The organism is Paraburkholderia sp. FW306-02-B (genome assembly GCF_058782725.1).
In genome coordinates this window covers 1,258,978-1,373,348 of sequence record NZ_JBYSXZ010000001.1, presented here as the reverse complement: position 1 = coordinate 1,373,348, position 114,371 = coordinate 1,258,978, and the positions used below count along the sequence as shown (strand labels likewise).

106 protein-coding genes, 1 tRNA gene and 1 pseudogene (2 of these 108 only partly in view) are annotated in these 114,371 nt (G+C 62.5%); 42 read left to right on the top strand and 66 right to left on the bottom strand.

What is annotated here, in order from left to right; genetic code table 11:
* The 6 genes from AC3WOG_RS06045 to AC3WOG_RS06020 form a co-directional block, all read left to right on the top strand.
* Positions 1-1,146 carry the 3' portion of a 3-hydroxyacyl-CoA dehydrogenase gene (locus AC3WOG_RS06045; protein ID WP_492577135.1) on the top strand. It extends 411 nt beyond the left edge of the window, so the window shows 1,146 of its 1,557 coding nt (coding positions 412-1,557); the start codon falls outside the window, past its left edge; the stop codon is at positions 1,144-1,146.
* Positions 1,143-1,931, top strand: coding sequence for an oxepin-CoA hydrolase, alternative type (locus AC3WOG_RS06040; RefSeq protein ID WP_492577134.1), 789 nt, complete (start codon positions 1,143-1,145; stop codon positions 1,929-1,931). Before AC3WOG_RS06045 ends, AC3WOG_RS06040 begins: the two co-directional genes overlap by 4 nt.
* A 22-nt stretch (positions 1,932-1,953) precedes the next feature.
* Positions 1,954-2,670 carry a histidine phosphatase family protein gene (locus AC3WOG_RS06035; RefSeq protein ID WP_492579729.1) on the top strand — a complete coding sequence of 239 codons (717 nt, stop codon included), beginning with the start codon at positions 1,954-1,956 and terminating at the stop codon, positions 2,668-2,670.
* Positions 2,671-2,690: 20 nt separating this feature from the next.
* Positions 2,691-3,797 (top strand): phosphotransferase, encoded by a 1,107-nt coding sequence (locus tag AC3WOG_RS06030; RefSeq protein ID WP_492577133.1) that lies wholly within the window; start codon positions 2,691-2,693, stop codon positions 3,795-3,797.
* 62 nt (positions 3,798-3,859) lie between these two features.
* A complete protein-coding gene (locus tag AC3WOG_RS06025; RefSeq protein ID WP_492577132.1) occupies positions 3,860-5,119 on the top strand; it encodes an acyl-CoA dehydrogenase family protein in 1,260 nt (419 codons plus the stop codon).
* A gap of 152 nt (positions 5,120-5,271) precedes the next feature.
* The gene (locus AC3WOG_RS06020) at positions 5,272-5,973 is read left to right on the top strand and encodes a glutathione binding-like protein (protein WP_492577131.1); all 702 of its coding nucleotides are present in this window, start codon (positions 5,272-5,274) and stop codon (positions 5,971-5,973) included.
* Positions 5,974-6,066: 93 nt separating this feature from the next.
* On the opposite strand, the gene AC3WOG_RS06015 is transcribed toward AC3WOG_RS06020, so the two are convergent.
* The 28 genes from AC3WOG_RS06015 to AC3WOG_RS05880 all read right to left on the bottom strand — a co-directional run bounded on the left by AC3WOG_RS06015 (position 6,067) and on the right by AC3WOG_RS05880 (position 33,280).
* Complete coding sequence (locus AC3WOG_RS06015) at positions 6,067-6,543, bottom strand: MaoC family dehydratase (protein WP_492577130.1); 477 nt, start codon at positions 6,541-6,543, stop codon at positions 6,067-6,069.
* Positions 6,540-6,998: a MaoC family dehydratase gene (locus tag AC3WOG_RS06010; RefSeq protein WP_492577129.1), complete on the bottom strand. Its 459-nt coding sequence runs from the start codon at positions 6,996-6,998 to the stop codon at positions 6,540-6,542. Before AC3WOG_RS06010 ends, AC3WOG_RS06015 begins: the two co-directional genes overlap by 4 nt.
* A 36-nt stretch (positions 6,999-7,034) precedes the next feature.
* Complete coding sequence (locus tag AC3WOG_RS06005; protein WP_492577128.1) at positions 7,035-8,162, bottom strand: acyl-CoA dehydrogenase family protein; 1,128 nt, start codon at positions 8,160-8,162, stop codon at positions 7,035-7,037.
* A 10-nt stretch (positions 8,163-8,172) separates the two neighbouring features.
* Entirely contained in the window at positions 8,173-9,369 is a 1,197-nt protein-coding gene (locus AC3WOG_RS06000) for an acyl-CoA dehydrogenase family protein (protein ID WP_492577127.1), read from the bottom strand.
* A gap of 48 nt (positions 9,370-9,417) precedes the next feature.
* A complete protein-coding gene (locus AC3WOG_RS05995; RefSeq protein ID WP_492577126.1) occupies positions 9,418-9,843 on the bottom strand; it encodes a DUF1178 family protein in 426 nt (141 codons plus the stop codon).
* Between the two features lie 345 nt (positions 9,844-10,188).
* Positions 10,189-10,803 (bottom strand): NUDIX domain-containing protein, encoded by a 615-nt coding sequence (locus AC3WOG_RS05990; protein ID WP_492577125.1) that lies wholly within the window; start codon positions 10,801-10,803, stop codon positions 10,189-10,191.
* A 42-nt stretch (positions 10,804-10,845) separates the two neighbouring features.
* On the bottom strand, positions 10,846-11,142 hold the full coding sequence (locus AC3WOG_RS05985; protein ID WP_492577124.1) for a DUF2818 family protein: 297 nt from the start codon (positions 11,140-11,142) through the stop codon (positions 10,846-10,848).
* Complete coding sequence (gene nuoN / locus AC3WOG_RS05980) at positions 11,142-12,614, bottom strand: NADH-quinone oxidoreductase subunit NuoN (protein ID WP_492577123.1); 1,473 nt, start codon at positions 12,612-12,614, stop codon at positions 11,142-11,144. Before nuoN ends, AC3WOG_RS05985 begins: the two co-directional genes overlap by 1 nt.
* A 25-nt stretch (positions 12,615-12,639) precedes the next feature.
* Positions 12,640-14,130, bottom strand: coding sequence for an NADH-quinone oxidoreductase subunit M (locus AC3WOG_RS05975; RefSeq protein ID WP_492577122.1), 1,491 nt, complete (start codon positions 14,128-14,130; stop codon positions 12,640-12,642).
* A gap of 14 nt (positions 14,131-14,144) precedes the next feature.
* Complete coding sequence (gene nuoL, locus AC3WOG_RS05970; protein ID WP_492577121.1) at positions 14,145-16,190, bottom strand: NADH-quinone oxidoreductase subunit L; 2,046 nt, start codon at positions 16,188-16,190, stop codon at positions 14,145-14,147.
* Between the two features lie 17 nt (positions 16,191-16,207).
* Complete coding sequence (nuoK, locus tag AC3WOG_RS05965; protein WP_410834353.1) at positions 16,208-16,513, bottom strand: NADH-quinone oxidoreductase subunit NuoK; 306 nt, start codon at positions 16,511-16,513, stop codon at positions 16,208-16,210.
* Between the two features lie 20 nt (positions 16,514-16,533).
* Complete coding sequence (locus AC3WOG_RS05960; protein ID WP_492577120.1) at positions 16,534-17,211, bottom strand: NADH-quinone oxidoreductase subunit J; 678 nt, start codon at positions 17,209-17,211, stop codon at positions 16,534-16,536.
* Positions 17,212-17,369: 158 nt separating this feature from the next.
* The gene (gene nuoI / locus AC3WOG_RS05955) at positions 17,370-17,858 is read right to left on the bottom strand and encodes an NADH-quinone oxidoreductase subunit NuoI (protein WP_090803773.1); all 489 of its coding nucleotides are present in this window, start codon (positions 17,856-17,858) and stop codon (positions 17,370-17,372) included.
* Positions 17,859-17,873: 15 nt separating this feature from the next.
* A complete protein-coding gene (nuoH, locus tag AC3WOG_RS05950; RefSeq protein WP_492577119.1) occupies positions 17,874-18,938 on the bottom strand; it encodes an NADH-quinone oxidoreductase subunit NuoH in 1,065 nt (354 codons plus the stop codon).
* The gene (nuoG, locus tag AC3WOG_RS05945) at positions 18,939-21,272 is read right to left on the bottom strand and encodes an NADH-quinone oxidoreductase subunit NuoG (protein WP_492577118.1); all 2,334 of its coding nucleotides are present in this window, start codon (positions 21,270-21,272) and stop codon (positions 18,939-18,941) included.
* 112 nt (positions 21,273-21,384) lie between these two features.
* Positions 21,385-22,713: an NADH-quinone oxidoreductase subunit NuoF gene (gene nuoF, locus AC3WOG_RS05940; RefSeq protein ID WP_492577117.1), complete on the bottom strand. Its 1,329-nt coding sequence runs from the start codon at positions 22,711-22,713 to the stop codon at positions 21,385-21,387.
* Positions 22,710-23,195 carry an NADH-quinone oxidoreductase subunit NuoE gene (gene nuoE / locus AC3WOG_RS05935; protein ID WP_492577116.1) on the bottom strand — a complete coding sequence of 162 codons (486 nt, stop codon included), beginning with the start codon at positions 23,193-23,195 and terminating at the stop codon, positions 22,710-22,712. The genes nuoF and nuoE overlap by 4 nt, the downstream gene beginning before the upstream one ends.
* A gap of 131 nt (positions 23,196-23,326) precedes the next feature.
* Positions 23,327-24,580 (bottom strand): NADH-quinone oxidoreductase subunit D, encoded by a 1,254-nt coding sequence (locus tag AC3WOG_RS05930; RefSeq protein ID WP_492577115.1) that lies wholly within the window; start codon positions 24,578-24,580, stop codon positions 23,327-23,329.
* A 9-nt stretch (positions 24,581-24,589) separates the two neighbouring features.
* Positions 24,590-25,192 carry an NADH-quinone oxidoreductase subunit C gene (locus AC3WOG_RS05925; RefSeq protein ID WP_492577114.1) on the bottom strand — a complete coding sequence of 201 codons (603 nt, stop codon included), beginning with the start codon at positions 25,190-25,192 and terminating at the stop codon, positions 24,590-24,592.
* 21 nt (positions 25,193-25,213) lie between these two features.
* Positions 25,214-25,693, bottom strand: coding sequence for a NuoB/complex I 20 kDa subunit family protein (locus AC3WOG_RS05920; protein WP_006052903.1), 480 nt, complete (start codon positions 25,691-25,693; stop codon positions 25,214-25,216).
* Positions 25,694-25,756: 63 nt separating this feature from the next.
* Positions 25,757-26,116: an NADH-quinone oxidoreductase subunit A gene (locus tag AC3WOG_RS05915; protein ID WP_013339872.1), complete on the bottom strand. Its 360-nt coding sequence runs from the start codon at positions 26,114-26,116 to the stop codon at positions 25,757-25,759.
* 159 nt (positions 26,117-26,275) lie between these two features.
* Positions 26,276-26,360 (bottom strand) — tRNA-Leu (locus tag AC3WOG_RS05910).
* A 113-nt stretch (positions 26,361-26,473) separates the two neighbouring features.
* Positions 26,474-26,851: a preprotein translocase subunit SecG gene (gene secG, locus AC3WOG_RS05905; protein ID WP_492577113.1), complete on the bottom strand. Its 378-nt coding sequence runs from the start codon at positions 26,849-26,851 to the stop codon at positions 26,474-26,476.
* Positions 26,852-26,933: 82 nt separating this feature from the next.
* On the bottom strand, positions 26,934-27,713 hold the full coding sequence (tpiA, locus tag AC3WOG_RS05900) for a triose-phosphate isomerase (protein WP_492577112.1): 780 nt from the start codon (positions 27,711-27,713) through the stop codon (positions 26,934-26,936).
* A 143-nt stretch (positions 27,714-27,856) separates the two neighbouring features.
* Positions 27,857-28,873, bottom strand: a complete 1,017-nt coding sequence (locus tag AC3WOG_RS05895) for an NAD(P)H-quinone oxidoreductase (protein WP_492577111.1) — start codon at positions 28,871-28,873, stop codon at positions 27,857-27,859.
* Positions 28,874-29,046: 173 nt separating this feature from the next.
* Positions 29,047-31,194 (bottom strand): polyribonucleotide nucleotidyltransferase, encoded by a 2,148-nt coding sequence (gene pnp / locus AC3WOG_RS05890; protein WP_492577110.1) that lies wholly within the window; start codon positions 31,192-31,194, stop codon positions 29,047-29,049.
* A gap of 339 nt (positions 31,195-31,533) precedes the next feature.
* Positions 31,534-31,806, bottom strand: coding sequence for a 30S ribosomal protein S15 (gene rpsO / locus AC3WOG_RS05885; protein WP_492577109.1), 273 nt, complete (start codon positions 31,804-31,806; stop codon positions 31,534-31,536).
* Positions 31,807-31,984: 178 nt separating this feature from the next.
* A complete protein-coding gene (locus tag AC3WOG_RS05880; protein ID WP_492577108.1) occupies positions 31,985-33,280 on the bottom strand; it encodes a branched-chain amino acid ABC transporter substrate-binding protein in 1,296 nt (431 codons plus the stop codon).
* Positions 33,281-33,470: 190 nt separating this feature from the next.
* On the opposite strand from AC3WOG_RS05880, the gene AC3WOG_RS05875 reads away from it, so the two are divergent.
* The 3 genes from AC3WOG_RS05875 to AC3WOG_RS05865 all read left to right on the top strand — a co-directional run bounded on the left by AC3WOG_RS05875 (position 33,471) and on the right by AC3WOG_RS05865 (position 36,549).
* Positions 33,471-34,022, top strand: coding sequence for a hypothetical protein (locus AC3WOG_RS05875; protein ID WP_492577107.1), 552 nt, complete (start codon positions 33,471-33,473; stop codon positions 34,020-34,022).
* Positions 34,023-34,249: 227 nt separating this feature from the next.
* Positions 34,250-34,885: a carbonic anhydrase gene (locus AC3WOG_RS05870; RefSeq protein ID WP_492577106.1), complete on the top strand. Its 636-nt coding sequence runs from the start codon at positions 34,250-34,252 to the stop codon at positions 34,883-34,885.
* Between the two features lie 83 nt (positions 34,886-34,968).
* Positions 34,969-36,549, top strand: a complete 1,581-nt coding sequence (locus AC3WOG_RS05865; RefSeq protein ID WP_492577105.1) for a SulP family inorganic anion transporter — start codon at positions 34,969-34,971, stop codon at positions 36,547-36,549.
* Between the two features lie 120 nt (positions 36,550-36,669).
* Here AC3WOG_RS05865 and AC3WOG_RS05860 read toward each other — a convergent pair whose 3' ends face one another.
* From AC3WOG_RS05860 to AC3WOG_RS05835, 6 genes are all read right to left on the bottom strand, one after another.
* Positions 36,670-38,217 carry a 2-isopropylmalate synthase gene (locus AC3WOG_RS05860; protein WP_492577104.1) on the bottom strand — a complete coding sequence of 516 codons (1,548 nt, stop codon included), beginning with the start codon at positions 38,215-38,217 and terminating at the stop codon, positions 36,670-36,672.
* Between the two features lie 370 nt (positions 38,218-38,587).
* Positions 38,588-39,457 (bottom strand): CDP-diacylglycerol--serine O-phosphatidyltransferase, encoded by an 870-nt coding sequence (pssA, locus tag AC3WOG_RS05855; RefSeq protein WP_492577103.1) that lies wholly within the window; start codon positions 39,455-39,457, stop codon positions 38,588-38,590.
* Positions 39,458-39,480: 23 nt separating this feature from the next.
* Positions 39,481-40,119, bottom strand: a complete 639-nt coding sequence (locus tag AC3WOG_RS05850) for a phosphatidylserine decarboxylase (protein WP_341312761.1) — start codon at positions 40,117-40,119, stop codon at positions 39,481-39,483.
* Between the two features lie 130 nt (positions 40,120-40,249).
* The gene (gene ilvC / locus AC3WOG_RS05845) at positions 40,250-41,266 is read right to left on the bottom strand and encodes a ketol-acid reductoisomerase (protein ID WP_063495284.1); all 1,017 of its coding nucleotides are present in this window, start codon (positions 41,264-41,266) and stop codon (positions 40,250-40,252) included.
* A 134-nt stretch (positions 41,267-41,400) separates the two neighbouring features.
* Entirely contained in the window at positions 41,401-41,892 is a 492-nt protein-coding gene (gene ilvN, locus AC3WOG_RS05840) for an acetolactate synthase small subunit (RefSeq protein WP_007175629.1), read from the bottom strand.
* Positions 41,893-42,003: 111 nt separating this feature from the next.
* The gene (locus AC3WOG_RS05835; RefSeq protein ID WP_492577102.1) at positions 42,004-43,767 is read right to left on the bottom strand and encodes an acetolactate synthase 3 catalytic subunit; all 1,764 of its coding nucleotides are present in this window, start codon (positions 43,765-43,767) and stop codon (positions 42,004-42,006) included.
* Between the two features lie 352 nt (positions 43,768-44,119).
* On the opposite strand from AC3WOG_RS05835, the gene AC3WOG_RS05830 reads away from it, so the two are divergent.
* From AC3WOG_RS05830 to AC3WOG_RS05780, 11 genes are all read left to right on the top strand, one after another.
* Positions 44,120-44,683, top strand: coding sequence for an RNA polymerase sigma factor (locus AC3WOG_RS05830; protein WP_341315800.1), 564 nt, complete (start codon positions 44,120-44,122; stop codon positions 44,681-44,683).
* Positions 44,680-45,108 (top strand): DUF3619 family protein, encoded by a 429-nt coding sequence (locus tag AC3WOG_RS05825; protein WP_492577101.1) that lies wholly within the window; start codon positions 44,680-44,682, stop codon positions 45,106-45,108. Before AC3WOG_RS05830 ends, AC3WOG_RS05825 begins: the two co-directional genes overlap by 4 nt.
* Before the next feature lie 16 nt (positions 45,109-45,124).
* Positions 45,125-45,877, top strand: coding sequence for a DUF3106 domain-containing protein (locus tag AC3WOG_RS05820; protein WP_492577100.1), 753 nt, complete (start codon positions 45,125-45,127; stop codon positions 45,875-45,877).
* Between the two features lie 37 nt (positions 45,878-45,914).
* A complete protein-coding gene (locus AC3WOG_RS05815; RefSeq protein WP_492577099.1) occupies positions 45,915-46,436 on the top strand; it encodes an RDD family protein in 522 nt (173 codons plus the stop codon).
* A 134-nt stretch (positions 46,437-46,570) separates the two neighbouring features.
* Complete coding sequence (locus AC3WOG_RS05810) at positions 46,571-47,512, top strand: UDP-2,3-diacylglucosamine diphosphatase (protein ID WP_492577098.1); 942 nt, start codon at positions 46,571-46,573, stop codon at positions 47,510-47,512.
* A 29-nt stretch (positions 47,513-47,541) separates the two neighbouring features.
* A complete protein-coding gene (locus AC3WOG_RS05805) occupies positions 47,542-48,573 on the top strand; it encodes a glycosyltransferase family 4 protein (protein WP_492577097.1) in 1,032 nt (343 codons plus the stop codon).
* 20 nt (positions 48,574-48,593) lie between these two features.
* Positions 48,594-49,235, top strand: a complete 642-nt coding sequence (locus AC3WOG_RS05800) for a diacylglycerol kinase (RefSeq protein WP_492577096.1) — start codon at positions 48,594-48,596, stop codon at positions 49,233-49,235.
* 322 nt (positions 49,236-49,557) lie between these two features.
* On the top strand, positions 49,558-50,283 hold the full coding sequence (locus tag AC3WOG_RS05795; protein WP_054034977.1) for a TetR/AcrR family transcriptional regulator: 726 nt from the start codon (positions 49,558-49,560) through the stop codon (positions 50,281-50,283).
* A gap of 2 nt (positions 50,284-50,285) precedes the next feature.
* Entirely contained in the window at positions 50,286-50,870 is a 585-nt protein-coding gene (locus tag AC3WOG_RS05790; protein WP_492577095.1) for an LOG family protein, read from the top strand.
* Between the two features lie 75 nt (positions 50,871-50,945).
* A complete protein-coding gene (locus AC3WOG_RS05785; protein WP_492577094.1) occupies positions 50,946-51,692 on the top strand; it encodes an SDR family oxidoreductase in 747 nt (248 codons plus the stop codon).
* 252 nt (positions 51,693-51,944) lie between these two features.
* Positions 51,945-53,945, top strand: a complete 2,001-nt coding sequence (locus AC3WOG_RS05780; RefSeq protein ID WP_492577093.1) for an ArnT family glycosyltransferase — start codon at positions 51,945-51,947, stop codon at positions 53,943-53,945.
* 67 nt (positions 53,946-54,012) lie between these two features.
* Here the strand turns inward: AC3WOG_RS05780 and AC3WOG_RS05775 are convergent, their stop codons facing one another.
* The 15 genes from AC3WOG_RS05775 to AC3WOG_RS05705 all read right to left on the bottom strand — a co-directional run bounded on the left by AC3WOG_RS05775 (position 54,013) and on the right by AC3WOG_RS05705 (position 71,137).
* Positions 54,013-54,633, bottom strand: a complete 621-nt coding sequence (locus AC3WOG_RS05775; RefSeq protein ID WP_492577092.1) for a DUF924 family protein — start codon at positions 54,631-54,633, stop codon at positions 54,013-54,015.
* Positions 54,634-55,733: 1,100 nt separating this feature from the next.
* Positions 55,734-56,147, bottom strand: coding sequence for a group II truncated hemoglobin (locus AC3WOG_RS05770; RefSeq protein ID WP_492577091.1), 414 nt, complete (start codon positions 56,145-56,147; stop codon positions 55,734-55,736).
* A 24-nt stretch (positions 56,148-56,171) separates the two neighbouring features.
* The gene (locus tag AC3WOG_RS05765) at positions 56,172-58,754 is read right to left on the bottom strand and encodes an ABC transporter permease (RefSeq protein WP_492577090.1); all 2,583 of its coding nucleotides are present in this window, start codon (positions 58,752-58,754) and stop codon (positions 56,172-56,174) included.
* Positions 58,751-59,362, bottom strand: coding sequence for a DUF4126 domain-containing protein (locus AC3WOG_RS05760; RefSeq protein WP_492577089.1), 612 nt, complete (start codon positions 59,360-59,362; stop codon positions 58,751-58,753). The genes AC3WOG_RS05765 and AC3WOG_RS05760 overlap by 4 nt, the downstream gene beginning before the upstream one ends.
* 266 nt (positions 59,363-59,628) lie before the next feature.
* Positions 59,629-59,949: a quaternary ammonium compound efflux SMR transporter SugE gene (gene sugE, locus AC3WOG_RS05755; protein ID WP_492577088.1), complete on the bottom strand. Its 321-nt coding sequence runs from the start codon at positions 59,947-59,949 to the stop codon at positions 59,629-59,631.
* A 145-nt stretch (positions 59,950-60,094) separates the two neighbouring features.
* Positions 60,095-60,793 carry a two-component system response regulator KdpE gene (gene kdpE, locus AC3WOG_RS05750; protein ID WP_492577087.1) on the bottom strand — a complete coding sequence of 233 codons (699 nt, stop codon included), beginning with the start codon at positions 60,791-60,793 and terminating at the stop codon, positions 60,095-60,097.
* Complete coding sequence (locus AC3WOG_RS05745; RefSeq protein WP_492577086.1) at positions 60,786-63,731, bottom strand: DUF4118 domain-containing protein; 2,946 nt, start codon at positions 63,729-63,731, stop codon at positions 60,786-60,788. Before AC3WOG_RS05745 ends, kdpE begins: the two co-directional genes overlap by 8 nt.
* 116 nt (positions 63,732-63,847) lie before the next feature.
* Positions 63,848-64,426, bottom strand: coding sequence for a potassium-transporting ATPase subunit KdpC (kdpC, locus tag AC3WOG_RS05740; RefSeq protein ID WP_492577085.1), 579 nt, complete (start codon positions 64,424-64,426; stop codon positions 63,848-63,850).
* Between the two features lie 40 nt (positions 64,427-64,466).
* Positions 64,467-66,551, bottom strand: a complete 2,085-nt coding sequence (kdpB, locus tag AC3WOG_RS05735; RefSeq protein ID WP_492577084.1) for a potassium-transporting ATPase subunit KdpB — start codon at positions 66,549-66,551, stop codon at positions 64,467-64,469.
* Between the two features lie 67 nt (positions 66,552-66,618).
* Positions 66,619-68,424, bottom strand: a complete 1,806-nt coding sequence (gene kdpA / locus AC3WOG_RS05730; protein ID WP_492577083.1) for a potassium-transporting ATPase subunit KdpA — start codon at positions 68,422-68,424, stop codon at positions 66,619-66,621.
* A complete protein-coding gene (gene kdpF, locus AC3WOG_RS05725) occupies positions 68,421-68,513 on the bottom strand; it encodes a K(+)-transporting ATPase subunit F (protein ID WP_007583461.1) in 93 nt (30 codons plus the stop codon). The genes kdpA and kdpF overlap by 4 nt, the downstream gene beginning before the upstream one ends.
* Positions 68,510-68,623, bottom strand: a complete 114-nt coding sequence (locus AC3WOG_RS05720; protein WP_028196918.1) for a hypothetical protein — start codon at positions 68,621-68,623, stop codon at positions 68,510-68,512. The genes kdpF and AC3WOG_RS05720 overlap by 4 nt, the downstream gene beginning before the upstream one ends.
* A gap of 256 nt (positions 68,624-68,879) precedes the next feature.
* Positions 68,880-69,854, bottom strand: a complete 975-nt coding sequence (locus AC3WOG_RS05715) for a quinone oxidoreductase family protein (protein ID WP_492579728.1) — start codon at positions 69,852-69,854, stop codon at positions 68,880-68,882.
* Between the two features lie 55 nt (positions 69,855-69,909).
* Complete coding sequence (locus AC3WOG_RS05710; RefSeq protein WP_492577082.1) at positions 69,910-70,299, bottom strand: methylglyoxal synthase; 390 nt, start codon at positions 70,297-70,299, stop codon at positions 69,910-69,912.
* A 58-nt stretch (positions 70,300-70,357) separates the two neighbouring features.
* Positions 70,358-71,137, bottom strand: coding sequence for an SDR family oxidoreductase (locus tag AC3WOG_RS05705; RefSeq protein ID WP_492577081.1), 780 nt, complete (start codon positions 71,135-71,137; stop codon positions 70,358-70,360).
* A 225-nt stretch (positions 71,138-71,362) separates the two neighbouring features.
* Here AC3WOG_RS05705 and upp point away from each other — a divergent pair, with 225 nt between their 5' ends.
* The 9 genes from upp to rng all read left to right on the top strand — a co-directional run bounded on the left by upp (position 71,363) and on the right by rng (position 79,812).
* On the top strand, positions 71,363-72,013 hold the full coding sequence (gene upp / locus AC3WOG_RS05700; protein ID WP_410834401.1) for a uracil phosphoribosyltransferase: 651 nt from the start codon (positions 71,363-71,365) through the stop codon (positions 72,011-72,013).
* A 428-nt stretch (positions 72,014-72,441) separates the two neighbouring features.
* On the top strand, positions 72,442-73,170 hold the full coding sequence (locus AC3WOG_RS05695; RefSeq protein ID WP_410834402.1) for a YebC/PmpR family DNA-binding transcriptional regulator: 729 nt from the start codon (positions 72,442-72,444) through the stop codon (positions 73,168-73,170).
* A 231-nt stretch (positions 73,171-73,401) separates the two neighbouring features.
* Positions 73,402-74,700: a phosphoribosylamine--glycine ligase gene (gene purD / locus AC3WOG_RS05690; RefSeq protein ID WP_492577080.1), complete on the top strand. Its 1,299-nt coding sequence runs from the start codon at positions 73,402-73,404 to the stop codon at positions 74,698-74,700.
* Between the two features lie 207 nt (positions 74,701-74,907).
* On the top strand, positions 74,908-75,831 hold the full coding sequence (hemF, locus tag AC3WOG_RS05685) for an oxygen-dependent coproporphyrinogen oxidase (RefSeq protein WP_492577079.1): 924 nt from the start codon (positions 74,908-74,910) through the stop codon (positions 75,829-75,831).
* 50 nt (positions 75,832-75,881) lie between these two features.
* Positions 75,882-76,598, top strand: a complete 717-nt coding sequence (locus tag AC3WOG_RS05680; protein WP_492579727.1) for a nicotinate-nucleotide adenylyltransferase — start codon at positions 75,882-75,884, stop codon at positions 76,596-76,598.
* Positions 76,599-76,602: 4 nt separating this feature from the next.
* Positions 76,603-77,055 (top strand): ribosome silencing factor, encoded by a 453-nt coding sequence (rsfS, locus tag AC3WOG_RS05675; protein ID WP_492577078.1) that lies wholly within the window; start codon positions 76,603-76,605, stop codon positions 77,053-77,055.
* Positions 77,056-77,100: 45 nt separating this feature from the next.
* A complete protein-coding gene (rlmH, locus tag AC3WOG_RS05670) occupies positions 77,101-77,571 on the top strand; it encodes a 23S rRNA (pseudouridine(1915)-N(3))-methyltransferase RlmH (RefSeq protein WP_063495252.1) in 471 nt (156 codons plus the stop codon).
* 132 nt (positions 77,572-77,703) lie between these two features.
* Positions 77,704-78,333, top strand: coding sequence for a Maf family protein (locus AC3WOG_RS05665; protein ID WP_492577077.1), 630 nt, complete (start codon positions 77,704-77,706; stop codon positions 78,331-78,333).
* A gap of 9 nt (positions 78,334-78,342) precedes the next feature.
* Positions 78,343-79,812, top strand: a complete 1,470-nt coding sequence (gene rng, locus AC3WOG_RS05660; protein WP_492577076.1) for a ribonuclease G — start codon at positions 78,343-78,345, stop codon at positions 79,810-79,812.
* Between the two features lie 203 nt (positions 79,813-80,015).
* Here the strand turns inward: rng and AC3WOG_RS05655 are convergent, their stop codons facing one another.
* Together AC3WOG_RS05655 and AC3WOG_RS05650 are read right to left on the bottom strand one after the other, a co-directional pair.
* Positions 80,016-80,174 (bottom strand): hypothetical protein, encoded by a 159-nt coding sequence (locus AC3WOG_RS05655; protein ID WP_492577075.1) that lies wholly within the window; start codon positions 80,172-80,174, stop codon positions 80,016-80,018.
* Between the two features lie 162 nt (positions 80,175-80,336).
* A complete protein-coding gene (locus AC3WOG_RS05650) occupies positions 80,337-80,927 on the bottom strand; it encodes a hypothetical protein (protein WP_492577074.1) in 591 nt (196 codons plus the stop codon).
* Positions 80,928-81,238: 311 nt separating this feature from the next.
* On the opposite strand from AC3WOG_RS05650, the gene AC3WOG_RS05645 reads away from it, so the two are divergent.
* The 3 genes from AC3WOG_RS05645 (at position 81,239) to AC3WOG_RS05635 (ending at position 83,303) form a co-directional block, all read left to right on the top strand.
* Positions 81,239-81,463 carry a hypothetical protein gene (locus tag AC3WOG_RS05645; protein WP_341312793.1) on the top strand — a complete coding sequence of 75 codons (225 nt, stop codon included), beginning with the start codon at positions 81,239-81,241 and terminating at the stop codon, positions 81,461-81,463.
* Between the two features lie 241 nt (positions 81,464-81,704).
* Complete coding sequence (locus AC3WOG_RS05640) at positions 81,705-82,130, top strand: CopG family transcriptional regulator (RefSeq protein WP_492577073.1); 426 nt, start codon at positions 81,705-81,707, stop codon at positions 82,128-82,130.
* A gap of 105 nt (positions 82,131-82,235) precedes the next feature.
* The gene (locus tag AC3WOG_RS05635; protein WP_492577072.1) at positions 82,236-83,303 is read left to right on the top strand and encodes an extracellular catalytic domain type 1 short-chain-length polyhydroxyalkanoate depolymerase; all 1,068 of its coding nucleotides are present in this window, start codon (positions 82,236-82,238) and stop codon (positions 83,301-83,303) included.
* A 16-nt stretch (positions 83,304-83,319) separates the two neighbouring features.
* On the opposite strand, the gene AC3WOG_RS05630 is transcribed toward AC3WOG_RS05635, so the two are convergent.
* The 3 genes from AC3WOG_RS05630 to AC3WOG_RS05620 all read right to left on the bottom strand — a co-directional run bounded on the left by AC3WOG_RS05630 (position 83,320) and on the right by AC3WOG_RS05620 (position 86,448).
* Positions 83,320-85,020: a putative bifunctional diguanylate cyclase/phosphodiesterase gene (locus tag AC3WOG_RS05630; RefSeq protein WP_492577071.1), complete on the bottom strand. Its 1,701-nt coding sequence runs from the start codon at positions 85,018-85,020 to the stop codon at positions 83,320-83,322.
* 336 nt (positions 85,021-85,356) lie between these two features.
* Positions 85,357-85,866, bottom strand: coding sequence for a GAF domain-containing protein (locus tag AC3WOG_RS05625; protein WP_492577070.1), 510 nt, complete (start codon positions 85,864-85,866; stop codon positions 85,357-85,359).
* Positions 85,867-86,022: 156 nt separating this feature from the next.
* Positions 86,023-86,448 carry a TOBE domain-containing protein gene (locus tag AC3WOG_RS05620; RefSeq protein ID WP_492577069.1) on the bottom strand — a complete coding sequence of 142 codons (426 nt, stop codon included), beginning with the start codon at positions 86,446-86,448 and terminating at the stop codon, positions 86,023-86,025.
* A gap of 268 nt (positions 86,449-86,716) precedes the next feature.
* Here AC3WOG_RS05620 and AC3WOG_RS05615 point away from each other — a divergent pair, with 268 nt between their 5' ends.
* The 4 genes from AC3WOG_RS05615 to AC3WOG_RS05600 all read left to right on the top strand — a co-directional run bounded on the left by AC3WOG_RS05615 (position 86,717) and on the right by AC3WOG_RS05600 (position 90,807).
* Complete coding sequence (locus AC3WOG_RS05615; protein WP_492577068.1) at positions 86,717-88,354, top strand: SH3 domain-containing protein; 1,638 nt, start codon at positions 86,717-86,719, stop codon at positions 88,352-88,354.
* A gap of 170 nt (positions 88,355-88,524) precedes the next feature.
* Positions 88,525-88,998, top strand: coding sequence for a VOC family protein (locus AC3WOG_RS05610; protein WP_492577067.1), 474 nt, complete (start codon positions 88,525-88,527; stop codon positions 88,996-88,998).
* A gap of 48 nt (positions 88,999-89,046) precedes the next feature.
* Positions 89,047-89,520: a VOC family protein gene (locus AC3WOG_RS05605; protein ID WP_492577066.1), complete on the top strand. Its 474-nt coding sequence runs from the start codon at positions 89,047-89,049 to the stop codon at positions 89,518-89,520.
* Between the two features lie 75 nt (positions 89,521-89,595).
* Complete coding sequence (locus AC3WOG_RS05600; RefSeq protein WP_492577065.1) at positions 89,596-90,807, top strand: MFS transporter; 1,212 nt, start codon at positions 89,596-89,598, stop codon at positions 90,805-90,807.
* Between the two features lie 703 nt (positions 90,808-91,510).
* On the opposite strand, the gene AC3WOG_RS05595 is transcribed toward AC3WOG_RS05600, so the two are convergent.
* From AC3WOG_RS05595 to AC3WOG_RS05565, 7 genes are all read right to left on the bottom strand, one after another.
* On the bottom strand, positions 91,511-92,641 hold the full coding sequence (locus tag AC3WOG_RS05595; protein WP_492577064.1) for an IS110 family RNA-guided transposase: 1,131 nt from the start codon (positions 92,639-92,641) through the stop codon (positions 91,511-91,513).
* Between the two features lie 853 nt (positions 92,642-93,494).
* Positions 93,495-94,298: a transglutaminase-like domain-containing protein gene (locus tag AC3WOG_RS05590; protein ID WP_492579726.1), complete on the bottom strand. Its 804-nt coding sequence runs from the start codon at positions 94,296-94,298 to the stop codon at positions 93,495-93,497.
* 101 nt (positions 94,299-94,399) lie between these two features.
* Positions 94,400-95,383: a transglutaminase family protein gene (locus AC3WOG_RS05585; RefSeq protein WP_492577063.1), complete on the bottom strand. Its 984-nt coding sequence runs from the start codon at positions 95,381-95,383 to the stop codon at positions 94,400-94,402.
* A 693-nt stretch (positions 95,384-96,076) separates the two neighbouring features.
* Positions 96,077-97,207 carry an IS110 family RNA-guided transposase gene (locus tag AC3WOG_RS05580; protein WP_492577062.1) on the bottom strand — a complete coding sequence of 377 codons (1,131 nt, stop codon included), beginning with the start codon at positions 97,205-97,207 and terminating at the stop codon, positions 96,077-96,079.
* A gap of 972 nt (positions 97,208-98,179) precedes the next feature.
* Positions 98,180-99,607, bottom strand: coding sequence for an HdeD family acid-resistance protein (locus AC3WOG_RS05575; RefSeq protein WP_492577061.1), 1,428 nt, complete (start codon positions 99,605-99,607; stop codon positions 98,180-98,182).
* Positions 99,608-99,710: 103 nt separating this feature from the next.
* A complete protein-coding gene (locus AC3WOG_RS05570; protein WP_492577060.1) occupies positions 99,711-100,046 on the bottom strand; it encodes a hypothetical protein in 336 nt (111 codons plus the stop codon).
* 256 nt (positions 100,047-100,302) lie between these two features.
* A complete protein-coding gene (locus AC3WOG_RS05565) occupies positions 100,303-101,226 on the bottom strand; it encodes a recombination-associated protein RdgC (RefSeq protein WP_492577059.1) in 924 nt (307 codons plus the stop codon).
* Between the two features lie 221 nt (positions 101,227-101,447).
* Between AC3WOG_RS05565 and AC3WOG_RS05560 the strand changes: the two are divergent.
* Positions 101,448-101,613, top strand: a pseudogene (locus AC3WOG_RS05560) (ester cyclase); the annotation flags it as partial.
* A gap of 90 nt (positions 101,614-101,703) precedes the next feature.
* Positions 101,704-102,024 (top strand): hypothetical protein, encoded by a 321-nt coding sequence (locus AC3WOG_RS05555; protein ID WP_492577058.1) that lies wholly within the window; start codon positions 101,704-101,706, stop codon positions 102,022-102,024.
* A 72-nt stretch (positions 102,025-102,096) separates the two neighbouring features.
* Here AC3WOG_RS05555 and AC3WOG_RS05550 read toward each other — a convergent pair whose 3' ends face one another.
* From AC3WOG_RS05550 to AC3WOG_RS05540, 3 genes are all read right to left on the bottom strand, one after another.
* Positions 102,097-102,942 (bottom strand): glycosyltransferase family 2 protein, encoded by an 846-nt coding sequence (locus AC3WOG_RS05550; RefSeq protein ID WP_492577057.1) that lies wholly within the window; start codon positions 102,940-102,942, stop codon positions 102,097-102,099.
* A gap of 63 nt (positions 102,943-103,005) precedes the next feature.
* Positions 103,006-103,965, bottom strand: a complete 960-nt coding sequence (locus AC3WOG_RS05545; protein WP_492577056.1) for a glycosyltransferase family 2 protein — start codon at positions 103,963-103,965, stop codon at positions 103,006-103,008.
* Between the two features lie 16 nt (positions 103,966-103,981).
* Positions 103,982-105,292, bottom strand: coding sequence for an O-antigen ligase family protein (locus AC3WOG_RS05540; protein ID WP_492577055.1), 1,311 nt, complete (start codon positions 105,290-105,292; stop codon positions 103,982-103,984).
* Between the two features lie 320 nt (positions 105,293-105,612).
* Between AC3WOG_RS05540 and AC3WOG_RS05535 the strand changes: the two genes are divergently transcribed.
* On the top strand, positions 105,613-106,782 hold the full coding sequence (locus tag AC3WOG_RS05535; protein WP_492577054.1) for a glycosyltransferase family 9 protein: 1,170 nt from the start codon (positions 105,613-105,615) through the stop codon (positions 106,780-106,782).
* A gap of 32 nt (positions 106,783-106,814) precedes the next feature.
* On the opposite strand, the gene msbA is transcribed toward AC3WOG_RS05535, so the two are convergent.
* Entirely contained in the window at positions 106,815-108,611 is a 1,797-nt protein-coding gene (gene msbA, locus AC3WOG_RS05530) for a lipid A export permease/ATP-binding protein MsbA (protein ID WP_492577053.1), read from the bottom strand.
* Between the two features lie 259 nt (positions 108,612-108,870).
* Between msbA and AC3WOG_RS05525 the strand changes: the two genes are divergently transcribed.
* Complete coding sequence (locus AC3WOG_RS05525) at positions 108,871-109,653, top strand: glycosyltransferase family 2 protein (RefSeq protein ID WP_492577052.1); 783 nt, start codon at positions 108,871-108,873, stop codon at positions 109,651-109,653.
* Here AC3WOG_RS05525 and dnaE read toward each other — a convergent pair.
* Positions 109,647-113,225: a DNA polymerase III subunit alpha gene (gene dnaE, locus AC3WOG_RS05520; protein WP_492577051.1), complete on the bottom strand. Its 3,579-nt coding sequence runs from the start codon at positions 113,223-113,225 to the stop codon at positions 109,647-109,649. The genes AC3WOG_RS05525 and dnaE overlap by 7 nt on opposite strands.
* On the opposite strand from dnaE, the gene AC3WOG_RS05515 reads away from it, so the two are divergent.
* Both AC3WOG_RS05515 and AC3WOG_RS05510 read left to right on the top strand, forming a co-directional pair.
* Entirely contained in the window at positions 113,215-113,472 is a 258-nt protein-coding gene (locus AC3WOG_RS05515) for a hypothetical protein (protein ID WP_492577050.1), read from the top strand. The genes dnaE and AC3WOG_RS05515 overlap by 11 nt on opposite strands.
* Positions 113,473-113,595: 123 nt before the next feature.
* Positions 113,596-114,371: the 5' portion of a sulfurtransferase gene (locus AC3WOG_RS05510; protein WP_492577049.1), read on the top strand. The gene runs 88 nt beyond the window's last position; 776 of the gene's 864 nt are visible here — the first part of the coding sequence; its start codon is at positions 113,596-113,598; its stop codon lies beyond the right edge, outside the window.

The window sequence follows — 114,371 nt, the reverse complement described above, 5'->3', positions numbered from 1 at the left end:
CCGTCGCGCGTGGTCGGCTATCACTTCTTCAATCCCGTGCCGTTGATGAAGGTCGTCGAAGTGATCGACGGTCTGCGCAGCGATCCAGCCGCCGGCGACGCGTTGATGGACCTCGCCCGCCGCATGGGCCACACGCCGGTACGTGCGCAGGACATGCCCGGCTTCATCGTCAATCACGCCGGCCGCGGGATGAATACCGAGGGCCTGCGGGTGGCGGGCGAAGGCGTCGCGAGCTTCGCCGACATCGACCGCATCATGCGCGAGCAGGCGGGCTTCCGGCTCGGGCCGTTCGAACTACTCGATCTGACCGCGCTCGACGTGTCGCATCCGGTAATGGAATCGATCTATCACCAGTTCTATGAAGAGCCCCGCTTCACGCCGTCGCCGATCACCGGCACGCGGCTCGCGGGCGGCCTGATCGGCCGCAAAACGGGTGAAGGTTTTTACCGCTACGAAGACGGCAAGCAGCAAGTGCCCGCCGAAGCACCTGCGCCAACTGAACTGCCTAAAAGCGTGTGGGTCAGCAAGCGTTATCCGGAAGCGCGCGAAGCGGTTGTGCAACTGGTCGCCACAGCCGGCGTGACGCTCGACGAAGGCGCGGCCCCCACCGCGGATTCGCTGATCGTCGTGACACCGTTCGGCCATGACGCAACCACCGCCGCCGTCGACGAAGCGCTCGATGCGAGCCGCGTGGTCGCCGTCGACGCACTATTCCCGCTGGTCGGCGCGCAGCGCCGCACGCTGATGACGACGCCCGCCACGACTCTCGCCGCACGCAATACCGCGCACGCGCTGTTTACCGCCGACGGCATCCCCGTCACCGTGATTCGCGATTCGACCGGTTTCGTTGCGCAACGCGTGGTGGCGACGATCGTCAACATCGGCTGTGACATCGCGCAAAAGCAGATCGCCACGCCCGAAGATATCGATCTCGCCGTGACGCTCGGGCTCGGCTATCCGCGTGGGCCGCTCGCACTCGGTGATGCGCTCGGCGCGAAAACGATCCTGGCGATCTTGCGCAATATCTTCAGTGTGCTCGGCGATCCGCGCTACCGTCCGTCGCCCTGGCTTGCACGGCGAGCGCAACTGGGCCTGCCGTTGACACAACGCGACGCTGCCGATACCCAAACGGAGACGCAACCATGAGCGCTGAACTGCTGACCTCGCGCCCGACCGAAAGCGAATCGACTCTGGTTCTCACGCTGTCGAACCCCGGCGCCCGCAACGCGCTGCATCCGGACATGTACGCCGCCGGCATCGAAGCGCTCGACTCGGTGGAACGCGATCCATCGATCCGCGCCGTCGTGATTAACGGCGCGGACCAGTTCTTCTGCGCCGGTGGCAATCTGAATCGCTTGTTGGAAAACCGCGCGAAAGAGCCGTCGGTGCAGGCGGAAAGCATCGACCTGCTCGGCGAATGGATTTCGGCGCTGCGTCTGTCGTCGAAACCGGTGATCGCCGCAGTCGAAGGCGCGGCCGCCGGCGCGGGTTTTTCGCTGGCGCTCGCGTGCGACCTGATCGTCGCCGCGGAGGACGCCAAATTCGTGATGTCCTACGCGCGCGTCGGCTTGACGCCGGACGGCGGAGGCTCGTGGTTTCTCGCGCAGGCTTTGCCGCGTCAGCTGGCGACTGAAGTACTGATCGAAGGCAAACCGATCGGCGCCGCGCGTCTGCATGATCTAGGCGTCGTCAACAAACTGGCGAAGGCCGGTGCCGTGCGCGATACCGCAGTGGCCTGGGCAGACGAACTCGGCAAGATTTCGCCGAATTCGGTTGCGCGCATCAAAGGGTTGATCGGCGCAGCCGGCACACAGCCACTCGCGGAGCACCTGGTTGCGGAGCGCGACAGTTTCGTCGCGTCGCTGCATCATCGTGACGGGCTCGAGGGGATTTCCGCGTTCCTCGAAAAACGCGCGCCGGTCTACAAGTGAATAGAGCGTGAATAAAGGGACCATGCCTGAATATCAACTCCCCAAACGCCGCCGCATCTTTCTGATGCGTCACGGCGACGTGACCTACTTCGACGACTCCGGACGCGCGATCGATCCTGAGACTGTGCCACTGAATGCCAACGGTCGCGAGCAGGCAAGCGCGGCAGGCCGCGTATTCGCCGGGCAGCAAGTCCGTTTCGATCGCGTGATCGTCAGCGGTTTGCCGCGCACGGTCGAAACCGCGCAGCGCGTATTGGCGCAAACCGGTCAACAGATCGAACTTGAGATCGAGCCCGCGTGGCAGGAAATTCGCGGCGGCAAGCTGGGCAGCATTCCACCGCAAGATATCGAAGCGGCATTTCTCGGGGTATTCGACGGCATCGTGTCGGAAAGCACACGCTTTCTCGACGGCGAAACTATCGGCGAGTTGTTCGATCGCGTGTTGCCCGCAGTGGCGGCGCTACGCGAGGACACGTCGTGGGATGCCGTGTTGCTCGTGCTGCACGGCGGCGTGAATCGCGCGATTCTGTCGCATGCGCTCACCGCCGGTGGACGCACCTTCTTCGGCCATCTGGCGCAGGCCACCGGCTGCATCAACGCGCTCGACGTCGGCGCCGCGCCGCGCGACTGGGTGCTGCGCACGATCAACTATTCACCGCCGTCGCCGCTGCATCGCGACGTCCGCAATACGACGATGGAAATGCTCTACGCACAATTCATTCATTACAAGCGTAGCTGAAACCGAACTGGAGGAGACATATGGTGCAAGCCACACAGAACGGCGAACCAGAACACAAACCGGATTATTCGGCCTTCGAGGGCACCCGTCCGGTCAACGAGCGACAACGCTTCGACAGCGATGCGCTCGCCGCGTGGCTGACCCAGCATGTCGACGGATTTTCCGGGCCGCTCACGCTCGAACAATTCGCCGGCGGCCAGTCGAATCCCACCTTCAAACTGGTCACGCCGTCGCGCTCATATGTGATGCGCGCGAAGCCCGGGCCGGCCGCGAAGTTGCTGCCTTCCGCGCACGCCGTCGAGCGCGAATACCGCGTGATGCATGCGCTCGCCGGCACCGACGTGCCGGTCGCGAAGATGCTCGCCTTGTGCGAGGACGAAAGCGTGATCGGCCGGGCGTTCTACGTGATGGAGTTCGTCGAAGGCCGCGTGTTGTGGGATCAGTCCTTGCCCGGCGTGACGCCGTCGGAGCGCGCGGCGATTTACGACGAAATGAATCGCGTTATCGCCGCATTGCATAGCGTCGACGTCGCGGCAGTCGGCCTCGCGGACTACGGCAAACCGGGCAATTACTTCGCACGCCAGATCGGCCGCTGGAGCAAGCAGTACATCGCGTCCGAAACCGAACCGATCGACGCGATGCAGCGCCTGATCGAATGGCTGCCGCAGCACATGCCGGCCGAAACGAGCGAGCGCGCTTCGGTCGTGCACGGCGACTACCGGCTCGACAATCTGATCTTCCATCCCAACGAGCCACGCGTGCTGGCGGTGCTTGACTGGGAACTGTCGACGCTCGGCGATCCGCTCGCCGATTTCGCGTATCACTGCATGGCGTGGCACGTCGATCCCGCGCAATTTCGCGGCATCGCCGGACTCGACTGGGCAGCGCTCGGCATTCCCGACGAAGCGCAATATGTCGAGCGCTATTGCAAGCGCACCGGCTTCGAGATCCACGGCGACTGGAACTTCTATCTGGCGTACAACATGTTCCGCATTGCCGCGATCCTGCAAGGGATCATGAAACGCGTCGTCGACGGCACCGCAGCCAGCGCGCAAGCGCTCGATGCCGGCCGTCGTGCCAGGCCGATGGCGGAACTCGCCTGGCGCTACGCACAGAAGGTGCGCTAACCGAATCGGCGCACCGAGTTGCGCGCCCGATCAAACGTCATTCGTCATCCGCGAGGTCATACATGAATTTCGATTACACCCCGAAGGTTCAGGCGCTGCGCGAGAAACTGCTCGCCTTCTTCGACGCGCACATTTACCCGAACGAACAAGCGTTCTACGCCGAAGTCGCGCGCAATCGTCAGAGCGGCAACGCATGGGTGCCGACCGACCTCATCGAGCAATTGAAACTGAAGGCGCGCGACGCCGGTTTGTGGAATCTGTTCCTGCCTGAATCCGTGCGTGGTGCCGGTCTGACGAACCTCGAATACGCACCGCTGTGCGAGATCATGGGCCGCGTGCCCTGGGCGCCGGAAGTGTTCAATTGCAATGCGCCCGACACCGGCAACATGGAAACGATCGAGCGCTACGGCAGCGACGACAACAAGCGCGAGTGGCTCGAACCGCTGCTGCAAGGTCAGATCCGTTCGGCGTTTCTGATGACCGAGCCGGAAGTGGCGTCGTCGGATGCGACCAATATCCAGACGAGCATCGTGCGCGAGGGCGATGCCTATGTGATCAACGGCCACAAGTGGTGGTCGTCCGGCGCGGGCGATCCCCGCTGCAAGGTGTATATCGTGATGGGCAAGACTGATCCCGAAGCGCCGCGCCATCAACAGCAGTCGATGATTCTGGTGCCGGCAGACGCCACCGGCATCACCGTGCACCGCCCTCTCACCGTTTTCGGCTATGACGACGCGCCGCACGGCCACATGGAAATCACGCTCGAAAACGTGCGCGTGCCGGCGGCCAATATGCTGCTCGGCGAAGGACGCGGCTTCGAGATCGCGCAAGGCCGCCTCGGACCGGGACGGATCCACCACTGCATGCGTTTGATCGGTCTCGCCGAGCGCGCGCTCGAACTGATGGCAAAACGCTCGATGCAACGCGTCGCGTTCGGCAAGCCGGTCGCCGCGCAAGGCGTCACACAGGAACGCCTTGCCGAAGCGCGTTGCATGATCGAACAGGCTCGCCTCCTGACGCTGAAGACCGCATACATGATGGACACGGTCGGCAACAAGGGCGCGCGCGGCGAGATCGCGATGATCAAGGTGGTCGCGCCGAACATGGCATGTCAGGTGATCGACTGGGCGATCCAGGCGCACGGCGGCGGCGGCGTCAGCGATGATTTTCCGCTGGCCTACGCTTATGCGTCCGCACGGACGCTGCGCTTTGCCGATGGTCCCGACGAAGTGCACCGCAATGCAATCGCCAAGCTCGAACTCGCGCGCCATATGGATCCGGGTGCAGCGGCTCGCGTGGAGACACCGATTACTCGGTTTTGAGGTTGACCGCGTGAACTCAGGGCTGGTTCTGGTGCCGCGAAGTTGACCTTCGGCGTGGCGCCGTCGCCAGCAGCATCGCTCGATCTGTGCTCTAATTTTCGCCAGTTGCGGCGCCCTTTGCGGCGCCGCTTTCACAAAACAAAGGAGCCACGATGATCGACGTCTATAGCTGGGCGACCCCGAATGGCCACAAAGTTCACATCATGCTCGAGGAAACGGGCCTCGCGTACACCGTGCACGGCGTGAACATCGGCACGGGTGACCAGTTCAAACCCGAATTCCTCGCCATCAGCCCGAACAACAAGATTCCGGCAATCGTCGATTCTGACGGCCCGAAGAGCATCGACGGCAAGCCGTTTTCGCTGTTCGAATCGGGCGCGATTCTGATCTATCTGGCCGAGAAAACCGGCAAGTTCCTGCCCCCCGACCCGGCCGCGCGCTATGCAACACTGCAATGGCTGATGTTCCAGATGGGCGGACTGGGTCCAATGCTCGGACAAACGCATCATTTCCGCATCTATGCGCCGGAGCCGATCGAATACGCGATCAATCGCTACACGAACGAGACGCGGCGCCTGTACGGCGTAATGGAAACGCAACTCGGCAAGACGCGCTATCTGGCGGGCAACGATTACACGATCGCGGATATCGCAGCATTCCCCTGGACACGCTCGTGGCAGAACCAGGGCATCGAACTGGATGCGTTTCCGAACGTGAAGCGCTGGCATGAGGAAATCGCCGCACGTCCGGCGGTGGTGCGCGGCGTCGACGTGCTGGCGTCGGCCCGCAAACCGCTCATGGACGACGAGGCCAAAGAGATGCTGTTCGGCGCGACGCAATACGCGAAGCACTAATCTTTCTCCGCGGCAATCGACACGACGCAAAAAAGCGCGAGCCGGCATCGATACCGCTTGCGCTTTTTTGTCCGGCATGTACCTGCTGAAAGCCTAGAAGTAATGCCGTGTGATGAACTCCGCGACACACACGGGCCGCTCACTGCCCAGCCGCTCCAGCGTCACATTCCACACGACCTGCACGCCGGCGTTGTCGACATCTTCGACTGACTCCACCGCAAAACTCGCGCGCAACTGCGAGCCGACCAGCACCGGCGACGTGAACCGCACTCTATTCAATCCGTAGTTGACGCCCATGCGCTGCTTGAGCGTCACTGTCTTTCCCAGCAGTGCTGGAATCAACGACAGCGTCATGAAGCCATGTGCGACCGGACCGCCGAACGGCGACTCACGCCGCGCCCGTTCGGGGTCGACGTGAATCCATTGGTGATCGCCAGTGGCCTCGGCGAAACGATCGACGCTGAGCTGATCGACCGTCAGCCACTCGCTGACGAGCGGTTGCGCGCCCACCAGCGCACGCAACGCCTGCGCATCGTCGAACGCCGCGGCAGCCGCCGCGCTGCCCGTCATGACGCGGCTTCCGGATCGCGCAGGCCGAACAACCCCTTCGAGCGCACGATGATCACCGTTTCGCCGTGCTGATTGATGCCTTCCCACTGCGTCGACACGATGCCGCGATCCGGCTTGCTCGCCGAGACGCGCTTGTCGAGCACGGCGTTCATCATGGTGATCGTGTCGCCGACGCGCACCGGTTTCAACCAGCGAATCTCGTCGATACCGGGCGAACCCATCGACGTGGAACCGGCGATCGTGTTGCGCACCAGCATGCCCATCATGACCGAACAGGTATGCCAGCCGCTTGCGACCAGGCCGCCGAACGGCGACTCGGCGGCGGCCATGTCGTCGACGTGAAACGGCTGGGGATCGAACTGCTCCGCAAACGCAACGATCTCCTCACGCGTGAACGTATGCTTGCCGATTTCGGTAGTCGTGCCGACCACCATGTCCTCAAAACTCAACCCCATCGTCGCACCTCTTCTTTGTTCGATCCAACCGGCTAATCAGGCTTCGGCGGTGACAAACCCCGGCAACGCAGCGAAACGCGCGAGATGGTGATCGACATCGCCCAACGTGGTTTCGATGATAGCAAGACGTTTGAACAGATGCGCCGCGGCCACTTCGTTCGTGACGCCCATGCCGCCGTGCAACTGCACCGCCTGCTGGCCGACGAAACGCGCGGCCTGGCCGACTCGCACCTTTGCAGCTGACACAGCACGACGGCGTTCGTCCGCGTCTGCGCTGGTGTAGCGCACGGCCGCCAGATAAGTCACTGAACGAGCCTGCTCGGCGTGAATCAGCATCTCGACCATACGATGCTGCAACGCCTGAAACCGCGCGATCGGCTGGCCGAATTGCTGGCGCGTCCTGGTGTAGTCGAGCGTGGCGTGGTTCAGCGCATCGAGCGCGCCAACCGCCTCCGCGCACAGCAGCACCGTGCCGTAATCCGCGATGTGCTCGAGCGTGGCCGCGCCGGCGTGTTTGCCGGCGAGCCGGCGCGCCGGCGTGCCCTGGAACTCGAGTGTTGCGGCGCGTTGACCGTCGATCGTACGATAGTCGGTCACTTTGACTCCGGTCGCATCGCGCGCGACCACGAACAGCGCGATCTCGCCGTTCAGCCGGGCCGGCACGATCCAGTAGTCAGCTTGCGCGCCGTGCAGCACGACCGACTTCGTGCCATTCAGCGTGTGCTGCTCGTCCTGCGCGGTCGCTGCCGTCTCGACCTCGAACAGATCGTAGCGGGCGTGCGGCTCGTGAAATGCCACCGCCAGCTTGATCTCGCCCTGGGCCGTGCGTTCGAGCAGCGATGCATCCTCGCCCTGCCCCGTGCCAGCCAGCCGCAGTGCTTCGATACCCACGGCGGTCGCCCAATACGGCTCGACGACCAAAGCGCGTCCCAACTCCTGCATGACCACCAGCATGTCGATCGGGCTGCCATTGAAGCCGCCTAGTGCTTCCGGCACCGGCAACGCGGTCAGGCCGAGTTCAGTGAAGGCCGACCAGTGCACATCCGACACGCCGGCTTCCGATTGCACGATCGCCTGGCGCGCTTCGAACCCGTAGCTCTTGTCCAGATAGCGGCGCAGTGCGTCGGCAAATTGCTGTTGTTCGTCGTTGAAAGTGAAGTCCATGCGCCGCTCCTCAAAGTCCGAGAATCATCTGCGCGATGATGTTCTTTTGAATTTCGTTCGAGCCGCCGTAAATCGACGTCTTGCGGAAGTTGAAGTAGTACGCGGCCAGCGGCGCGGCGTCATCGTCACCGGCGAGGCTGTGTTCGCGTTCGCCTTCGAGGAATCGCACGTCGAATGGCGCGGCGAGCGGCCCGATCGCTTCGACCATCAATTCGGTCAGACCTTGCTGCACTTCCGTGCCCTTGATCTTGAGCATCGATGCCTCCGGTCCCGGCCCGCGTCCGCCCGTTTCATTGGCGACGACGCGTTGCACGGTGACTTCGAGCGCCATCAACTCGATCTCCAGGCTCGCGACTTTCGCGGCGAACACAGGGTCATGCAGCAGCGGCTTGCCGTTCTTCTTCTGATCGAGCGCGAGGCGCTTCAGGAATACGAGTTCGCGCTTCGATTGGCCGACGCGGGCGATGCCCGTGCGTTCGTGCCCGAGCAGATACTTCGCATAGGTCCAGCCGCGGTTCTCTTCACCGACCAGATTGTCGACTGGCACTTTCACGTCTTCGAAAAAGACTTCGTTGACTTCGTGATCTTCGTCGAGCGTGATGATCGGGCGCACTGTGATGCCCGGCGTTTTCATGTCGATCAGCAGGAACGAGATGCCCTCCTGCTTCTTCGCACCGCTGTCAGTGCGCACGAGGCAGAACATCATGTCGGCGTATTGGCCGAGCGTGGTCCAGGTTTTCTGACCGTTGACGACGTAATGATCGCCAACGCGCTCGGCGCGCGTGCGCAGCGAGGCCAGATCCGACCCGGAGCCGGGCTCCGAATAACCTTGGCACCACCAGTCCGTACCGTCGAGAATACGCGGCAGATAGTGACGCTTCTGCGCCTCGTTGCCGTACTTCATCAGCACCGGCGCCACCATCGAAACGCCGAACGGCAGCACGGAAGGCGCGCCGATACGCGCGCACTCTTCGTCCCAGATGTGCCGGCGCGTCGCGTCCCAGCCCGGGCCGCCGTATTCTTTCGGCCAGGCGATCACCGACCAGCCACGCGTGCCAAGCAATTTGTGCCAGCTTGCGAAGTCGTCGCGATTCAGACGCTTGTGGTTGAGTACTTTGTCGCTCAGCTCGCGACGCAGATTCGCTTCGAGCCAGGCGCGGATGTCGGCGCGGAACGCGTCGTCAGCAGGGGAATAGTCCAGATTCATGCGTAGTGTCTCCTGGCCGCAACCACCCGCCGCCAGTGAGCCTCTGCGCTATTGCAGCGGTTCCTTCAAGGCAGCCGGGACCGGCAGCGGCATCACTTCGATGCCTTCTTCGACCAAAGCTCTCGCGTCTTCCGGTGTCGTGACACCGCGAATATTGCGTGCTGGCGCTTCGTTGTAGTGAATGCGCCGTGCTTCCTCGGCGAAGCGGTCGCCCACGTTCTCAGTCTTTTCCAGTACCTCGCGCAATGCGCGCATCACGCGCGCCTGCATGTCCTCCGCGCCCGCCGGGACTTTTGTGTCAGTCGCACCCGACAGATTCAGGCGAGGCGCCGACGGCAAACGGCTCACTTCGTTCGCACCGCAGATCGGACATTCGACGAGCTTGCGGGACTGCTGCGATTCGAAGTCATCAGCCGAAGCAAACCAGCCTTCGAACCGATGGCCATGCGGACACTGTAAATCGAGGACCTTCATGTGGAATCAGGGCTTGCGTGCCAGTTTAGCGCAAAATGGAAATTTGTGAACGGTCGTTCGTAAAATTTTACGGACGGCGCATTGACGCCGGGTGTCGCCGAATAAATCGAACGCGTGGCCGATTTTAACCCTTTGCGCAACGGGCTGCCGAAGGCGGGCTCAGCGGCAAGTGACTGACGAAATCAGCCGCAGGATAAGCTGCCGCGCCAAGGCTCCGTATCCAAACGTCGATACTAATCGGTGAAGCACACCGATTCGATACCGTACCCAGCAATAACGAAGCCCCTGCCGGTCATAGACCAACAGGGGCTTTTTGCGGATATTCCAACTGGCCGCGACGCGCGCCTATCCTTCTGGCAGGCTAACCGCCGAACGCGATTGCGGCTCCGCGGTCGGCCACGTACCCGACAAAACCTTCTCCAGCCAGAACGTGCCGATGATCGTTTTTACGTCAGTGATCTTACCGGTGCGCACCCATTCGGACACTTCGGCGACGCTGGCCGTGAACAGTTCGAGGAACTCGCCGTCGTCGAGTTTGCGCTCGCCAGCGGTCAAACCGCGCGCGAGGTAGATATCGATGAATTCGGTCGAGTAGGAAATGATCGGGTGAACGCGCGTCAGATAGACGTATTCGCGCGCGGTGTAGCCGGTTTCTTCCTGCAACTCACGCTTTGCGCATGCCAACGCGCCTTCGTTCGGGTCGAGCTTGCCCGCCGGATACTCCACCATGACCTTGCCCATCGGATAGCGGTACTGGCTTTCCATCAATACGCGGCCGTCGTCGAACAGCGGGATCACCATCACGGCGCCCGGATGCTGAACGTATTCGCGAGTTGCGTGCTTGCCGTCCGGCAAGCGGACGGTATCGCACTTGAGCGTGAGGAACGGCCCTTGATGGACCGTTCTGCTCTCGAGGCAGGTCTCGGTGAGTACGGCGTCGTGATCGGGAAGTTCAGCCATTTGCGACCTCAGGACAGCTTGGTGCGCGACGGCGAGACGCCGTCAGCGACGTTTGACGAGATACTGAAAGGTGAAGCCGGGAAACGCGAACACGACGAACAGAGCGAACGTGATCGCATAGAACTGCCACCCTTGTTCGAAGCGGTTACCAGCACGCGCTTCGAGCAGAAAACCGAGCGCGCCGACCACGAAGTACAGCACGATCAGTTCGGCAATCCGGATCCACGGGCTCTTCTTCGCCGCTTTCAACGGCACCGCGGCGAAGAGACGCTGATTCAGGAACGGCAGGTTGGCGCCGACCAGCGCCAACAACACGATAAACCAACCCGCCGCCGACATCAGAGCAGCAGCGTGTGCTGGATTGCCTGCAGGCAGGCCTTCAGCAGCGGATCCGGCACGATGCCGAGCACCAGCACGGCAACACCATTGAGCGCGAGCAAGGCACGCGTGCTGGTGTCAGCGTGGATCGGCGACTTGTCTTGCGGCTCGTCGAAGTACATCAGCTTGACGATACGCAAGTAGTAGAACGCGCCAAACAGCGACGTGATCACAGCCAACACGGTCAGCCACGTCAAACCGGCGTTCATCGTAGCCTGCAGCACCGCGAGCTTGGCGTAGAAGCCGACCGCAGGCGGGATGCCGGCGAGCGAGAACATCATCACCATCATCACGAACGCGAACACCGGGCTGCGTTGGTTCAGGCCCTTGAAGTCTTCGAGCGTATCCGCTTCGAAATCGCGGCGCGCCAGCAGCATGATGACGCCGAAGGTGCCCATCGTCGTGATCAGGTAGACGATGCTGTAGAACATGGCCGAGCCGTACGCGTTGGCCGCGCCGGTCGTCTTCTGATCCACCACGCCTGCCAGCAGGCCCAGCAGCACGAAGCCCATGTTCGAGATCGCCGAGTACGCAAGCATGCGCTTGACGTTGCGTTGCACGATACCGGTGATATTGCCGACGATCAGCGACAGCGCGGCCATAATCACCAGCATTTGCTGCCATTCGACCGCGAGCGGCAGCAGACCCATCACGAGGAAGCGCAGACCCCACGCGAATGCCGCGACCTTCGGACCACCGCCGACCATCAGCGTCATCGCCGTCGGCGCGCCTTGATAAACGTCCGGCACCCACATATGGAACGGGACCGCGCCCATCTTGAACGCCACGCCGGCCACGATGAAGATCACGCCGAACAGCAGCACGCTCGGATCGTAGTGGCTCGTGCCGATTGCCTTGAACACTTCGTTCAGGTCGAGCGAGCCGGTCGCGCCGTACAGCATCGAGATGCCGTACAGCAGGAAACCCGAAGCCAGCGCGCCGAGCACGTAGTACTTCATTGCAGCTTCGTTCGACGGCGCCGCTTCACGACGCAGTGCGATCGCGGCATACAGCGACAGCGACATCAGTTCCAGACCGAGGTACAGCGTCAGGAAGTTGTTGCCGGAGATCATCACCAGTTGGCCGAGCAGCGAGAACATGCCCAGCAGGAAGAAGTCACCGCGGAACAGATCGCGATCTTCGAGGTACTTGCGCGAATAAACGATCGACAAGGCATAGCCGAGCGTCACCACCGCTTTCATCAGGTTGGCGAACGAATCCACCACGTACATGTGCCCGAAGAAATAATGCACTTGCGGGTCGAAAGCGTTCAGCGCGAACCAGACGCCGGCGATCAGCGTCGAGAACAGCGCGATGAAATACGTGGTGCGGCGACCGGCCTGGCCGACGAACGTGTCGTTGAGCCACGCGACGACAACGGCGAGCATCACCAGTGCGTCGGGCAACAGAGCAGTCATAGGGGCGTTTTGCATGGTCTTTAAATTCCTCCGCTCTGCATTACTGTGGCAACGGCAGCTTTGACTGCGCGACGTGGGAGAGGAGGTTTTCCACGGATACGTGCATCACATCGGTAAAGGGCTTCGGATACAGGCCCATGAACAGCGTCAGTGCGGCGAGCACCGCCATCATGAAGAACTCGCGGCGGTTGATGTCGAGCAGGCCCTTCACGTGATTGTTGGCGACCGCGCCGAAGTACACGCGCTTGTACATCCACAGCGTGTAGGCCGCGCCGAGAATCAGCGTGACTGCCGCACCGCCTGCGATCCAGAAGTTGTACTGGACCGCGGCCAGAATCACCATGAACTCGCCGACGAAACCGGAAGTGCCCGGCAAGCCGCAATTGGCCATCGAGAACAGCATCACGAACGCCGCGAACTTCGGCATCACGTTGACCACGCCGCCGTAATCGGCGATCTGACGCGAGTGCATACGGTCGTACAGCACGCCGATGCTCAGGAACATCGCGCCCGACACGAAACCGTGCGAGATCATCTGCACGATCGCGCCTTCCACGCCGAGCTGGTTGAAGATGAAGAAGCCGAGCGTCACAAAACCCATGTGCGCGATCGACGAATACGCCACCAGCTTCTTCATGTCGGACTGGACCATCGCGACCAGACCAATGTAGATCACCGCGATCAGCGACAGCGTGATGACGACCGGCGCAAGGAAGTGGCTCGCGTCCGGCGTGATCGGCAGCGAGAAGCGCACGAAACCGTACGCGCCCAGCTTCAGCATGATAGCGGCCAGCACGACCGAGCCGCCGGTCGGCGCTTCCACGTGGGCGTCAGGCAACCACGTATGCACTGGCCACATCGGCACCTTCACGGCGAACGCCAGGAAGAACGCTATGAATAACAACACCTGCGGGGTCATGGCAATCTGCATGTTCTGCCACGTCGCGAGGTCGAAGGTACCGGTCTGGATGTACAGGTACAACAACGCGACCAGCATCAGCAGCGACCCCATCAGCGTGTACAGGAAGAACTTGAACGCCGCGTACACGCGGTTCGATCCACCCCACACGCCGATGATGATGTACATCGGAATCAGCGTCGCTTCGAAGAACACGTAGAACAGCATGCCGTCCGCTGCGCTGAACACGCCGACCATGATGCCGGACAGGATCAGGAACGAAGCGAGGTATTGCGCCACATTCTTCGTGATCACTTCCCACGCGGAGATCACGACGATCACCGTGATCACTGCGGTCAACACGACGAACCACATCGAGATGCCGTCGACACCCAGGTGATACGTGATGTTGAAGCGCTCGATCCAGTTCGCCTTTTCGACGAACTGCAACTCGGCGCTGCTCGAATCAAAACCGGTAATCAGCGGGATCGTCACGATGAAGCTGACGACCGAGCCGATCAGCGCAATCCAGCGCGCTGGAGCCGGGTTCCGGTCGGAACCGATAGCCAGAACCAGGAGACCGACGAGGATCGGCAACCAGATCGCAATACTGAGAATCGGATAAGCGTGCATTAGTGTCCCTCGCCTTATTTGCCGCCGAGCGTTACAAACAGGGTCAGGAGCCCCAACATGCCGATAATCATGGCGAACGCGTAGTGATAGATGTAGCCGGACTGGAGGAAGCGGATCACGCTGGCAAACCAGCCAATGAAGCGCGCGCTGCCGTTGACGATACCGTCGATGACCACGACGTCGCCTTCCTTCCAGAGACCACGGCCAATTGCCACGGCGCCCCGCGCGAACACGACTTCGTTGATCTTGTCCATGTAGTACTTGTTGTCGAGCAGCGCGTAGATCGGCGGGAACCTGCGACGGAAGACCGCCGGCAGCTCAGGACGCTTCAGATACAGGAACCACGCGACCACGATACCTGCGAGCGCCAGCCACACCGGCAGACCCGACACCGAGTGCAGACCCATCGCGGCCCAGCCGTGGAATTCCTCTGTCATTTCCTGCAGCGCCGGATGGTTTGCGCCGATGAAGATCACCTTATCGAACGCCACACCGTGCTGGAAGAAGTCGCCAAACAGCATCGGGCCGACCGCGATCGCACCGATCACCACCGATGGAATAGCGAGCAGGACCAGCGGCACCCACACTACCCACGGCGTTTCGTGCGGAACGTGCGCGTGGTCGTGATCGTCGTGGCCGGCGTGCGCGGTCGCTTCCGCGCCGTGCCCGTGGTGATTGCCCCACTCCTTCGGGTGGCGGAAGCGCTCTTCACCGTGGAATACCATGAAGTACATGCGGAACGAATACAGCGCGGTGACGAACACGCTTGCGACCACCGCGAAGTAGGCGAAGCCTGAACCCGGCAGATGCGACAGCTTCACTGCATCGATGATCGAGTCTTTCGAATAGAAGCCCGAGAAGAACGGCGTACCGATCAGCGCCAGCGAACCGGCCAGCGACGTGATCCACGTGATCGGCATGTACTTGCGCAGGCCGCCCATGTTGCGCATGTCCTGATCGTGGTGCATGCCGATGATCACGGAACCCGCACCGAGGAACAGCAGCGCCTTGAAGAACGCGTGCGTCATCAGGTGGAAGATGGCGACCGGATAAGCCGACACGCCGAGTGCAACCGTCATGTAGCCGAGCTGCGACAGCGTCGAGTACGCGACCACGCGCTTGATGTCGTTCTGGACGATCCCGAGGAAGCCCATGAACAGCGCCGTAATCGCACCGATCACCGTCACGAACGACAGCGCGCTATCCGACAGTTCGAACAGCGGCGACATGCGCGCGACCATGAAGATACCGGCCGTCACCATGGTTGCCGCGTGAATCAGTGCGGAGATCGGGGTCGGGCCTTCCATCGAATCCGGCAGCCAGACGTGCAGCGGGAACTGTGCCGACTTACCCATCGCGCCGATGAAGAGGCAGATGCAAGCGACCGTCAGCAAGCCCCAGTCCGTGCCTGGGAAGCTCAATGCCGCGAGTTCGGTGCGCTTCGCGAACACGTCGCCGTAGTTCATCGAACCGGCGAAAGCGAACAGCAGGCCGATGCCGAGCAGGAACCCGAAGTCGCCGATGCGGTTCACGATGAACGCTTTCATGTTCGCGTAGATCGCGCTCTCACGGGTGAAGTAGAAGCCGATCAGCAGGTACGACACCAGACCCACCGCTTCCCAGCCGAAGAACAGCTGCAGGAAGTTGTTGCTCATCACGAGCATCAGCATCGAGAACGTGAACAGCGCGATGTACGAGAAGAAGCGCTGGTAGCCGTCGTCTTCGGCCATGTAGCCGATCGTGTAGATGTGCACCATCAGCGACACGAAGGTCACCACGCACATCATCATCGCCGTCAGCGAGTCGACCAGGAACCCGACCTCGAACTTCGTCTTGCCGATCGCCATCCATTCGTAGACGGTCGCGTTGAAGCTCGCGCCGTGCATCACCTGGAAGAAGACGATGGCCGAGAGGATGAAGGAGATCGCGACGCCGAGGATCGTCACCGTGTGCGCACCGGCTCGCCCTACCGCTTTCCCGAACAACCCCGCAATCAGGGAGCCGGCCAGCGGTGCCAGCGGGATCGCCAGCAGCAGGTTTTCATTGAGTGTCGTTGACATAACAGCTTTACCTGAAATTAACCTTTGAGCTGATCGAGATCCTCGACATTGATCGTGTCGAGGCTACGGAACAGGGTCACCAGAATTGCGAGGCCGATCGCCGATTCCGCTGCCGCAACCGTCAGCACGAAGAAGACGAAGATCTGGCCATGCACGTCGCCGAGGTAATGCGAGAACGCGACAAAATTGGTGTTCACCGCCAGCAGCATCAGCTCGATCGCCATCAGGATGATGATGACGTTGCGACGGTTCAGGAAAATGCCGACGACGCTAATCGCAAACAGGATTGCGCCAAGGACGAGGTAATGAGCTAGGGTCAACATGATTTTTATCTCCTGTCCGCTCAGCCGTTCTTGCCGGCCGCAGAGTCGGCCGCTGCCGCGGCTTCTTCCGCTGCGAGAGTCGCCGCGGTTTTTTCCGATGCCATCTTCACGACGCGCACACGATCCTGAGCACGCACCTTGACCTGCTCGCTGACATTCTGGCGCTTGCTGTCTTTCTTGTGGCTCGTGGTCAGTGCGATCGCCGCGATGATCGCGACCAGCAGCACGAGACCGGCCACTTCGAACGCGAAGATGTAGTCGGTGTAGATGATCTTGCCGATGATGCGGGTGTTCGACCAACCGGCCATCCCGTTGGCGGCAGCCGAGGTGTCGCGCAGCGCCGTCGCGGTCGCGCCGTAGCCGTGCCACAGGATCAGCGCGGTTTCGATCACGATGATCGCGCCCACCAGGGTCGCCATCGGCACGAAGCGTTTGAAGTCGCGCCGCAGCACGTCGATATTGATGTCCAGCATCATCACGACGAACAGGAACAGCACCATCACCGCGCCGACGTAGACCAGCACCAGCAGGATCGCGAGAAACTCGGCCTGCAGCAGCATCCAGATCGCCGCCGCGTTGAAGAACGCCAGCACCAGAAACAGTGCGGACGACACCGGGTTGCGCGAGGTGATCACCTTCAGCCCTGATACAACCAGGAGCAGCGCGAAGATGTAGAACAGTACGGTCGTGAATTCCATGATTACCGGTTCATCGTTAGGCCATCGTCAGGCATTGTTCTTTGGCTCGTGCATCTGGCAAAAAAGCCGCACAGCTGCGCCATGCCGCGGCAGTGAAACCGCGGCGCTCGGCCCGACAACAGGCCGTTTTACGTCTTACTGCATCAAACAGAAGCGTCTCAACGATACGGTGCGTCAGCTGCCTTGTTTGCAGCGATCTCCGCTTCGTAGCGATCGCCAACGGCCAGCAGCATTTCTTTCGTGAAGTACAGATCGCCGCGCTTTTCGCCGTGATATTCGAGAATGTGCGTCTCGACGATCGAATCGACGGGGCAGCTTTCTTCGCAGAAACCGCAGAAGATGCACTTGGTCAGGTCGATGTCATAACGCGTCGTGCGGCGCGTGTTGTCCGCGCGCGTTTCCGATTCGATCGTGATGGCGAGTGCCGGGCACACCGCTTCGCACAGCTTGCAGGCGATGCAGCGTTCTTCACCGTTTTCATAGCGGCGCAGCGCGTGCAGGCCGCGAAAACGCGGCGAAATCGGGGTCTTCTCTTCCGGGAACTGCACCGTGATCTTGCGCTGGAACGCGTAACGTCCCGTCAGCGCGAGGCCCTTAAGCAATTCCGTCAGGAAGAAGGTCTTGAAGAAGTTTTGGATTGCGGTCATGGGTTCATCCGCCCTTTATTTCCAGATATTCAACGGCGACATGATCCAGAAGCCGACCACGATGAGCCACACCACGCAGACCGGAATGAAAATCTTCCAGCCCAGACGCATGATCTGGTCATAGCGATAGCGCGGGAACGTGGCACGCGCCCAGATGAATACCGACAGCAGCAAGAAAACCTTGGCGACGAGCCAAACGATGCCCGGGATAAACGACAGGAAGCCGAACGGTGCGCTCCAGCCGCCGAGGAACAGTGTTGCAGCCAATGCCGAGATCACGATCATGTTGATGTACTCGGCGAGGAAGAACAGCGCGAACGCCATCCCCGAGTAATCGATCATGTGGCCCGCGACGATTTCCGACTCCCCTTCCACCACGTCGAACGGGTGACGGTTCGTTTCGGCGATGCCCGAGATGAAGTACACGACAAACATCGGCAACAGCGGCAGCCAGTTCCACGACAGGAAGTTCAAGCCGTAGCCGGCGAAAATGCCGCGCTCCTGCGAAGTGACGATGTCCGACAGATTCAGGCTGCCCGAGGTCATCAGCACGACGACCAGCGCGAAGCCCATCGAAATTTCGTACGAGACCATCTGAGCTGCGGCGCGCATGGCGCCGAGGAACGCATACTTCGAGTTCGACGCCCAGCCGGCCAGGATCACGCCGTACACGCCGATCGACGAAATCGCGATCGCGTACAACAGGCCCGCGTTGATGTCGCCGAGCACCGCGCCCGCCTGGAACGGAATCACCGCCCAGACCGCGAAGGCCGGCACCACCACCATGATCGGCGCGATCAGGTAGATCCAGCGGCTTGCCTGGGCCGGCTGAATCACTTCTTTCAGCAACAGCTTCAGCACGTCGGCGATCGGTTGCAGCAAACCTGCGGGGCCGACGCGGTTGGGGCCGAGACGCACGTGCATCCAGCCGATCAGCTTACGCTCCCAGAGAATCAGGTAAGCCACGCACAGCAGGATCACGACGGCCACCACCAGGATGCGCACCAGTGCCCACACCGTGGGCCATGCCACACCGAGAAGCTGGGTGCCGCCCGAGTTGATCGTATCGAACAAGCTCATTTACGCCTTCTCCACCACCAGTTCACCGAACAGGCTGCCCAGCGCTGCACCGGCAGGCGTAGCCGCCGATACGCGGACGACCGTCTCCGCAAGATTCGCGTCGCGCACGGCCGGCAACTGCACCGATTGCTCGCCCTGGCGCACGCGCACTGCGTCGCCTTCCTTCAAACCCAGCTTGTCGAACAGCGCAGCCGGCAGACCGGCAGAATTCGCGGCGCGTGCCGCCGCCGTCAGATGCAGCGACTCAGCGCGACGCACCAGCGCGTCAGCGTGGTAGATCGGCACATCGGCGATACGCTCGAACTTGCCTTCTGCTGCCTTGGCCGTCTTGCCGCGTGCGACCGTCACGCCGGTCTTGTTCGACAGCCGCGATTTGAGCTCGCCGTCGCCGAGCGCCGCCGTGCGTACCTCTTCCGACGTGTCGAATTCAAAGCCCGGCACGCCCAGCAGGCTGCCCAGCACACGCAATACCTTCCATGCCGGACGCGTATCGCCGAGCGGACGCACGACGCCGTTGAACGTCTGCACCGTACCTTCGGCGTTGACGAACGTGCCAGCCGTTTCCGTGAACGGTGCGATCGGCAGCAGCACGTCGGCGTAGTCAGCGCCCGTCTGGAACGGCGACAGCACGACAACCATTTCAGCCTGGTTCAGCGCGGCCAAAGCCTGCGCCGGATTGGCGGTATCGAATTCCGGTTCGACGTTCAGCAGCACGTAACCCTTGCGCGGTTGCTCGAACACTTCGCGAGCGTTCAGACCACCCTCGCCCGGCAATACGTTGACGATATGCGCGCCGACCGTGTTCGCCGCTTCCGTGAGGAAACCGAGCGTCGCGCCAGTCGCGTCTGCAATCCATTGCGCCGCGGCGTGAACGGCGGCGAAGTCCGGATGATGGACCGCGCCGTTGCCGAGCAGCACTACGCGGCGTTCGCCGGTGGCGAGCGACTTCGCGACCTGTTTGTGGGCGTCCGTCGGCTGCGTGCCGGCGAAAGATTCCGGCAGCGCCACGCCGTTTGCTTGCGCGACTGCAGCGGCGATGCCGGCGAGCTCGTCGAGCCATGCCGAGGGAGCCGCGACCACGCGTTGCGCTTGCGGAATCAGTGCGTCGTCGTTGGTGGCCTGCACGAGCGTCAGCTTCGCGCCGCTCTTCGCGGCCTGGCGCAGACGTGCGGCAAACAACGGATGATCGCGGCGCAGATACGAACCGATCACGAGCGCCGCATCGACGTTCGACAGATCGGCGATCGTCGTGCCGAGCCACGGCGCACCGTTGACGGGCGCGGAGAAATCCGCCTGACGCAGACGGAAATCGACGTTAGGCGTGCCGACCGCTTGCGCGAGTTGCTTCAGCAGGAACAGTTCTTCGACCGTGCTGTGCGCGCTGCCAAGTGCGGCCAGCGCGTTCGCGCCATGGTCGCCCTTGATGCCCTTCAGGCCCTTGACCACGTATTCAAGCGCGGTTTGCCAGTCGGTCTCGACCCACTTGCCGCCTTGCTTGAGCATCGGCTGCGTGAGACGTTCCGGGCTGTTCAGACCTTCGTACGAGAAGCGGTCCTTGTCCGAAATCCAGCATTCGTTGATGGATTCGTTTTCGAACGGCAGAACACGCATCACGCGGTTGTTCTTCACTTGCACCACGAGGTTCGCGCCGACGGAATCGTGCGGGCTCACCGACTTGCGGCGCGACAGTTCCCACGTGCGGGCGCTGTAGCGGAACGGTTTGCTGGTCAGCGCGCCGACCGGGCACAGATCGATCATGTTGCCCGACAGTTCGGAGTCGACCGTCTTGCCGACGAACGACGTGATTTCCGAATGCTCACCGCGGCCCAGCATGCCCAGTTCCATCACGCCGGCGATTTCCTGACCGAAACGGACGCAACGCGTGCAGTGAATGCAACGCGTCATCTCTTCCATCGAGATCAGCGGACCGACATTCTTGTGGAACACGACACGCTTTTCTTCGCTATAACGCGACGACGACTTGCCGTAGCCCACCGCCAGATCCTGCAACTGGCACTCGCCGCCCTGGTCGCAGATCGGGCAATCCAGCGGGTGATTGATCAGCAGGAATTCCATCACGGCTTGCTGGCCCTTCACCGCCTTCTCGGACCTGGTGCGCACGATCATGCCCGCCGACACCGGCGTGGCGCATGCAGGCACGGCCTTCGGCATCTTTTCGACATCGACCAGACACATCCGGCAGTTGGCCGCAATCGACAGCTTCTTGTGATAGCAGAAGTGAGGAATGTACGTGTCGACCTTATGCGCAGCCTGGATCACCATGCTGCCTTCAGGCACCTCTACTTTCTTGCCGTCTATTTCAAGTTCAACCATGATGGTCAATCTTCCTTAACCTGTTACCGCTCAATCGTTCGCCCTGTTCATCGCCCGTTTCAGGCAATGAATCCCGCGGTTGACGTGTTCTTCTGGTGCGTACCGGCAGTACTTAAGCAGCCACTGTTTCCGGCGCCGCTGCCGCACCGGCGTGACCGCCGACGAGGCAGTGCTTGTGAGCGACGTGATATTCGAATTCGTCCCAGTAGTGCTTGAGCATGCCGCGCACCGGCATCGCCGCTGCATCGCCGAGCGCGCAAATCGTGCGGCCCATGATGTTTTCAGCGACCGAGTTCAGCAGATCCAGATCTTCCGGACGGCCGAGCCCATGCTCGATACGATGCACGACGCGGTACAGCCAGCCGGTACCTTCGCGGCACGGCGTGCATTGACCGCACGATTCTTCGTAATAGAAGTACGACAGACGCAGCAGCGAGCGCACCATGCAACGCGTCTCGTCCATCACGATGACCGCGCCCGAACCGAGCATCGAACCGGCTTTCGCGATCGCGTCGTAGTCCATGTCGGTCTGCATCATGATGTCGCCCGGAATCACCGGCGCGGACGAGCCGCCAGGAATCACGGCCTTGATCTTCTTGCCGCCGCGCATGCCGCCGGCGAGTTCCATCAGCGTGGCGAACGGCGTGCCGAGCGGAATCTCATAGTTGCCCGGACGCTCGACGTCGCCTGCGACCGAGAAGATCTTCGTGCCGCCGTTGTTCGGCTTGCCGATTTCGAGGTAATTCTGCGGACCGATTGCGAGCAGGAACGGCACCGCGGCGAACGTCTCGGTGTTGTTGATCGTGGTGGGCTTGCCGTACACGCCGAAGCTCGCCGGGAACGGCGGCTTGAAGCGCGGCTGGCCTTTCTTGCCTTCGAGCGACTCGAGCAGCGCAGTTTCTTCGCCGCAGATATAAGCGCCGTAACCGTGGTGCGCATGCAGTTCGAACGAGAAACCCGAACCCATGATGTTGTCGCCGAGGAACCCGGCACGGCGTGCTTCGTCCAACGCCTCTTCAAAGCGTTTATAGACTTCCCAGATTTCGCCGTGAATATAGTTGTAGCCGACCGTAATGCCCATCGCGTACGCGCCGATCGCCATACCTTCGATCAGCGAGTGCGGATTGAAACGCAGGATGTCGCGGTCTTTGAACGTGCCCGGCTCGCCTTCGTCCGAATTGCAGACGAGGTACTTCTGCCCGGGGAACTGACGCGGCATGAAGCTCCACTTCAAACCGGTCGGGAAGCCCGCGCCGCCACGGCCGCGCAGACCCGACGCCTTGACGTCGGCGATCACCTGCTCAGGCGGAATCTTTTCTTCCAGAATGCGGCGCAGCTGGGCGTAACCACCGCGCGCCACATAGTCTTCGAGATGCCAGTTGTCGCCGTTCAGGCCGGCAAGAATCAGCGGTTTGATGTGACGATCGTGTAAAGACGTCATTTCGAAAGTTCCTCGAGCAGCTGGTCGATCTTCGCGCGGCTCATGAAGCTGCACATGCGATGGTTGTTCACCAGCATCACCGGCGCATCGCCACACGACCCCATGCACTCACCTTCTTTCAAGGTGAACTTGCCGTCCGCCGTGGTTTCGCCGAAGCCGATGCCGAGCTTCTGCTTCAGATATTCAGCAGCGCTGTCGGAACCGCCGTCCGGGCCGAGCTGGCACGGCAGGTTCGTGCAGAGCGTGATCTTGTACTTGCCGACCGGCGAGGTCTCGTACATCGTGTAGAAGGTAGCCACCTCCTGCACGGCGACTGCCGGCATGCCGAGATAGTCCGCGACGAACTGCATGAGTTCGGGCGACAGCCAGCCATGCTCTTCCTGAGCAGTGGCCAACGCCGACATCACGGCGGACTGTTTCTGATCGGCGGGATACTTCGCGATCGCACGATCGATTTCTTTCAGGCCTTCAGCTGAGATCATTTTCAGACACGACTCTTTCAATTCCTACCGAACGAAAACCTGTCGCGCGTTACATGTTGCGACAGACCCGGCGTTCCTTTGCTTGACGCGCGCTTCGGTGCAATCTGAAGACGCGCGCCGATGAATACGTCCTAGCGATCCACTTCGCCGAACACGATGTCCTGCGTGCCGATGATCGTCACGGCGTCGGCGATCATGTGACCGCGCGCCATTTCATCGAGAGCGGACAGGTGCGCGTAGCCCGGTGCGCGAATCTTCAGGCGATACGGCTTGTTCGCGCCGTCCGAGATCAGGTAGATACCGAACTCGCCCTTCGGATGCTCGACGGCTGCGTATGCTTCGCCTTCTGGCACGTGGAAGCCTTCCGTGAAGAGCTTGAAGTGGTGAATCAGCTCTTCCATGTTCGACTTCATGCCGACGCGCGACGGCGGCGCAACCTTGTGATTGTCGACCATCACGGGACCGGGATTCTTACGCAGCCAATCAATGCACTGTTTCACAATCCGCGTGGATTGGCGCATTTCTTCGACGCGAACCAGATACCGGTCATAGCAATCGCCGTTTACGCCGACCGGAATGTCGAAATCCATCTTGTCGTAGACTTCATACGGCTGCTTCTTGCGCAGATCCCACTCGATACCCGAGCCGCGCAGCATCGCGCCGGTCATACCGAGTTGCAGCGCGCGCTCCGGGCTGACCACGCCGATACCGACCAGACGTTGCTTCCAGATGCGGTTGTCGGTGAGCAGCGTTTCGTACTCGTCGACGCACTTCGGGAAACGCGTGAAGAAATCGTCGATGAAGTCGAGCAGCGAACCCTGGCGGTTCTCGTTCATCTTCGACAATGCCTTCGCATTGCGGATCTTCGATGCCTTGTACTGCGGCATTGCGTCCGGCAGGTCGCGATACACGCCGCCCGGACGGTAATAGGCCGCGTGCATCCGTGCGCCGGACACCGCTTCGTACACGTCCATCAGGTCTTCACGTTCACGGAACGCATACAGAAACACCGCCATCGCGCCGACGTCGAGCGCGTGCGCGCCGATCCACATCAAGTGGTTCAGCACGCGCGTGATCTCGTCGAACATCACGCGGATGTATTGCGCGCGGACCGGCACTTCGATACCGAGCAGCTTTTCGATCGCCATCACATAGCCGTGCTCGTTGACCATCATCGACACGTAGTCGAGACGGTCCATGTACGGCACGGACTGGATAAACGTTTTGGTTTCGGCGAGCTTTTCGGTCGCGCGATGCAACAGGCCGATGTGCGGATCGGCGCGCTGAATGACTTCGCCGTCGAGCTCGAGCACGAGGCGCAGCACGCCGTGCGCTGCCGGATGCTGAGGGCCGAAGTTGAGCGTGTAGTTCTTGATCTCTGCCATGGCGTTCTCTTAGTGTTTCAGACCGCCATAGCGATCCTCGCGGATCACGCGCGGCGTGATTTCCCGCGGCTCGATCGTCACAGGCTGATAGACGACGCGCTTCTCTTCCGGGTCGTAACGCATTTCGACATAGCCGGAGACAGGGAAATCTTTACGGAACGGGTGACCAATGAAACCGTAGTCGGTCAGGATGCGGCGCAGGTCCGGGTGACCCTCGAAGACGATGCCGTACAGGTCGAATGCTTCACGCTCGTACCAGTTGGCCGAATTCCAGATCTCGACGACTGAAGGGATAATCGGCACTTCGTCGTCTGGTGCGAACACGCGCAAACGCAGACGCCAGTTGTTCTGCACCGACAACAAATGAAGAACAGCCGCGAAGCGCGGGCCTTCGTAGGCGCCGTCGGCGTAGGTCTGGTAGTCGACGCCGCACAGATCGACCAGTTGCTCGAAGCCAAACGAGCGGTCGTCGCGCAGACGCGTTGCCACATTGAGGTAATCGCTCGCCTTCACGACGATCGTCAACTCACCGATTGCCTCGGTGGTGCTCAGCAGGAGGCCGCCAAAGGCCGCCTCGAGGTTCGCTTTCAGAGTCTCGAGTTTGCTTGCCATATTGTGGGGGAGGCGTTGGCCTTATTGACGGGCGATTGTGTTGGTGCGGCGGATCTTGGCCTGCAACTGGATCACGCCATACACCAGCGCTTCAGCAGTAGGCGGGCAACCCGGCACGTAGACGTCGACCGGCACGATCCGATCGCAGCCGCGCACTACCGAATACGAATAGTGGTAGTAGCCGCCGCCGTTCGCGCACGAGCCCATCGAGATCACCCAGCGCGGCTCGGCCATCTGGTCGTAGACCTTGCGCAGAGCCGGCGCCATCTTGTTGCACAGCGTGCCGGCGACGATCATCACGTCCGACTGACGCGGACTGGGACGAAACACCACGCCAAAACGGTCGAGGTCATAACGGGCAGCACCCGCATGCATCATCTCGACCGCACAGCACGCAAGACCGAACGTCATCGGCCACAACGAGCCGGTGCGCGTCCAGTTGATCAGTTTGTCAGCCGTGGTGGTGACAAACCCTTCCTTCAAGACCCCTTCGATACTCATTTGCTTTCCACTCCAGACGGGGCGGCAAGCCTTGGCCACCCACGCAAACCGGCGATTAATCCATCATTCCCAGTCGAGGCCGCCCTTCTTCCAGATATAGGCGAAGCCCAGCAGGAATTCGAGCAGGAAAATCATCATCGCCATGAAGCCCGGCCAGCCGATGTCGCGCAGAGCTACACCCCACGGGAACAGGAACGCGGTTTCAAGATCGAAAATGATGAAGAGAATGGCGACGAGGTAATAGCGCACATCGAACTTCATGCGCGCGTCTTCGAATGCCTCGAAGCCGCACTCGTACGGTGCGTTTTTCTCGGTATCGGGCTTGTTGGGACCGAGGATCTTGCCAATACTGACCAGTGCTACGCCTAAACCGGTGCCCACAACGAGGAACAACAAGACGGGGAAATAGGCTGCGAGGTTCAAGACTATCCTCAATCGGTTGGTTCTGAGTGCCGTCAGGAGCATAGCACTTCTGACGCGAAATCACTTCGGCATGCTCAACGTCGCAAGCACAACGCAAGCAGCGCGCCAGAAGTGAAAATGCCAGCCGGAGCGAAGCAAGCGGCTGGCATTCGATAACATTGGTGCCGACGGCGAGACTCGAACTCGCACAGCTTACGCCACTACCCCCTCAAGATAGCGTGTCTACCAATTTCACCACGTCGGCACTGCATGCAATCCGGGAAAACAACTTATAAAACCCGCGAATCGCTTCAAGACTTGAATTGTAACTGGTCTAAACAGTTTGTTCAACGCACAAAAGGCACTTTGTACGAAAATTTATTTCGGCACGTCCGTAGCCGGGACGGATGCCGCCGATGCCGGCAATGTAGCCGAACCGCCTGCCGGGGCAGACGCAGCGGAAGCCGCGACCGGTGCAGTCACAGCCGCGCCCAGCAGGCCTGCGGACGGTTTCGAACGATACGCGCCGAGGTACGTGAGCGTCAACGTCGTGACGAAAAACACCGCCGCGAGAACCGCCGTTGTACGCGACAAAAAGTTCGCCGAACCCGTCGCGCCGAACAGGCTGCCTGACGCGCCGCTACCAAAAGCAGCGCCCATATCGGCGCCCTTGCCGTGTTGCAGCAAGACGAGGCCGATAACCCCGAGCGCCGACAACAACTGAACGACGATAATCAATGTTTTCAAATACAGCATCACACTCACCTGAGTCTTTATTTAACCGCGCCACACAAAGTGTGCCGCGCGGGATTGGGTCATCCTCGCCGAGGCGCCCTGCTTAACTGGCGACGCTTGCCACGCCTGCCGCTTTGCAGATCGCCAGGAAATCCTGGTCTTTCAACGACGCGCCGCCGATCAGGCCACCGTCGATATCCGGCTGACGGAACAATTCTTCCGCGTTCTCCGGCTTCACGCTGCCGCCATACAACAGCGGCACATCCGCAACAGCCGCGCCCTTTGCTGCAAGACGCGACCGCAGAAACGCGTGGACTGCCTGCGCCTGCTCCGACGTCGCGCTCTTACCGGTGCCGATTGCCCAGACCGGCTCATACGCGACAACGATGCGCGCCGCGTCTTGCGCCGACAATTTCGCCAGCACTTCATTTAATTGCGCGCCGACTACCTGCTCGGTCGAACCGGCCTCGCGCTCTTCGAGCGTTTCGCCGACGCAGACGATCGGCGTCAAACCCGCTTCCAGCGCACGCTGCGTCTTCACCGCCACCAGTTCCGCGCTTTCGCGATGGTAGGCACGGCGCTCCGAATGCCCGACGATCGCCAGCGACGCACCGAAATCCACAGCCATCTGTGCGGCCACTTCGCCGGTATAGGCACCGTGCGTGAATGCGGACACGTCCTGCACGCCCCACACGACCCGGCTGCCTTCCAGCAACGATTGCGTCTGCGCGAGATACGGACACGGCACACAGACGCCGACGCGCACATCGGCCGGCAATTCGCCGACGCCCTGCGCTACCGCCTGCAACAGCGTTGCGTTGTCGGCGAGGCGCCCGTGCATCTTCCAGTTACCGACTACCAGTTTGACTCGTTGTTTCGACATCGTCTCGTCTTGTCGTGGCGGCGGACTTCGCGTGGCGCCATGTTAGCGCCTTGATTGCGCCGACAGCCCGCCTTCAGATTCATGCGGCGTGCGCAAAACGCGCAATTTTACTGCGTGGGGTGGATCGGGTCAAACCGACCGTGTCAAGCGTCCTGACCCCAAGTCAATACGATCTTGCCGACGTGCGTGCTGCTTTCCATCAGCGTATGCGCCTCGGCAGCCTGTGCGGCCGGAAACACACGATGCACAACCGGCTTGATGCGGCCATCCTCGAGATGCGGCCACACGCGCTCTTTCAGTTGCGCGGCAATCTTCGCCTTGAATTCGATCGGCCGCGGACGCAACGTCGAGCCGGTCACCGTCAATCGGCGGCGCAGCACTTCGTTCAGATTCAGTTCCGCCTTCGCGCCGCCCAGCAACGCAATCAGCACGATTCGGCCGCCATCCGCCAAGGCCGCCAATTCGCGCGGCACATAGCTGCCCGCCACCATATCGAGGACCACGTCGACGCCGCGATCGTTGGTCAGCGATTTGATGACTTCGACGAAATCCTCAGTCTTATAGTTGATCGCACGCTCGGCGCCGAGCGCTTCGCACGCGCGGCATTTGTCTTCCGAACCCGCCGTGGCGAACACGCGAAAACCGAGCGCATGCGCAATCTGGATCGCCGTCACGCCGATGCCGCTCGAGCCGCCCTGCACCAGCAGCGTTTCATTCGGGCCGCCTTCGCCCGCGCCGAGCTGCGCACGGTCGAACACATTGCTCCACACCGTGAAGAACGTCTCCGGCAGCGACGCGGCCTCGACATCCGACAGGCCGGCAGGCACCGGCAAACATTGCAGCAGCGGCGCGGCCGCATATTCGGCGTAACCGCCACCCGCCAGCAACGCGCACACGCGATCGCCGATTTTCAGACCGAACGGATTGTGTTTCTCGTCGATCGCGCCGCCGACGATCTCGCCCGCCACCTCCAACCCCGGCAGATCCGATGCGCCCGGCGGCGGCGCATAGCCGCCCTTGCGCTGAAACACGTCCGGACGATTGATGCCGGACGCCGCCACCTTGATCAGCACCTCGCCTGCCTTCGGCTGCGGCATGGGCCGCTCCGCCAGCTTCAGGACTTCCGGTGCACCGAATTCAGTGATTTCGATCGCTTTCATCTGCGTCAACTCCAAGGTTTGGATTGCGTTGCACACCAGCGCGAATCGCCCCCAAATCGCCGCGAGCCGCCATGAGCAAATAGAGTACCCGTTTGCAACGCAATCCACCCTGCACCCTGCAAGAAAAACGGCCGGCGCGCATTCGCGCCGCCGGCCGTCGCCCTGCTACCGCATTACTGCGGCGTCGGTTCGCCTTGCGGCGCGCCGTTTGCACCTTCGTTCAGCAACGCCTTGGCCGACAAACGCACGCGACCCTTTTCGTCCGTCTGGATGACCTTGACCTTCACTTGCTGGCCGTCCTTCAGGTAGTCGTTGATGTCCTTGATACGCTCGTTGGCGATTTCGGAGATGTGCAGCAGACCATCCTTGCCCGGCAGGATGTTCACAATCGCGCCGAAATCGAGCAGCTTGAGCACGGTGCCTTCGTACACCTGACCCACTTCGACTTCCAGCGTGATGTTCTCAATACGCTTCTTCGCTTCGGCCATCCCTTCGCTGCTCGTGCTGGCGATGGTGACGACGCCGTCGTCCGAAATATCGATCGTCGTGCCGGTTTCTTCGGTCAGCGCGCGGATCACCGAACCACCCTTGCCGATCACGTCGCGGATCTTTTCCGGATTGATCTTGATGGTGATCATGCGCGGTGCGAACTCCGACAATTGCGTGTTCGCGCCCGACACAGCCGAGGTCATCTTGCCGAGGATGTGCATACGGCCTTCCTTCGCTTGCGCGAGGGCGACCTGCATGATTTCCTTCGTGATGCCCTGGATCTTGATGTCCATCTGCAGCGCGGTCACGCCTTGCTCGGTACCCGCCACCTTGAAGTCCATGTCGCCGAGGTGATCTTCGTCGCCGAGGATGTCGGTCAGCACGGCAAACTTGTTGCCCTCGAGGATCAGGCCCATCGCGATGCCGGCGACGTGCGCCTTCATCGGCACGCCGGCGTCCATCAGCGCGAGGCAGCCGCCGCACACCGAAGCCATCGACGACGAACCGTTCGATTCGGTGATTTCCGACACCACGCGAATCGAGTAGCCGAATTCGTCGGCGCTCGGCAGGCACGCAGCCAGCGCGCGCTTGGCCAGACGGCCGTGACCGATTTCACGGCGCTTCGGCGAACCGACGCGGCCCGTTTCGCCGGTTGCGAACGGAGGCATGTTGTAGTGGAGCATGAAGCGTTCGCGGTACTCGCCTTCGAGCGCGTCGATGTTCTGCTCGTCGCCCTTGGTGCCCAGCGTCGCGACAACCAGTGCCTGCGTTTCGCCACGCGTGAACAAGGCCGAACCGTGCGTACGCGGCAGCACGCCGGTGCGGATTTCGATCGGACGGACGGTGCGCGTGTCGCGGCCGTCGATACGCGGTTCGCCATTCAGGATCTGCGTACGGACGATCTTCGCTTCGATGTCGAACAGCACGTTGCCGACGCTTGCCTTGTCCGCCGCAACCGTGCCCGCTGCCGCCGCCTCTTCTTCCAGCTTCGCCGACGTTGCTGCGTAGACTTCCTTCAGCTTGGCCGAACGCGCCTGCTTGTCGCGGATCTGGTAAGCGGCGAGCAGATCGGCTTGCGCCAGTTCCGTCACACGCGCGATCAGCGGCTCGTTCTTCGCCGCCGGTTGCCAATCCCATTCCGGCTTGCCGCCTTCACGGACCAGATCATGGATCGCGTCGATCGCGATCTGCATTTGTTCGTGGCCGAACACCACGGCGCCGAGCATCACTTCTTCGGTCAGCTGCTGCGCTTCCGATTCCACCATCAGCACCGCGCGTTCCGTACCGGCGACGATCAGGTCGAGTGCCGATTCCTTCATTTGCGGACGCGTCGGGTTCAACACGTATTCGTTGTTGATGTAGGCCACGCGTGCTGCGCCGACCGGGCCGTTGAACGGCAGACCGGAGACGGCGAGCGCCGCCGACGCGCCGATCAGCGCGGGGATGTCAGCGGGGATTTCCGGGTTCAGCGACAGGACGTGGATCACGACCTGGACTTCGTTGTAGAAGCCTTCCGGGAACAGCGGGCGCAGCGGACGGTCGATCAGGCGCGAGATCAGCGTTTCGCCTTCCGACGGACGGCCTTCGCGGCGGAAGAAGCCACCCGGGATCTTGCCGGCGGCATAGGTCTTTTCGAGGTAATCGACGGTCAGCGGGAAGAAGTCCTGACCCGGCTTGGCCGTCTTGGCGCCGACCACGGTCGCCAGCACAACGGTGTCTTCGACGTCGACGATCACCGCGCCGCTCGCCTGACGAGCGATTTCGCCCGTTTCGAGACGAACCTTATGTTGTCCCCACTGAAATTCTTTGACGATCTTATTGAACATAGTCATTGCTTTTCCTCATCGTTATGCCGCGCGGACCAGAAGCGGCGCGGCAACGCCAGGACCGGCGCCGCATGGGAAGAGTAGTGTTATGCCATTCCAGAGAACCACGCTCTACGCGCGCGAACCGCTGGAATGACACAAAGCTCCGCCCCTGAAGCCCGGCCGTGTTTCTCTCTTTTTACTGCCTTTTCCTGCTTTTCCCTGCTTTTTCCTGTCAGCCGCCGCATGGATCATGCACGCCACTGCGGACGACAGACGGCGCGCACCACATGAAGCGCACCGTGCAAAAACAAAATGCCTGTATCAGTGGAACTGACACAGGCATCTTGCTGAACGACTGGCCGATTACTTACGCAGACCCAGCTTCTCGATCAGTGCGCGGTAACGATCCGCGTCCTTACCCTTCAGGTAGTCGAGCAGCTTACGACGGCGGCTCACCATGCGCAGCAGACCGCGGCGGCTGTGGTGGTCCTTCGTGTGGGCCTTGAAGTGAACGGTCAGTTCGTTGATGCGGGTCGTGATCAGCGCGACCTGAACTTCGGGGGAGCCGGTGTCGTTAGCTGCGCGTGCGAATTGCGCAACGACTTCGGACTTCTTGCTTGTTTCAACTGCGGACATGTCGATTTCCTTGAGAACTAGACGGGCGGTCACGGAAGAAAGGCCGTGCCGTGGGTTACCCGTGTGCAATACAACTATCTACAGCCATGCTTCACAACGGGACGCGTATTGTAGCACAGCCCAAACCGGCCGCGAACCCTGCTGCGCCGGGCCGGATCATGGGTGCCTGACTGGCGCTTTACGGCCGTTTCATCCGGCAGACGGTCAGCGGCACAGTACGTTCAGGCGGCGACGCCAGCACCGTGCGAAAGCCGTAGCCCGAGCCTTCGTTATCGAAGTGCACACCCGGCGTGCCCGCCTTGTCCATCTCCATCACATAAAGGGGCTGGATCAGTTGGTGGTCGTCGGCACGCATCCACGACGCGTGGAAGCCGTTATCGAACTTGATGCCTTCTAACGCCTTCGCGACGGCCGTCGGGTCAGCGCTGCCGGCGCGGCCCATCGCCGCGGCCAGGGTTTCGATCATCAGCGGCATGCGCAGCACCGGGTAATCGTCCTGCGCGGCCGGGAAACGGGCGCGAAACGCCGCGTACCAAGCGTCGGAAGCCGCGCCGCCCGCGTTCGGGTGCCAGTCGGCTACCGCGATCACATGCTTGACGCCGGCGTCGCCCAATGCGGCAGGCGCGCCGAGACTATTGCCATAGAAGGTGTAGAACCTGGTATCCAGGCCCTGCTCGCGCGCCGCCTTGACGAGCAGCGTCAGATCGTTGCCCCAGTTGCCGGTGATGACCGCATCCGCGCCGCTCGCGCGAATCTTCGCGATGTACGGCGCAAAATCCTTCACGCGGCCGATCGGATGAAATTCGTCCCCGACGACAGCGATATCCGGGCGCTTCGTAGCCAGCGCCGAGCGCGCGAGGTTGCTGACGTCGTGGCCGAAGCTGTAGTCCTGATTCAGCAGATAGACCTTCTTCACCGATTTGTCGCGCTGGATCACGTCAGCCAGCGCGTCCATGCGCATGCCCGCGTGCGCGTCGAAGCGGAAGTGCCAGAAGCTGCAATTGGCGTTGGTCAGCGCGGGATCGTCGGCGGAATAGTTGAGGAACAACTCACGGTTGTCCGGCTCGCGGCTATTCTGCTTGTCGATCGCGCCGATCAGCGCGGCGGCGACCGCCGAGCTATTTCCTTGCATGATGTAGCCGATATGCCGGTCGGCTGCCGCGCGCAGTTGCACCAGCGCTTCTTCGGTGCTGCCCTTGCTGTCCAGCACAACCAGTTCGAGCGGATGCGCGCCGTCGGCGAACTTGACACCGCCATGCGCATTCACCTGTTCGACGCCGAAGCGCACATTGCGCTCGACCGCCGCGCCCGCATTCGCAAACGGGCCGGACATGCCTTCGATCAGCGCCAACTGAATCGGCTTCCCCGCAGGTTTGTTTGCCAGATCAGCTGCCGGCTCGCTCGCGGCGTGAGCCGCCATCATCGACACTGCCGCCAGAGCCGCTGCCGCCGCCCGCTGCCACTTCGCCACCATCGCCTGCCCCGCCTGAATCGTTCGAAGCGCGGATCATAGGACGTTCAGGACGGAATAAGCAAGCCGGCGAATCCGTTACCCAGATTCCGGCTCAACCTTGCACGAAGCGCAAATCTTTTTGCCGCAGCGCGTGTCAAAATAATGCGGCTCGATGATAAAAACCGCTATTCAAATGCCATCGGAGGAATTCATGTTCAACCGCCACCCATCCACGGCGGCCACGATCGAGGCACCGGTCACTGGGCGCCTGCGCCGTGCGGCGCTCGTCTGCCTGAGCGCGTTGACGCTAGCTGGCTGCGTGCAGCCGTGGCAGCAATATCAGCAAGGCGCGGACGAGTCGACCATCGTCGCGCGGCTCGGCGCGCCACGCGAAAGCTACGATCTGGCTAACGGCGGCAAGCGGCTGATGTGGCCGACCCAGCCGATGGGCGAAACCACCACTGCCGCGGACATCGACGCGTCGGGCAAGATCGTCAACGTGCGCCAGGTGCTCCAACCCAACGAGTTCTATCGGGCCGAAATCGGCAAATGGACCCGCAGCGACGTGCTGGTGAATTTCGGCCGCCCGGTCGAAACCTCGTACTTCCCGCTGATGAAGCGCGAGGTCTGGACGTACCGCTATCTGGAAGACAACGTCTGGTACATGATGTACAGCTTCTATTTCGACGACCAGGGCGTTCTGCGGCTCACACAGAAAACACCCGACCCGCTGCACGATCCGGATCGCCGCAGCCTGTTCTGAGCGCACCCGGATTCAATACGCATGAGTCAAACAGGCCGCCTTCCCGGGCGGCTTTTTTATTCATTTATTGCGCATATCTGTGAATTTTATTTCGCGCACGCTGATTTATTTTTTGATAGAAAGGTTTACGTAAGAATAAGGTTCGGCGCTGACACTCGCTTACCACGTCGCCACGACGCAGGTGCGAATTCCCCGCCGAATCTGCCCCACTTCCGGAGCCGCTATCGATGAACCGTCCCAAACGCCTGCTGGTTGCCAACGTCGCCTGGTCGCAAGAAACCGCCGCGCGCAACCCCAATTTTTTTCGCGATCTGGTGCGGGGCCAAAATCCGCACGTGCTGTGGATCGGCTGCTCGGACAGCCGCGTGCCCGCCGAGACCATCACTCATTGCGAGCCGGGCGATCTGTTCGTTCACCGCAATATCGCCAACCTCTTTCATCCGGACGACGACAACTCCGCAAGCGTTCTCGAATACGCCGTGCAGGTTTTGAAGGTCGGTCACGTGATCGTCTGCGGCCACTATGGCTGCGGCGGCGTGCGCGCGGCGCTGCAGCCGCCGGAACCGCGGCTGCCGCATGTGAATCGCCGGATCGCACCTTTATGCAAGTTGGCGCAAACCCATCGCGAGGAACTTGAAGGGCACGCTTGCGACCATGCCCGCGTCGATCGCCTTGCCGAACTGAATGTGCTCGAACAGGTGCGCCAGTTACGGGCGAGTCCGATCGTGCAGGAAGGCGCGCCGGCGCCGCTCGTGCACGGCTGGATCTTCGCGCTCGGCGACGGGCGCATCAAGTTGCTCACGTCCGGCTACGAAGCCGATGACGCGACGGCCTGCACGGCGGGCGCCCATAGCGCCGCGTAGCACAGAGCACCCGGACTGAACCCGCCTCGGTTTCGCCTTCGCCGTATGCAAGGCAAGGCTCCTCAACTCACTGCACTGCCACCATGAATCTTCGAGCTTTCTTCTCCACGTTCCAGCGCGATCTGTTTGCGGGCACGGTCGTTTTTCTAGTGGCGCTGCCGCTGTGTCTGGGCATCGCCAACGCATCGGGCGTCGAGCCGTTTGCCGGGCTGGTGTCCGGCATCGTCGGCGGATTGGTGGTTGCCGTGCTGAGCGGTTCGCGGCTGAGCGTGAGCGGCCCGGCTGCGGGCCTGGTCGTGATCGTCGTCGACGGGATCGCGCAACTCGGCAGCTTTGCCGCGTTTCTGCTGGCCGTATTGCTGTCGGGCGTCATCCAGTTCGGCTTCGGTATGCTCAAAGCCGGCCGGTTCGCCGCCTATGTGCCGTCGCCGGTGATCAAGGGCATGCTGGCGGCAATCGGCGTGCTGTTGATCGTCAAGCAATTCCCGCTTGCTCTCGGACTGTTCGGCCCGCACGCGTCGCCAGCCTCGCTAGCCGCCGCCCAGGCGAACGGCACGGTCGCCACGCCGTTCGGCTCGATATCGCTCGCTGCCTGCGCGATCACGCTGCTGTCGCTTGCCATTCTGGCCGGCTGGGAAACCCGCGCGCTGCGCCGCTTCGCGCTGGTGCGTCTCATACCTGCGCCGCTCGCGGTGGTTTTGTTTGGCATCGGCGCGACCCTGCTGCTCGGCCTGCTGGCGCCGTCGCTCGCGCCGCCCGCCGAACATCGCGTCGCGCTGCCGCCGCTCGAATCGTTCGCCGCGTTGAGCGTCGCGTTGGAATGGGTCGACTTCGGGCCGCACTTCGCGCAGCTCGTGAACCCCGACGTCTGGCGCGTGGCCATCACACTGGCGATCGTCGCGAGTCTCGAAACGCTGCTCAGTCTCGAAGCGGTCGAGCAGATCGATCCGCAACGGCAAGCCGCGCCGCCGGATCGCGAGTTGAAGGCGCAAGGCATCGGCAATCTGATCGCCGGCGCGATCGGCGGCTTGCCGATCACCTCGGTCATCGTGCGCAGTTCCGCCAATGTGCATGCGGGCGCGCAGAGCCGGCTGTCGGCGATCATCCACGGCATTTTGCTGCTCGTCAGCGTGTTCGCGCTCACCAGCATCATCAACCTGATTCCGCTTGCCTGCCTCGCCGCGATCCTGATCTTCACCGGCTTCAAGCTGGCCAAACCGTCGTTGTTCGTCGCTGTCGCCAAGCAGGGCTTCGCACCGTTTGCGCCGTTCATCGTCACGCTGGCCGGCGTCCTGGCCACCGATCTGCTGATCGGCATCGTGCTCGGCGTTCTGTGCAGCGTGTTGATCGCGTTGTATGCGAACCTGCGCAGCCCGATCGTGCTCGCGCAACACGGCGATCACTATCTGCTGTCGTTTCGCAAAGATGTGTCGTTTCTCGGCAAGGTGCCGCTGAAGCACTATCTGCAACAGATTCCCGATGGCGCGACGTTGATCGTCGACGCGACGCGCGCCGATTTCGTCGATCACGATGTGCGTGAGCTGCTCGACGCGTTTGTCGCCGAAGCGCCGCGGCGCGAGATCGCCGTTGAAGTGCGGCACCAGGCCCAGGCGCAGGCACGCGCGGCGCGCGGCTGGTCGATGCGGCGGACTGCTGCGGAGTAGCCGTCGCGCACGCGACGCACAAAACACGCGCCGCAAACAACGAAGCCCTGCGCTTTTCACGGCACAGGGCTTCGAATGACATCATCGAATCAGGAACGCAGTCAGCGCCCTGCTTCCTCGTTATTCCGAACGCTGCGGATTCAACTTATCCACGTTCGAATACAGCTTGTTGAGCGCTGAGATGTACGCCTTCGCGGAAGCCGCGACGATATCCGGATCGGTGCCCACGCCGTTGACGATGCGCCCGCTCTTCGACAGCCGCACGGTCACTTCGCCCTGCGCCTGCGTGCCGGTGGTAATCGCGTTCACCGAATACAGCAGCAATTCCGAACCGCTGCCGACTTCCGTTTCGATCGCATTGAGCGTGGCGTCGACCGGACCGTTGCCGCGCGCTTCGCCGGTCACTTCCTTGCCTTCGACCGAGAACACGATTTTCGCGTGCGGCTGCTCGCCGGTTTCCGAATGCTGCGACAGCGACAGGAACTTGTAGTGTTCCTTTTCCTGCGCCTCGGCCGATTCCTCGGTCACGATCGCAATGATGTCTTCGTCGAAAATTTCCGACTTGCGGTCGGCGAGTTCCTTGAAGCGCGCGAACGCGGTGTTCAGTTCGCCCTCGCTATCGAGCGCAATACCGAGTTCCTGCAGACGCTGCTTGAATGCATTGCGGCCCGACAACTTGCCGAGCACGATCTTGTTCGCGCTCCAGCCCACGTCTTCGGCGCGCATGATTTCGTAGGTGTCGCGCGCTTTCAGCACGCCGTCCTGGTGGATGCCCGACGCATGCGCAAACGCATTCGCACCGACCACCGCCTTGTTCGGCTGCACGACGAAACCGGTGATTTGCGACACCAGCTTCGAAGCCGGCACGATCTGCGTCGTATCGAGACCGATATCGAGGCCGAAGTAATCCCTGCGGGTCTTCACCGCCATCACGATTTCTTCAAGCGACGTATTGCCCGCGCGCTCGCCCAAACCGTTGATCGTGCACTCGACCTGACGCGCGCCGCCGATCTTCACGCCGGCCAGCGAGTTTGCAACCGCCATGCCGAGGTCGTTATGGCAATGCACGGAGAACACCGCCTTATGCGAGTTCGGAATGCGCTCGCGCAGCGTCTTCACGAGCTGGCCGTACAGTTCCGGCACGCCGTAACCGACCGTGTCCGCGATATTGATGGTGGTTGCGCCTTCGGCGATCACCGCTTCGAGCACGCGGCACAGGAAATCCATATCCGAACGGCTGCCGTCTTCCGGCGAAAACTCGACGTCGTCAGTGAACTTGCGCGCGAAACGCACCGCCAGCTTTGCCTGCTCGAATACTTGATCCGGCGTCATGCGCAGCTTCTTTTCCATGTGCAGCGGCGACGTTGCGATGAACGTGTGGATGCGGAAACGATCGGCGGGCTTGAGCGCGTCAGCGGCGCGCTGGATGTCTTTGTCGTTGGCGCGGGCGAGCGAACAAATCGTGCTGTCCTTGATCAGCCCCGCGATCGTGTGGATCGAATCGAAGTCGCCGTTCGAGCTAGCCGCGAAGCCCGCTTCGATCACATCCACCCTCATCCGTTCCAGTTGCTTCGCGATGCGGATTTTCTCTTCTTTCGTCATCGACGCGCCGGGCGATTGTTCGCCGTCACGCAAGGTCGTGTCGAATATGATCAGTTTGTCGGCCATGTCGGGTCTCCTGAGGAGTCGGTCAATTGTGGGGATCGGATATTGGAATTCGGGGGTTTGCGCCACCGCTGGCGACGCTCAACCACAGACGAGGCAGACGGAGGGCGAAAACGATCAGCGCGGTAGGTGCACTAGCGCTAGCACGCCTAGCGGCGCGCCGGCCTGATGAGGCTCGTGTCGAAACGTGTCGAGAAGCGGGAGCGCAGTCATCCGACAACTATAGCGGCATTCCCGCGATCGTGCAATTGGCGTCACACCTGCCCCTGTGCGGCTTGGAACGCGGCCTGAACAACGAAAAACGGCAGCCCGAAGGCTGCCGTTTTTTCATCTTACCGACATGCGAATGTGCCGCCGCGCTTACTTGCCGGGCTTACCTGTCCCGTTGGATCGAACGAGCCGGATTCGCCCTGCCCCGCACCGCCTGATAGGCCCAGAACGCATAGCCCGACAGACCATACAGCACGAACAGACCGAACAGCATCAGCGGCGGGTCGGACGACACCAGCACGAAGGCGACCACCACCAGCAGAATCACGCCGAACGGCACGCGATGCCGCACGTCGAGCGCCTTGCCGCTGTAGAACGGCGCGTTCGACACCATCGTCACGCCGGCGTAGATGGTCAGCACGAAAGCCACCCAAGGCAGCCACACCAGTTTGAGCGGCACGCGGTTGTCGGTCGCGAGCCACACAAAACCGGCGATCAGCGCCGCCGCCGCCGGACTCGGCATGCCCTGGAAGAAGCGCTTATCGACCACGCCGATATTCGTATTGAAGCGCGCAAGACGCAACGCCGCACCCGAACAGTAGACGAACGCCGCGAGCCAGCCCCAGCGGCCGAGATCCTTCAGGATCCACTCGTACATCACCAGCGCCGGCGCCACGCCGAACGACACCATGTCCGACAGGCTGTCGAACTGTTCGCCGAATGCGCTCTGCGTATGCGTCATGCGGGCGACGCGGCCGTCCATCCCGTCGAGCACCATCGCCACGAAGATCGCGATCGCCGCGACTTCGAAGCGCACATTCATCGCCTGCACCACGGCGAAGAAGCCACAGAAGAGTGCAGCGGTGGTGAACGCGTTCGGCAGCAGATAAATGCCGCGCTTTCTCAGGAACTGCTGACGCTGCGCGCGCCGGCTATCGACTGCCGGCGACTCCGCCACGATCGGCTTGTTGCGGCGGAACGGACGCGGCAGCGGCCCATTATTGCGGGGTCGACGCGGTTTGAATGCGGCCATCGGAAAACCTCCTTTGTGCCGCTTTATAGTTCAGCGAGGATCGTGGACGACGCGGAAACCTTCTCGCCGATCGACACACGCGGACGGCTGCCGACCGGCAGATACACGTCGACGCGCGAGCCAAAACGGATGAATCCATAACGTTGACCACGCGTGAGCGGCTCACCCGCTCGAACGTAGCAAAGAATTCGCCGCGCGATCAGACCCGCGATCTGCACCGACGTCACGGTCTGACCGCTGGCCATTTCGATCACCAGCGCATTGCGCTCGTTTTCGAGCGAAGCCTTGTCCACCGCGGCATTCAGATAGGCGCCCGGGAAATATTCGACCTTGGAGATCGCGCCATCCACCGGCGAGCGTTGCGAGTGGACGTTGAAGACGTTCATGAACACGCTGATTTTCAGCGCTTCACGGTTGGCATACGGATCATGCGCTGTTTCGACTGCGACGATGCGGCCGTCGGCCGGGCACAGCACTGCATTCGCCTGGGTAGGAATCGGGCGTGCCGGATCGCGGAAGAACTGCACGACGAAGATCAGGATCAGCCAGAACAGCCATGCAAAGCCGAACCCCGCGAAGGCATGGACCAGTAATGCTACGACGGCCGCGATGGCGATGAACGGCCAGCCTTCTCGCGCGATGATCGGATGAGGGTAATTCATGGATGGCTTCTGTATTTTTGTAAAACCGTAGGATAGCAAAAGCCGCCCAGGGTTCAGCACCCTTGGACGGCTTTTTGACATGTCCGGCGCATGCGGCAGTGCGCCGCGCCGGTCAAGAGCAAAGACTAGCTTAGTTCTTCGACTGATCGACCAGCTTGTTCGCAGCGATCCACGGCATCATCGAACGCAGCTTTGCACCAACCGTTTCGATCTGGTGCTCGGCCGTCAGACGGCGGCGCGATTGCAGCGTCGGCGCACCGGCCTTGTTTTCGATGATGAAGCTCTTTGCGTACTCGCCGGTCTGAATGTCGGTCAGCACAGCCTTCATCGCCTTCTTCGTTTCAGCCGTCACGATACGCGGACCCGTCACGTACTCGCCGTATTCGGCGTTGTTCGAGATCGAGTAGTTCATGTTCGCGATGCCGCCTTCGTAGATCAGGTCGACGATCAGCTTCAGTTCGTGCAGGCACTCGAAGTACGCCATTTCCGGCGCGTAGCCTGCTTCCACCAGCGTTTCGAAGCCGGCCTTGATCAGGTCGACCGTACCGCCGCACAGCACGGCTTGTTCGCCGAACAGGTCGGTTTCGGTTTCTTCGCGGAAGTTGGTTTCGATGATGCCTGCACGGCCGCCGCCGTTCGCTGCCGCGTACGACAAAGCGATGTCACGTGCCGCGCCCGACTTGTCTTGCGCAACAGCGATCAGGTGGGGCACGCCGCCACCTTGCGAGTACGTACCGCGAACCGTGTGGCCCGGCGCCTTCGGCGCGATCATGATGACGTCCAGATCCGCGCGCGGGATCACTTGACCGTAGTGCACGTTGAAGCCGTGCGCGAATGCAAGCGCCGCGCCTTGCTTGATGTTGGCGTGCACTTCCTTTGCATAGACTTCGGCGATCTGCTCGTCCGGCAGCAGCATCATGACGACGTCCGCGCCCTTGACGGCTTCGGCTACTTCCTTGACTTGCAGGCCGGCGTTCTCAGCCTTGCTCCACGATGCGCCGCCCTTGCGCAGACCGACCGTCACCTTCACGCCGCTTTCGCTCAGGTTCAGTGCGTGTGCATGGCCTTGCGAGCCATAGCCGATGATGGTGACTTGCTTGCCCTTGATGAGGGAGAGGTCGGCGTCCTTGTCGTAGAAAACTTTCATGTCGGTTCCTTGGCTAAATTCGGTGAAATCAGTGAAATTCAAATACTGCGAATGTTGTGTTGCCTGGCCGGGCTTCCTGAAGGCACTGCCCGGCTTCGATCGCGACGGTTGATAATCGCAACTCAGTTCGCGCGTCAAACCTTCAGAATGCGCTCGCCGCGGCCGATCCCCGAGCTGCCCGTGCGGACTGTTTCGAGAATCGCGGTGGCGTCGAGCCCTTCGATGAAGGCATCGAGCTTGTCGCTCGCGCCTGTCAGTTCGATCGTATAGGTCTTTTCGGTGACGTCGATGATGCGACCGCGGAAAATATCCGACATCCGCTTCATCTCCTCACGTTCCTTGCCGACCGCCCTCACCTTGATCAACATCAGCTCGCGCTCGATGTGGGCGCCCTCGGTAAGGTCGACCACTTTCACCACCTCGATCAGGCGGTTCAGATGCTTCGTGATCTGTTCGATCACGTCGTCCGAGCCAATGGAGACGATGGTCATGCGCGACAGCGAACGGTCTTCGGTCGGAGCCACCGTCAAGGTTTCAATGTTGTAGCCGCGTGCCGAGAAGAGACCGACCACGCGTGACAACGCGCCCGGTTCGTTTTCCAGCAAGACGGAAATGATATGTCTCATGTTTCGCTTCTTCCAGATGTTTTGTCGATGTATGCGAGCGGCTTCGCGCCGCTTCGTCCGCTTTCGCCCTTTGTGGAGGCGCGCATGACGAAGCCAACGCAGATGCCGTCGTTATAGATCTTCCGAACCCATGAGCATCTCGGTGATGCCCTTGCCGGCCTGAACCATCGGCCAGACGTTTTCGGTCGGATCGGTCTGGAAGTCGAGAAACACCGTGCGATCTTTCAGGCGCAGCGCTTCTTTGAGCGCCGGCTCGACGTCCGCCGTGTGTTCGATACGCATGCCGACATGGCCGTACGCTTCAGCGAGCTTCACGAAATCCGGCAGCGCATCCATGTACGAATGCGAATAGCGCTTGCTGTATTCGATCTGCTGCCACTGGCGCACCATGCCCAGATAGCGGTTGTTCAGCGAAATGATCTTGATCGGCGTCTCGTACTGCTTGCAGGTCGACAGTTCCTGAATGCACATCTGGATCGAGCCTTCGCCCGTGATACAGAGCACGTCGTCGTCCGGGTGCGCCATCTTCACGCCCATCGCCGCCGGCAGGCCGAAGCCCATCGTGCCGAGACCTCCGGAATTGATCCAGCGGCGCGGCTTGTTGAAGCGATAGAACTGCGCGGCCCACATCTGGTGCTGGCCGACGTCGGAACAGACGAAGGCATTGCCGTCGGTCAACTCCCACGCCTTTTCCACCACGTATTGCGGCTTGATGATGTCGCTCTTACGGTCGAACTTCAGGCAGTCTTTCGCGCGCCAGGCTTCGATGTCCTTCCACCAGTCGGCGAGCGCCGCGGTGTCGGGGCCATGTTCGGCCGTTTGCAACTGCTCGATCAGCTCCTTCAGCACTTCCTTCACGTCGCCGACGATCGGAATGTCGACCTTGACGCGCTTGGAGATGGAAGAAGGATCGATGTCGATATGGATGATCTTACGCGGCTGCGACGCGAAGTGCGCCGGATCGCCGATCACACGGTCGTCGAAACGCGCGCCGATGGCGATCAACACGTCGCAATGCTGCATCGCCATGTTGGCTTCGTACGTACCGTGCATGCCGAGCATGCCGAGGAATTTCTTGTCGCTCGCGCGGTAGCCGCCCAGACCCATCAACGTATTGGTGACCGGGTAGCCGAGCAGATCGGCGAACTGGTTTAGCTCACGCGAGGCATCCGCGAGGATGATGCCGCCGCCGGTGTAGATGTACGGGCGTTTGGCCGACAGCAGCAAGGCAACCGCCTTGCGGATCTGGCCTGAGTGCCCCTTCGTGACCGGGTTGTACGAGCGCAACGAAACCGTCTTGAGCGGTTCGTACTGGCAAGGCGCCTTCGACACGTCTTTCGGAATGTCGATCAGCACCGGGCCGGGACGGCCGGTACGGGCGATATAGAAAGCTTTCTTGACGGTAGCGGCGAGGTCGCGCACGTCCTTCACGAGGAAGTTGTGCTTCACGCAGGGACGCGTGATGCCGACCGTATCGCACTCCTGGAACGCATCCTGGCCGATCGCGGCGGTAGGCACCTGGCCGCTGATCACCACCATCGGGATCGAATCCATGTAGGCAGTGGCAATGCCGGTCACCGCATTGGTGACGCCGGGGCCGGAGGTCACGAGACACACACCGACCTTGCCGGTGGAACGCGCATAGGCGTCGGCGGCGTGGACTGCGGCTTGCTCGTGGCGCACGAGGACGTGCTGGAATTTGTCCTGCTTGTACAGCTCGTCGTAAATGTAAAGCACCGAGCCGCCGGGATAGCCCCACACAAACTCGACGTCTTCGTCGGCCAGTGCCTTCATGAGCACGGTGGCGCCGATAGAGTCAGCTTCAGGAGGGGAAGTCGTATCCGACGTGGAGAATTCCGCGCTGGGCATATTCATTATTCACCTTTCGAATTTTCGGCAAAAAATTGATCGGGTGCTCTCTGCCGGGCTTGTGGCTCGGGTTCAAGCGGCGCGTCCAGTTGACAGGTGAGCTTCTTGGGCCACACCTCAATTGAGACAAGTCACTTATGTTGCGAACCAGCGACGATATCTGCAGAAGGCCGCGCGGTCAAGCAAATATTGCCCTGCCGCCCTGTCCCTGTATCTCTTTATTGAGCGAAAGTTTGTTATAGAGATGCAAGGTAGGTCACGTTTCGCCCCAGCGGCGCAAAAGTTTGTTAGCATCCGCGAGTTTTACGACATTTTTCGACCGATTACGCGCACGCTCGCTGCGCCGACCCCCAAACGGATGGCATCAGACAAGGAACTCGCCGATTTTCTGGCGGGCGTCGAAAGGCGCGCATTCAAGCAGACGGTCTACGCCGTGCGGGACGACGACGCCTCGCTGGATATCGTGCAGGACGCGATGATCAAGCTCGCCGAAAAATATGGCGACCGTCCGGCCGCCGAACTGCCGCTATTGTTTCAGCGTATTCTCCAGAATGCGATGCACGACTATTTTCGTCGGCAGAAAGTGCGCAATACTTGGGTCAGCCTGTTTTCGTCGCTCGGCAACCCCGATGACGACGAATTCGACCCGCTCGAGACATTCGAGGCCCAGCAAGGCTCGGCGGGCTCCGAGAGCAACGAGCAGAAGCTCGAACGCGAACAGGTCTTACAGTTAATCGACGACGAGATCCAAAAGTTACCGGCACGTCAACGGGAGGCGTTTCTCATGCGTTATTGGGAAGATATGGATGTCGCCGAGACTGCCGCCGCGATGGGCTGCTCCGAAGGCAGTGTGAAAACGCACTGCTCGCGGGCCACCCACACGCTGGCGCAAGCGCTCAAGGCTAAAGGAATCACGCTATGAGCTCCCTCGAAACTAAAGAACTCGAGTTCGCCCGGCAGGTACGCCGCGCGCTCGACGAAAACGCCGCCAGCATTCCGTCCGCCACAGTCGATCGACTCGCTGCGGCGCGCCGCGCGGCGCTTGCCCGAAAGAAGCCCGAAACGGTGAGCGCGCCGGTGTTCGTGCCCGCATTCGCCGGCGCCGGCATGCCGGCCGGTATGCCACAACTCGAAGCCCCGCAGCGCCGCCGTTCGCCGCTGCGCCGCTTTGCGCTCGCCTGGCCGCTCGTGGCGCTGGTCGTGAGCCTCGTGGGCATCGCCTACTGGGAAGACCAGCAGCGCACCGCCGAACTCGCCGATATCGATGCCGCAATGCTGAGCGACGATCTGCCGCTCAATGCGTATCTCGACCACGGCTTCAACGCGTACCTATCGCGCGCGCACTGAGCGGGAGATTCCTCGGGTGAGTTACAAGCGCGGCTTGGCCGTTGTTTTCGGATGTGCGATTGCGGCCCTGGTGTCGTTCGCCGCAACGTATCCGCGCTTTTATCCGAGCCCGTCGACCGCCGCCGCACCTGCCGCCGGCGGAGCGACCGCCAAAGCGCCTGCCCCGACCCTCGCCGTCGATTTGCCCAGCCTGCCTGGCAGCAACAGCCCGATGGCATGGGCGCGTCTCACTACCGCCGAGCGCGTGGCGCTGGCGCCGTTCGCCAGCCAATGGGACTCCTTCAGCGACGAACGCAAGCGCAAATGGATCAAGATAGCGTCGCGTTACTCGAAGTTATCACCCGATGCGCAAAAACGCCTGCATGACCGGATGGCTGAATGGGTGCGCATGACGCCCGATCAGCGGCGCGTCGCACGCGAAAACTACCAGGTGTCGAAGGAATTGCCGCGCGAGACACGCCAGAACGCGTGGAAGGCCTACCAGCAACTGCCCGAAGAACAGAAGGAGCGGCTCGCTGCCAGCGAGCGCAAACGGCGGCCGAGCGTAGTCAGCGCGCCGCCGTCGGGGAGGAGCGAAATCAAGGGTCTCGACCGTTTGGTCAATGCGCGTGAGCATGGCGCGAGCAGCGCCGCAGCGGTGAGCGCCGCGGCTGGCGCATCGTTGCCGAGCCCGGCCATGCCCGCCACTCCTGCGGCGGGAAGCTTCGTGCCCGCCACGCCGGTACCGGTCTCGCCCTCCGAGGCGCCGTCGATCTTCAACGGCTCCTGATTCGAGCCCGGCCCCGTCCACAGCCCCCCCAGCCCCCGTGCCCCAGCCGCTCACGACCTTCGCGCTACCCGCCGACGCCTCCGGCACCGTCCCCACCGTGCGCCGGCGCCTCGCCGCGCTGCTTTACGAAGCCGTGATCCTGTTCGGCGTCGTGTTTATCGCCGGTTATCTGTTCAGCACGTTGACGCAGCAGCGCAACGGCCTGACCCATCACAACCTTCTCGCGGCATGGATCGGCCTAGTGATCGGGCTGTACTTCGTCTGGTTCTGGACCCACAGCGGGCAGACCCTGCCGATGAAAACCTGGCGCCTGCGCGTCGTCGCCGCTGACGGTGCGCCGCTCTCCGCCGGCCGCGCGATCGTCCGCTATGCGCTGGCCTGGCTGTGGTTTTTGCCGCCGCTCGCGCTGCATCCGCTACTGGGCCTCGCCGTGCCGCAGACGCTCGTCATCGCCGCGATCTGGTTCGTGCTGTGGGCCGCTACCGGCCGCTTCGACCCGCAGCGCCAATTCCTGCACGACCGGCTCGCCGGGACACGCGTGATCGGCGTCGCGCGCTGACCCAACGGATTTCCCGGCAATTCACGCTGCCGCGTCTTCCAACTCCCACGCAGTAATAAGAACTTCTTGTGACTGTCACGGCACAGTCACGCGCGACTGGCGCAATACGGGCACCGCAACTCGACGCGTGAGCCATGGACCCCAAAACGTCCGCGACTTCCCTGTTCCGCCAGACCGGCCCGAGCGTCGACCCCGTCGCGTTCCACCCGGAACCCAACCATAGCCACGGACGGCCGTTGCCTGCGCCGTCGTTGCCACACGACGCGCACGCCGGCCATCACGACGACGAACACGCTGAACCGCACCGCTACCGCACCATCTGGCTGTCCGACATCCACCTGGGATCGAGCGGCTGCCAGGCGCCCTATCTGCTCGACTTCCTGCGGCACAACGAGTCGGAATATCTGTATCTCGTGGGCGACATCATCGACGGCTGGCAGTTGAAGAAAGGCTGGTACTGGCCGCAGGCGCACAACGACGTGGTGCAGAAGATTCTGCGCAAAGCGCGCAAAGGCACCCAGGTCGTCTACGTGCCCGGCAATCACGACGAAGCCGCGCGCCAGTTCTGCGACCTCGCGTTCGGCGACATCCACGTGCGCGGCGAAGCGTTCCACACGACGCTTGCCGGCAAGCGCCTGTGGATCGTCCACGGCGATCTGTTCGACGGCGTGATCCAGCACGCCAAGTGGCTCGCCTATCTCGGCGACACGCTCTACACGATGATCCTGATCCTGAACCGCTGGTTCAACCGGATCCGCAGCCGGCTCGGCTTCCCGTACTGGTCGCTGTCGCAATACCTGAAGCATCAGGTGAAAAACGCGGTGAATTTCATTTCGTCGTTCGAGCGCGTGATGACCGACGAAGCGCGTCGCCGCGGCTGCGACGGCGTGGTCTGCGGACACATCCACAAAGCCGAGATCCGCGAAATCGACGGCGTGCTGTATTGCAACGACGGCGACTGGGTCGAAAGCCTGTCGGCACTCGTCGAGACGTATGAAGGCGAACTCAAGGTGATCTACTGGACCGTGATGCACGCCCCGGCAGTCGGTGTGCAAAAGGCCCGGGCGACCGCGTAGTCCCTCTTAACTTCCGTTGGGCCAAACCGATGAAGATCATGATCGTCACCGATGCATGGGAACCGCAGGTCAATGGCGTCGTGCGCACGCTGAAAAACACCACGCGCGAGCTGACCGCGCTCGGCCACCGTGTCGATCTGCTGACACCGCTCGAATTCAAGACGATTCCGTGCCCGACCTATCCTGAGATTCGCCTGTCGCTGCTGCCGCGCCGCAAGCTGCGCGAGCGTATCGACGCGTTCGCGCCCGACGCGCTGCACATCGCCACCGAAGGCCCGCTCGGCATGGCCGCGCGCGCCTATGCGATCCAGCACAAGCTGCCGTTCACGACCGCCTATCACACGCGCTTTCCGGAATACGTGCAGGCGCGCTTCGGCATCCCGCTTGCCGCGACTTACAAGTTTCTGCACTGGTTCCACAAGCCGTCGCTGGCAGTGATGGCGCCGACGCCGGTGGTCAAGAACGACCTCGAAAAATTCGGCTTCACGAATGTCGTGCTATGGACGCGCGGCGTCGATCTCGACATCTTTCACCAGATGGACTCGAAGGTGCTCAACACCGCGCGGCCGATCTTCCTGTACGTGGGACGTGTGGCGGTCGAGAAAAACGTCGAGGCGTTTCTCAAGCTCGATCTGCCCGGCTCGAAGTGGGTCGCGGGCGAAGGCCCGGCGCTCGCCGAACTGAAGTCGCGCTATCCGCAGGCGAACTACCTCGGCGTGCTGACGCAAGCCGAGCTGGCCAAGGTCTACGCGGCCGCTGACGTGTTCGTGTTCCCGAGCCGCACCGACACCTTCGGTCTGGTGCTCCTCGAGGCGCTGGCCTGCGGCACGCCAGTCGCGGCATATCCGGTGACCGGTCCGATCGACGTGCTGGGCGACGGCGGCGCAGGCGCGATGCATGAAGACTTGCGCGAAGCCTGCCTCGAAGCGTTGAAGATCGAGCGCAGCCATGCGCGGGCGTGGGCCGAGCGCTTCTCGTGGGCAGCGGCGTCCGAGCAATTCGCGGCGCATCTGAAGCCGCTGCCGCGTGCCTCGTACAGCGAGGAAAGCGCCGCCGCATGACGCGGCGCGCCGAGCCGTTTATGCGAACCAGAACCTCTACCGTGGCCCGCACGGCGACCGGCGCGTTGCGCGCCGTGAAGGCCAGCGCCGAGATCGACGCGGATGCCGACGCGGCCAGCATCGAACCGTTCGACGATGTGCGCGAACACGGCGAACCGAACCATGTGAGTCAGGTGCATCACGCGAACGGCGTAAACCGCATGAGCCCCGCGAGCGAAACCCATCACGAGCCGCTCAGCCCCGACGATCCACTCACGCCGCTGCCCTTCAATCCGTACAAGGGCAATCGCGGCGTGACCCGCGCGTGGCACGCGATGAAAAATTCGCTGGCGGGCTTCCGCGTGGCGATCCGCGAGGAAAGCGCGTTCCGCCAGGAACTGACGCTCGCCGCGATCCTGCTTCCGTGCGGCGTGCTGGTGCCGGTCGATCCCGTGTCGCGTGTGTTATTGCTCGGCTCGGTGCTACTGGTGCTGATCGTCGAGCTGCTGAATTCGAGCCTGGAAGCGGCCATCGATCGGATTTCGCTCGAACGCCACGAACTGTCGCGGCGTGCCAAGGATCTCGGCAGCGCGGCGGTGATGGTCGCGCTCGGCATGTGTGTGATGACGTGGGTGTTGATCGTCGGGCCGCTCGTGGTGCATTGGGTCAAAGCATGGCTATAAAGTCCACGTTACCTGGCACTCCAACGTCCTAAAGTATGAAAACCCTGAGTATCCGCTTGGTATAAGAACGGTCGGTTTATAATCGCCCGACAGTCTCACGAGAAAACGCTGGGCCGCCCCAAGTTTTCCGCTCCGAAGGAAGTCCCCCGCCCCGAAGGAAGTCCCCTTGGTGGATTGGTGGATTGGGGGATTGCCCCCTTAGGGGGCCTTTCGTGCAGCGACAGATTTGGGGGCGCTCAACTATACCAACCGCGTCCGGGTGGATCACGCGAAAGCGGCACGCCGCCACGCGTTCAGCCCGGCGTAACCAGGGCCGGACGACATGGAAGCCAAACCTCCCCGCCGCACCCGCGAACGGATCCTCGAACTGTCGTTGAAACTGTTCAACGAGATCGGCGAGCCGAACGTCACGACGACGACGATCGCCGAGGAAATGGAAATCAGTCCAGGCAACCTGTACTACCACTTCCGCAACAAAGACGACATCATCAACAGCATCTTCAGCCAGTTCGAGCAGGAGATCGAAAAGCGTCTGCGTTTTCCCGACGATCACCGCGCGACGATCGACGAGATGTGGTCGTACCTGCAGTACATGGTCGATTTCACCTGGCGCTATCGTTTTCTGTATCGAGACCTGAACGATCTGCTCGCGCGCAATCGCACGCTGGAGACGCACTTCAAACAGATCATCAGCCACAAGGTGCGCTTTGCGAGCCAGTTCTGCGAGCAACTCGTGGCCGACGGCGAAATGGTCGCGACGCCCGAAGAACTGCACGTGATCGCGACCAACGTAGGCGTGATCGGCACGTACTGGCTGTCGTATCAGTTCGTGATGAACCCGCGCAAGTACAACGAACAGGAAACGATTCGCGCGGAACTGCATCAGGTGAGCGTGCAGATCGTGTCGCTGATGGCGCCTTATCTGCGCGGCCGCTCGCGGCAGATTTTCGACGACCTCGTGTCGGGCAAGCTGCCCAAGCGCGAGTTCTACGATTACCTGCCGCCCAAAGAAGGCGCCGCGCCCCGCAACGAACCGAAGGACGTTTGAGCATGAAGTCGGTGTGTGTGTATTGCGGCTCCTCCGACGGAGCCAAACCGCTGTATGCCGAAGCCGCGCGCGCGTTCGGCCGTGCGCTGGTCGAAGCGGACCTCGCGCTGGTGTACGGCGGCGGCAAGGTAGGCCTGATGGGTGTGATCGCCGATACGGTAATGGCCGAAGGCGGCCGTGCGATCGGCGTGATTCCCGAGCTGCTAGTCGACAAGGAAGTCGGCCATAACGGCCTGACCGAACTGCATGTCGTGCCCGACATGCATCATCGCAAGAAGATGATGGCCGACCTGTCCGACGCGTTCGTCGCGATGCCGGGCGGCGCGGGCACGCTCGAAGAGCTGTTCGAGGTCTACACGTGGGCCCAACTCGGTTATCACCAGAAGGCGGTGGCACTCCTGAATATCGACGGCTTCTACGATCCGTTGATCAATCTGCTCCAGCACACGGTGGACGAAGGCTTCATGCGGCAAACCTACTTCGACATCCTGCTGATCGATGCCGATCCTGTCGCGCTGATCGGCAAGCTGCAGCGCTATCAGCCGCCCGCCGCCGACAAATGGGCGGTCAAACGCGACGAGGTTTGATTTCCACGGCCTGCGTTCCGGTCGCCGAATAGCTCGCGTGTTCTGCGTGGGCTGCTTTCACACGATGAGGTTGCGATGACGAAAGCCGTTCTGATCACCGGTGGCAGCCGCGGTATTGGCCGTGCAACCGCGCGTTTGCTGGGTGCCCGCGGCTGGTCGGTCGGCGTGAACTACGCGCATAACCTCACGGCCGCGCAGGAAACCGCCGCCGAAGTGGAACGCGCGGGCGGCCGCGCGCTGCCGATCGCCGGCGACGTCGCTAACGAAACCGATGTGATCGCGATGTTCGATGCCGTCGAGCGGACCTTCGGCCGGCTCGATGCGCTCGTCAACAATGCCGGCATCGTCGCGCCGTCGATGCAGCTCGCCGATATGGAACTGGCGCGCCTGAAGCGCCTGTTCGACGTCAACGTGCTCGGTGCGTATCTGTGTGCGCGCGAAGCCGCACGCCGGATGTCGACAGATCGCGGCGGCGCGGGTGGTGCGATCGTGAATATCTCGTCGGCGGCAGCGCGTTTAGGCTCGCCGAACGAATACGTCGACTACGCCGGTTCGAAAGGCGCCGTCGACACAATGACGATCGGCCTCGCCAAGGAACTCGGCCCGCAAGGCGTGCGCGTGAATGCCGTGCGCCCCGGCCTGATCGACACCGAAATCCACGCGAGCGGCGGCAAGCCGGACCGCGCCGCCCAGCTCGGCGCGCAAACGCCGCTTGGCCGTCCCGGCAGCGCCGATGAAGTCGCCGAGACGATCGTCTGGTTGCTGAGCGATGCCGCCTCGTACGTGACCGGCGCACTGGTCGACGTGACCGGCGGTCGCTGAGCCGTCCTCTTCCTTTCTGAGCGACAGGCCGTTTTCCACGGCCGCTGTTCCCGCTTCCAAGTATGAATTCCCATCGATCTGATGCGGAATCGACGCCATTTGTTCGAAAACGCCCGATACCTTCGCTTTTTCCGTAATCGACCGTAATAAACTGGGGCTACAATCGCGCGGAGCGTGTGCAACCGCACGCGACGCACAGCCACTGCATAAGTTCGCGGCCCATGCCGCCGCGCACGGCGATCAGAGATCTTCATGCACGAAAACCCATCCGCGCGTTGGCGCACGAGGCACGCCACAGCCGCGACGTCCGCGCCGGCCGGACCTGCCGACAGTGCGCCGGAGCAGGCGCGCCCCGACTCGGCGGACCTCGCTGAAGGCCACGCCGGCTCGTTGGGCCGCCAGGCCGCCGCAACTGCAACCATAGCCGAAGCGCCCGCAGGACCCGCAGCTCCAGCGGGCACAGCAAGCGCCTCCGACCGCACCTCGCGTGGCGCCCAGCGCTTGCGCGTGCTTACTGCTGCCCGCCCGCTGATGTGGCTCGTCGCGCTGGCGATCCTGTGCGCGTGGCTCTTGCCCGGCACCTTGGGCCACGAGCCGTGGAAACAGGACGAGACCTACACGTTCGGCATCATCCAGCACATGCTCGACACCGGCGACCTCGTCGTCCCGACCAACGCCGGGCAGCCTTTCGTCGAAAAGCCGCCGATTTACGACTGGGTCGCCGCGGGACTCGCCAGGATGTTCGGCCGCTATCTCCCATTGCACGATGCAGCGCGCCTCGCGAGCGCGCTGTTCGCCGCACTGACCGTCTACTACACCGCACGCGTCGCCCGCCGCGCGGTAGCCGCGTCGAACTGGTTCGACGTGCGCGTGATCGGCACGCTCGCGTTGTTCGCGAGCACGCTCGTGGTCATCAAACACGTGCACGACATGATGACCGACGTCGCGCTGATGGCCGGCGCCGCGCTCGGCTTCTGCGGCTTGTTCGAACTGGTGCTGGTGCATCTGCGCGACGAAGCCCGCCTGCTGCCGGTCGACGCACGCCACCGACGCCACGTCATCCTGAGCGCGGCAACGATGTTCGGTGCTGGCGTCGGCGTGTCGCTGCTGGCCAAGGGCCTGTTCGTGCCGCTGGTGTTCGGCGCGACCACCGTTGCGGCGCTGGTGCTCTATCCTACTTGCCGCAACCGCGGCTTTGCAGGCGCGCTCGGCATAGCCGCACTCGTCTGCGCGCCGTTTGCGCTGATCTGGCCGATCTTCTTCTATCTGCGCTCCGAAGCGCTCTTCAAGGTCTGGCTGTGGGACAACAACATCGGCCGCTTCTTCGGCTTTTCGGTGGCAGATCTAGGCTCTGAAAACGAGAGCCATCTGTTCGTGCTACGCACGGTGTTGAGCGTCGGCTTTCCGGTCGTGCCGCTTGCATTGGCCGCGCTCGCGGGCGGCGCGTGGCGACGCTGGCGCGATCCGCGCGTCGCGCTGCCGGCGATCTTCGCGGGCACCGGCTTTGCGGTGCTGCAAAACTCGGCGACGGTTCGCGAACTGTACATCCTGCCGTTCATCGCGCCGCTTGCACTGCTGGCGATGCAGGGTATCGAAAAGCTTCCGCAGCGTCTGCACGCAAGCTGGGACATGGTAAGCCGCGTGCTGTTCGGCAGCGTGGCCGCGCTTGCGTGGATCGTCTGGTCGATCATGAGCAGCCCTGTCGAGACTCACGGATCGCTGCATCGGCTTGGCCGCTGGTTGCCGCTCGACTGGGTGATGCCGGTCAAACCCGGACTGATCGCGGCCGGCCTGCTACTGACGTTCGGTTGGCTGTGGCTGCTGCCGGTATTCAAGCACACCGGCAAATGGCGCGGCGCGTTGAGCTGGTGTGCGGGCGCGATCGTCGCATGGGGACTTGTGAGCACGCTGCTGCTGCCGTGGCTCGACTATGGGAAGAGTTACCGCTCGGTGTTCGAAAACCTCCGCGCCCAAATGAATATCGAATGGAACGATGGCGATTGCATGGCCAGCAAGGGCCTTGGCGAATCGGAAGCGCCGATGCTGTACTACTACACCGGTATCGAGCATCGGCCGATCACGAATACCGACGCGACCGCATGCACCTGGCTGATCGAGCAGAGCCGCCGCAACGATGCCCGCACGCCGCCGGGCGATTGGCGCCTGTTCTGGTCAGGCGCGCGCCCGGGCGACAACGACGAACTATTGCGTGTGTTCGTGCGGACACCTGCGCCGGCCGTGCGCGGCGACTAAAGCGCTTTGCCGGCGCGGCGACTAAAGCGCTTTGCCGGCGCGGCGATCAGTTGTGGGTTCAATCTGCTTAGAACGAGGAGCCGCGCTCTTGCAGGAAGGCGGTTTCTTCAGCCGTCGAGGGTCGTGCGAGTATCGCGTTGCGATGTGGAAAGCGTCCGAAGCGCTCGATGACTTTCGCGTGTCTGAGCGCGGACGAGTAGTAGGACTCACCGCCTGGTTCAGCTTCGAGCTGCTTGAATAGGCGCAGTGATTCGTGCTGGCTGGCGAGGGTTTCGTCGTGTTCGAAAGGCAGATATGCGAATGCGCGGTGATGTGCGGTAGGCAATAAGCTGTCGGCACCGGTTGCGATCATCTGTTGCGCGATGTGCAGCGCTTTTTGATCGGCGGCGAAAGCGCGTGGCGTGTTGCGGTGGCAGTTGCGGGAGAACTGATCGAGGATGATGATTAGCGCCAACGCGCCGAGCGGGGTTTGTTTCCAGTTGTCGAGGGTGTCTTCTTCGCGTGCCGCGGCTATCAGGTTGCCGAAGCGTTCCAGTAGCATCGCGTCGAAGGCGTTATCGCGAGCGAACCAAAGTTTGCGTGGTTGACCGAAGGTCGTGGAGTTCGGGGCGCCGAACCAACAATCTAGTGCTGCGCGGGCTTGTGGGTTTAGGGCGGCGTGGTCTGCCGCTGTCGTGTAGGTGTTCATTGATCGAGTCTCGGGGTTCTTCTTCGCTATAGCGAGTTTATTTTCGCCTACGGCGGTATCGGGTTGTTTGCCTGCGGCGTTGGGCTTTTCTTGTTCTGCTTTTCTTGCGCAGCGCTTTATGTCTGTACGCCTACGGCGGTGGCTCTTTCGTTTCTTATTGGTTTATTAGCGTCGCCCCTGTGCGGGGCGGCACCTACTTTTCTTTGCCTGCCGCAAAGAAAAGTAGGCAAAAGAAAGCGGCTTTACACCGCCAGCGCTTAAGCGGGTCCCCTGGCTTGGAGGAGGTAGTGGCGCATCTGGAATCGGTGTCCTCGCACATTTCGCCCTGGTGACAAGGCAGTCATACTTCCGGCGGCGCTGCGCGCGCCGACGCGGTACTTCATAAAACCACCGGCCGTTTTCGCGTCAACGTTTCGCTTGACGCTTCCGGCGGAACTCCGCGCGCCGCGGCGGTACTTCGCAAATCCGTCAGGCGCTTCCGTGCCTGCTGTTGTTCAAGTGTAACGGCTTGCCCCTGCTGCACTAGCGTAACTCGTGGCTGCGTTCCTTTGCTCCGCCGGCGTAACTCTCGGCTGCGTTTCGTTCAGCGAGGTGGCCCGCACCGCCACAGCTCAGCGCCTCGCCGAGGCAAAGCCGATGGCACCCCCACCGAACCAAAGCGAAGCCACTGGTTTGCCTGGCAGACCCTTCCGGCGAGCACGCAGTGCGAGGCGGGAAGGATGATGCCGGAAGCGCGTACGTCCCATCGTTTTTGAGAAGTGCCGCGTCGGCGCGCGCAGCGCCGCCGGAAGGATGACTGCCTTGTCACCAGCGCGGAGTGCGCGAGAACACCGATTCCAGATGCTCCACTGCCTCCTCCAAGCCAGGGGACCCGCTTAAGAGCTGGCGGTTTGAGCCGCTTTCTTTTGCCTACTTTTCTTTGCGGCAGGCAAAGAAAAGTAGGTGCCCCCCGCACAGGGGGAACGCTAATAAACCAATAAGAAAAGAAAAAGCCACCGCCGTAGGCACACAGAAGGAAAGGCCACACCCTCAGGCGCACCAACAAATGCCGCCGCCAAAGGCAAAACCCCAATCACCGCCTACGGCAACAAAAAAACCTTTTAACCATTCCGATTCCGCATCCAGTCAGCGGTCTCAAAGAACGACCCCAACAGCCTCTCGCGCAGCGATTCAGAAAGCCCCACATCCTCCATGGCCCAGGCCATACACCTAATCCACTGATCCCTCTCGCCGGAAGCGATAGCAAACGGCAAATGCCGAGCCCTCAACCGAGGATGTCCAAACCGGCCGATGTAATGATCGGGCCCACCCATCCATCCGCACAGAAACCAGAAAAACTTGTCCCGCGAGCCATCGAGCGACTCCGGATGCAAAGCCCGAATCCCGGCGAATTCCGCTTCGAGATCCATCAAGTCATAAAACCGCTCGACCAACTCGCGCACGCGAGCCTCACCGCCCACCAGTTCGAAGGCCGTCGGTCCCGCTGTGGACACTTCGTCGTTAAGATCGCTCATACCCAGTCACAAAACAAAAAAAAATCACGCATCCCGCAGCGATTGCAACGCCGGTCGCGTTAGCACATGCCGCAAGCTGAGCCAGCCGCCCACCCCAGCACAAGCAATCCCGGCAGCAATACCCGCCGGCAACAACCACGGATCGAAACTCAGATAAAACTCGAACACGCGGGTAGCCAGCACCCACCCAATCACCTGCGCGCCCACCGCCGCCATCAGCCCCGCCAGCGCGCCCACCGCGACAAACTCGGCAATCTGCACCGCCCGCACCTGGCGATGCGACGCCCCCAGTGCACGCAGCAGCGCGGATTCTCGCATACGCTCATCGCGCGTGCCGGCCAGCGCCGCGTACAACACCAGCACCCCAGCCGCGAGCGTGAACGCAAATAAAAACTGCACCGCGCCGATCACCTGCTGCAACACGCGCTGCACCTGCGCCAGAATCGGACCGGTGTCGATCGCGGTGAGGTTCGGATAAGCTGCGATCAAACCGTCGATAGTCGCCTGCCTCGAAGGCGGCAGATGAAAACTGGTGATGAACGTCGCCGGGAAATCCTGCAAGGCCGCCGGCGGCATCAGCACGAAAAAGTTGACCTTGAACGAGCCCCAGTCGAGCTTGCGCACACTCGTCACGGGCGCGTCGATCTGCAAGCCCGTCACGTCGAAGCGCAGCGTGTCGCCAGGCTTCACGTCGATCAGTTTCGCCAGCCCCTGCTCAATCGAAATCTGCGGCGTTTTCGTGTCGCCATACCACGTACCATCGGAAAGTCGATTGTCCTCGGGCAGCGTCGTCGTGTACGACAGATTGAATTCGCGGTCCACGAGGCGCTTTGCGTCGTCGCCTTTGAACGCGTCCGGATTGACCGGCTTGCCGTTGATCGCGATCAGCCGGCCGCGCACCATCGGCGAGAGCACCGTGCCGGGCACGCCATGCGCGCTCAGATATTGTGTGACGGCTTCGCGTTGATCGGGCTGGATGTCGATGATGAATTCATTCGGCGCATCGGGCGGCGTCGATTTGCGCCAGCCGGCTACCAGGTCGTTGCGCGTCATCGCGATCAGCAACAGGCACATCAAGCCAATGCCGAGCGCGGTAATCTGCAGTGCACTTGCACCGCTGCGCCGCTCAAGCGACGCCAGTGCATACCGCCAGCCGATCCCCGCATTGACGCGCTCGCTGCGCACGAAACGCGAGGCGCCCCACAACGCCAGCCGCGCGATGCACGCGAACACCAGCAAGCCGCCCGCAAAACCACCCGCGACGATACCGCCGAGCTTCAGCTCGCCCGCCGCGACGATCAGCAGCGCGGCGAACAGCACGATGCCAAGGGCGTACGCTGCCCACGCGGTGCGCCCTGCGTCGCCCCATTCGCGGCGCAGTACCCGCACCGGCGGCACGCGCGTCAATGGCAGGAGCGGCGGCAACGCAAAGCCGAGCAACAACACGAGACCCGCTGCAATGCCTTCGAGCGCCGGCCATGCGCTCGGGTACGGCAACACGACATCGATCAGACCGCCGAGCCACGTCAGCAACGCAAGATGTCCCGCATAGCCGAGCGCAACGCCCACTGCCCCGCCGATCAAACCGAGACCGAAGAATTCGAGCGTGAAGAGCGCGCGCAGCGTCGCTTGACTGACGCCGAGGCAGCGCATCGCCGCGCAACTGTCCAGATGCCGGCGCATATAACGATGCGCGGCCATCGCGATCGCTACCGCCGCGAGCAATGCGGTGAGCAGCGAGACGAGCGTGAGAAAGTGGCTCGCACGGTCGAGCGTCTGACGCACTTGCGGCTGGCCGTCCTGCAACGACTCGAGCGCGACGCCGCGCATCTTGCCGCCGTCGACCTTGTCATGCGCAAACTGAGCGAAGCGCGCGACCGACGCATCCGTACCCGCCACCAGCAGCCGATAGGTCACGCGGCTGCCGAACGTGATGAGGCCAGTCGCTTGGACCTCATCGGCGCGCAACATCAAACGCGGCGAGAAATTGACGAACGAGAAGCCGCGATCCAGTTCGCGGGTGATCACCGCGCCGATCGTGAAGTTGCGATTGCCGACCTTTACCGCGTCGCCGACATGCAGCTTCAACGCGTCGAGCAACGCCTGATCGACCCAGGCGATGCCCGGCGGCGGAATCGATTGCGCCGGATGATCCGCCGCGCCAGGCGCGGATGCGATCCGCAACGCGCCGCGCAACGGATAACCCGGCGACACCGCCTTGATGGCGGCGAGGCGCGAGACCGGCTGCGCGCCGGTCGAATTGATCATGCTGGGAAAGATCGCGGTGCTGGCCGTATTCAGACCGAGCGCCGTGGCTTGCTGAGCGAATTGCGGATCGACCGGATGATCGGCGCGCACGATGAAATCGGCGGCGATCATGCGGCGTGCGTCGCGCTCGAGCCCTTGATGCAACCGGTCAGCCAGAAAGCCGACACTCGACAAAGCCGCGACGGCCAGCACCAGCGCCAGCAGCAGCATCGTCAGTTCGCCCGCGCGCCAGTCGCGCGCCGTCATGCGGACGGCCTGGTGCAGCAGGTCAGTGCTGCTAAACCGGCGTCGAGAGCGTGATGCAACACGCGCCGTCGAACCTCGTACCGTATCGCTCAATCGTGCCTGCTCCTGGCCAAACGCGACACCATATGCGTCGCCATCCCGCGGAAACCGCCCTGCACTCCGCGCCAAAGCCTCGGCAACACCCAGCCCGCCAGCATCAGGAAACCCACCATCAACACCAGAAACACGAGCGGCACGAACAGTGCAAGCAGCACGCCGCCGAACACGAGGCTGTCTTCAGCGGTCGAGGTCACGACATTGGACACCGGTTCCGGCGACAGATTGATCAGCGCGCGCGTGCCCGCTTTCGCCAGATGCGCGGTGCCGGCCAGCGTGCCGCCCGCGAGCGCGGCGACGGTCAGGAGCGCCGGATCGGCATGGCCAAGCGCGCCGACGGCCAGCACGGCGCCGGCCGGAATACGGATAAAGGTGTGGATCGCGTCCCACAACGAATCGAAGGCGGGAATCTTGTCGGCAAGGAATTCGGCGACCGTCAGCACAGCGGCAACGCCGATCACCCACGGCGAGGACAGTGCGGACAGCGTGTCGGGGAGATGGATGAAGCCGAGGCGTTCGAGCACGCCGGCCAGCAAGACCGTCAGATAGAGGCGCAGACCGCTGCCCCACGAGAGGCCAGCAGCAAGCGAAAGTGATTCAAGCATGGCCGCCTCCAGGCGCGCTGTGCGTGCCGGGCGCTTCGACGGGCAAGGGAAAGGGAGCCGCCGCACCGAAGTCGTCAGACCCGCGCCAAGCCGGCCGCGCCAAATGGGCCGCGGGCAATTTCAGGTTGGATTCAACTTCATTATAGCCACGTTAATTCGCAGAACGCAGAGCGGCGAACAAATGGCGGCCTCTAAGGGGGCGCGACTCGGGGTGCAAATTAAGCAAGCGCGCACAGGCTCGCGGCAACAGGCCGGCCGACGACAGTTCAATGCCCCGAGGAGAGCTTCAGGCCGATCAATCCGATCACGATCAGCGACGCACTCGCCACTCGCGCGACCGTCAATGCTTCGCCCATCATCACGATGCCGAAAATGAACGCGCCGACCGCACCGATCCCCGTCCACACCGCATAGGCGGTGCCGAGCGGCAGCTGGCGCATGGCCATCGCGAGCAGAACGAAGCTGCCGAGCGCGGTCACGAGCGTGAACACGGACGGCCAGAGCCGGGTGAAACCTTCGGATGTCTTGAGACCGGCTGCCCACGCGACTTCGAGCAAACCGGCAATCAATAGAAGAAACCAGGACACGGGACAACTCCATGGTCAGATGGGGCCGTCCCCGTTCGTAGCGGATGCGCAAGGTCGTCCTTACGATCCGTAATTATACCCAGTGGGGTCCACACGCTCGCTGCGGTGGCCCGTCACAAGGGCGCCTACGGGGCTCAGGACAGCGTCACACCGCTCCGACCAGCCGGTATCCGACGCCCGTTTCGGTGACGATATATTCGGGCTGCGCCGGATCGCGCTCCAGCTTGCCGCGCAGATGCGCCATATAGATGCGCAGATAGTGATGGCTCTCGACATGCGACGGCCCCCATACGTCGCGCAGCAGTTGCCGGTGCGTCAGCACACGGCCGGCGTGGCGCACCAGCGTTGCGAGCAGGCGGTATTCGATCGGGGTCAGATGAACCGGGGCGCCGTCGCGACTCACCTGACGCAAGGCCAGATTGACACTGACCGCGCCGAAACGCACCTGCGGCGATTCGCTGGCGCCGCCGTGGTTGCGCCGCCGCATATGCGCGCGAATCCGCGCCAGCAGTTCGGAGACGCCGAACGGTTTGGTGAGGTAATCGTCCGCGCCGGCGTCGAGCGCGGCGACTTTTTCGGTTTCCTGGGTACGCGCCGACAGCACGATCACTGGCAATTCGCTCCAGCCGCGCAGTTCGCGGATCACGTCCAGACCGTCGGTGTCGGGCAAGCCGAGATCGACGATCACCAGATCGGGCTTGCGCGTCGCGGCTTCCACGAGGCCCTGCTTGCCGCTCTCGGCGTCGTGCACCACGATGCCCTCGCCTTCCAGCGCCGTGCGCACGAAGCGGCGGATCTGCTTTTCGTCCTCGATCAGGACGACGGTGATGCTGGGGTCACTCATGGGTAGGCTTGGAGAGCGGGTTGTGGGGTGAATTGAACTCGAGCGGCGCCGCGGCGGCCTGCTCCCGTTGCAGCGGCGTTTCCGCTGCCTGGGCGTTCGGCTCGCCTGGCGCAGACGTGCCGCCTGCCGCCGACGCCGACGCCGAATCAGCGGGCAACACGTCGATATCGTCGTCTTCCAGCGAGTCAGGCGCAGCGGGCGGCGTTTCCACCGGCAGCGTGAACCAGAAGCGTGCGCCTTCAACGTGACCGTCCGCCTTCATCCGGTTGAGCGCGCCGATTGTACCGCCGTGCGCATCGACGATCGCGCGGCAGATCGCAAGGCCGAGCCCGATGCCCGGCTTAGCCGACTCTTTCTCGCCGCGCGTGAATTTCTCGAACACGCGCGCCTCCATGCCGGCGGGCAGACCCGGTCCGGTATCGTCGACGGTGACGCGCACGAACTGCTTGCCGCCTTCCTCGATCACTTGCGCGCCGATCGTCAACAGCGTATCCGCTGGCGTGTATTTGGCGGCGTTCTCGAACAGGTTCGAGAAGAGCCGCTCCATCAGCACGGCATCGAGGTGCAGCAGCGGCAAATCCGCGGGCAGCTTCACCTGCACCGGATGATTCGCCAGCACGCGCCTGCAGGCACGCAACGCAGCGCCGACCGTTTCTTCGAGCAGCGTCCATTGCCGGTTCAATTGCAAGCTGCCCGCCTGCAAGCGCGCCATGTCGAGCAGATTCGTGACGATGCCGGTCATGCGCAACGCCTCTTCATGAATCGCTTCCACCAGATCGTCACCGGGTTGTGCGTCAGGGTGTGCTTCACGCGACTGCGCGAGCATCGACGAAAAGCCGACGATCGTCGTCAACGGTGTGCGCAAGTCGTGCGAGATCGCCGACAGCAGCGAATTGCGCAGGCGCTCCGACTCCATATTGACCAGCGCGTCGCGCGCGATCTCGACGTAGTGCACGCGCTCCAACGCCAGCGCGATCTGCGCAGCGAACGCATCGAGCATCCGTTGCTGTTCGGGTACGTCGAGTTCGCGCTCGTCGCGCATCACGACCGCGAGCACGCCGCGCGTACGCATCGGCGCCTTGAGCGGCAGATAGAGCGCAGCGGCGGCGGGTAGCGTATCGGTGCCGTGCCCAGCCGGTTTCTGCTGATCGTAGACCCATTGGCCGACGTCGATATCGAGCATCTCGCCGTCGAGCGTGATCGCCGCGTCGGGGTCTTCGATCTTCTGCTTCACCTGGTCGACGCTGTCCGGCAACAGGATCGCGACCCGTGCGCCGAACACCTCGCTGACGTGCCGGCTGCCGATGCCGACGATCTGTTCGGTCGCGAGCGCCGCAGCCAGTTCGCGCGCCATCGCGTACATCGCGCCGGTGCGTTGTTCGCGGTGCCGCGCGACGCTCGCCTCGCGACGCAAGCTCGAGGTCAGATGGCTGATCACGAGCGAGGTCAGCAACATGCCGAGGAAGGTCAACAGATACTGGGTATCGGACACCGACAGCGACATGCGCGGCGGCACGAAGAAGAAATCGAATGCGGCGACGCTCAGGAACGACAGCACGACACCCGGTCCGCGGCCCAGTTTCACGGCCGTGAAGATCACGCCGAGCAGATACAGCATGACGAGGTTCGTCAGGTCGATATGATCGATCAGTTGACTTGACAGCAGCGTGATGCCCGCGCAAATCGCCAACGCAAAGCTGTAGGCGCGCGGCGGCGAGCGGCGTTCGCGCGCCGCGCTCAACGCCTCGCGCCAGGCGTTCGCAGTGGTGTTCAGCAACGTGCGATGCTCGCCACCATCGCGTTCCGACGACGCGCGGATCAACGTGAGATCGAGGTCGCCCGCGCGTTCGGCGATGCGCTCGCCAAGCGGCCGGCGCAGCCGGCGCATCGCGCCCGTGCGCGACGACGCACCCGCGACCAGCTTCGACACGTTGCGCGCCTGCGCATAGCCGATCAAGGCGGCGACCGCATCGGTGCCGGCGAGCGTCGCCGTTTCCGCGCCGAGTTCGGCGGCGAGCTTCAACGCATTCAGCGTGCGTTCGCGACGCGCGTCGGGCAAACGCTGCAGCGCGGGCGTTTCGACATACACAGCGATCCAGTCGGCTCTCAAACTTGCGGCGAGACGCGCCGCGGCCCGCACCAGCGTCGGCGCTTCCGGGCCGGGGCCGACACACACCAGCAAGCGTTCACGCGCCTGCCAGATACGCTGGATCGACCGGTCCGCGCGATACTCACGCATCTGCGCGTCGACACGATCTGCGGTACGGCGCAGTGCGAGTTCACGCAGCGCAATCAGATTGCCCTTGCGAAAGAAGTTACGCACCGCGCGCTCGGCCTGCTGCGGCAAATACACCTTGCCGTCGCGCATCCGGTCGAGCAGTTCCTCGGCGGGCAGGTCGACCAGCGTCACTTCGTCGGCGCGATCGAACACGCGGTCCGGCACCGTCTCCCAGACGCGAATGCCGGTGATCTGCCCGACCACGTCGTTCAGGCTTTCGAGGTGCTGGACGTTGACCGTCGTATAGACGTCGATGCCCACGTCGAGCAGTTCATAGACGTCCTGCCAGCGCTTCAGATGCCGTGCACCCTGCACGTTCGAATGCGCGAGTTCGTCGACCAGAATCAGCTGCGGCTTGCGGGCGAGCGCGGCGTCGAGATCGAATTCGCCGAGCTTGCGGCCGCGATACTCGATCTGCATGAGCGGCAGCACGTCGAGGCCGTCGAGCAGCGCGGCGGTTTCGTCGCGGCCATGCGTCTCCGCAATGCCGACGACCACGTCCGCGCCTTCATCGAGACGGCGCCGCGCGGCCAGCAACATCGCATAGGTCTTGCCGACGCCGGCCGACGCGCCGAAAAAAATCTTCAGCTTGCCCCGCTGACGTTTCTCTTCGTCGCGTTGCAGTTTGTCGAGCAATTCGTCAGGATCGGGGCGGTTCATGCTCAATGGTTTTCATAGTAAGACGAGCGCCGGTGTGTACATGGTGGCACGGTAGCGGCCGGGCCGCAAATGGCAAAGGCGGCGTCACGCGGACGCCGCCTTTGCGAACACAGCGGTTAACCTTGTTTCATCTGGTCCAGCGCCAGGTTCAGTTGCAGCACATTCACGCGCGCCTCGCCCAGAATGCCGAACTGGCGGCCGCTCGTATAACGCTCGACCAGCGCCTGCACGTCGTTCGGCGCAAGCTTGCGCGCTTTCGCCACGCGCTCGATCTGATATGCAGCAGCAGCCGGACTAATCTCCGGATCGAGACCGCTGCCTGAAGACGTCACCAGATCGACCGGCACTGGCTTCGACATATCCGTGCCGGCGGCCTTCAACGCGTCGATGCGGCCTTTGACTTCATCGGTCAGCGCCGGGTTGGTCGGCCCGAGGTTCGAGCCGCCCGAATTCTGCGGGTTATACGGCATCGGGCTGGTCGCCGACAAACGTCCCCAGAAGTACTGAGGCGCATCGAACTGCTGGCCGATCAGCTTCGAGCCGACCACCTTGCCGTCCTGCTCGAGCATGCTGCCGTTGGCCTGATCGTGGAAGGCCGCCTGGCCGACAGCGGTCATCACTGCGGGGTAGGCAAGTCCGGTAACGGCGGTCAGCACCGCGAAGATCACGATCAACGGACGGAACAGATTTTTCATGATTGGCAATTCCTTTTAATGGCTTCCTGACGCGCGGTTCTCAAACCCAGCCGAACGCGGCCAGCACCATATCGATCAGCTTGATGCCGATGAACGGCACGATGATCCCGCCCAGACCGTAGATCAGCAGATTGCGGCGCAGCAGGATCGCGGCGCCAAGCGCGCGATAACGCACGCCTTTGAGCGCCAGCGGAATCAGCAGCACGATGATCAGCGCATTGAAAATCACCGCCGACATGATCGCGGAAGCCGGCGTCGCCAGATGCATCACGTTCAGCGCGTTCAGTGCCGGATAGGTCGTCGCGAACGCGGCCGGAATGATCGCGAAGTACTTGGCGACGTCGTTGGCAATCGAGAACGTCGTGAGCGAGCCGCGCGTCATCAGCATCTGCTTGCCGATCTCGACGATCTCGATCAGCTTGGTCGGATTCGAATCGAGGTCGACCATGTTGCCGGCTTCCTTCGCCGCCTGCGTGCCGGTGTTCATCGCCACCGCGACGTCGGCCTGCGCGAGCGCCGGGGCGTCGTTGGTGCCGTCGCCGGTCATCGCGACCAGGCGCCCTTCGGCCTGGTGCGCGCGGATCGTTGCAAGCTTGGCTTCCGGCGTGGCTTCGGCGAGGAAATCGTCGACGCCCGCTTCAGCAGCAATCGCCGCTGCCGTCAAACGGTTGTCGCCGGTCACCATGATGGTTTTGATACCCATTTTGCGCAGTTCGGCGAAGCGCTCCTTGATGCCGCCCTTCACGACGTCCTTCAACTCGATCACGCCGAGCACGCGCGCGCCCTGCTCGCTTTTCTCCGCGACCACCAGCGGCGTGCTGCCGCGGCGGGCGACTTCAGTGACCGCATTGCTGACTTCCGTCGGGAAACGGCCGCCATGGGCTTCGACGTAATTCTTCACTGCATCGGCTGCGCCCTTGCGGATCTCGCGGCCCGGCAGATCGACGCCGCTCATCCGCGTTTGCGCGGTGAAGCCGAGGAATTCCGCATGCAGCGACGCCATGTCGCGCTGACGGATATTGAAACGCTGTTTAGCCAGCACGACAATGCTGCGGCCTTCCGGCGTTTCGTCGGCGAGCGACGAAAGCTGTGCGGCATCGGCGAGCGCTTCTTCGGTTAGGCCGGGCGCCGGCACGAAGGTCGAAGCCTGGCGGTTGCCGAGCGTGATCGTGCCGGTCTTGTCGAGCAACAGCACGTCGACGTCGCCGGCTGCTTCCACGGCGCGGCCTGACGTGGCGATCACGTTGGCCTGCATCATCCGGCTCATGCCCGCCACGCCGATCGCCGACAACAGCCCGCCGATGGTGGTCGGAATCAGACACACCAGCAGCGCGACCAGCGCGGTAATCGTGACCACGTGTCCGGCTTTCGCGGCCTCGACGGAGAACATCGAGAACGGCAGCAGCGTGGCGGTAGCCAGCAGCATCACGATCGTCAACGCGACCAGCAGAATCGTCAGCGCGATTTCGTTCGGCGTTTTCTGACGCTTCGCGCCTTCGACCATCGCGATCATGCGGTCGAGGAAGGCCTCGCCCGGATTCGCCGTCACACGCACGACGATCCAGTCCGACAGCACGCGCGTGCCGCCCGTCACCGACGAAAAGTCGCCGCCCGACTCGCGGATCACCGGCGCGGATTCACCCGTGATTGCCGATTCGTCAACCGACGCGACACCGTCGATCACTTCGCCGTCGGCCGGAATCACGTCGCCGGTTTCGACCAGCACGACGTCGCCTTTACGCAGATCGGACGCCGTCAGAATGCGGATCGGCGACTTCGGATGCGGCTCGTTGAGCTTCTTGGCCATCACGTCTTTCTTCGCGCTGCGCAGCGACGCCGCCTGAGCCTTCGAACGGCCTTCGGCAAGCGCTTCCGCGAAGTTCGCGAACAGCACCGTGAACCACAGCCACAACGTGACCGCGAGAATGAAGCCCGCGGGCGCCTCGGCCTGGCCGCCGAGCGCGGCGATCCAGAGAATGGTCGTCAGAATGCTGCCGACGTACACGCAGAACATCACCGGATTACGGAACTGCGTGCGCGGCGTGAGCTTTTTGAAGGAGTCCACGATCGCCGGGCGCAGCAGCGCCGGGTCGAACATGGACCTGGTTGCATTATGTTCAGTCATTGAATCCTCGAATTTCCCGTTATCGCGTGACTTAAGCCTGTTCACTCGTTGGTTCGAACGGGCCGCCTCAGTGGGCGCCCATCATCATCAGATGTTCGACACCAGGACCGAGCGCGAGCGCGGGCACATAAGTCAGCGCACCGACCAGCAGCACCGTGCCGAGCAACAGCACGACGAACAGCGGGCCATGAGTCGGCAGCGTGCCGCCGGTCACGCCGATGCGTTTCTTCGCGGCGAGGGAACCGGCGATCGCCAGCACCGGGATGATCGTGCCGAAGCGGCCGAACCACATCGCGATGGCCGTGAGCCAGTTGTAGAACGGCGTACCCACAGTCAGGCCCGCAAACGCGCTGCCGTTGTTGTTAGCGGCCGAACTGAACGCGTAAAGGATTTCGGAGAAGCCGTGCGCGCCCGGATTGGCAATACCCGCCTTGCCCGCCTCGGTCAGCACCGCGATCGAGGTGCCGACCAGCACCAGCAGCGGCGTGAGCAGCACAACGATCGACACCATCTTCATCTCGTACGCTTCGATCTTCTTGCCGACGTATTCAGGCGTGCGGCCGATCATCAGGCCCGCCACGAACACGGCCAGCAGCGCGAACACGAGCATCCCGTACATACCGGAACCCACACCGCCGAAGATCACTTCGCCGAGTTGCATCAGCAGCATCGGATAGAGGCCGCCGATCGGCGTGAGCGAGTCGTGCGTGTTGGCCACCGCGCCGCACGAAGCCGCCGTGGTCGCCACCGTGAAGATGCCCGACTGTGCGATACCGAAGCGCGTTTCCTTGCCTTCCGCATTACCGCCCGACTGCAACGCATTCGCCGATTGATCGACGTGTAACGCGGTGAACGCCGGATTACCCGCCTGTTCCGCGCCGATCTCGCCGAACACGCACACGCCGAACGCGATCGTCATCGCCGCGAGCACGGCCACGCCCTGCTTGCGGTCCGCGATCATCCGGCCGAACACGAGGGCCAAGGCCGCGGGAATGATCAGGATCGAGAAGATCTGCAGGAAGTTCGAGAACGGCGTCGGGTTTTCGTACGGATGCGCCGAGTTGCCGTTAAAGAAACCGCCACCGTTGGTGCCGAGCATCTTGATCGCTTCCTGCGAGGCGACCGGGCCCATCGCGATGGTCTGCGTCTTCACCGGCGTATCGACCGTCACCGGATTGCCCTTGGCATCCTTCACCGGATTGCCTTGTGCATCGAGCTTCGGTGCGGCATACGTCGTGGTTTGCAGCGTCGGCACGTCCTGATACGACTTGAAGTTCTGGATCACACCCTGGCTCATCAGCAACGCGGCGATGATCGCCGACATCGGCAGCAACACATAGAGCGTCACGCGCGTGAGATCGACCCAGAAGTTGCCGATGGTTTGCGCGGTGTGACGCGCGAAGCCGCGAATCAGCGCGATCACCACCACGATGCCGGTGGCTGCGGAGAAGAAGTTCTGGACGGTGAAGCCGAGCATCTGCGTCAGATAGCCGACAGTCTGTTCAGGGGTGTAATCCTGCCAGTTCGTATTGGTCACGAAACTGACTGCCGTATTGAACGCGCCGTCGACCGTCATCGGGCCGAACTGCTGCGGATTGCCCGGCAACCAGCCTTGCACGCGCAACAGCACGTAAAGGAACAGCGCGCCGAGCGCGTTGAACGCGATCGTGGCGATGGCGTAGTGCTTCCAGCCCATTTCCATCGACGGATCGACGCCCGCGATGCGATACAGCAAACGCTCGATCGGGCCGCCGAAACGGACCACGCGCGCACTGCCGTCCATCACGCTGCTCAAGTAGCGGGACATCGGCACCGCGGCAGCCAGCAGCACGACGATGAAAAGGCCCGCTTGCAGGACATTGTTCGAGTTCATTCAATGTCCTCCGCGCGCAGCAGCGCATAAACGAGGTAAGCGAACAGCAGCGCGGTAGCCGCACCTGATAACCAGAGAATCCAGTTCACGAGCGCGCTCCCTGGCCACGGCGGAACTGCATCAACTTCTCGCAGCCGGCGATCAATGCAAAGGTCAGCGCGAAAAACAGCACCAGCCCCCCGACATACAGCACATCCATTTTTGTTCTCCATACATGGACTTTGGATAGATCGAACGTTATGCCGAACCGCGTAAAGGCCTGGTCAAAGATGTCGGGGCACGTGTAAAAATCGCGTAAACGGAAAAGGCCGTTCCACCGTGAAGTGGAACGGCCTTATGCCGGTGTGCGTTGGGATAGCGGGTTTTGACGCGAGTCTCGCTGCCCGCTGCCGCACGAGTAAAAGCAGCGTGGTTTTTTATATCGGCAGCGCTACAGCGCGCTTACGTCATGACGCTCACGGCAGCAGAATCGTCGACCCTGTCGTGCGGCGGCCTTCGAGATCGGCGTGCGCCTGGCCGACATCCGCAAGCGCATAGCGCTGGTTGATACTCGTTTTCACTTTGCCCGACACCAATACGTCGAACAGTTCGGCGGCCATCGCCTCGTAATCGTGGCGCTTGCCGATATAGGTGAAGAGCGTCGGGCGCGTGAAGAACAGCGAACCACGCCCGGCGAATTCCGACGAATCGATCGGCGGCAACGGCCCCGATGCATTGCCGAAGCTCACGAACATGCCAAGCGGCGCGAGGCAATCGAGCGACGCCGTAAACGTGTCTTTACCGATCGAGTCGTAGACCACCGGCACGCCCGCGCCGTTGGTGATCTCGCGCACGCGCCTGGTGAAGTTCTCACGCGTGTAGACGATCGCGTGGTCGCAGCCGTGCGCCTTGGCGACTTCGGCCTTTTCATCGGAACCGACCGTGCCGATCACCGTCGCGCCGAGCGCCTTCGCCCACTGGCAAACCAGCAAGCCGACGCCGCCCGCCGCGGCCTGGATCAGGATCGTGTCGCCGGCCTTCACCGGATACGTGCGGCGCAGCAGGTATTGCGCGGTCAGCCCCTGCAGCATGACGGACGCCGCCTGCTCGTCGCTCAGTGCATCCGGCACCTTGACGACTTGCGCCGCCGGCAGCACGCGCTCCTGTGTATACGCGCCGGGCGGACGCGCGACGTACGCAACGCGATCGCCTGCTTTGAGACTGGTCACGCCCGAGCCGACCGCCGTCACCACACCGGCCGCTTCCATGCCGAGGCCGCCCGGCAACGGCAGCGGATACAAGCCCGTGCGGAAATACACGTCGATGTAGTTCAGGCCGACCGCATTCTGCTTGATGCGGATCTCGCCCGCACCCGACTCACCCACTTCGACGTCGACCCATTTCATCACCTCCGGGCCGCCGGTTTTATCGAATCGAATCGCTTTGACCATCATGTCTCCCTCGTTCATGGTTGAGTTTGATCGCGATCGTGAAGCAACCGCTCGTTCAGACCTGCTGCGTCAGACGCAAGGTCAGCACGTCGAGAATCATCCGCGCGGTCGAAATATTGGTGGCGCAAGGAATGTTGTGCACGTCGCACGCACGAACGAGCGCGTTGATGTCCGGTTCGTGCGGTTGCGGCGTCATCGGGTCGCGCAGAAAAATCACCATGTCCACGCGCCCTTCGGCGAGTTGCGCGCCGATCTGCAAGTCGCCGCCATGCGGGCCGGACAACATGCGCTCGACCGTCAAGCCGTGCGTGTCGCCGATGCGCGTGCCGGTCGTGCCGGTCGCGACAATCTCGCAGCGCCTGAGCGTGTCGACGTATTCGCCGGCCAGTTTGACGATGTCGTCCTTCTTGTGATCGTGCGCGATCAGCGCAATACGAGTGGTCATGACGTAAGACTCCTGAACCGTTGTGATCGTTGTTGTTGTGATGATGAAAGCAGGCCGGTCAGAACGTGCCTGGATAAGCGCCGCCGTCGAGCAGCCAGTTCTGGCCGGTGATGTAGCCGGCATGCACGCTGCACAGGAACGCGCAGGCGCGGCCGAATTCGTCGCGATTGCCGAAACGGCCGGCGGGAATCGACTTCATGCGCTGATTGCGCGCTTCGTCGACGGAGATGTTTTGCGCCTTGGCCTGCGCCGCGACAGTGGTCGCGATGCGGTCGGTATCGAACAGGCCCGGCAGCAGGTTGTTGATCGTCACGCCGGTCGGCGCCACCTTGCGCGCGAGTCCCGCGACGAAGCCGGTCAGCCCCGAGCGCGCGCCGTTCGACAAACCCAGCACGTCGATCGGCGCCTTCACCGCCGAACTCGTGATGTTGACGATGCGCCCATAGCCGCGCGCGCTCATCCCGTCGATGGTCGCGCGGATAAGTTCGATCGGCGTCAGCATGTTGCTCTCGAGCGCGCGGATCCAGTCTTCGTGCGTGAAGTTGCGGAAGTCGCCCGGCGGCGGACCGCCTGCGTTGTTGACCAGAATGTCCGGTTGCGGACAGGCGGCGAGCGCCGCCGCCCGGCCCTCGGGCGTGGTGATGTCGCACGCCACGGCCTTGACCTCGACGCCGCTTAGCTTGCGGATCTCGGCAGCGGTCGCCTCCAGCGTCCCGGCGGTGCGCGCGACGATCGTCAGGTTGACGCCTTCGGCGGCGAGCGCTTCCGCGCAGCCGCGCCCCAATCCCTTGCTGGCCGCGCAAACCAGCGCGGTGCGTCCTGCAATTCCCATGTCCATGTGCGTGTCCTTGTGGCGAAGTCTTAGCCTCTGATTGCAAAGTTTCCCCCGATTCTAGAAGAATCGGTGCCGGACTGCGCCAGGTGGCTGCAATCTCCGGTATCTTCCGGCGGCACTCTTTCGGTAAACTTGCAGCCGTAGCGTGCCTGCCGGCCGGATTTCCGGCCGGCGAGAGCCGCCAACCCGATCTCCGATCCCTCTTGCCGCCGCTTGCGCGCCCTTGCCATGACCCAGGACAGCCGCTTTCCCAATCTCTTCATCCTCGATCACCCGCTGATCCAGCACAAGCTGTCGCACATGCGCGACCGGGACACCTCCACCCGCACGTTCCGCGAACTGCTGCGCGAAATCACGCTGCTGATGGGTTACGAAATCACCCGCAACCTGCCGATGACCACGCGCCGCATCACCACGCCGCTGGTCGAGATCGACGCGCCGGTAATCGCCGGCAAGAAACTCGCGATCGTGCCGGTGCTGCGCGCCGGTATCGGCATGTCGGACGGGCTGCTGGAACTGGTGCCGTCCGCGCGCGTCGGCCACATCGGCGTGTATCGCGCCGAAGATCATCGCCCGGTCGAATATCTGGTGCGCTTGCCGGACCTGGAGGACCGCGTGTTCATTCTGTGCGATCCGATGGTCGCGACCGGCTATTCGGCCGTGCACGCGGTGGACGTGCTCAAGCGCCGCAACGTGGCCGGCGAGAACATTCTCTTCCTCGCGCTGGTAGCCGCGCCAGAAGGCGTGCAGGTGTTCCAGAACGCTCACCCGGACGTCAAACTGTACGTCGCGTCGCTCGATTCGCATCTGAACGAGCACGCGTACATCGTGCCGGGTCTCGGCGACGCCGGCGACCGCCTGTTCGGTACGAAAAACTGAAAGCGGCTTGAAAAGAGCGCAGGCGGCGCGCGGAAAACGCCGCCGCCGCGTACTTTCCCGCGCCTCTCCCCCCTGCCGCACCCCCGCGGCATGATAAAATTCGGATCCGCTCAAAGAGCGGCTCAACTTGCACAACTGCCTGGCGCATCGCGCCTTTACGCGGGGCTTGCCGGGACCGGCGCGGTGTTTTCAGCCCGTTGGCCGCACCGCCCCGTCCCAACCGCGCTGCAACTTCGGTCTCGCTAGCCGGGCATAACGGGCGTAACCGGAACATAACCGGGCGGCCGTAACGGGCATAACCGGGTATCGCCGGGCGTTTTAGCAAGCTGAAACCGTCTGACATCGAGGCGCGCCTTCGCAAGCGCCCGACATCGCAACGACAATTGCACTATGCGTGCGCCCCGCTGGCGCGCGCGATGGAGAAAGGTATGGCGGGTCATTCGAAATGGGCCAACATCAAGCATAAGAAAGCAGCGGCCGACGCCAAGCGCGGCAAGGTCTGGACGCGGCTCATCAAGGAAATTCAGGTTGCCGCCCGCATGGGCGGGGGCGACATCGACTCGAATCCGCGTCTGCGGCTCGCCGTCGAAAAGGCGTACGACGCCAACATGCCGAAAGATAACGTCAACCGCGCGATCCAGCGTGGCGTGGGCGGCGTCGACGGCGCAAGCTATGAAGAGATCCGCTACGAAGGCTACGGCATCGGCGGCGCGGCGGTGATCGTGGATACGATGACCGACAACCGCACGCGCACGGTGGCGGAAGTGCGTCACGCGTTCTCGAAGAACGGCGGCAACATGGGCACGGACGGCTCGGTGTCGTTTATGTTCGATCACGTCGGCCAGTTCCTGTTCGCGCCCGGCACGCCGGAAGACAAGCTGATGGAAGCCGCGCTCGAAGCCGGCGCTGAGGACGTCGTCACGAATGAAGACGGCAGTATCGAAGTGCTGTGCCCGCCGAACGATTTCCCGAAGGTGAAGACCGCGCTCGAAGCCGCGGGCTTCAAGGCGGAACTCGCCGAGGTGACGATGAAACCTCAGACGGAAGTCGAATTCACCGGCGAGGACGCCGTGAAAATGCAGAAGCTGCTCGACGCGCTGGAGAATCTGGACGACGTGCAGGAAGTCTATACAAACGCCGCGATCGCCGACGAATGAGCGTGCCCCGGCGGCGCGCGGGTTCGCGTCGAACCGCGCCACGCCGCCGGGAGGCCCTCGCGTTGCTGCTGAGCGGGCGCTTGGTTTGTGCCCTTCCGCACCGCTTCCACCCGGGTTCGCTATCGGCCCTGCGCCGCCACCTGGCTGCAGGCCCAAAGCGAGCCTCGCTGTTATTCCACGGCTGAGCGCATTGCGTCAGCCGTTTATGGTTTTTAAGTCTCGGGGATTCACATGAAGTTACTCGTCGTCGGTTCCGGCGGTCGCGAACATGCACTCGCATGGAAGCTCGCGCAATCGCCGCGGGTCCAGCTCGTCTACGTTGCTCCCGGCAACGGCGGCACCGCCCAGGACGAGCGTCTGCGCAATATCGACATCACCGAGCCAGCCGCGCTCGCCGATTTTGTCGAGAAAGAACAGATCGCCTTCACGCTGGTCGGGCCGGAAGGGCCGCTCGCCGCGGGTATCGTCAACCTGTTCCGCTCACGCGGCCTGAAGATTTTCGGACCGAGCAGGGAAGCCGCGCAACTCGAAAGCTCGAAGGATTTTGCCAAGGCGTTCATGAAGCGCCACGCGATCCCGACCGCCGAATACGAAACCTTCGCCGACGTCGCCGCCGCGCACGCGTATCTCGACGCCAAGGGCGCGCCGATCGTCATCAAGGCCGACGGCCTTGCCGCCGGCAAGGGCGTGGTGGTCGCGCAAACGCTGGAAGAAGCGCACGCCGCGGTCGACATGATGCTGTCGGACAACAAGCTCGGCGACGCGGGCGCGCGCGTCGTGATCGAGGAATTCCTCGCCGGCGAAGAAGCGAGTTTCATCGTGATGGTGGACGGCAAGCACGTGCTGCCGCTCGCATCGAGCCAGGACCACAAGCGTCTGCTGGATAGCGACCAGGGTCCGAACACCGGCGGCATGGGCGCTTATTCGCCCGCGCCGATCGTCACGCCGCAACTGCATGCGCGCGTGATGCGCGAAATCATCCTGCCGACTGTGCGCGGCATGGAGAAGGAAGGCATCCGCTTTACCGGCTTCCTGTATGCGGGCCTGATGATCGACGCACAAGGCAACCCGAAAACGCTCGAATTCAACTGCCGCATGGGCGACCCGGAAACGCAGCCGATCATGGCGCGTCTGAAGGGCGACTTCTCGAAGGTGGTCGAGCAGGCAATCGCCGGCACGCTCGATACGATCGAACTGGAATGGGACCGCCGTACCGCGCTCGGCGTGGTGCTGGCCGCGTACAACTATCCGGATACGCCGCGCAAGGGCGACCGGATCAGCGATATCCCGGCCGAAACCGTTGATTCGGTCACGTTCCACGCCGGCACCACGCTCGCCGACGGCAAGCTGACCACCTCGGGTGGCCGCGTCCTGTGTGTGGTCGGTCTGGCGGATTCGGTGCGCAGCGCGCAGTCGGTCGCGTACGAGACGATCAATCAGATCTCGTTCGACGGCATGCAGTATCGCCGCGACATCGGCTACCGCGCGTTGAACCGCAAGCACGACGCCAGGACCGAAGGCAAGCACTAAGCCACAACCCCGCTCGCCCGCGGGTGGCGCCATCGGCGCTACACTGCGGGTTTTCAGCGGCTGTTCCGGGGCCCGCCGCACCATGCGGGCGCCTATTACACGAACAACCGCACCGCCGCGCGTTCTCCGGACTACCCGAAGAACGCCGGCCGCCCTCCACAAAGAACCCGCGGCGCGACAAGCGTGCCGCCCTCAGCACCTGCATTCATGACCGATTCGAGCTATGACGCACAGGCCGTGCGTAGCTGGCTGCAAGGCTTGCAAACGCATATCGCGGACACGCTCGGCGCGTTCGACGGTACGCCGTTCGCCACCGACGCGTGGCAACGCGCCCCCGGCGAAAAGCTGCGCGGCGGCGGCTGCACGCGGATCCTCGAAGGCGGCAAGTTCTTCGAGCGCGCCGGCATCGGTTTCTCGGACGTCGCCGGCGACGCCTTGCCCGGCTCGGCGAGCGCGGCGCGTCCGCAACTGGCCGGCCGCGGCTTCGAAGCGATGGGCGTGTCGCTCGTGCTGCACCCGCACAATCCGCACTGCCCGACCGTGCATATGAACGTGCGTCTGCTGATCGCGACCAAAGCGGGCGAAGAGCCGGTGTTCTGGTTCGGCGGCGGCATGGATCTGACGCCGTACTACGGTTACGAGGAAGACGCCCAGCATTTTCATCGTGTCTGCCGCGACGCGTTGCAGCCTTATGGCGCGGACCTCTACCCGAGTTTCAAGCGCTGGTGCGACGAGTATTTCTTCCTCAAGCACCGCAACGAACCGCGCGGCATCGGCGGGATTTTCTTCGACGATTTTTCGGCGCCGGGCTTCGATCAATCGTTCGCGATGCTGAAAAGCGTCGGCGACGCGTTCCTCAAAGCATATATGCCGATCATCGAAAAGCGCCGCAACATTCCGTACGGCGAGGCCGAGCGCGATTTCCAGGCGTACCGGCGCGGCCGCTACGTCGAGTTCAATCTGGTCTTCGACCGTGGCACACTGTTCGGGCTGCAGAGCGGCGGACGCACCGAATCGATTCTGATATCGATGCCGCCTGTGGTGAACTGGCGCTACAACTGGCAGCCCGAGCCGGGCACGCCGGAAGCGCGTCTTTACAGCGATTTTCTCGTGCCGCGCGAGTGGGTGTGACGGGCTCGCGCCCGCACCGCACCTGAATCGTCACGACAAAGGATCTTCACCTGAAGCCGAACGCTCATCCTGTCGCCCTGCCTCGCCGGATCGGACTGCTCGGCGGCACGTTCGATCCGATCCACGACGGCCATCTCGCGCTCGCGCGGCGTTTCGCCGACGTGCTGCAACTGACTGAACTGGTGCTGCTGCCGGCCGGCCAGCCGTGGCAGAAATCGGACGTGTCGGCGGCCGTTCACCGGCTGGCGATGACGCGCGCCGCGGCAAGCGCGTTGGTGCTGCCGGGCGTCACGGTGCGCGTCGCGACCGACGAAATCGACCGCGACGGCCCGACATACACGATCGACACGCTGCAGCGCTGGCGTGAACGCGAAGGTCCGGAGGCGTCGATTGCGCTCCTGATCGGCGCGGATCAACTGGTGCATCTCGACACATGGCACGACTGGCGGCGCCTGTTCGACTTCGCGCATATCTGCGCAGCCACGCGTCCCGGTTTCGACCTCGCATCGATTCCGCCCGTGGTCGCCTTGGAAATCGACGCGCGCCGTGCCCGCGCCGACGTTCTGCAAGCTACGCCCTGCGGCCACTTGCTGATCGATACGACGCTTGCGTTCAACGTCTCGGCCACCGACATTCGCGCGCATCTGCGCGAACAGGTGACCCAACGGCTCGCCCACATGGGCGACGAACAGCAGGAACAGGCCGCGAGCCATGTCCCCACTGCGGTGTGGGACTATATTCTTCAACATCATCTGTACCACCGGTAACCCTATGGATATTCGCAAACTGCAACGCGTGATCGTCGACGCTCTCGAAGACGTGAAAGCGCAAGACATCAAGGTGTTCAACACCAGCCACCTGACCGCCCTGTTCGATCGCGTGATCGTCGCGAGCGGCACCTCGAACCGCCAGACCAAAGCGCTCGCCTCCAGCGTGCGCGAGAGCGTCAAGGAAGCCGGCGGCGACATCGTCAGTACTGAGGGCGAGGACATCGGCGAATGGGTGCTGGTCGATTGCGGCGACGCGATCGTGCACATCCTGCAACCGGCGCTGCGCCAGTACTACAACCTCGAAGAAATCTGGGGCGACAAGCCGGTGCGTCTCAAGCTGTCGGCGCCGAACCCGTTCGGCGGCGCGCACGCAAGCGAACCGCTCGACGAAGAGGATGAAGACGAAGCACCGGCGGCGAAGCCCGCACGCAAGGCGCCGGCACGCCGCCGTTAAGCGCGCTGTGGCTGGCACATTGCGTCGTCCGTGATTACATCCGTGATGAAACTGCACATCCTCGCCGTCGGCCACAAGATGCCGGACTGGATCGCCACCGGCTTCGACGAATACGCGAAGCGCATGCCGCCCGAACTGCGCATCGAGCTGCGCGAGATCAAGCCCGAGCAGCGTTCGTCGGGGCGGCCTGCGGAAAGCGTCATGGCCGCCGAGCGGCAGAAGATCGAAGCCGCGTTGCCGAAGAACGCGCGCATCGTCGCGCTCGATGAACGCGGCAAAGATTGGACCACGATGCAGCTTGCCGGCGCCCTGCCCGGCTGGCAGCAGGACGGCCGCGACGTGGCGTTTCTGATCGGCGGCGCCGACGGGCTCGATCCCGATCTGAAAGCGCGCGCCGATATGCTGCTGCGTGTATCGAGCCTGACGCTGCCGCACGCGATGGTCCGTGTGCTGCTCGCCGAACAGCTTTACCGCGCGTGGACCATCACGCAAAATCACCCCTATCACCGCGCGTGAGCGAACGAGGCGGCTGACAGATCGCGCGTTTCCAGTCTCGTTGCCTGCTGCTGCGCTTGTCGGCGCGTTCATTGACGCGTGAATGGCGAGCGCATCGCGCGTTCATGCAATTCGCTTCATCGAGACCTGTCCATGCCAACGCCTGCCGCCACGCTGCACCCGTTCGTCTACCTCGCCTCTCAAAGTCCGCGCCGCCAGGCGTTGTTGCAACAACTCGGCGTGCGCTTCGAACTGCTGCTGCCGCGCCCCGATGAAGATGCTGAAGCGCTCGAAGCCGAGCTGCCCGGCGAGCGTGCGCGCGACTACGTGCAGCGCGTCTGCATTGCCAAAGCACACGCCGCACGCGCGCGCCTCGTGGCCGGCGAGCATGCCGCGCGGCCAATCCTGGTTGCAGACACAACCGTTACGATCGACGACACGATCCTCGGCAAACCCATTGACGCCGACGACGCATTCGCGATGCTCACGCGCCTCGCCGGCCGCGATCATGAAGTACTGACTGCCGTTGCCGTGGTCGACGCGGAGGGCATGTTGCTACCCGCCGCGCTATCGGTGTCGAAGGTACGCTTTGCTGCACTGCACGCGGATGCGGTGCGCCGCTATGCCGCGAGTGGCGAGCCGCTCGGCAAGGCGGGCGCATATGGCGTTCAGGGGCGCGCCGCCGAGTTTATCGAGCATATCGACGGGTCCTATTCAGGTATCATGGGTTTGCCGCTTTTTGAAACCGCTGCCCTCCTGCGTGCAGCGCGCATCGACTTCTAAAATAACATCATGAATGAAGAAATCCTGATCAATGTCACGCCGCAGGAAACGCGCGTCGCGCTCGTCCAGCAAGGCGCCGTCCAGGAACTTCACGTCGAACGAACGCTGTCGCGCGGCCGCGTCGGCAATGTCTATCTCGGCAAGGTCGTCCGCGTGTTGCCGGGTATGCAATCCGCCTTCATCGACATCGGCCTGGAACGCGCCGCGTTTCTGCACGTAGCCGATATCTGGCATCCGCGCATTGCCGGCGAACCGCAGCATCAGACGCCGCATCAGCCGATCGAAAAGATCGTGTTCGAAGGCCAGACGCTGATGGTGCAGGTCGTCAAAGATCCGATCGGCACGAAGGGCGCGCGGCTGTCCACGCAAGTGAGCATCGCCGGGCGCACGCTGGTGTATCTGCCGCAGGAACCGCATATCGGCATTTCGCAGAAAATCGAGAGCGAAGCCGAACGTGAAGCCGTGCGCGCACGTTTGACCGCCGTGCTGCCCGCCGATGAGAAAGGCGGCTACATCGTGCGCACCATTGCCGAAGATGCCACCAGCGAAGAACTGGCCGGCGACGTCGCGTATCTGCGCAAGACGTGGGCGACGATTCTGTCGCAAGGCCAGCGCATGCCGCCTACCAGCCTCCTGTACCAGGACCTGAATCTCGCGCAACGCGTGCTGCGCGATTTCGTCAACGATGAAACTTCGCGTATTCAGGTCGACTCGCGCGAGACCTACCAGATGCTTGCCGACTTCGCGGCGGAGTTCACGCCGGCAGTGTCGTCGAAGCTGCATCACTACACCGGCGAGCGGCCGCTCTTCGATCTGTACAACATCGAGGCGGAGATTCAGCGCGCGTTGTCACGCCGCGTCGATCTGAAGTCCGGCGGCTATCTGGTGATCGACCAGACCGAAGCGATGACCACCATCGACGTGAACACCGGCGGTTACGTCGGTGCGCGCAACTTCGACGATACGATCTTCAAGACCAACCTCGAAGCCGCGCACACGATCGCGCGGCAATTGCGGCTGCGCAATCTGGGCGGTGTGATCATCATCGACTTCATCGATATGGAAAACGTCGAGCATCGGGAGCAGGTGCTCGGTGAATTGAAGAAGGCGTTGTCGCGCGATCGCACACGAGTGACGGTGAATGGTTTCTCGCAGCTTGGGCTGGTGGAGATGACGCGCAAACGCACGCGCGAATCGCTCGCGCATGTGTTGTGCGAGCCCTGCCCGGTTTGCCAGGGCAAGGGACAGGTCAAGACGCCGCGTACGGTGTGCTACGACGTGCTGCGCGAGATTCTGCGTGAGTCGCGGCAGTTCAATCCAAGGGAGTTTCGCGTCGTGGCGTCGCAGCAGGTGATCGATCTGTTTCTTGAAGAAGAGTCACAGCATCTGGCGATGCTGATCGATTTCATCGGCAAACCGGTGTCGTTGCAGGTGGAGTCGAATCTGAGCCAGGAGCAGTACGATATCGTGCTGATGTAAGAACGCAGAACCTTTAATCTACGGCCCTCTCGCGGGCGAGAAGCGTTCCAGATTTATCACTAACTACTAATCTAGCTACCAATTGGGCGTACGGTAGAAGCGTACAACGCGACGGCTTTTGCTGGTCGTCAGTCGGCATTCTCACGAATGATCCTGTCGATTATCTCCGGGTCGTCCACCTCTCCTTCGGAGCCCTTAAATACTCAGACCTCAGTGTGCCCGTCGCGGAACACATCAACCTCAACGCGCATCCCGATAACCACGATAGAAACCAGCACGGTATCGGGTCGATGCCGGCTCAGAGAGTAGTGAATCTTCGCTGCGTCGAGCCGGTCCAGCAGATCGAATAGTGACGTTGTCATGGCTATTGCCTATTTCTTGAAGCGGTTGTCATTAAGCAGTTTAAGTGCTTTTCACGCGCCTTTTCACACCGTCGTTTGCATCGCTTTGGATATCATCCAGCGTCGAGTTCAAATACTGGCCCGGAAATTCGCGCAGCACCGATCCTTTGCACTCAGACGAGATCACATCGCACGTGTACATGCTTCCGCGATCCGTCGCTGCTCCTGAACATCGCCACTGCCCGCAGCGCCGCCCAGTTCGAACGGCTGCGCATCGTCCAGCGGCGTCGAGGTGTCTGCGTCGGCCTGCTCGCCGCGCGCGACCGCGAGCAGCGATTCTCGGGTGGATGGGTCATACGGGCCGGAGAGGACGGGTTCACCGGACGGGTACTCGATACTTCTGACCCACGCCTGCATCCATTCGGCAGTCTCTGGGTCCATGACGCTATAGCCGGGCGTGCTCGCAGGTGCCGCAGCGCTACCCAGCGACCCGCCCCGCTGTGGCTCTTCGGGAATGACCGCGACGCTGCCGCCGCGCACCATGCTCATGAGCGTCTGCACGACTTCGAGGTCAGATCCTGACTTCGCCAGCCGGTCGTGCCAGCGGAAGTTTGCGCCCAGGAACTGGCGCACGCGCTGCACTAGCCCGGCATCGTTCGCCCACACATCGGGGTAGGCCGCCATCGTGAACTTCCTGCCCGCATCGACGGCCTGCTGTTTTTCGTCGCGCGAGAGGAAACCGCCCCACATGTAGTCGTCGGCGCGGTACAGCATATACCGGTGCCACGAGTCTGTTCTGAATTCTACGCCCATTGATCGCCCTTGCCCTTTTGTGACCGTGTCAACCTAGCAGTTCGCCGGCGGCAGGTGTTTACGAGATACGTCCGTTATGCCTTGGGCGGCTCGATCAGCGCAGCCAGCTTCTTTGTGTCCATCGCCATTGAAAGGAAGCCCGCCGCCCAGCCAGTAACGGGTGTGACGCATTAATCCATCGGCTCGGCGTTAAGATCGGTTTGAGTTTTCGCAGCGGAGCGTAGAAGTTCGTGCGAAGATGAAGCCTCACTTTTTACTCAACGGAGGGCGGCATGGGAATTCTGGATGAAGTAGGTAAGATCGCGGGCGCGGTAGCAGCCGTTGAAGCAGCGGAAAAAGTCGATCCGGAAGCGGGTTTGCTGACGAAAGGCATCGCAGCTGTTGCCGGCTTTGAAGGCGCTGGTGCACTGGAGTCATTGGTCGAAAAGAAGGAAGGCGAGAAGGAAGACAACGCCGACAATACTCAGGCAACCGACAGCACTGATCCTCAGGCGTAATTTCACGCTGCAACGGGTCGGTCTCAGACGAGGCTGACCCGCCCTCCCTTGTCGCGTCGGCAGCGCGTTGATCCGGCAATCGCCGTGCTCATGACTGCTCGATCGCCCCCGCCATACCGGTTTGCCGGCATCTTCACGCGAAGACAATCCGCTCCTCCCCCTAATTTCTTCGTTGACGTAGCAGCAAGACGCGCCTATAACCATCCCATTGGATGGTGTTGGGATGTTGCGCGGAGTATAAATGACCAAACTCAAACTGATCGACACCTCGCGCCCGAAAGGCGGCGAGACCGAAAAAATCACCATCAACCTCGGCCCGGTCGACTTGGGCCAGATCGATTTACTGGTCGAAGAAGGTTTTTACTCGAACCGCACTGACCTGATTCGTACGGCGATCCGCAACCAGCTCGCCGCGCACGCGCAGGTTGTCACGGAAACGGTGACCCGGCGCTCGATGGTGCTCGGCTTGCAGCACTTCTCACGGCAGGACCTCGAAGCGGCACAGGCCGCGAACGAACGACTGGACATTCATGTACTCGGCCTCGCGAGCATCGCAGCCGATGTGCCGGCGGCACTCGCGGCGGCCACGATCGCATCGGTGGTGGTGCTCGGCGCTTTTCACGCGTCGCCCGCGGTCAAGGCGGCACTCGCCGGCCGCATCAGCTAGGCGCGCCTGATGTGGCTGATCGTCCGGCTCATCGCCTGACTCATTGTCAAACTCATTGCCAGAATCGACCACGCACAACGCAAGACAACGCAACGGACTACGCGCATGAAGCTGAACGAAGATTTTCTGAACTCGATGAAAGAAGCCTTCGAGCTGTTGCGTACAGCGGGCCCGAAGGAAGCGGCCGCCGCGGTTCAGCGCGCGCTCGCCGGCGGCGCGGCCAGCGCTGCTGAAACGCTGGCACCGCACACACCCCAAAGTTCGAAGGATCGAGCGCAAGCCTGGGCGCGAGCTCAAACGCAAGCCGAGCACACAGTCGATCTGGACACACCCGGCATATTCAGCACGCACAACTTCAGCAACGGCGCAGGCCAACGCCAATACAAGCTCTACGTGCCGGCCGTCTACAAAAGCGAACCGTTGCCGCTGATCGTGATGCTGCACGGCTGCACGCAAAACGCCGACGACTTCGCGGCCGGCACGCGCATGAACGAAATGGCCGAGCGCCATGGTTTCATCGTCGTGTATCCGAATCAATCGCAGGCTGCCAATCATTCGAAATGCTGGAACTGGTTCAAGCCCGTCGACCAGCAGCGCGATCAGGGCGAGCCTTCGTTGATCGCCGGCATCACGCGTGAAGTGATGGCGCGCTATCGCGTCGATCCTGCGCGGGTGTATGTGGCGGGTTTATCGGCGGGCGGAGCGATGGCGGACATCATGCTGAAGACGTCGCCCGACCTGTACGCAGCAGCCTGCGTGCATTCGGGCCTCGCATGCGGATGCGCGAAGGGCCTGCCCTCGGCGCTCGCCGCCATGAAGGGCGGCAAGGCACGCCGCAGCCGTCCGCGCGGCGAGCCGCAGCGCCCGCTCATCGTGTTCCATGGCGATGCGGATTCGACCGTGCATCCTTCGAATGCCACTGAGCTCGTAGCAGGCTTCGACGCCGGCACCACGACCGTCAGCGTGCCTGCGCGCGCGGCAAACGGCCGGCGCGGCTGCACGGTGCAACGGCTCAGCGCCGCGAACGGCGTCGAAGCGGAGTACTGGTCGATTCACGGCGCCGGCCATGCATGGGCGGGCGGCAGTCAGCGCGGTTCATACACGGACCCATCCGGCCCTGATGCGGCGGCCGAAATGCTGCGTTTCTTCCTCGCTCATCCGCGCAAACACTGAGCGACGCATGTCAGCGTCAACCCGCGCCTAACGGCTTCAGCAGATTACGCAGCGCCGCGGCTGTGACCGGCCGCGAGAACCAGAACCCTTGTGCTTCGTCGCAACCAAGCGCTTCCAGCTGCGCGGCCTGCCCGGCGGTCTCGACGCCTTCAGCGGTCACGCGCAGTTTCAACGCATGCGCCATCGCGATGATCGCGCCGACCAGCGCAGCGCATTGCGGATCGGTGGTCATGCGCATCACAAAAGAGCGGTCGATTTTCAGGCGATTCAGCGGAAAACGCGTCAGGTACGCGAGGCTCGAATAACCGGTGCCGAAGTCGTCCACCGCGACTTCAACGCCCAATTCGCGCAACGCATGCAGCGTCTGCAGTGCCTGATCGGTGTCGCCAAGCAACACGCCTTCGGTGATTTCCACTTCGAGGTATGAAGGGTCGAGCGCGGCTTCTTCCAGCGCCTCGCGGATCGTCGAGAACAGGTCGTGTCGCTGGAACTGCTGCGGCGACACGTTCACCGCCACCCGCGGCAAACTGCCGGTAAGCCGCAGCAATTTGCCCGCATCCCGGCACGCGGTGCGGATCACCCATTCGCCGATGCGCTCGATCAGGCCCGCCTCTTCCGCGACCGGCACGAATTCGACCGGACTGATCAAACCACGCTGCGGATGATTCCAGCGTAGCAAGGCCTCCACTTGCACGACGCGGCCGGTTGCGAGCGTCACCTGCGGTTGATACACGAGGTACAAATGCTCGCGCTCGAGCGCTTCGCGCAGCATCGTCTCGAGTTCGAAGCGGCGCGCCGCCTGGCCTTCGAGCGCGGCGGAAAAGCGTCGCACCGCATTGCCGCACACCGCCGAAGCCGCCGACAACGCCACACCCGCGCGACGCATCAGCGTCGGCGCATCGCTGCCATCGGCCGGATAAGCAACGATGCCGATGCTGGCGGCGATGTTCAACGTGGTGCCCGCATAGTCGATCGATTCGGCGATGCGCTCCAGTGCTTCAGCGGCGAACGTATCGGCTGCCGCGCCACTTTCGGTGACCAGCAGCGCGAATTGCGTGCCGCCGATCGAGGCGATCGTACCGTCGTTTGGAAACAGACCGCGCAACCGTTCGCCCACGATCTGCAACACCAGTTCGGCCGCGTGCAAACCGAGCGCGTCGCGCAGTTTGCGCAGGTGATCGAGTTCGGCGATCAGCAAGGTAAAACCGCTACCGGTACGCTGGCAGCGCGCGATCGTCAGATCGAGGCGTTCGATGAATAGCGTCTGATTGGGCAGGCGTGTCACGCCATCGTGATGCGCGACGTACCACAGCCGCGCTTCGGACTGCGCGTAACGTGTCATGTCGATAGCGATGCCGACGTAGCGCGGCGCCACGTCACCGGAAAGCTTCGGTTCGGCAACGAGTGGAGCCAGCGCAAGAACCACGCGGATGGGCGTGTTGTTGCGCCGCATGTAGGTCCATTCGCCTTCGTAGCGCGAGGTCACGGCGGATAGCGCCGGCCATTCGGCGCGGCGTCTGGCGAGTTCGGCCGGATCGTGCAGCGACTCGAAGGTGCGCCGGCCAACCAGTTCTTCGGCGGCAAAACCCGTCAGCTTTTCGAAAGCAGCGTTGACGCAGCCGAACGTGCCGTCCGCAGTGCAGATAAACATGCCGTATGGCGCCGCCGCGAGCGCGGCATTGCGCGTGCGCGCTTCGGCGTAGGTGTAATCTTGCATCGCGCCGGCCTTTGATTGTCCTGAGTATTGGAAGCGAATTGAAGCGTTCTTGACGCGGACGACGAAAACGGCGCGGCCGACAGGTTGCCCGATCCCCCGCGCAACCGTGCGTATGATAGCGGCTTTCGTGGCCGGAAACTTTGGTGGGGAATCTACTCGAAAACCGGTGGAAATTCTTCGCGGTCCGGTGCTGTGTCGACCGTGTGGAGAGAGCGATTGCGGGACGAGGTCCGCCGCCTCATCGCAAGAAGTACATCTAGTGCCTCTGGGCCACGCGCGGAAAGACACCGGGTAGGCGGCGACGACGCGGGCGCGTCGTCATGTCGTCAGCCCTTCTTAAGACGCCGACGGCGCACGCGGCAACGCGGCTTCGACAAACACCGCGCAGAGCGCTTCCATTCCCTTCGCATCTTCTTCGTCGAAGCGTGCGACGATCGGGCTATCGACATCCCACACGCCGATCAGCGTGCCGTCCGGGGCGACGAGTGGCACGACGATTTCCGATTGCGAAGCGGAATCGCAGGCGATATGGCCGGGAAACTCGTGCACGTCGCGCACGACTTGCGTTCGGCGAGTCTGCGCGGCCGTACCGCATACGCCCTTGCCGAGCGCGATGCGCACGCATGCGGGCTTGCCCTGAAACGGTCCGACCACGAGTTCGCGGCCATCGTGGAAGTAAAAACCGGCCCAGTTCAGATCGCTCAACGAATGAAACACGAGCGCCGAAAAATTCGCTGCATTGGCGATCCAGTCGGTTTCGTCGGCGAGAAGCGCGCGTGCCTGGGCAACCAGTTCTTCGTATTGCGCGGCTTTGGAGAGATGCGAAGCGGAGGAAACTTCGAACATGACGGTGTCCGTGGTGAAAGCGGAAAGAGGAACAAGCAAGGCATGCAGTGTAAAGCAAGCCGCTATTTCGTTCACGGCACGCGCGGCTGCGCACGCCGCCCTCTTTGCGCGCTATCTGCTTCAAACGTCATGCGGACGGACAACGCGATACGTCAATCACTGATCGACGCCGACGATCACGCTCGATGCCTTGAAGATCGCCGTCACGGGCTTGCCGCTCGCGAGACCGAGGCGGTCGACACTTTCGTTGGTGATGATCGCGGCGATCTGCGCGCCGCCCGCCGCAATGGTCACTTCCGAATTCACCGCGCCCTTCGTCACCGCCGACACCGTCCCGGCGATGCAATTGCGTGCCGACACCTGGCTCTTCGTCACGTCGACCATCACGATCACCGACGATGCCTTGACCAGCGCGAACGCCGGCTTGCCCGCCGCGAGTCCGAGCGAAGTCGCGCTGCCGTGCGTGATGATCGCGACGATCTCGAGACCGTCCGGGGTGCGCAGCGTGACTTCGTCGTTCACTGCACCGCGTTTGACGTCGGCCACTTCGCCGGCGAAATGATTGCGTGCGCTGGTTCGCATGAGTGATCTCCTGATTGTGCGGCCCTGAATAAACGGTTCAAGGCTAGCGGTTGAATGTGAAAGCGAGTGTATCGGAACGCACGCCGCGCGCGACGCTTCAAGTACGTGAAGTGCAGTATCGCGCAGCCGCTATTGGCGGTTACTGTAAGCGTGAGAAAGCGTCCATCATTGAATCCAGGCAATCGTACAGGCATCAACAGCCTCGCCTGTCGTCCGACACCGTATCATCGAGCCCTTGGCCCCCTTTTTGACCATGCCCGTCGAACCCATGCCTGCCGCCGTCCTGTCCCGCCTCGCCACCGTGTTGCCGGCCGCCTGTCGCGCCGCACGGCGTACCGCCCATGCCAACCTGCGGCGCGCCCTCTACGCCGCCGCGCTGTGCACAGCCCTCGCGGCCTGCAGCAATCCCGCGCCGATCCACGACGCGCACGCGCCAGCCGACCCCATCGCGCTGTTCCCGATCGCCAATTACGACCAGAACGTCGATCACTGGCTCGAACCGGACAGTCCCGGTTACGACAAGCCGTTCCTGAGTCCCGACGATCAGCAGGCGCATTTCAAGGCCCTCTACGCACGCTATTTCGGCACCGGCACGACCGCGCCATCGCCATGGAATTCCGCCTATGTGAGCATGCGCGTCTATCGCCAGCAAGGCACCGACATTGCCGCGTTGCAGCAGCGCCGGATCGTCAAGTTCGACAACACCGGCAAGACCGGCACGGACATCGGCTACGGCGAGAATTTCCGGCCTCACGACAAGGCGTGGATCGACGCGATTGCGCAAAACATGGACGTCGGCCAGTTCGAGCAGGCGCCCGTCTATAAGCCTGAGCGCCGTGCGATCGCCACCCGTAATCTGATGGTGCGCGAACTGCCGACCACGGACCCGTCGTTCTACGACCGCCGTCTGGCCGGCGAAGGCTATCCGTTCGACAACCTGCAAATCTCAGCGGCGCGCCCGGGCACGCCGCTGTATGTGCTGGGCAGCAGCGTCGACGGCGCGTGGGCATACGTGCAGACGCCCGACGTGCAGGGTTGGGTGCGCAGCGACGGCGTCAGTCTGACCGACGACACCTTTGTCGACACGTGGCGCGCGGCCACCCGCAAGTCGCTGGGCGCGGTGACGGTCGCCTCGGCGCCGGTGCGCGACAGCCACGGCATATTCCGCTTCGACGCGCCGACCGGCACGCTGCTGCCGCTCGCGCCTGAAAACGCCGCGCGGCCCGCCGGTAAAAACGCAAACGCGAAATCAGCCGCCACCGAAAATGCCGACCGGCCCGCCTCCCGCAAGTTCTTAGTCCCTGCTCGCGACGTGGAAGGCCGCGCGATTATCCGCATCGCCCAGTTGAGCGAAGCACAGATCGCCCCGATACCGCTCGCCGCCACGCCGCGTCATCTGGCGATGCTGATGAAAACGCTGATCGGGCGGCCGTATGGCTGGGGCAATAGCGGGCTCTACAACGACTGTTCGTCGGAACTCCAAAGCATCTTCGCGGCGTTCGGCGTGTGGCTGCCGCGCCATTCGTCCACGCAGATGAGCGCCGGACGCATGATCGATCTGTCCGCGTCGACGCCGGCGCAACGGCTCGACTATCTCGCCCAGCACGGCGAACCGTTGCGCACGCTGATCTACATCGGCGGCCATGTGATGCTGTACATCGGCAACACCACCCGCAACGGCGTCGCGGTCCCGGTCGTCTATCAGGACGTGTGGGGCTTACGCCCGGCCGACAACAGCCGGCGCGCGGTGATCGGCGGCTCGGTGATTCTGCCGCTGTTCGAACACATCCCGGAAGACGCCGCGCTGCAATCGCTGGCAGCGACCCCGACGTTCCAGATCAGCATCCTCGGCGCGCCCGGTAGCGGCGCAGCGACCCCGCCGGACGACGACAACCCGGCCGGCTAACCGGGTCGAGCGCGGGTCGAGCACATTGAAGCAAACGCTTACGCCCGTGCTCAAAAATATTTTTCCCGGAGTGTCGATTCAATCGCGCACCAATCGTCGTAACGTTGAAGACCCGGCTCGCGCAGCGGGGCTTTCAACTCACGAACCTGTTACTTCAAGGAGTCGCCGTCATGTCCAGCCCCACTGTCAAACCGATCCCTGACGGGATGCACTCGCTTACTCCGTATCTGATTTGCGCCAACGCCGCGGACGCCATCGCGTTCTACACCAAGGCGTTCAACGCCGTCGAACAAGTCCGTCTGCCCGGCCCGGACGGCAAGGTCATGCACGCCTCGCTGAAAATCGGCGACTCCGTGCTGATGCTGACCGACGAATGGCCCGAGCATCGCAGCTTCGGTCCGAAAACGCTGAAAGGCTCGCCAGTGACGATTCATCTCTACGTCGAAGATGTCGACGCCAGTTTCAAGCAGGCCGTCGATGCCGGCGCGACCGTGACGATGCCCGTCAGCGACATGTTCTGGGGCGACCGCTACGGCCAGATCCAGGATCCGTTCGGCCACAACTGGTCACTCGCGACGCATAAACGCGATCTGACACCGGAACAGATTCAGCAAGGCATGCTCGACATGAACAAGGCATGCTAGCCATGAAGTAAGCGGCGTGCCTTCCATCCTTCAGGAGGAGGAGATCGTATGCAAAAGATTGCGCCATGCCTGTGGTTCGACGGTAAAGCGGAAGAAGCCGCCCGCTTCTATACCTCGGTGTTTTCCAGTTCGCGCATCGCCACCACGATGCATCACTCGGACGCCGGACCCGGACCGAAAGGCAGCGTGCTTGCCGTTACATTCGAGCTCGAAGGCCAGGAGTTCATGGCTTTGAACGGCGGCCCGGGCTTCACCTTCACGCCGGCCATTTCGCTATTCGTGCACTGCGGCTCGCAGAAGGAGATCGACGGCTATTGGTCGAAGCTCTCCGACGGCGGCACGCCGCAGCAATGCGGCTGGATTCAGGACAAGTTCGGTGTCTCCTGGCAAATCGTGCCCGATGTGTTGGGCCAGATGCTGCGGGACCCGGATGCCGCCAAAGCGAAGCGCGTGATGGAGGCGATGATGAAAATGGTCAAGCTCGACATCGCCTTGCTCGAGCAGGCTTATCGCGGAGGATAAAGGGCTAGCGCCGGGCCGCAAGACCCTGATCTTTGATAGGATCGGTCTCGGACAATGATCGGCGGGACATGAACGGTGCGCGTCAACCATCAGGCTTTCTTCTGCTCGCTGTTTGTCGCGCGTCTCGCCGATCAGATTCTGCTGTTCCTCGTGCCGCTCGTCGTGTTCCAGACGACGCACAAGGTCTCGTGGTCCGGCGTCGCGTTCTTTATCGAAACGCTGCCGCGCTATCTGGTGTTTCCGTTCTTCGGTGCGCTGTGCGACCGTGTCTCGCCGCTCAGGTTGATGCGCGTGAGTCAGACCGTGCGCGCACTGGTGTGTTTCGGCGGCGTACTGGCTTACGCGCTGTTTGGCGGAATCGGCTGGTTGATCGCGCTGTCCGCGTTGTGCGGCGTGCTGACGAGCCAGGGTCTGGTGGCCCGCGAGGTGATGCTGCCGCAGATCTTCAGCACGCAGCAGTTTCAGCGCGTGCTGGCTTACTCGCAATTGGCCGATCAACTCGGTTTCGTCCTCGGCCCAATGCTGGCAGCGCTGCTGCTCGGACTTTGGCGCTGGGAATGGGTGGTCGGCGCAACGGGCACACTGTTTTTGTTTGCCGACGCGGCGCTTTTACTGTGGCAACGCGCGAGTGGCTTTCGCGCCAGCGACCCGCCGCGCGTCGAACCCGGCCACTGGACGCTGCCGTTGCGCATTGCGCTGGGGCACGTGCTGCTTCTGCCGGGCCTGAAGAAAGTCGTGCTGCTCGCCGCCGCCGAGAATCTGGTGATCGGCGTGACACTCGCGACGTCCGCTGCAATGGTCACCGGTTTTCACGCGCAATCGAGCCGCTACTACGCCGGGCTGCAAACCGCCGGTGCCGTGGCCACCGTGCTGATTCTGTTGACGATCGCACGCACCTCGTGGCCCGCGAAGGCGCTGGGTCTGGTCGCGTTTGTCGCGATCTGTGCGGGCGGCGTGATCGCCGGCGCGAGTGCGGACCATCGCGGCTACGCGCTCGGCTTCCTGCTGATCGTCGGCTTCGACAAGATGTTCAATGTCTACATCCGCAGTGCCCGGCAAAAAATTATCCCGCCGCAGGACTACGGCAAAACGACCGGCGTAGTGATCCTGCTGAACAATATGACGCAGCCGCTCGCCGGTTTGCTGGTCGGCGTGTTCTCCGGACGGACGCAGACCGGTTGGCTGATCGTGGTGCTGTCGCTGGCGATGGGCGGCATCGGCGCGGCGGTGTCGATTGGTGCGGTGCTATGGCGGCGCAGGCGCGCGATGGTGGTTGGAGAATCGTAACGACGTTAGCCGCGTGCGGCGCTATGGTTTGTTGTGCCTGCGGCGTGGGCCTTGCCTTGGTCTGTTTGCCTTTCGCGGCAACATTGTATGTTTGCCTACGGCGTTGCCTTTCCTTGCTCTGGCTTCTTTGGCCTCTCTTTTCTTATTGGTTTATTAGCGTTGCCCCCGTGCTGTTTGCCTACTCGGCGCTTCTGGTTGTACGCCTGCGGCGGTGGCTCTTTCGTTTCTTATTGGTTTATTAGCGTTGCCCCTGTGCTGTTTGCCTACTCGGCGCTTCTGGTTGTACGCCTGCGGCGGTGGCTCTTTCGTTTCTTATTGGTTTATTAGCGTTGCCCCTGTGCGGGGCGGCACCTACTTTTCTTTGCCTGCCGCAAAGAGAAGTAGGCAAAAGAAAGCGGCTCACACCGCTGATATGACTCCCGGTGTCAATCGGGATCGGTTTTTCGGTTTCTCAAATTCATATTGTCTGAATTTCCTGAGGGCGACGTAGCAGTACATCTCGACGGTGGATCACGCTGATATCCGCGGGTTGGGTACCGCATTACAGAGGTCCGCCCAATGAGCCTGCCGCAATCTAAAGCCGCAAGTCGGATGCAATCCGTTGCGTAGCGGTGTCGCGGGTTACTCGTGTGCCGGGCTACGCCGCCTTCAGGAAACTCCTCCAGTGCTCAGGGTGAGCGCAAGGGGTGAGGGGTGTGCTGCATCATGCCAGGGACACCTCGTGCGGTACGGCCAGCGACATCGCGAGCCGGCTGACGTCCCAGATAAAACCTGCCAGTTCGCGGGCAACCGCGACCACCGCGATGTTCTTCTGCTTGCCGCGCGCGATGAGCTTGCGATAGCGTCGGCACAGCCGCACCTGTGCGTCCCAGGCGCGATCCACGATCGGCTTGGGGATACCTTCGTGGCGGCGCTGGATGTCGGGACTGACACGGGCCGTATGCCGGTAGCTCCAGGCCGCTTCGACGAGCAGCTTTCTCGCGTAGCTGTTGCCGTTCTTCGTGATACTGCCCTGCCGGCGCTTCTCGCCTGACGAGTGTTCCGAGGGCGTCACGCCCAGCCAGGCCATCAGCTGGCGCGGATGGGCAAAACGCGACAGGTCACCCAGCTCCGCGAGCATGCCCACCGCCGTGGTGAACTGCACGCCGCGCATGGTCTGCAGGCCCAGCACGGCCGGATAGAAGCGCCAGTTGGGGACCGCTTCGCGCAACGCGGCCTCCAGTCGCGCGCATTGAGCGAGGCGGTCCTCGATGGTGCGCCGATGTTCCTCGAACGCCAGCTGCTGCCATGCACTGTCGAATGCATGCGCGCCCAGCCAGCGCTGGTGCGCCGGTCCCCAGTCGGCACGGCCTGTATAGCGCACCCCATGCGAGAGCAGGAAAGCCTTCAGCCGTTGCCGTGCACGCTTCAGATCATCTTTGGCGCTGACCCAGGTACGCGCCAGATCGCGGAACGCTTCGTCGTCCACGCCGGGCACGTACACGGCTGACAGGTCGCCAGCGCGCAGTGAGCGCACGAGCTTCACGGCATCACGTCGATCGGTCTTCACACGTTCACCGGGCTTTCTGGGAATCAGTGAAGGTGCGCACACCATGCAGTCGAACCCTTTCTGGATGAGTTGCCGGTAAAGCCCATAGCCGCACGGGCCCGCCTCGTAGACGACGCGGATGCGGCGCGCCTTTGACTGCAGGCGCTTGCACAGGCGATCGATATCGGCCTGCCTCGTACCGGTCTTGCCGAGCAGTTCAACCTCGCCCGCATCGAGTGCATAGGCAACTGTGATCGAATCCTTGTGAACGTCGCAACCGACGTACAGCGTGCTATCGTGTTCCATGCTGGCCTCCGTGCCGGAATTCGCCGGGTGCGGCCCGTCCGCACCGTGCGGCTCTGGTAGCAATGCTAACCCGCGTTTGATTCCTCACGGCAGGCCAGCCCTTGCCTCACGGGAGTCATACTGTCTAACGCTTAAGCGGGTCCCTCGCGCAGTCACGGTAGTGGAGCATCTGGAATCCGTCTCCTCGCACACTCCGCGTGAGTGACAAGGCAGTCATTCTTCCGGCGGCGCTGCGCGCGCCGAGCGGTACTTCTTAAAACCACCTCCTTCTTTTAGCGCTCGCGTTTTGTCCGGTGCGCTGGCCCGCCGTTCCATAGCCAACGCTCACCGTGGTGCCGGCAATTCGCTCTGGGTGATAGTTCGCGTTTGCACAGAGCAGCGCCTCGCCGAGGCGCAGCCGATGGCCCCTACCGCGCACAAACGAAGTCACTGGTTTCACATGCAGACCCGCCCGCGACGCACGGAGTGCGGAGTGGAAAGAATGATGCCGGAAGCGCGTATCCACTATCGGTGTTGAGAAGTATCGCGGTGGCGCGCGCAGCGCCGCCGGAAGTATGACTGCCTTGTCACCAGCGCGGAATGTGCGAGAACACCGATTCCAGATGCTCCACTGCCTCCTCCAAGCCAGGAGACCCGCTTAAGAGCTGGCGGTGTAAAGCCGCTTTCTTTTGCCTACTTTTCTTTGCGGCAGGCAAAGAAAAGTAGGTGCTCCCCCGCACAGGGGGAACGCTAATAAACCAATAAGAAACGAAAGAGCCACCGCCGCAGGCGTACAACCAGAAGCGCCGAGTAGGCAAACAGACAACAACCACCGCCAAAGGCAAACAACTCAACCAGGCGCTACGCGCAAAAACTAAACAGGTTCACATACAACACCAAACTTCACCAACTGCGTAGCCCCAAAAGCATTACTAATAGCCACATCAGCCGCATCGCGCCCACGCGCCATCAAAACCCGCCCCGTCCGGGGCACATTATTCCGTGGGTCGAAAGTCTGCCAACACCCGCCAACATAAGCCTCGAACCACGCAGCAAAATCCATCGTCGCATACGGCGGCGGCGTCCCCACATCGCTGATATACCCCGTGCAATACCGCGCCGGTATATTCATCGCCCGGCACAAGGTCACCGCCAGATGCGCGAAATCCCGGCACACGCCCTTCCTCTCGTGCCATGCCTGCCACGCGGTCTTGGTCGGCCGCGCAAAATCGTAGCCAAACACGATATGCCGATGCACATAATTGCAAATCGCATCCACCCGCGCACGCCCCAGCGGCATCTTGCCGAAGGTCTGCCAAGCGAACTCGGATAGCAAATCAGTCTCGCAGTAACGGCTACCCAGCAAAAACACCAGCGTATCGTCAGGCAATGCCTCCACCGGATGCTGCTCCGTGAACGGCGGCCGCATTTCCGGCTCGGACGACACCTCGAGAACAGCGCTCGTCGATAGCGCAATCTTCCCCTGCGGCGCGACGATCCGGCTGCACAGATTGCCGAAACCGTCGCGGTACTGGCTGATCGGCACCGGCGGATCGACCGTCAGCAAATCCGGACTCAGCACATCCTTCGCATGCGAAAAGTGCGTGTTCAACATCAACATCATCGGCGTAGGTTGCACGCACTCATAGACCAGTTCGTAGCCAACACGCAATTTCATCGCGGCGCCCCTTCCAGTTGAAACGTTCAGTTGACGCGCCCGGTTAACCATCTCAGGTAACGCTCCCAGCTAACACGTTCGATTGATACTGATTGATACTCTCAGCCAACACCATCCACGATCACACCCGTCCCGCTCCCTCGCCCGGCCTCGGTCACGCTCACATCGACCTGCAAGCCGCGAAACGAATGCGGCGCGCCATGCCATGTGCCCCACAACGGCAACGCCTGATAGTAGTTCCACGCTACCGCCACGCGAATCAGATGACGATTGCCGACAATGCTATTGGTCGGATCAAAATCGACCCAGCCGGCGCCCGGCAAATAAATCTGCAGCCACGCATGGGTCGCGCCGCCGCCTTGCGTGGCGTCGTGCTCAGGCACGAACAGGTAGCCGCTCACAAAACGCGCGGCAAGGCCAAGCGAGCGCACCGCGTCCATCATCAGCACCGCGAAATCGCGGCAACTGCCGCTGCGGCTGCGCAAGGTGTCGCCGGGACGTTTCACGCCCTTCTCCGTGCGGCGCACATAAGAGAACGTGCTCTTGATTTCGAGCGTCATCGCGCGCAGCAGCGCCATCGTCCCGCCGCTGGCGCTTTTTCGGCTCGCGGCGCCGCTGCCAGGTACAGGCACGAAGCGACGCGCCCATTCGTCGACATCGCTGTCCGGATACTGGCGGCTACGCGCATTCACGAGGTCCGAAGCTTCCTCGTTGGTGTACGCAAACGGCCAGTTCACCGCGTAAGGTTCGAGCGCGTAATCGGGCAACGGCGTTTCGAAGTGTTCGAGCGTTGCCTCGCTGTCGAAACGCAACTCGCTCGCCCGGCCCTCGAAACTCGCCACCGCCACCGAGTTGTCGAACACGTCGTGCAGCCAGTGCAGCCGCGACGGCGTCGGCGTGATCACCAACTGGTTCGTGACGAGGCGCAAGTCGTGGCTGGCGCGCGGTCGGAACATCATCCGGTGTTCGCCGAAACGCACGGGTTCCGAGTAGCGGTAGACGCTGATGTGGCGCACCGTGAAACGCTGCGGTTCGGTCCGCGGGGTTTCAGGCCGCTGCGGTTCAATCCGCTTTGGTTCAGTCATTTGACAGGCCGATGGATGCGACTGGGTTCGTCCTGGCCATCACGTTCACGCTCACGAAACCGCCGCCGTAGCAGGCGCTCAGCGCTTGGCACGGTTTGATCCTGAATGAGTCACGGCCAAAATTCGGCGTGGTCGAGTTTTCTCTCGGAAAGACTCCCGGGTTGAGCATACACCTGCCATATTGGTTGAAAGCACTCATTTGGCAGCGGCATGGTTTTTGTACCTACGGTGTTGGGCTTTGTTTGTTTTGTTTGCCTTGCGCGGCGCTTATGTCTGTGTGCCTACGGCGTTGGCCTTTCCTTGATTTCCTGGTGGTCTATTAGCTTCGCCCCTGTGCGGGGCAGGCACTTACTTTCTTTGCCGCCGCAAAGAAAGTAAGCAAAGAAAGCGGCTTCACACCGCTGATATGACTCCCGGTGTCAATCGGGATCGGTTTTTCGGTTTCTCAAATTCATATTTACCTGAATTTCCTGAGGGCGACGTAGCAGTACATCTCGACGGTGGATCACGCTGATATCCGCGGGTTGGGTACCGCATTACAGAGGTCCGCCCAATGAGCCTGCCGCAATCTAAAGCCGCAAGTCGGATGCAATCCGTTGCGTAGCGGTGTCGCGGGTTACTCGTGTGCCGGGCTACGCCGCCTTCAGGAAACTCCTCCAGTGTCAGGTTGGGGCAACGGGGCTGGATGTTGCATCATGCCAGGCGCACCTCGTGCGGTACGGCCAGCGACATCGCGAGCCGGCTGACGTCCCAGATAAAACCTGCCAGTTCGCGGGCAACCGCGACCACCGCGATGTTCTTCTGCTTGCCGCGCGCGATGAGCTTGCGATAGCGTCGGCACAGCCGCACCTGTGCGTCCCAGGCGCGATCCACGATCGGCTTGGGGATGCCTTCGTGGCGGCGCTGGATGTCGGGACTGACACGGGCCGTATGCCGGTAGCTCCAGGCCGCTTCGACGAGCAGCTTTCTCGCGTAGCTGTTGCCGTTCTTCGTGATACTGCCCTGCCGGCGCTTCTCGCCTGACGAGTGTTCCGAGGGCGTCACGCCCAGCCAGGCCATCAGCTGGCGCGGATGGGCAAAACGCGACAGGTCACCCAGCTCCGCGAGCATGCCCACCGCCGTGGTGAACTGCACGCCGCGCATGGTCTGCAGGCCCAGCACGGCCGGATAGAAGCGCCAGTTGGGGACCGCTTCGCGCAACGCGGCCTCCAGTCGCGCGCATTGAGCGAGGCGGTCCTCGATGGTGCGCCGATGTTCCTCGAACGCCAGCTGCTGCCATGCACTGTCGAATGCATGCGCGCCCAGCCAGCGCTGGTGCGCCGGTCCCCAGTCGGCACGGCCTGTATAGCGCACCCCATGCGAGAGCAGGAAAGCCTTCAGCCGTTGCCGTGCACGCTTCAGATCATCTTTGGCGCTGACCCAGGTACGCGCCAGATCGCGGAACGCTTCATCGCCCACGCCGGGCACGTACACGGCTGACAGGTCGCCTGCGCGCAGTGAGCGCACGAGCTTCACGGCATCACGTCGATCGGTCTTCACACGTTCACCGGGCTTTCTGGGAATCAGCGATGGCGCGCACACCATGCAGTCGAACCCTTTCTGGATGAGTTGCCGGTAAAGCCCATAGCCGCACGGGCCCGCCTCGTAGACGACGCGGATGCGGCGCGCCTTGGACTGCAGGCGCTTGCACAGGCGATCGATATCGGCCTGCCTCGTACCGGTCTTGCCGAGCAGTTCAACCTCGCCCGCATCGAGTGCATAGGCAACCGTGATCGAATCCTTGTGAACGTCGCAACCGACGTACAGCGTGCTATCGTGTTCCATGCTGGCCTCCGTGCCGGAATTCGCCGGGTGCGGCCCGTCCGCACCGTGCGGCTCTGGTAGCAATGCTAACCCGCGTTTGATTCCTCACGGCAGGCCAGCCCTTGCCTCACGGGAGTCATACTGTCTAACGCTTAAGCGGGTCCCTCGCGCAGTCACGGTAGTGGAGCATCTGGAATCCGTCTCCTCGCACACTCCGCGTGAGTGACAAGGCAGTCATTCTTCCGGCGGCGCTTCGCGCGCCGACGCGGTACTTCTCAGCACCGATTGGGTGTACGCGCTTCCTGCATCATTCTTTCCACCCCGCACTCGTGCGTCGCGGACGGGTCCGCATGGGAAACCAGGGGTTTCGTTTGTGCGCGGTCGGGGCCATCGGCTTCGCCTCGGCGAAGCGTCGAATCGTGCAAGTGCAAGTCACCGCGCCGCGCAAAACGCCGACGCTAAAACCAGCGGGTGGTTTGGTTTGACGAAATAACGCTGGGCGCCGAACCCCGCGGGCGGTTTGGTGAAGTACCGCCGCGGCGCGCGCAGCGCCGCCGGAAGGATGACTGCCTTGTCACCAGCGTTGAATGCGCGAGAACACCGATTCCAGATGCTCCACTACCGTGACTGCGCGAGGGACCCGCTTAGCATCGGTGTAAAGCCGCTTTCTTTGCTTACTTTCTTTGCGGCGGCAAAGAAAGTAAGTGCCTGCCCCGCACAGGGGCGACGCTAATAAACCACTAACAAAACAAGGAAAGGCAACACCGTAGGCACACAACCAATAGCGCCGCGCAACGCAAACGAAACAAGCCCCCCACGGCTCCGCCGTGCCAAATCACCGGTCATGAACTTGTCCACAGAAAATGTTCGCAAATCTGTGCATAACTGTCTAGCAAACCCTGCAAGCCATTGATGCGCTAGCCTTTTCCACCGCGAGGTCGAAGTTGTGCACACCCCGCCGCGGACCCGCGTCACGTCGCGTCACATACAGCATCACTCCCGCACCGCGCCCGTCTCAGCGGCCCCACGCGTGGCCGGCGCGCTCCGCGCCTCCGCTCTCCATTGCTGCCGCGAACGAACCATTCTCCGCACTGCCAGCCGCGCCATCTTGACCCAGCCCGACGGCCGCGGGTCGGCAAGCATGCTGAGCGCACGCGCATAGTCGAGCGTCAACCCCGGTGTCCATGCCATCGTCGCAGCGCGTTTGCGCAACTGCGCAGCCACCCACAATTCAGGCGTGGTCACGACGCGCAGAAACGGACGCCAGCCGCCGTGGCCAGCCCACACGCGCGCCGATGCGCCTTCAATCGCTGCTTCCAGCGCGCGCGATACGCTGCTGGAACAATTGCGGTGCGTCAGGTTGTAGGTCGTGTCCTGCCGATAGGTGTCCCAGAAGCGGCGCAGGCGCGCCGGATCGTAATTGCGAATGCGCACCTGGACCGTCGACGGACACCACGTTTTGGATTCGGTCTGGTAATCGGGCTGGAACACCCCCGGTACGTCGTTCTCACGCGTCGCACGCAGGAGCCGCGTGAAATCGTCAGGCGACCGATCGATTTCGACGCCCGGATACAAGCTGATGTAGACGCCCTCAGGCGATTCGAGGGCCGCATGTCCGGTCGAAATCACGCCGTTGCGATCCACCGCCGCGATATAGCGATCGACGATCAACTGCCGCCGCGCCTCAGCCTTCGACGAACCAACCGGCGTCCACACATGAACCGTCAGCGCAGCTTCGTCGGCGGCGGGCGGACCGTCCCATTCAGCCACCGCCGGTTGAGCCGGAACGGCGGCCGCAGCGCTCGCCGCGGAACTGGCCCCATCCGTGACATCCGGCGCCGTATCTTGCGAAGCGACTGCGGGGTTCGACGCGAGACGCCGCACGCGAGTGCTGAGCAAAATCATGTTCCAGCCGCCGAACATCAGGCCGAGGCCAAGACAGTACGGCACGGTCCCCACATAGTGAGTCGGATACGGCTGGTAGAAGAAAATCGCCAGCGCGATTTCAACGCCGCCGCCGATCATCGCGAGCCGCCACGTCCGGTAGCGCACTACCCTCGCGGAGACGATCTGCAGCAGACCGTCGGCCAGAAAGAGCGTGCCGAAGATCATCGACAGAATGAAATTGCCATGATGGTGACCGGCGAGAATCAGCGCCGCCGCCAGGCAGAACGCGAGGCCTTTTACGTACCGCAGCGTGCGTTGTCCGCCCATGCCGGTCCAGGCGACGGCCAGCGTCGCGAGGCCTTCGAGCAGCAGCAGTAATGCAAACGGCGTAATGGGAAAGTAGAGCGCGCTATCGAGCGCGTCGATGAAGACTACTACGCCGAGCAGCAGGCTCACCCAACCGATGAGCCGTAACGAACGCCAGCGAGTGCGCAGATAGTCGACACCCAGCAGGATCATGACCAGACGAACCATCGCAAGCCTCCTGTGATAGATGTGCCCATCTGAGCGCGATCTTAACCATATTCCGCCCGCGCCGACGCTGTCTGGCCGCGTCGGCGTGCGGTTCGGACGGACTTCAAACGAACTTGTGACGCTCGTGACGATGCGCCTTCGAAGCGCGCTCACCATGCTTCGGCACGCTTGCAGCGGCGTGGGGTTGGTCTTGGGGTTTGGCGTGCGGGTTAGCGTTTGCTTCGTCGCGCAACGTAGCAGGGCTCTGCACGATTGCCGCGCTTTGCGGCACAGTTGATGCAGCAGACATCGGGCCGGTTGCGGCGTCGATAACCTTCTGCAATTCTTCCTGCGCGTAGGCAGGCAGCGGCGCGTACGGATATTTGGCGTCGGCAGCCATTGCAACGGAGGCGGCGCAAACAAAGCCGAAGGCGATCATCAAGGTGGCGAGCTTTTTCATGTCGAGTCCTGATCAGGATGACGCGGCCCGCATGGTTTGGGAAGCGGCGCGCGTCAGTGGATCGGAAGGTTCCTGACGGCTTGCACCGTCAGCACAAGCAGTGTGACGGCCGGGACATGAAGGGTAAATTTTATTAAGCCGGATTCAAATATGCATAATCTGGCTTAATAAGCGCCAGCGCGCTGGAATACCCGACGCACTGGCATTGGGTCGATCTACGGGCAGAGCAACCGGGCAGATCAACGCGATTCACGACTCAAGCAGCTGCGGCTTGCGGCATCGCTTCGCCCTGCTCGCCGCCCAATGCATCGAGCAGATCGGTCAGCATGCGGTCGAGTTCTGCGGTCATCAGCGTGACGTCGGAGTCGAAGCGCTCGTCGTCGTTTTGCGCGGTGGGGTCGCTCGCTTCCTTGAGGACATCGAGCGGCGCGATGCGTTTGATCGTCAACGAAGGCGTCAGCACGAACGACACGCGATCGTTCCACGTCATCGCGAGCCGCATGCATTGCTTGCCGGCTTCGATATGACGGCGCATGTCTTCGGCATCCAATGCATGACCGACGTAACGCACCGTCGCATTGCCTTCCGCGGCCGAGCGCAGTTCGGTGTCCTGGTCGAGCGTGAAGCCTGCGGGGCCTTCGCCGGAGAGCAGCCATCCGGTCATCGCCGCGACCGGCGATTGCGTAACGCGCACCGTGCCGAGCGGCAGTTGATCGATCGATTTGACCAGCAGAGCGCGCACCTCGTCGGCGACTGCCTGCGAAGCCGCGTCGATCACGAGCCAGCCGTTCACGGTATCGATCCACACGCGCGTGTCGCGGCGAATGCTGAACGCGCGCGGCAGCAGTTCGTCGGTGACCTGCTCCTTGAGTTCGCGCATCTGCTTGCGGCCGGGTTTGAAGCCCTGCTGCTCTTCGAGTTCGGCCGCGCGCGCCTTGGTCACCTGAGTGACGACCGAAGCGGGCAGCAGTTTCTTTTCCGCGCGAAACACCAGCAGCATCTGGCGGTTCAGCGAGTAGACGAGCGAGTCGTTATCGCGCGGCGACGCCCAGCCGTGGCTTTGCATCTCGACGCTATTGCCGGGCGCGAACGCGTGCGGCGCGAGCCACTTCTCCATTTGTTCAGGGGTAACAGACCACGGAGTGGGAAGACGGTGCAACTGAAGGTTTTTGAACCACATGGGCGATGGTATGGGCAAAGCGCGTCATTCTATATGACGGCGGGCGTGGCGCGGTCGTGCGGGTCCGCTTTCGCACTTTGCCGAAGCCGTCACACCGCACAAGGTATTTTCAAATAAAACCAGAAAATCCTGCAAGCGACAGACCGATTATCAAATTCAGTCGTTAGTCAGAGAATACGCTCCGTCAACCGCCACTTCTCTGGAGTTCGCCATGTCCACCGTCGGTCCATCTGCATTTCTACGGACACTTCACTGGCCAGTTCCAGAACCTCAATGGCAACGGCCAAACCGTCGACTTCCAGGCTTTCGATCTGTATCGCGTGCCGGATGAACTGGCACCTCGAAGACAATCTGACGCTGCTCAAGCAGCTCGCCCCAATCAAGCCATCGTGGTTTTGCCGCATCAGTCTTGGAGCGCGCTTTGCGTTCAAATCACCTAGACTTTTTGAGAGGCGTGCGACATTGACGGAGGCGGCCATGTCCGATGAAACCGCACCTTGGCAGATGGTGGAGTACGAGGGCTTCGAGATTCACGTGGCGCCGTTCCTCAAAAACCCGCCCGATGCAGCGAACCCGTCAGCCGTTGGCGATAACCGCTATACGTATGTCGGGTACGTCTGCCATCCGGGCGCCGATCCGACTATCCCCGGTCACTCGGTGCCGTTTCACGCGGACGGCGAAGAGAGCTTCATCGGCAAGGACGCAGCGCTGTACGAAGGCGTGCATGTGGGACGCAGCATCGTCGACGGCACGCATCCGGATTTGACGGTGTTGCCGCTGGTGACCGGCGGCGTATAACGCGATTGACACGTTTGACACGCGTAACGTGAGTGGCCCGAGCGGCGCGAGAATATCGACTCGCGCAGGCCTTTAACTGAACGCGCGCTTGATGCGCGCCTTGAGCAGCGCGCGCCGCAAGCGGCCGGTCTGCTCGGGTTCGCTGAGCGCCAGCCCGCCTGCGACCGGCGTGCCGCGCCGCAAATAGTAACGATCGAAAGTGGCCTGCGTCATGCCCCACTTGTTCAGGAACTGGCGGCGCCCGTCGTTCTTGACGACCTTGCCGGTGCTCTTCTGCTGGAAGTGATAAACGAGACTGTCGCCCACGCCGAGAAACAGCCGGCAGCCGGCGTCCCACAGCTTCATCGAAAAATCGTTGTCGCTGCTCATGCCGGGGCTCAATTCGCTGCTATAGCCGCCGACCTTATGCCACCAGTCGCGATGCACGAGCGTCGGCGGCCACGTGGCGCCGCGCCAGTCGGCGCGCACCAGCCTGGGCGTGGCGGCCACCAGTTCGTCCGCCCGGAAGTTCTCGACGTCGCGGCCGAAGTTCTGCACGACCACACACGGATTGCCGCTATCGACCGGTTCGATCATCGTGCCGGACAGCATGAACAGATTGTCGGCCGGCATCTGCGCGAGGCGCTTGACGAGCGCGTCGTCCCAGCCGGGGCAACAGTACATGTCGTCGTTCATGTAGACGATGTAATCGCGCGTGGCGCGCGCCGCCGCGATATTGACCGCGTGACAGATGCCGATGTTGCCCGGCGACGCGGTGTGTTCGATACCCTCGTCGCGCACCCAGGCCAAGGTGCCGTCCGAGCCGTCGTTGACGTGCACGATGATCTGATGCGCGTGCGTCGAATGGCACCGCAGGCTGTCGATCACGAGGCGCAGGTAAGGCAGATTGTTCCAGGTCGGGATGATGATTGAGAACATCGAAGATGGATTCCGTTGTGGTTCGCCCGTACGAGCGGATCGAGCCTGATAGGCGGCAGCCGATCAGTTGTCGCCGGCCTTTTCACTGGCTTTGTCGTTGGCCTTCTCATCGGCTTTTTCGCGAAAAGGCTTCATGAACGTGAGCTTCGCGGGAAGATTGGGTTCCCAGCCTTCCAGATCCTCGAACGGATAGCGGCCGAGCGCATGGATCACGCGCTTCAGACGGCTTTTGAAGGGCGCACGCGGCACATTGGGCAGCGTGCCGGGCGCGGCGGACGCCGTCTGCCGGACGTAGTCGCGCGCAAAATCGCGTTGCGAAATGCCCCACTTCATCAGGAACTGGCGGCCGCCGCGATTGCGGCGAATGCGTCCGGTGGATTTGCAGCCGAAGTGATAGATGCGGCTCGCGCCGACCGAGCGGAACACGCGGCAACCGACCAGCCACAGCTTCATCAGGAAATCGTCGTCGCTGCTCATGCCCGGGCCGAACTCGATGCTGTAACCGCCCACCGCATGCCACAGCTGGCGGCTAATCAACATCGGCTGTAAGGCGACGCCGTCGCGATCAGACGCGGTCATCTTCGCGGTGTAGGAGAGCAGACCGGCTTCGTCGAAATTGTCGGGGCCGGTGCCGAAGTTGGCGGCGGTGACATTCGCATTGCCGGTGTCGGCCGGTTCGATCAGCACCGACGACAGATACGCCGACGAATGGCCGAGCGTGCGCAAGGCCGCCTCGAACGCACGGTCCCAGCCCGGCGTGCAAAACATGTCGTCGTTCAGGAACAGGATCCAGTCCTGTGTGGCGAGCCGCGCGACATCGTTCAACGCGAGGCAGACGCCGACATTGCCCGCGCTCCACGTATGGCGGATGCCTTCGGCGCGGACCCATTCGAGCGTGCCGTCGCTGCCTTCGTTGACGTGCACGATGATCTCGTGATCGAACGCCGAATGTCGCCGGATGCTGTCGATGCACAGCTTCAGATACGGCAGATTGTTCCAGCTCGGAATCAGGATACTGAACATGGCGTGGTGACGGTATTCATTGACGGGAATCACGCGCCGCGCGGGCGGCCTCGCTGTCTGCCTTCGTGTCGGCATAAGTCGCGACCGCGGCCAGCATCGCGATGACGGTGGCATAGAACGACACGGTCATCTTCAGATCGAAGGTTTCCACCGTCAGCCCGAAGATCCAGAACGCCACGATAAACGTCAATCCCATCAGCGCCGCCCGGCGGCCAGCGTCGACCGGTGCGCTCAGACGCCGCCAGAAGATCACACCGGGTACGACATAGATGGCCAGCAACGCCAGACCGCCGACGATGCCGTAATCGGTCATGTAGGCGAACATCTGGTTATGCGCCTCGCCTCGACCTAGTTGCGCGGCGGCCGGCGTGAGCATGCCCGCTTTCGCGAACGCCTGCATGCTGTTGCGAAAGCCGTCGCTGCCGAGACCGAGAAGCGGATGGCTCTCGACGATCCGGGCCGCCGCCTCATAGAGCTGCAGACGGATACCGAGCGGCGTGTCCTTGTCGCCATGCGTGTACTTCACAAAGTCGGACGACACGTCGCCGACCCGGTCGCGCGCTGTCGGCGAAAACGCGTACGCGCCGGCCAGAATCGCAACGATCGCGAGCGGCAGCAACACCTTCCACTTGCGCGACTTGCCACGGCTACGGACGTACAGAATCATTGCAGCGACCACCGGAATCGCCACCCACCCGCCGCGGGAACCGGTCATCAGCGACGCGGCGAGTCCGGCGAACAGCCCACCCACCTTGATCATGCGCACGAACAGCCGGTCTTTTCGCCACCAGTTCAGCGACAGGACCGAGAGCACGCCCAACACCAGCGCGATATCGCCGAAGTGAATCGGATTCAGGAACTGACTGCTGAGCCGCCCGAAGCCCCAGTCACGCGGCACGAACAGCAAAATACCGAGCGATACGAGCGCGGCGAGCGCAAACGACAGATCGGTCCATTCGAGCGTGCGCGGCAGACTGCGGCGCAACACGAGCACGAGCGGCGCGGCCGCGAAGAAACGCGAAGGCGAATCGAATGTGCTGGCAACTACGGTACCGTGCCACGCCCCGCCGATCAGTACCGCGACGACCGGGCATGCCGTGGCAATGCACAGCACGATATCGACGCGATCCCACTGGATCGACGGCAGGCCGGTCCACGCTTTAGGCGAGGCCAGCAATGCCAGCGAGATAAGCGCGGCGGCAATCGACAATGCGCTCCCGGCACCGTGGAAGAGCAAGGTGGCCGACGGATACGCAAGCAGGAATAACGCGGGCAGCAGGCTTCGTGAGTTGACGCTCAGGAAAGATTTTTTGGTGGGCGTCGACATGTCTCTTGAATTTGGCCGGCCGTCGCGCCAGTTGGCGCGCCCGACCAGATACGTTGGCCCCGCTATTGTACCGGGTTCCCGTCCTTATCCCGATTAATACGGCGGTGCTCGCCCCGCCCTGCCCACTGGCGACGGCGTGCTCAGGCATATTCCAATAATAGCGCCAGAACCTGCCTGGATTCGCGCAGGTATGTTTCCGTAAGCATGCAGGGGTGTGCGGTAACATACGGACCGCAAACTCCGCCGCGTCGAGCTCCCGCACTTCGGACACTGCAAGTACCGGTTGCCTGAAAAAAGCACGCTATTTCCCACGATCCGAGATGAACCGATTGATGCGCGCACTCTACAACAGCGCGCCCGCCGCCGTGAAAAGAACACTGGACCTGGCCGTCAGCCGCGCCACCCGCATCCCGTACACGGGCGTCGCGCACGAACCCGAAGTGTTTCTGCGCAAAACCTCGCGGGCGAAGATCACAAAAAAATATCTGCACAAGCATCTGCTGCTGAAATGGCATGGCCAGACGCGCCTGGAACTCAGGAACGCCGCCGCGTGCAAGCGGCTGCTGTGGATCTACACCGGCAAGCGAAATTTCGGCGACGCCACGATGGATATGTCCGGGCGAGCGCTGTTGAAAGGCCGGGGCTTCGAGATCGATCTTTTCACGCTGCCGAACCTGCACACGCTGTTCGCCGAGGACGACGTGTTCCAGCACGTGTTTACCGATTTACGCGATCTTCAGGGCCGTCACTACGACGCGATCCTGATGTCGGAGTACAACCTGCCGTCGATCAAGCTGAAGACAAAGCATTTCAGGCATCTGCCGTTCGCCTGCCTGTTCCAGTATTTCTACGGACCGGACCGCAACCAGACCTGCTTCAGCCATGCCGCGATCAACGACGTCTTCTCGCTCGGATATTCGGCTGACGAGATCGTGTCGATGAGCAAGCCCTATCTGGCGGCGAAAGCACAAACCGGCGACTCGGTCCAGCCGCTTGTGCCGGACGGCCGGTTTCTGGCCCTGGCAATCGGCGGACTCGACGCGAACCGCACCTATCGCCACTGGGCCGAGTTGCTCGACCTGATCGATCGGTCAGACGACCGGAATATACCGAAGCAGGTCGTTCTACTCGGGTCGGACAACGGGCTGAGCATGGCGGATAGCTTGCTGAAGCGGACGTTCAGCCAGCTGAAGATCAGCTCGTGCGTCGACAAGCTAAGCTTGCTGCAATCGCGCGAGATCGTTGCGAAGGCGAGTCTTTTCGTGGGTGCGGACGGCGGCTTGATGCACATTGCACACTCGACCCCGACGCCAAGCGTGTCGCTCTTTTCCGATCGCGAGCCGCCCTATCTTCGCCTGACTGAACAATGCCACTCGATCGGCATTCAGAGTGCCGGCGACGTCGACGACATTGCGCCGGCGTCGATCATGAGCGCGATCAGCACCCAGTTGTCCCATCCAGTGGCAAAAGCGTTCGACGCCGTTGCATGAGCAGCGGCGGCACATGCGTGCGCCGCGCGCGTTTATGCCGCGTTCTGCTGGAACTGGATGCGATGCAAATGCGCGTACAGCCCGTTTTGCGTCAGCAGTTCACGATGACTGCCGCGCTCGACGATACGCCCTGCGTCCATCACCAGAATCCGGTCGGCACGCTCGATCGTCGATAGACGGTGCGCGATGACGAGCGTCGTGCGGCCCTTCATCAGCGTTTCCAGCGCGGCCTGCACGTGGCGCTCGGATTCGGAGTCAAGCGCGGACGTCGCTTCGTCGAGGATCAGGATCGGCGCGTCCTTATAGATCGCGCGGGCGATCGCCAGACGCTGCCGTTGGCCGCCCGACAGCATCATGCCGTTGTCGCCGATCAGCGTATCGATGCCGTTCGGCATTGCCTCGACGGTATCCCACAGGTTGGCCGCGCGCAGCGCCGCCTTGACCTTTTCCGGATCGGCCGCCTCGCCGTACGCGACGTTGTTCGCCACCGTGTCGTTGAACAGCACCACATCCTGGCTCACCATCGCGATCTGACTGCGCAGCGCGTGCAGGCCGTATTCCGGCAGCGCGACGCCGTCGACCAGAATCTCGCCGCCGGTCGGATCGAAAAAGCGCGGCAGCAGATTCACCAGCGTGGTCTTGCCGCTGCCGGACGGACCGGCAAGCGCGACCATTTCGCCCGGCGCGACCTTGAACGACACGTGGTCGAGCGTGTGGCGGTGATGCGTGACGTTGCTGCCGTACGTGAAGGACACGTCGCGAAACTCGACTTCGCCCGATGCGCGATCGAGCGGCTTGCCGCCGCCGGCCGGTTCGGACGGCTCGTCGATCAGCCCGAAAATCAGCTCGGCCGCGGTCATGCCGCGTTGCAGCGGCTGGTTCACGTCCATCAGGTGCTTCAGCGGCGAGATGATTAGCAGCATCGACGTGACGAATGCGACAAAGCCGCCGACGGTGGTCTGATCCGACGACGACTGCACCACCGCGATCGTAATCACCACCGCGAGCGCAATCGACGCGAGAAATTGCGTCAACGGCTGCGCAAGACCGCCGGAGACGGTCATGCGCATCGAGTAGCCGCGCAGACGCCGGCTCATCGACTTGAAGCGGTCCATCTCGTACTGCTCGCCGTTGTGCACCTTGACCACCTTGTAACCGCCCACCGTCTCTTCGACGATGTACGACAGCTCGTTGGTCAGCAATTGATGCTCGCGGTTCAGGCGCCGCAGACGGCGGTTGATCTTGCCGACCAGCCAGCCGATCCCCGGCAGCAGCACGGCGACGATCAGCGTCAGACGCCAGTTCAGAAAGAACAGATAGCCGAGCAGGAACACCACGGTCAGCGAATCGCGCACCAGCGTGACCAGCACGCTCAACAGCACGTTGAGAATCTGGTTCACTTCGAAGACGATCGCGTTGATCACCGTGCTCGCGGTTTCGCGCTGGAAAAACGCCACGCTCGAATGGATCATGCGGTCGAACATCTTCAGACGCAGTTCGAGCAGGATCTTGTTCGACACGTAGGCAAGCAGATAGCCGGACGCGTATTGCGACACCCCGCGAATCAGCGCGAGCCCGATCACGGCGACCGGCACGAACCACTTGGCGTTGTCGCTGGCATGCGCGCCGAAGCCCTTGTCCAGAAGCGGCTTGAGCAGCGCGGGAATCGCCGCGTCGGTGCTGGCGCTCACAGCCATCGCGACGATCGCGCCGATCAACACCCACAGCAACGGCTTGAGATACGGCCACAAGCGCCGCATCACGACGACGGGCGACGATGCCTCACCTGAAGAACCGATGGGTTTGCTTAACGTTGGCTTCGCGCTCAAGGAATCCTCTGGGAATGCGGGACGGCATCCGCGCATTGGACGGAATGCCCGCCGCGCGAAAAGTCAAATACGGCATTGTAAACGGTTGGGGATCGCGCGACCGGTGCTGATGAATTGGCCGGATGGTGCAGGCCGCGGGCGGAGGGCCGCCGACTGAGAGCCGCTGGCAAAGGGCGGGCGTGTCGGGCGCCCCGCCGCCTGCGCTGTGTATACTTGCGCGACCCATTCCGTCACTCTGCACCCTCCAAGCACTTCAGGTATGCAAGAAACCACCCTCGGCGTCGCCATCATCACCAAAAACGCGGCGGCTCGGCTGGCCGAATGCCTGCAAGCCGTGGCCTTCGCCGATCAGATCGTCGTGATCGACGGTGGCAGCACCGACGGCACCGCCGAAATCGCCCGCGTACACGGCGCCCGGGTCCTCGAACAGACCGACTGGCCCGGCTTCGGTCCGCAAAAAAACCGCGCGCTCGATCAGCTGACCACCACCTGGGTGCTCTCGATCGACGCCGACGAAATCGTCTCGCCGGAACTCGCGGCGGCCATTCGCGCGGCACTTGCCGCGCCCACCGCCGAGGTCTACGCGGTGGACCGCCTGTCGAGCTTTTGCGGCCACTGGATTCACCACAGCGGCTGGTATCCGGACTGGATCCCGCGTCTGTTCAAGCGTGGCGCGGCGCGCTTTTCCGACGATCTCGTGCACGAGCGCCTGGTGTTCGACATGCCGGCGCAGCGCCTGACCGGCAAGCTGATGCACTACTCATACGAAGACTTCGAGGGCGTATTACGCAAGCTCGACACGTATTCGACGGCAGGTGCGCAGCAGCGTCATGCGGCAAGCAAGCGCGGCAGCTTCGGCAAGGCCGTGGGTCGCGGCCTGTGGGCGTTCGTACGGACTTACGTGCTGCGGCTCGGGTTTCTCGACGGCCGTGCCGGGTTCATGATCGCGGTATTCAATGCGGAAACGGTGTACTACCGGTTTTTGAAGCTCGCGCGATTGGGTGAAAGGCCGCGGGCAACCCCGCCCGCGCGACATCAATAGACGATTTCGATCGAACTTCCCGCGAACTCGCCGCGCAATGCGGCCAGCAGTTCGTCGGTAGGTTTCACGCGCCACGCGTCGCCCAGACGCATTTCCCCTTGTGCATTTTCGCTGCGATAGACCACTTGCACGGCGAGCCCGTTCGGGATCTGTACAGCCTGACGTTGACGGCCATTGTCACCGCCGCCATAGCCGCCGCTTCGGCCACCGCCTCCACCACCGCCGCGCGATGACGCAGCCGGCGCCGCAGCGGCTTGCGGCTCGTCCTTGCCCGCGCTATGCGCTTCGAGCACACGCCGCAACGCCAATGCGTCCGCGTTGCCATTCATCTGCACCTTGACGGCTTCCGCGTAACGGCAACGCGCGCGGCCGAGGTCCATCACCGTATCGACGGTGAAGCGGATGCCGCCGGTAAATGCGTCATTACGCGCCTGACCCTGCACGACCAGCAGTTCGTCTTCCTTGAACAACTGCTTGTGCGCTTCGAAGGTCTCGTTGAAAACGGTCACTTCGCATTGGCCGGTGCCGTCGTCGAGCAGCGCGATCAGCATCTTGCCGCGCTGGGTCATCTGCGTGCGCAGCGACGCGATCACGCCCGCCACCAGCTTGTCGCGCCCTTCCTTCAGGTCGCCGATCTTCTGGCGCACGAAACGGCGCACTTCGTCCTTGTATGCATCGAACAGATGGCCCGACAGGTAGAAGCCGAGCGCGGCCTTCTCTTCCTGCAACTTCTTCTTTTCCGGCCATTCCGGCTCGTCGATCAGCTCATGACCTTGCGACGGCGCGTCGCCCATGTCGAACAGACCGGCCTGCATGGCATTGGCGCTCGCCTGCTCGGCGGCCTCCATTGCCAGCGACACCGACGCGATCAGCTGTGCGCGATTCGCATGCAAGGTATCGAACGCGCCGGCGCGAATCAATGCTTCCACCGTCCGGCGATTGACGACCCGGCGATCGATGCGATTGCAGAAATCGAAGATGTCGATGAACGGACCATCTTCGCGGGCGCGCAGGATTTCTTCGATCGCGTTCTGGCCGCTGCCCTTGATCGCGCCGAGACCGTAGCGGATCGTTTTCGAGCGCTTGCCGTCCGCTTCCGCAACCGGCTCGAAACGGTACGCCGACTGGTTGACGTCCGGCGGCAGCACCTTCATCCCGTTCGTGATGCAGTCTTCGAACAGGATCTTGACCTTGTCCGTGTCGTCCATGGCGAGCGACATATTCGCTGCCATGAATTCGGCCGGATGGTGCGCCTTCAGCCATGCCGTGAAGTACGCGAGCAATGCATAGGCGGCCGCGTGCGACTTGTTGAAGCCGTAGCCCGCGAACTTCTCCATCAAGTCGAAGATTTCGTCGGCTTTCTCGGCAGTCAGGCCGTTCTTTGCCGCACCTTCGCGGAACAACGCGCGGTGCTCGGCCATTTCCTCGGCCTTCTTCTTACCCATCGCGCGGCGCAGCAAGTCAGCGCCGCCGAGCGAGTAACCGCCGATGATCTGCGCCATCTGCATCACCTGCTCCTGATAGACCATGATGCCGTAGGTCTCTTTCAGGATGGGTTCGACGCGCGGATCGGGATACTCGACCACCTCGCGGCCGTGCTTACGTGCACAGAAGCTCGGGATCAGGTCCATCGGGCCCGGACGGTACAACGCCACCAGCGCGATGATGTCCTCGAAACGGTCAGGCTGCGCGTCCTTCAGCATGCCTTGCATGCCGCGGCTTTCCAGCTGGAACACGGCGACCGTATTCGCTTTCTTCAGGATCGAGAACGACGCCGGATCGTCGAGCGGCACTTGCGCGAGCGACCAGTCTTGCTTCGACGGATCGAGACGGCGGATATAGCGCTCGGCCCAGTCGAGAATCGTCAGCGTGGTCAGACCCAGGAAGTCGAACTTCACGAGGCCGACAGCTTCGACGTCGTCCTTGTCGTACTGGCTCACGACGCCGCTTTCGTCACCCTGCGTATAAAGCGGGCAGAAATCCGTCAGCTTGCCGGGCGCGATCAACACGCCGCCGGCGTGCATGCCGACGTTACGCGTCAAGCCTTCCACACGCTGTGCGAGTTCGAGCAACTGGTGCACTTCGTCTTCGTTGTCGAAGCGCTCCTGCAGCAGCGGCTCCTCCTTCATCGCGTCGGCGATGGTGACGTGCTTGCCCGGCTTGAACGGAATCAGCTTTGCGATGCCGTCCGTAAACATGTAGCCGAGATCGAGCACGCGGCCGATGTCGCGCACCGCCGCCTTCGCCGCCATCGTGCCGAAGGTCGCGATCTGCGAGACCGCATCCGCGCCGTACTTGTCCTTCACGTACTGAATGACGCGGTCGCGGCCATGCTGGCAGAAGTCGATGTCGAAGTCGGGCATCGAGACCCGCTCCGGATTCAGGAATCGTTCGAACAGCAGGTTGTAGCGCAGCGGATCGAGGTCGGTCACGCCGAGCGCGTATGCAACCAGCGAACCCGCGCCCGAACCCCGGCCCGGACCGACCGGCACGCCGTTGTTCTTCGCCCAGTTGATGAAGTCCGCGACGATCAGGAAGTAGCCCGGAAAGCCCATCTTGATGATCGTGCCGCACTCGAATTCGAGGCGCTTGTAGTACGTTTCACGCTGCGCATCGCGCTCCGCCTCGACCGGATACAACTGTTCGAGACGCTTTTCCAGGCCTTCTTTCGACAGATGCACGAGGTAGTCGTCGAGCGACATGCCGTCGGGCGTCGGGAACAGCGGCAGCTTCGGCTTGCCGAGTTCGAGCGTCAGGTTGCAGCGCCTGGCGATTTCGACGGTATTGACGAGCGCCGACGGAATGTCCGCGAACAGCGCGGTCATCTCTTCCTGCGTGCGGAAATACTGCTCGGCCGTGAAGCGTTTCGAGCGGCGCGGATTCGCCAGAATGTCGCCTTCGGAAATACACACGCGCGCTTCGTGCGCGGTGAAATCGTCCGGCGTCATGAACTGCATCGGGTGCGTGGCCACCACCGGCAATTTCAGCGACGCCGCAAGCGCGACTGCCTGCTGCACGTACGGCTCGCCGCCCGGCTGCCCACACCGTTGCAACTCGATATAAAAGCCGTTCGGGAACACCTTCGCCCAGTGTTGGGCATTACGCTTCGCCGCTTCTTCGTTACCGGCGGCCAGCGCGAGGCCGACATCGCCTTGCTGTGCGCCGGACAGCGCGAGCAGGCCTTCGCCCAGACCGGATTCGAGCCAGCCGGCTTCGACTTCCGCACGGCCGCGATACTGGTTGGTGAGCGATGCCTTGCTGAGCAGCTCGCACAGATTCAGATAGCCGCGCCGGTCTTTGACCAGCAGCAGCAGGCGCGAAGGCTTGTCGCGGTCGTCCGGATTGGTGATCCAGACGTCGCAGCCGGCAATGGGTTTGACCCCTTTGCCGCGGGCTTCCTTGTAGAAACGGACGAGGCCGAACGCGTTGCCGAGATCGGTGAGGGCGAGCGCGCCCTGACCGTCTTTGGCCGCCGCCGCGACGATGTCGTCAAGGCGCACGATGCCATCGGCAATCGAGAATTCGGAGTGGACGCGGAGATGAACGAAGCGAGGATCTGACATGGGCGACATTGTAACTCCACCCTACTGGAGTTTTCAGGCCAAACCCGCGCGTTGGCCGTTCGGCGCAGGAGCGAAACGCGCGAGCGCCGCGCACCAGTGCCCGGCGGACGGCGAACGGTTTGAGCAGCAGGCGCACGCTGGGTGCTTCGAGCGTCCGAAAGGGCAAATCGAGGCAAACCCGGCCCAAGTTCGTGCACGATTTGCGCTGCCGCAATATGCCGGCCATTCGGCTGAGTCGGTCGAAGCGCCGGCTTGAGGGATAATACGGGTTTCGCCCTTTTCGAGGTGGCCGCGCCACACGGCGGCTCAATGCGCCCCGTTTTCGCGCCGCTGGCCCACCGTTGGCCGCCTGCTGGCCGCCTTTTACCGCTGGACAAACATGAGCATCGTCAATCTCGCCGCGTATCATTTCGCGACTATCGAAAACACCGCCGAATGGCGCCCGTTCGTCACCCAGCGCTGCGACGCACTTGGCTTGCGCGGCACCATTCTGCTGGCGCCTGAAGGCATCAATCTGTTCGTCGCCGGCACGCGCGACGCCGCGGATGCGTTTATCGACTACATCCGCCACGACCCGCTGTTCGAAGGCAAGTTCGCGAATCTGCAATTCAAGGAAAGCCTCTCGGAAAAGCAGCCGTTTCGCCGCATGCTGGTGAAACTCAAGCGCGAGATCATCACAATGAAGAAGCCGGCGATCCGGCCGGAACTCGGCCGCGCACCGTTCGTCGACGCGCCCACGCTGAAGACCTGGCTCGACCGCGGCCACGACGACGAAGGCCGGCCGGTCGTGATGCTCGACACCCGCAACGCGTTCGAAGTGGACGTCGGCACGTTCGACGACGCGCTCGACTACCGTATTGCGAAATTCAGCGAGTTTCCTGAAGTGATCGAGCAAAACCGTGCCGATCTCGAAGGCAAGACGGTGGTGTCGTTCTGCACCGGCGGGATTCGCTGCGAGAAGGCCGCGATCCATATGAAGGAAGCCGGCATCGAGAACGTGTATCAGCTCGAAGGCGGCATCCTGAAGTATTTCGAGGAAGTGGGCGGCGCGCATTACCACGGCGACTGCTTTGTGTTCGACTACCGCACCGCGCTCAATCCGCAACTGGAGCCGACTGCGACGGTGCAATGCTTCGGCTGCCGCGCGGTGGTAAC

What these genes read in the sequence shown, in the direction of transcription:
- AC3WOG_RS06040 (WP_492577134.1), top strand. Translation starts at nt 1,143, where the DNA reads ATGAGCGCTGAACTGCTGACCTCGCGCCCGACCGAAAGCGAATCGACT.
- AC3WOG_RS06035 (WP_492579729.1), top strand. Translation starts at nt 1,954, where the DNA reads ATGCCTGAATATCAACTCCCCAAACGCCGCCGCATCTTTCTGATGCGT.
- AC3WOG_RS06030 (WP_492577133.1), top strand. Translation starts at nt 2,691, where the DNA reads ATGGTGCAAGCCACACAGAACGGCGAACCAGAACACAAACCGGATTAT.
- AC3WOG_RS06025 (WP_492577132.1), top strand. Translation starts at nt 3,860, where the DNA reads ATGAATTTCGATTACACCCCGAAGGTTCAGGCGCTGCGCGAGAAACTG.
- AC3WOG_RS06020 (WP_492577131.1), top strand. Translation starts at nt 5,272, where the DNA reads ATGATCGACGTCTATAGCTGGGCGACCCCGAATGGCCACAAAGTTCAC.
- AC3WOG_RS06015 (WP_492577130.1), bottom strand. Translation starts at nt 6,543, where the DNA reads ATGACGGGCAGCGCGGCGGCTGCCGCGGCGTTCGACGATGCGCAGGCG.
- AC3WOG_RS06010 (WP_492577129.1), bottom strand. Translation starts at nt 6,998, where the DNA reads ATGGGGTTGAGTTTTGAGGACATGGTGGTCGGCACGACTACCGAAATC.
- AC3WOG_RS06005 (WP_492577128.1), bottom strand. Translation starts at nt 8,162, where the DNA reads ATGGACTTCACTTTCAACGACGAACAACAGCAATTTGCCGACGCACTG.
- AC3WOG_RS06000 (WP_492577127.1), bottom strand. Translation starts at nt 9,369, where the DNA reads ATGAATCTGGACTATTCCCCTGCTGACGACGCGTTCCGCGCCGACATC.
- AC3WOG_RS05995 (WP_492577126.1), bottom strand. Translation starts at nt 9,843, where the DNA reads ATGAAGGTCCTCGATTTACAGTGTCCGCATGGCCATCGGTTCGAAGGC.
- AC3WOG_RS05990 (WP_492577125.1), bottom strand. Translation starts at nt 10,803, where the DNA reads ATGGCTGAACTTCCCGATCACGACGCCGTACTCACCGAGACCTGCCTC.
- AC3WOG_RS05985 (WP_492577124.1), bottom strand. Translation starts at nt 11,142, where the DNA reads ATGTCGGCGGCGGGTTGGTTTATCGTGTTGTTGGCGCTGGTCGGCGCC.
- nuoN (WP_492577123.1), bottom strand. Translation starts at nt 12,614, where the DNA reads ATGCAAAACGCCCCTATGACTGCTCTGTTGCCCGACGCACTGGTGATG.
- AC3WOG_RS05975 (WP_492577122.1), bottom strand. Translation starts at nt 14,130, where the DNA reads ATGCACGCTTATCCGATTCTCAGTATTGCGATCTGGTTGCCGATCCTC.
- nuoL (WP_492577121.1), bottom strand. Translation starts at nt 16,190, where the DNA reads ATGTCAACGACACTCAATGAAAACCTGCTGCTGGCGATCCCGCTGGCA.
- nuoK (WP_410834353.1), bottom strand. Translation starts at nt 16,513, where the DNA reads ATGTTGACCCTAGCTCATTACCTCGTCCTTGGCGCAATCCTGTTTGCG.
- AC3WOG_RS05960 (WP_492577120.1), bottom strand. Translation starts at nt 17,211, where the DNA reads ATGGAATTCACGACCGTACTGTTCTACATCTTCGCGCTGCTCCTGGTT.
- nuoI (WP_090803773.1), bottom strand. Translation starts at nt 17,858, where the DNA reads ATGACCGCAATCCAAAACTTCTTCAAGACCTTCTTCCTGACGGAATTG.
- nuoH (WP_492577119.1), bottom strand. Translation starts at nt 18,938, where the DNA reads ATGAGCTTGTTCGATACGATCAACTCGGGCGGCACCCAGCTTCTCGGT.
- nuoG (WP_492577118.1), bottom strand. Translation starts at nt 21,272, where the DNA reads ATGGTTGAACTTGAAATAGACGGCAAGAAAGTAGAGGTGCCTGAAGGC.
- nuoF (WP_492577117.1), bottom strand. Translation starts at nt 22,713, where the DNA reads ATGACGTCTTTACACGATCGTCACATCAAACCGCTGATTCTTGCCGGC.
- nuoE (WP_492577116.1), bottom strand. Translation starts at nt 23,195, where the DNA reads ATGATCTCAGCTGAAGGCCTGAAAGAAATCGATCGTGCGATCGCGAAG.
- AC3WOG_RS05930 (WP_492577115.1), bottom strand. Translation starts at nt 24,580, where the DNA reads ATGGCAGAGATCAAGAACTACACGCTCAACTTCGGCCCTCAGCATCCG.
- AC3WOG_RS05925 (WP_492577114.1), bottom strand. Translation starts at nt 25,192, where the DNA reads ATGGCAAGCAAACTCGAGACTCTGAAAGCGAACCTCGAGGCGGCCTTT.
- AC3WOG_RS05920 (WP_006052903.1), bottom strand. Translation starts at nt 25,693, where the DNA reads ATGAGTATCGAAGGGGTCTTGAAGGAAGGGTTTGTCACCACCACGGCT.
- secG (WP_492577113.1), bottom strand. Translation starts at nt 26,851, where the DNA reads ATGCTGTATTTGAAAACATTGATTATCGTCGTTCAGTTGTTGTCGGCG.
- tpiA (WP_492577112.1), bottom strand. Translation starts at nt 27,713, where the DNA reads ATGTCGAAACAACGAGTCAAACTGGTAGTCGGTAACTGGAAGATGCAC.
- AC3WOG_RS05895 (WP_492577111.1), bottom strand. Translation starts at nt 28,873, where the DNA reads ATGAAAGCGATCGAAATCACTGAATTCGGTGCACCGGAAGTCCTGAAG.
- pnp (WP_492577110.1), bottom strand. Translation starts at nt 31,194, where the DNA reads ATGACTATGTTCAATAAGATCGTCAAAGAATTTCAGTGGGGACAACAT.
- rpsO (WP_492577109.1), bottom strand. Translation starts at nt 31,806, where the DNA reads ATGTCCGCAGTTGAAACAAGCAAGAAGTCCGAAGTCGTTGCGCAATTC.
- AC3WOG_RS05880 (WP_492577108.1), bottom strand. Translation starts at nt 33,280, where the DNA reads ATGGTGGCGAAGTGGCAGCGGGCGGCGGCAGCGGCTCTGGCGGCAGTG.
- AC3WOG_RS05875 (WP_492577107.1), top strand. Translation starts at nt 33,471, where the DNA reads ATGTTCAACCGCCACCCATCCACGGCGGCCACGATCGAGGCACCGGTC.
- AC3WOG_RS05870 (WP_492577106.1), top strand. Translation starts at nt 34,250, where the DNA reads ATGAACCGTCCCAAACGCCTGCTGGTTGCCAACGTCGCCTGGTCGCAA.
- AC3WOG_RS05865 (WP_492577105.1), top strand. Translation starts at nt 34,969, where the DNA reads ATGAATCTTCGAGCTTTCTTCTCCACGTTCCAGCGCGATCTGTTTGCG.
- AC3WOG_RS05860 (WP_492577104.1), bottom strand. Translation starts at nt 38,217, where the DNA reads ATGGCCGACAAACTGATCATATTCGACACGACCTTGCGTGACGGCGAA.
- pssA (WP_492577103.1), bottom strand. Translation starts at nt 39,457, where the DNA reads ATGGCCGCATTCAAACCGCGTCGACCCCGCAATAATGGGCCGCTGCCG.
- AC3WOG_RS05850 (WP_341312761.1), bottom strand. Translation starts at nt 40,119, where the DNA reads ATGAATTACCCTCATCCGATCATCGCGCGAGAAGGCTGGCCGTTCATC.
- ilvC (WP_063495284.1), bottom strand. Translation starts at nt 41,266, where the DNA reads ATGAAAGTTTTCTACGACAAGGACGCCGACCTCTCCCTCATCAAGGGC.
- ilvN (WP_007175629.1), bottom strand. Translation starts at nt 41,892, where the DNA reads ATGAGACATATCATTTCCGTCTTGCTGGAAAACGAACCGGGCGCGTTG.
- AC3WOG_RS05835 (WP_492577102.1), bottom strand. Translation starts at nt 43,767, where the DNA reads ATGAATATGCCCAGCGCGGAATTCTCCACGTCGGATACGACTTCCCCT.
- AC3WOG_RS05830 (WP_341315800.1), top strand. Translation starts at nt 44,120, where the DNA reads ATGGCATCAGACAAGGAACTCGCCGATTTTCTGGCGGGCGTCGAAAGG.
- AC3WOG_RS05825 (WP_492577101.1), top strand. Translation starts at nt 44,680, where the DNA reads ATGAGCTCCCTCGAAACTAAAGAACTCGAGTTCGCCCGGCAGGTACGC.
- AC3WOG_RS05810 (WP_492577098.1), top strand. Translation starts at nt 46,571, where the DNA reads ATGGACCCCAAAACGTCCGCGACTTCCCTGTTCCGCCAGACCGGCCCG.
- AC3WOG_RS05805 (WP_492577097.1), top strand. Translation starts at nt 47,542, where the DNA reads ATGAAGATCATGATCGTCACCGATGCATGGGAACCGCAGGTCAATGGC.
- AC3WOG_RS05800 (WP_492577096.1), top strand. Translation starts at nt 48,594, where the DNA reads ATGCGAACCAGAACCTCTACCGTGGCCCGCACGGCGACCGGCGCGTTG.
- AC3WOG_RS05795 (WP_054034977.1), top strand. Translation starts at nt 49,558, where the DNA reads ATGGAAGCCAAACCTCCCCGCCGCACCCGCGAACGGATCCTCGAACTG.
- AC3WOG_RS05790 (WP_492577095.1), top strand. Translation starts at nt 50,286, where the DNA reads ATGAAGTCGGTGTGTGTGTATTGCGGCTCCTCCGACGGAGCCAAACCG.
- AC3WOG_RS05785 (WP_492577094.1), top strand. Translation starts at nt 50,946, where the DNA reads ATGACGAAAGCCGTTCTGATCACCGGTGGCAGCCGCGGTATTGGCCGT.
- AC3WOG_RS05780 (WP_492577093.1), top strand. Translation starts at nt 51,945, where the DNA reads ATGCACGAAAACCCATCCGCGCGTTGGCGCACGAGGCACGCCACAGCC.
- AC3WOG_RS05775 (WP_492577092.1), bottom strand. Translation starts at nt 54,633, where the DNA reads ATGAACACCTACACGACAGCGGCAGACCACGCCGCCCTAAACCCACAA.
- AC3WOG_RS05770 (WP_492577091.1), bottom strand. Translation starts at nt 56,147, where the DNA reads ATGAGCGATCTTAACGACGAAGTGTCCACAGCGGGACCGACGGCCTTC.
- AC3WOG_RS05760 (WP_492577089.1), bottom strand. Translation starts at nt 59,362, where the DNA reads ATGCTTGAATCACTTTCGCTTGCTGCTGGCCTCTCGTGGGGCAGCGGT.
- kdpE (WP_492577087.1), bottom strand. Translation starts at nt 60,793, where the DNA reads ATGAGTGACCCCAGCATCACCGTCGTCCTGATCGAGGACGAAAAGCAG.
- AC3WOG_RS05745 (WP_492577086.1), bottom strand. Translation starts at nt 63,731, where the DNA reads ATGAACCGCCCCGATCCTGACGAATTGCTCGACAAACTGCAACGCGAC.
- kdpC (WP_492577085.1), bottom strand. Translation starts at nt 64,426, where the DNA reads ATGAAAAATCTGTTCCGTCCGTTGATCGTGATCTTCGCGGTGCTGACC.
- kdpB (WP_492577084.1), bottom strand. Translation starts at nt 66,551, where the DNA reads ATGACTGAACATAATGCAACCAGGTCCATGTTCGACCCGGCGCTGCTG.
- kdpA (WP_492577083.1), bottom strand. Translation starts at nt 68,424, where the DNA reads ATGAACTCGAACAATGTCCTGCAAGCGGGCCTTTTCATCGTCGTGCTG.
- AC3WOG_RS05720 (WP_028196918.1), bottom strand. Translation starts at nt 68,623, where the DNA reads ATGGATGTGCTGTATGTCGGGGGGCTGGTGCTGTTTTTCGCGCTGACC.
- AC3WOG_RS05715 (WP_492579728.1), bottom strand. Translation starts at nt 69,854, where the DNA reads ATGGTCAAAGCGATTCGATTCGATAAAACCGGCGGCCCGGAGGTGATG.
- AC3WOG_RS05710 (WP_492577082.1), bottom strand. Translation starts at nt 70,299, where the DNA reads ATGACCACTCGTATTGCGCTGATCGCGCACGATCACAAGAAGGACGAC.
- AC3WOG_RS05705 (WP_492577081.1), bottom strand. Translation starts at nt 71,137, where the DNA reads ATGGACATGGGAATTGCAGGACGCACCGCGCTGGTTTGCGCGGCCAGC.
- upp (WP_410834401.1), top strand. Translation starts at nt 71,363, where the DNA reads ATGACCCAGGACAGCCGCTTTCCCAATCTCTTCATCCTCGATCACCCG.
- AC3WOG_RS05695 (WP_410834402.1), top strand. Translation starts at nt 72,442, where the DNA reads ATGGCGGGTCATTCGAAATGGGCCAACATCAAGCATAAGAAAGCAGCG.
- purD (WP_492577080.1), top strand. Translation starts at nt 73,402, where the DNA reads ATGAAGTTACTCGTCGTCGGTTCCGGCGGTCGCGAACATGCACTCGCA.
- hemF (WP_492577079.1), top strand. Translation starts at nt 74,908, where the DNA reads ATGACCGATTCGAGCTATGACGCACAGGCCGTGCGTAGCTGGCTGCAA.
- rsfS (WP_492577078.1), top strand. Translation starts at nt 76,603, where the DNA reads ATGGATATTCGCAAACTGCAACGCGTGATCGTCGACGCTCTCGAAGAC.
- rlmH (WP_063495252.1), top strand. Translation starts at nt 77,101, where the DNA reads ATGAAACTGCACATCCTCGCCGTCGGCCACAAGATGCCGGACTGGATC.
- AC3WOG_RS05665 (WP_492577077.1), top strand. Translation starts at nt 77,704, where the DNA reads ATGCCAACGCCTGCCGCCACGCTGCACCCGTTCGTCTACCTCGCCTCT.
- rng (WP_492577076.1), top strand. Translation starts at nt 78,343, where the DNA reads ATGAATGAAGAAATCCTGATCAATGTCACGCCGCAGGAAACGCGCGTC.
- AC3WOG_RS05655 (WP_492577075.1), bottom strand. Translation starts at nt 80,174, where the DNA reads ATGACAACGTCACTATTCGATCTGCTGGACCGGCTCGACGCAGCGAAG.
- AC3WOG_RS05650 (WP_492577074.1), bottom strand. Translation starts at nt 80,927, where the DNA reads ATGCTGTACCGCGCCGACGACTACATGTGGGGCGGTTTCCTCTCGCGC.
- AC3WOG_RS05645 (WP_341312793.1), top strand. Translation starts at nt 81,239, where the DNA reads ATGGGAATTCTGGATGAAGTAGGTAAGATCGCGGGCGCGGTAGCAGCC.
- AC3WOG_RS05640 (WP_492577073.1), top strand. Translation starts at nt 81,705, where the DNA reads ATGACCAAACTCAAACTGATCGACACCTCGCGCCCGAAAGGCGGCGAG.
- AC3WOG_RS05635 (WP_492577072.1), top strand. Translation starts at nt 82,236, where the DNA reads ATGAAGCTGAACGAAGATTTTCTGAACTCGATGAAAGAAGCCTTCGAG.
- AC3WOG_RS05630 (WP_492577071.1), bottom strand. Translation starts at nt 85,020, where the DNA reads ATGCAAGATTACACCTACGCCGAAGCGCGCACGCGCAATGCCGCGCTC.
- AC3WOG_RS05625 (WP_492577070.1), bottom strand. Translation starts at nt 85,866, where the DNA reads ATGTTCGAAGTTTCCTCCGCTTCGCATCTCTCCAAAGCCGCGCAATAC.
- AC3WOG_RS05620 (WP_492577069.1), bottom strand. Translation starts at nt 86,448, where the DNA reads ATGCGAACCAGCGCACGCAATCATTTCGCCGGCGAAGTGGCCGACGTC.
- AC3WOG_RS05615 (WP_492577068.1), top strand. Translation starts at nt 86,717, where the DNA reads ATGCCTGCCGCCGTCCTGTCCCGCCTCGCCACCGTGTTGCCGGCCGCC.
- AC3WOG_RS05610 (WP_492577067.1), top strand. Translation starts at nt 88,525, where the DNA reads ATGTCCAGCCCCACTGTCAAACCGATCCCTGACGGGATGCACTCGCTT.
- AC3WOG_RS05605 (WP_492577066.1), top strand. Translation starts at nt 89,047, where the DNA reads ATGCAAAAGATTGCGCCATGCCTGTGGTTCGACGGTAAAGCGGAAGAA.
- AC3WOG_RS05595 (WP_492577064.1), bottom strand. Translation starts at nt 92,641, where the DNA reads ATGGAACACGATAGCACGCTGTACGTCGGTTGCGACGTTCACAAGGAT.
- AC3WOG_RS05590 (WP_492579726.1), bottom strand. Translation starts at nt 94,298, where the DNA reads ATGAAATTGCGTGTTGGCTACGAACTGGTCTATGAGTGCGTGCAACCT.
- AC3WOG_RS05585 (WP_492577063.1), bottom strand. Translation starts at nt 95,383, where the DNA reads ATGACTGAACCAAAGCGGATTGAACCGCAGCGGCCTGAAACCCCGCGG.
- AC3WOG_RS05580 (WP_492577062.1), bottom strand. Translation starts at nt 97,207, where the DNA reads ATGGAACACGATAGCACGCTGTACGTCGGTTGCGACGTTCACAAGGAT.
- AC3WOG_RS05575 (WP_492577061.1), bottom strand. Translation starts at nt 99,607, where the DNA reads ATGGTTCGTCTGGTCATGATCCTGCTGGGTGTCGACTATCTGCGCACT.
- AC3WOG_RS05570 (WP_492577060.1), bottom strand. Translation starts at nt 100,046, where the DNA reads ATGAAAAAGCTCGCCACCTTGATGATCGCCTTCGGCTTTGTTTGCGCC.
- AC3WOG_RS05565 (WP_492577059.1), bottom strand. Translation starts at nt 101,226, where the DNA reads ATGTGGTTCAAAAACCTTCAGTTGCACCGTCTTCCCACTCCGTGGTCT.
- AC3WOG_RS05555 (WP_492577058.1), top strand. Translation starts at nt 101,704, where the DNA reads ATGTCCGATGAAACCGCACCTTGGCAGATGGTGGAGTACGAGGGCTTC.
- AC3WOG_RS05550 (WP_492577057.1), bottom strand. Translation starts at nt 102,942, where the DNA reads ATGTTCTCAATCATCATCCCGACCTGGAACAATCTGCCTTACCTGCGC.
- AC3WOG_RS05545 (WP_492577056.1), bottom strand. Translation starts at nt 103,965, where the DNA reads ATGTTCAGTATCCTGATTCCGAGCTGGAACAATCTGCCGTATCTGAAG.
- AC3WOG_RS05540 (WP_492577055.1), bottom strand. Translation starts at nt 105,292, where the DNA reads ATGTCGACGCCCACCAAAAAATCTTTCCTGAGCGTCAACTCACGAAGC.
- AC3WOG_RS05535 (WP_492577054.1), top strand. Translation starts at nt 105,613, where the DNA reads ATGAACCGATTGATGCGCGCACTCTACAACAGCGCGCCCGCCGCCGTG.
- AC3WOG_RS05525 (WP_492577052.1), top strand. Translation starts at nt 108,871, where the DNA reads ATGCAAGAAACCACCCTCGGCGTCGCCATCATCACCAAAAACGCGGCG.
- AC3WOG_RS05515 (WP_492577050.1), top strand. Translation starts at nt 113,215, where the DNA reads ATGGGCGACATTGTAACTCCACCCTACTGGAGTTTTCAGGCCAAACCC.
- dnaE (WP_492577051.1), bottom strand. Translation starts at nt 113,225, where the DNA reads ATGTCGCCCATGTCAGATCCTCGCTTCGTTCATCTCCGCGTCCACTCC.